Here is a 115,343-nt window from a genome sequence, read left to right on the forward strand (position 1 = left end):
CCGGTCTCTTCGAGCAGTTCGCGCTTGCCGCAGGCCAGACCGCCCTCGGCTTCGTCGAGCTTGCCGGCAGGCAGCTCGGTCATCACGCGGCGCAGCGGATAGCGGTACTGGCGCTCCATGAGCACCTGCCCGTCTTCGAACAACGGAATCACCATCACCGCCCCCGGGTGCGTGGTGTATTCGCGCGTGGCCGTCTTGCCATCCGGCAGACGCACGCTGTCGCGCTTGATGGTCAGGAATGCGCCGTCGTAGACGGTATCGGTCGTGATCTGCGTCTCTATGAGGTGCTGATCGTCTGTTTGACGTTGTGTCATGAAACCTCCATGGCGGCACAAAGCGTGCACGAAACCGGTTCAAAACCCATACAAAACCATACAAAACAAAACGCCGCCCAGTGGGCGGCGTCTCATGAAGCCAACATCTTACGCGGCAGCCGCCGGTCGATGACGCCACAAGTACCGGTAGACGAACCCCGGAAACGCGAACACGACAAACAAGCTCGCCGTCACCGCGTAGAACTCCCAGCCCTGAGCGAACACGTTGCCGATGCTTTTCTCGATCAGATAGCCGAGTGCACCGACCACAAAGTACGCCACCACCATCTCCAGCAGACGCAGCCACAACGACTTCACCGGCACCTTGCGGGGGATGAAGCCGAACAGGCGCTGGTTCACGAACGGCAGGTTCGCGCCGAGCAGCGCCAGCAGAATCACAAGCGTACCACCTGCTGTCATACCCATCGTTCGTGTCTCCCGTCTTTCGTCGCGTCGGCTAGCTTCAGCTTGCCGGTATTAGCTCGCCAAAGTCAGCTTGATCGTGCGCAGGCACCAGTCCATCAGCGGACCCGGCATCAGGCCGAGGTACACCAGCACCAGACCGTTGAGCGAGAGCACCAGACGCATCGTGCCGCTGCCTTCCAGCGCGTTGCTGTCTTCCGGCTTGTCGAAGTACATCAGCTTCACGACACGCAGGTAGTAGAACGCACCGATCAGCGAAGCGATCACGGCCACGACGGCCAGCCACACCATACCGGCGTTGATCACCGCCTGAAGCACTGCCAGCTTGGCGTAGAAGCCTGCCAGCGGCGGAATGCCGGCCAGCGAGAACATCAACATCAGCATGACGAACGCGAACCACGGGCTACGCTGGTTCAGGCCCTTCAGATCCGACAGGTTTTCGGCTTCGAAACCCTTGCGCGAGAGCAGCAGCACGATACCGAACGTGCCCAGCGTCGTCAGCAGATAGATCACGCTGTAGAACAGCGACGATCCGTACGCGTCGGCGATACCGTCGATCTTGCCGCCCACCACGCCCGAGAGCATGCCCAGCAGCACGAAGCCCATGTGCGAGATCGTCGAGTACGCCAGCAGACGCTTGACGTTGGTCTGTACGATGGCCGTCAGGTTACCGATCACCAGCGAGAGCACCGCCATGATGATCAGCATCTGTTGCCAGTCGATCGCCAGCGGCAGCATGCCTTCGACGAGCAAGCGCAGCAGCAGCGCAAACGCACCCAGCTTCGGCGCGCCGCCGATCAGCAGCGTGACCGGGGTCGGTGCGCCTTGATAGACGTCCGGCACCCACATGTGGAACGGCGCAGCACCGAGCTTGAACGCCAGACCGGCCACGATGAACACCACGCCGAACACCAGCACGATCTTGTTGACCGCGCCCGAAGCGATGACTTCGAAGACCTTGGCCAGTTCGAGCGAACCCGTCGCGCCGTACATCATCGACATGCCGTACAGCAGGAAGCCCGAAGCGAGCGCACCCAGCACGTAGTACTTCATGGCCGACTCGGTCGCGTTGGCCGAATCGCGCCACACGGCAGCGAGGGCGTACAGCGACAGCGACATCAGTTCCAGACCCAGATACAGCGTCAGGAAGTTGTTGCCCGAGATCATCACCGACAGCCCCAGCAGCGAGAACAAGCTGAGGATGTAGAAGTCGCCACGGGCCAGGCCGCGCGCTTCCAGATACTTCTGGCCGTAGACGAACGTCATGAACGTTGCCAGACCACCGAAGGCCTTGAGCAGGTTCGACATCGGGTCGGCGACGAACACATTGCCGAACAGGTAGTGCGACGCCGGGTCACTGGCGTTACACGCCCACAGCACCGACACGACCGCCGTCGTGATGAGTGCCAGCACGTAGTTCAGCTTGCGCGTCTGGCCGAGGAACGCGTCGCACATCATGATCACGAGGATCATGAGCAGCAGGATGGCCTCCGGCAACGCAGGCAGCAGATTAATGTTTTGCATGATCTAGATTTCCTCCCCGATTACGGCAGCTTGGTCTGCGCCACGTGGGCGAGGAGGTTAACCACGGAGGTGTGCATCAGGTCCGTGAAAGGCTTCGGATAGATACCCATGAACAGCGTGAGTGCAGCCAACACGGCCAGCATGAAGAACTCGCGCTTGTTGATATCGATCAGCTCGCGCACGTGGTCGTTGGCAATCGCACCGAAGATCACGCGCTTGTACATCCACAGCGAATACGCAGCACCGGTGATCAGCGAAGTGGCTGCAAGCAGACCCACCCAGAAGTTCAGCTTCACGGCACCCAGAATCACCAGGAACTCACCCACGAAGCCCGACGTTGCCGGCAGGCCGCTGTTGGCCATCGCGAACAGCATGAAGAACGCGGCAAACTTCGGCATCGTGTTCACCACACCGCCGTAGTCGGCGATGTTGCGCGAGTGCATGCGGTCATACAGCACGCCGATACACAGGAACATCGCGCCCGACACGAAGCCGTGCGAGATCATCTGCACCAGCGCACCCTGCATGCCGATTTCGCTGAACATGAAGAAGCCCAGAATCGCGAAGCCCATGTGAGCGATCGACGAGTAAGCCACCAGTTTCTTCATGTCGGTCTGCACCAGCGCCACGAGGCCGATGTAGACGACGGCGATCAGTGCGAGCGTCACCATGAAGCCCGACAGATAGTGGCTGGCATCCGGTGCGATCGGCAGCGAGAAGCGCAGGAAACCATACGCGCCCAGCTTCAGCATGATCGCGGCCAGCACGACCGAGCCGCCGGTCGGGGCTTCCACGTGAGCGTCCGGCAGCCAGGTATGCACCGGCCACATCGGCACCTTCACCGCGAATGCCATGAAGAACGCCACGAACAGCAGTATCTGCACGTTCATCGGGATCTTCGCCGCGTACCAGTCGGTCAGCGTGAACGAACCCGTCGCGTTGTACAGATAGATCAGCGCGACCAGCATCAGCAGCGAGCCGAGCAGCGTGTACAGGAAGAACTTGAACGCGGCGTACACCCGGTTCGGACCGCCCCACACACCGATGATCAGGTACATCGGGATCAGCGTGGCTTCGAAGAAGACGTAGAACAGCAGACCGTCTTGCGCCGAGAACACGCCGATCATCAGACCCGAGAGGATCAGGAACGCGGCCATGTACTGCGCCACGCGTTCGGTAATCACTTCCCAGCCCGCGATCACCACGATCACCGTGATCAGCGCGGTGAGCACCACCAGCCACAGCGAAATGCCGTCGATGCCCAGGAAGTAGTTGATGTGAAAGCGTGCAATCCAGCTCGTCTTTTCGACGTACTGGAAGGCCGACGTGTTGGCGTCGAAGTTCGAGATCAGCGGCAGCGTGACCAGGAAGCTCAGCAGCGAACCGATGAGCGCCAGAACACGGGCACCCGTCGGGTTACGGTCATTTCCCACCGCGAGGACAACGATCCCCGACAAGATGGGCAGCCAAATGGCCAGACTCAGAAGCGGTAGCGATTGCATTTTTTTTGTGGCTCCCCCTTTTACTTGCCGTTCAACGTCACAAACAGCGTCAGGAGCCCGAGCATGCCGATGATCATGGCGAACGCGTAGTGATAGATGTAACCCGATTGCATGAAGCGGATGACGCCGGCGAGCCAGCCCACCAGACGTGCGCTGCCGTTGACGACGGCGCCGTCGATCAGACCCTGATCGCCTGCCTTCCACAGACCGCGGCCGATTTTCAGCGCGCCCTTGGCGAAGACCACTTCATTGATCTTGTCCATGTAGTACTTGTTATCGAGCAAGTTGTAGATGCCCGAGAAGCGGTTCTTCAGGGCTTCCGGAATGTCCGGACGCTTGAGGTAGAAGAACGCGGCCAGCAAGATACCCAGTGCCGACAGTGCGATCGGCAGCGTGCCGAACGAGTGCACCGCCATGGCAACCCAGCCGTGGAATTCGTGGCTCAGTTCTTCCATCGCCGGGTGATTCTCGCCGATGAAGATGACGTCCTTGAACGCCACGCCTTGCTTGAAGAACGAGCTGAACAGCATCGGCGCGATCGCGATGGCACCGATGATCACCGACGGAATCGCCAGCAGGATCAGCGGAATCGTCACAACGGCAGGCGATTCGTGCGGCTTCTGACCCGGGGCCAGACCGTGGTGTTCGCCGTGATCGTCCTCTTCTTCTGCATGGTGGGCGTCGTGGTGGTCATGATGTGCCTGACCGAAACGCTCCTTGCCGTGGAAGACGAGGAAGTACATACGGAACGAGTAGAACGCGGTCACGAAGACGCTGGCGACCACTGCGAAGTACGCGAAGCCCGAACCCGGCAGATGCGAGGCGGCCACGGCTTCGATGATCGAGTCCTTCGAGTAGAAACCGGCGAAGAACGGCGTACCGATCAATGCCAGCGAACCGAGCAGCGACGTGATCCAGGTAATCGGCATGTACTTCCACAGGCCGCCCATGTTGCGCATGTCCTGATCGTGGTGCATGCCCATGATCACCGAACCGGCGCCGAGGAACAGCAGCGCCTTGAAGAACGCGTGCGTCATCAGGTGGAAGATGGCGACCGGGTAGGCCGACACGCCGAGCGCGACCGTCATGTAACCGAGCTGCGAGAGCGTCGAGTAGGCCACGACACGCTTGATGTCGTTCTGGATCATGCCCAGGAAGCCCATGAACAACGCCGTGATCGCACCGATGATCGTGATGAACGACAGCGCGGTGTCCGAGAGTTCGAACAGCGGCGACATGCGGCTCACCATGAAGATACCGGCGGTCACCATGGTGGCCGCGTGGATCAGTGCCGAGATCGGGGTCGGGCCTTCCATCGAGTCCGGCAGCCAGACGTGCAGCGGGAACTGTGCCGACTTACCCATGGCGCCGATGAACAGGCAGATACAGGCCACGGTAATCAGGCGCCAGTCGGTGCCCGGGAACGACAGGGCCGCGACATCGTTGGCCTTGGCGAACACTTCGCCGTAGTTCAGCGTGCCAGTGAAGGCCAGCAGCAGACCGATACCGAGCAGGAAACCGAAGTCACCCACGCGGTTGACCAGGAACGCCTTCATGTTGGCGTAGATGGCCGTCGGACGCGTGTACCAGAAACCGATCAGCAGGTACGAGACCAGACCCACCGCTTCCCAGCCGAAGAACAGTTGCAGGAAGTTGTTGCTCATGACGAGCATCAACATCGAGAACGTGAACAGCGAGATGTACGAGAAGAAGCGCTGGTAGCCAGGATCTTCCGCCATGTAGCCGATGGTGTAGATGTGCACCATCAGCGAGACGGACGTGACCACGCACATCATCGTGACGGTGAGGGTGTCGATCAGGAAGCCGATCTCGAGCTTCAGGTCGCCGATGCGTGCCCATTCGTAGACGGTGGCGTTGAAGCTCGCCCCGTTCATGACGTCGAGGAACGTCATGACCGAAAGGATAAACGCGACCAGCACGCCAAGGATCGTGACCGTGTGCGCGCCCGCGCGTCCGACTTGCTTGCCGAACAGACCGGCGATCACGGACCCGGCCAGCGGCGCCAGCGGGATCGCGAGCAACAGTGTGGGATTCAATGTGGATGCCATAACAGCGTTCGCTTTATTAACCCTTGAGGCGGTCGAGATCTTCGACGTTGACCGTTTCGAGCTTACGGAACAACGTGACCAGAATGGCCAGGCCAATCGCAGCTTCTGCGGCGGCCACCGTAAGGATGAAGAACACGAATACCTGACCGGCAATGTCGCCCAGGTAATGCGAGAACGCGACGAAGTTCAGATTGACCGCGAGCAACATCAGCTCGATGGCCATCAGCAGCACGATCACATTTCTGCGGTTGAGGAAAATACCGGTAATGCTGATCGCGAAGAGAATCGCGCCCAACACCAGGTAATGCGCTAGCGACAACGACATCATGCTGGCTCCTTATTCCGCCGCCGGCGTGTCGGCGCCGGTGGACTGCTGCCGGGCTTCGGCGGGCATCGACACCAGACGCACGCGCTCGTGTTTCTTCACGCGCACCTGCTTGCTCGGGTCGGTCTGCTTGTGATCCTTACGGGTACGCATGGTCAGCGCAATCGCTGCAACCACCGCCACCAGCAGGATCAGACCTGCCACTTCGAAGGCAAAGATATAGTCGGTGTACAGCGCAATGCCGAGCGCCTTGGTGTTCGGCACGTCGGGGGCCGATACGGCCTTGACCGGCGCACGCGTGGCACCATAGCCGCGCATCAGCACAAGCGCCGCTTCGACGATCATGATCGCGCCGACGGTGCTCGCCAGCGGAATGAACTTGCCGAAACCGCGTCGCAGTTCGTCGAGATTGATGTCGATCATCATCACCACGAACAGGAACAGCACCATCACCGCGCCGACGTACACGAGCACCAGCATGATCGCGAGGAACTCAGCCTCGAGAAGCATCCAGATCGCAGCAGCGTTGAAGAAGGCCAGCACCAGGAACAGTGCCGACTGCACGGGGTTGCGCGAGGTCACGACCTTCAGACCCGAGACCACGAGGATCAGCGCAAACACGTAGAAAAGTAAGGTTGTGAATTCCATAATCACCGGAGTGTCGCCAAATTAGCCAACGTCAAGCCGTACCGGGCGCGCCGACGAGCGTCGCGCCCTGCCCTGCATTAACGGTACGGCGCATCGGCCGCCTTGGCCGCCGCGATTTCGTTTTCGTAACGATCGCCCACCGCGAGCAACATCTCTTTGGTGAAGTACAGATCGCCACGCTTCTCGCCGTGATACTCGAGGATGTGCGTTTCGACGATCGAGTCCACCGGGCAGCTTTCTTCGCAGAAGCCGCAAAAGATGCACTTGGTCAGATCGATGTCGTAGCGCGTGGTGCGACGGGTATTGTCGTCACGCACTTCCGATTCGATCGTGATGGCCATTGCCGGGCACACCGCTTCGCACAACTTGCATGCGATGCAACGCTCTTCACCGTTCGGATAGCGGCGCAGCGCATGCAGACCGCGAAAACGCGGCGACAGCGGCGTCTTCTCTTCCGGAAACTGCACGGTCACTTTGCGTGCGAACGTGTAGCGCCCTGTGAGCGCCATGCCCTTGAGCAGTTCCAACAACAGGAAACTGCCAAAAAAGTCTTTGATTGCCCTTACCATGGGATTCCTCTACTCCGTTCGCCTCAGCCCCAGATGTTCCAGGGGGACATGATCCAGACACCCACCACGATCACCCAGACAATCGTCAGCGGCAGGAAAACTTTCCAGCCCAGACGCATGATCTGGTCGTAGCGGTAGCGCGGGAACGTCGCACGTACCCAAATGAACACCGACAGCAGCAGGAACACCTTAAACGCCAGCCAGAACACACCCGGGATGAACGACAGGAAGCCGAACGGCGCACTCCAGCCACCCAGGAACAGCACCGAGGCCAACGCCGAGATGATGATCATGTTGATGTACTCGGCCAGGAAGAAGAGCGCGAAGCCCATGCCCGAGTATTCGATCATGTGACCGGCCACGATTTCCGATTCGCCTTCCACCACGTCGAACGGGTGACGGTTCGTTTCCGCGATACCCGAGACGAAGTACACGACGAACATCGGCAGCAGCGGCAGCCAGTTCCACGACAACAGGTTCACGCCCATGCTGGCGAACATGCCGTGCTCTTGCGAGCGCACGATGTCCGACAGATTCAGCGAGCCGGCCGTCATCAGCACACACACCAGCGCGAAGCCCATGGCGATTTCATACGAAATCATCTGGGCCGACGCGCGCATGGCGCCGAGGAAAGCGTATTTCGAGTTCGATGCCCAACCGGCCAGAATCACGCCGTACACACCGATCGACGAAATCGCCATCGCGTAGAGCAGACCGGCGTTCACGTCGGCGAGCACTGCGCCCGGCTGGAACGGGATCACCGCCCAGATCGCGAAGGCCGGCAGCACGGCCATCACCGGGGCGATGGCGTAAATGCCCTTGCTGACCTGCGTCGGCGTGATGACTTCCTTGAGCAGGAGCTTCAACACGTCGGCGATCGGCTGCAACAGACCGGCCGGACCCACGCGGTTCGGACCGAGACGCACGTGCATCCAGCCGATGAGCTTGCGCTCCCACAGAATCAGGTACGCCACGCACAGCAGCAGGATCACGGCCACGACGAGGATGCGGACCAGCGCCCACACCGTCGGCCAGGCCACGCCCAGCAGTTGCGTGCCGTATTGATTGATGACTTCGTTCAGGCTCATTTACGCCTTCTCCACCGAAATTTCACCGAACATCGCGCCAAGCGCGGCAGACGCCGGCGTGGCTGCCGGGACGCGCACCACATTGGCAGGCAACGTTTCCGAGCGAGCGGCCGGCAGCGTGACCACCGCGTCGCCCTGGCGCACGCGCACGGCGTCGCCGGCAGCGAGGCCCAGGCTGTCGAACAGCGCAGCCGGCAGCGTGGCACGCAGCGATGCCTTCGCATCGTTGGTCAGTTGCAGCGACGGAGCGCGACGCACCAGCGCGTCGGCAGCGTAGATCGGCACGTCGGCCAGACGCTGAAGACCCTGTGCAGCAGCCTTCGGTGCGGCCAGCGTTGCCATGGCACGGTTGTCGAGCGAGGCCGCCGAGAAACCGGCGAGCGCTTCGGCACGCACTTGTTCCACGGTGTCCTGTTCGAAACCTTGCAGCTTGAGCAGGTTGCCCAGCACGCGCAGCACCTTCCAGCCCGGACGCGTCTCACCCAGCGCGCGCACCACACCGTTGAAGTGTTGCGGCAGGCCTTCGGCGTTGACGAACGTACCGGCCGTTTCCGTGAACGGGGCGATCGGCAGCAGCACGTCGGCGTACTCGAGGCCGTGCTTGAACGGCGAGAGCGAGACCACCATCTTCGCGGCGCTCAGGGCCGCGAGTGCTTGCTTCGCGTCGGCCGAGTCGAACTCGGGTTCGGCGTTGAGCAGCACGTAAGCCTGACGCGGCTGTGCGAACAGTGCCGCAGCGCCCTTGGCGTTGGTGGCCTTCACTGCGTAGCCGCCGACCGTGTTGGCGCCTTCGGTCAGGAAGCCCACCGTGGCGCCCGTGATGTCAGCGATCACTTGCGCGATCGCGTGCAGTTGTGCGAATTCCGGATGCTGAACCGCTGCGTTGCCGAGCAGGATCGCGCGACGCTCGCCGTTGATCAGCGAAGCGGCGATGGCCTTGGCGGCGTCGCTGGCGGTCACACCAGCCAGTTCTGCCGGGGCAGCAACACCCTTGGCAGCGGCAGCAGCCACAGCAATACCGGCCAGTTCGCTGACCCACGCGCCCGGTGCGGCGATGATCTTGTTCGCGAGCTTCACGAGCAGATCGTCGTCCGAGCCGTGCAGCAGGTTCAGCTGACCGCCTGTCTTCACAGCGGTGCGCAGACGCGACGCGAACAGCGGATGATCCTTGCGCAGGAACGAACCGACGACCAGTGCGCTTTGCAGCTTGTCGAGTTCCGTGATCGGCAGGCCGAGCCACGGGGCACCCTTCGTACCGCCCGACACGTCCGTCTGACGCAGGCGGAAGTCGACGTTGTCGCTGCCCAGTGCGCGCACGAACTTTTGCAGCAGGTGCAGTTCTTCGACGGTGGCGTGCGGCGAGGCCAGACCGGCAACGGCATCGGCGCCGAAGTCTCGGATGATGTCCGTCAGGCCGTGGCCGACGTACTCAAGCGCCGTCTGCCAGTCGACTTCGTGCCACTCGCCGCCTTGCTTGAGCATCGGCTTGGTGAGGCGCTCGTCGCTGTTCAGACCTTCGTACGAGAAACGATCCTTGTCCGAGATCCAGCACTCGTTGACCGCTTCGTTTTCGAGCGGTACCACGCGCATGACCTTGTTGTTCTTCACTTGCACCACGAGGTTCGCACCCACGCCATCGTGAGGGCTCACCGACTTGCGGCGCGACAGTTCCCACGTACGGGCGCTGTAACGGAACGGCTTCGACGTCAGTGCGCCAACCGGGCACAGATCGATCATGTTGCCGGACAGTTCGGAGTCGACCGTCTTGCCGACGAACGACGTGATTTCCGAGTGCTCACCGCGGCCCAGCATGCCGAACTCCATCACCCCGGCCACTTCCTGACCGAAGCGCACGCAACGCGTGCAGTGGATGCAGCGCGACATTTCTTCCATCGAGATCAGCGGGCCCACATTCTTGTGGAACACCACACGCTTCTCTTCCTGGTAGCGCGATGCCGACTTGCCGTAACCAACCGCCAAGTCCTGAAGTTGGCACTCACCGCCCTGATCGCAGATCGGGCAGTCGAGCGGGTGATTGATCAGCAGGAACTCCATCACCGATTGCTGCGCCTTCACAGCCTTATCGGAGTTGGTGCGCACGATCATGCCGTTGGCAACGGGCGTGGCGCAGGCCGGCACGGCCTTCGGGGCCTTCTCGACCTCGACCAGACACATGCGGCAGTTCGCTGCGATCGACAATTTCTTGTGATAGCAGAAGTGGGGAATATAGGTGCCGTTCTTCTTGGCAGCCTGGATCACCATGCTGCCTTCGGGCACCTCGACCTTTTGGCCGTCAATTTCGATTTCAACCATAGCGGTTCAATGCCAAGCGTCAAAAGGGATTAGTGAGCGCCGACCAAGCAATGCTTGTGCTCGACGTGGTAGGCGAACTCGTCCCAGAAGTGTTTGAGCATGCCGCGCACCGGCATCGCTGCGGCATCGCCGAGCGCGCAAATGGTACGGCCCATGATGTTCTCGGCCACCGAGTTCAGCAGGTCGAGATCTTCCTTGCGGCCCTCACCATGCTCGATACGGTTGACCACGCGCCACAGCCAGCCAGTACCTTCACGGCACGGCGTGCACTGACCGCACGATTCTTCGTAGTAGAAGTACGACAGACGCAACAGCGAACGCACCATGCAGCGCGTCTCGTCCATGACGATCACCGCCCCCGAACCCAGCATCGAGCCAGCCTTGGCGATGCTGTCGTAGTCCATGGTGGTTTCCATCATGAGACCCGCCGGCACGACCGGCGCGGACGAACCGCCCGGGATCACTGCCTTCAGCTTCTTGCCACCACGCATGCCACCGGCCAGTTCGAGCAGTTCGCCGAACGGCGTACCCAGCGGCACTTCGTAGTTACCCGGCAGCTCGACGTCGCCCGATACCGAGAAAATCTTGGTGCCGCCGTTGTTCGGCTTGCCCATTTCCAGGTATTGCTGCGGACCGGTCGCAAGCAGGAACGGCACGGCTGCGAACGTTTCGGTGTTGTTAATCGTGGTCGGCTTGCCGTACAGGCCAAAGCTCGCCGGGAACGGCGGCTTGAAGCGCGGTTGGCCCTTCTTGCCTTCGAGCGATTCGAGCAGCGCAGTTTCTTCGCCGCAGATGTACGCACCGTAACCATGGTGACCGTGCAACTCGAACGAGAAGTCCGTGCCCAGAATGTTGTTGCCCAGATACCCGGCGGCGCGCGCTTCTTCCAGCGCCTCTTCGAAGCGTTCGTACACTTCGTAGATTTCACCGTGGATATAGTTGTAGCCGACCGTGATGCCCATGGCGAAACCGCCGATGGCCATGCCTTCGATCAGGGCGTGCGGGTTGTAGCGCAGGATGTCGCGATCCTTGAACGTACCCGGTTCGCCTTCGTCCGAATTGCAGACGAGATACTTCTGGCCCGGGAACGCGCGCGGCATGAAGCTCCACTTCAGCCCCGTCGGGAAGCCAGCGCCTCCACGACCACGCAGGCCCGAAGCCTTCACGTCGGCGATCACCTGCTCGGGCGTGAGGCCTTCTTTCAGAATACGTGCGAGCTGCTGGTAACCACCGCGCTTGACGTAATCTTCCAGATGCCAGTTATCGCCGTTGAGGCCCGCGAGAATCAGCGGCTTGATGTGACGGTTGTGCAGCGACGTCATGCTTTCTCTCCGGCAGCGGCCTTGGCCTTGAGCTCATCGAGGAGCGCATCGACCTTCTCTTCGCTCATGAAGCCGCACATGCGGTGATTGTTCACCAGCATGACCGGGGCATCGCCGCAAGCGCCCATGCACTCGCCTTCCTTGACCGTGAAGAGGCCATCGGGCGTGATGTCGTTGTATTCGACGCCCAATTTTTCCTTCAGGTACTTCGCCATCTCTTCACCACGCGTGAGTTGGCAAGGCAGGTTCGTGCACACGGTCAACTTGAACTTGCCCACCGGGCTCGTGTTGAACATGGTGTAGAAGGTTGCGACCTCTTGCACCGCGACTGCGGGCATTTCGAGGTAGTCCGCCACGAATTGCATGACTTCGGGCGACAACCAACCTTTCTCGACCTGCGCTACGGCAAGTGCGTGCATCACCGCCGACTGTTTCTGGTCGGCAGGGTATTTGGCAACGGCACGGTCGATTTTCTTCAGGGCTTCGGGAGAAAGCATTTCCGATCCGACTGTTCTCTAAAACGTTATCCCCGCTCGTGCCAGCACGGGCAACCGATCATCTCGGTCGCCTGCGACTCACAGGCACGGCAACTAGGAACGGCAACGGTATCGACCTGCGAAACCCTGCCGAATTAAAACCGGTGGGCGCCCGGGGGCGCCCACTGCGCGTTTAGCGATCGATCTCGCCGAACACGATGTCCTGGGTACCGATGATTGCGACAGCATCGGCAATCATGTGACCCTTGGCCATCTCGTCGAGCGCAGAAAGATGGGCGAAGCCCGGCGCACGAATCTTCAAGCGGTACGGCTTGTTAGCGCCGTCCGACACCAGATAGATGCCGAACTCGCCCTTCGGGTGCTCGATCGCGGCGTACGTCTCGCCGGCCGGCACGTGGAAGCCTTCGGTGAAGAGCTTGAAATGGTGAATCAGCTCTTCCATGTTCGACTTCATTTCAACGCGCGACGGCGGTGCCACCTTGTGGTTATCCGTGATCACCGGACCCGGATTCTCACGCAGCCACTTCACGCATTGACGCACCAGACTCGCCGACTGGCGCATTTCTTCCACGCGCACCAGATAACGGTCGTAGCAATCGCCTTCCTTGCCCACCGGGATATCGAACTCGAGGCGGTCGTACACTTCGTACGGCTGCTTCTTGCGCAAGTCCCAGGCAATGCCCGAACCGCGCAGCATCGCGCCCGAGAAGCCGAGCTGCAACGCGCGTTCCGGCGACACCACACCGATACCGACCAGACGTTGTTTCCAGATCCGGTTGTCGGTGAGCAGCGTTTCGTACTCGTCGACGCACTTCGGGAAGCGCGTCACGAAATCTTCGATGAAGTCGAGCAGCGAGCCTTCGCGGGCTTCGTTCATCCGCTTGATGGCGCGCTCGTTGTGGAACTTCGACGCGCGGTACTTCGGCATCGCTTCCGGCAGGTCGCGGTACACACCGCCCGGACGGTAGTAAGCCGCGTGCATGCGGGCACCCGAGACGGCTTCGTACACGTCGAACAGGTCTTCGCGCTCACGGAAGGCGTACAGGAACACCGCCATCGCGCCCACGTCGAGTGCGTGGGAACCAATCCACATCAGGTGATTCAGAATCCGCGTGATTTCGTCGAACATCACGCGGATGTATTGTGCGCGAATCGGCACATCGACGCCGATCAGCTTTTCGATCGCCATCACGTAGGCGTGCTCGTTGCACATCATCGAGACGTAGTCCAGACGATCCATGTACGGCACGGATTGCAGGAACGTCTTCGATTCAGCGAGCTTTTCGGTCGCGCGGTGCAGCAGGCCGATGTGCGGATCGGCGCGCTGGATCACTTCGCCATCCAGCTCGAGCACCAGGCGCAGCACGCCGTGCGCTGCCGGGTGCTGCGGACCGAAGTTCAGAGTGTAGTTCTTGATGTCTGCCACAAGGCCACCTTAATGTTTCAGACCGGCGTAATGCTCTTCGCGGATGATGCGCGGCGTAATTTCGCGCGGCTCGATCGTCACCGGTTGATAGATCACCCGCTTCTGCTCGGGGTCGTAACGCATCTCGACATAACCCGACGTCGGGAAGTCCTTGCGGAACGGGTGACCGATGAAGCCGTAGTCCGTCAGAATGCGGCGCAGGTCCGGATGGCCTTCGAACACGATACCCACCAGATCGAAAGCTTCGCGCTCGAACCAGTTGGCCGAGCTCCAGACGTCGATCAACGAGGCCACGACCGGCAGGTCGTCGTCCGGCGCGAACACACGAACGCGCAGACGCCAGTTGTACGAAATCGAAAGGAGATGCGAGACGGCAGCGTAACGCGGGCCGTCATGGGCACCGTCGCCGTAGGCCGAGTAATCCAGGCCTGCTACGTCCATCAGCTGTTCGAACTTAAGCTCGGGGTGATCGCGCAACGTGTGCGCCACTTCGAGATAGTCGCTCGCCTTGACCGTCAACGTGAGTTCGTCAAGGGCTTCCACCAACAGCTCGGCGCGGGGGCCAAGCACGTTTTGCAGGGTGGTCTTGAGTTTTTCTAGTGTAGACATGGGCGGTAGCGTTATTTGCGAGCGATCGTCGCAGTCCGCTTGATCTTTGACTGCAACTGAATGATGCCGTAGACAAGCGCTTCGGCCGTCGGCGGACAGCCTGGCACGTAGACGTCGACGGGCACGATGCGGTCGCAACCGCGTACCACCGAATACGAATAGTGATAGTAGCCGCCGCCATTGGCGCACGACCCCATCGAGATCACCCAGCGCGGCTCGGCCATCTGGTCGTAGACCTTACGCAGCGCAGGCGCCATCTTGTTGCACAGCGTGCCGGCGACGATCATCACGTCCGACTGACGCGGGCTCGGGCGGAACACCACGCCAAACCGGTCAAGATCGTAACGCGCTGCGCCGGCGTGCATCATTTCGACTGCACAACAAGCGAGACCGAACGTCATCGGCCACAGCGAACCCGTGCGCGTCCAATTGATGAGTTTGTCAGCCGTGGTGGTGACGAACCCTTCGCGCAAAACCCCTTCGATGCTCATATGCTTACCCTGAATCCTTCTGCAATGCTGCTATCAAACGCCGGCCTTATTCCCAGTCAAGCGCACCGCGCTTCCACAGGAATACGAAACCGATCAGCAACTCAAGCAGGAAACCCATCATGGAGATAAAGCCCACCCAGCCGATATCGCGCAGAGCTACGCCCCACGGAAACAGGAATGCCGTTTCGAGATCGAACAGGATGAAAAGGATGGCGACGAGATAGTAGCGCACATCGAACTTCATGCGCGCGTCTTCGAATGCTTCGAAGCCACACTCGTACGGAGAGAGTTTTTCGCTGTCGGGTTTGTTGGGGCCGAGGAATTTACCGACGCCAATCAGTACCGCCCCAAGACCGCCACCTACCAGAAGAAACAGCAGGACGGGATAATAGGTTCCGAGGTTCAACTCTACCCTCTTTCGGTTAGTTCAAAGAACCGCTCTCGTCGATGGTGTGGGGACCGGAAAGCGGATGAACGGTGAGCACAAAATAAAATGCCAGCCAAAGCATAAACGCAAGGCTGGCATCGTAGAACTGTGGTGCCGACGGCGAGACTCGAACTCGCACAGCTTTCGCCACTACCCCCTCAAGATAGCGTGTCTACCAATTTCACCACGTCGGCATTCATAGTCTGCAATCCGCTGTCACTTACGAATCGCTTCAAGACCGCTATAGTAGCGCTCTTCGGCATTTTGTTCAATGCACAAATCGAATTTTTTTCGATTTTCTTTACCGCTTATTACACGTCAAAAACAGCTTGCCAATTACTTGGGCACGTCTTGCGGATTCGCCACCGAAGCCGGTGCCGGAACGCTCGATGCACCTGCTGCCGAAGCGGCGACCGGCGCCGTTGCAGCGGGCAAATTACCAAGGACACCGATGCTTGCCTTCGGCTTGTACGAACCCATGTACGTGAGGCCCAGCGTGGTCACGAAGAACACGGCAGCCAATGCCGCCGTGGTGCGCGACAAAAAGTTGGCGGAGCCCGAAGCACCGAACAGACTACCCGACGAACCGCTACCGAATGCAGCGCCCATGTCGGCGCCCTTGCCATGCTGCAACAACACCAGGCCGATGATGCCCAGCGCGGAAAGCACCTGCACCACGACCAAAAACGTTTTGAACAACCCCATCTCATCACCCGTATAGAAGAATCTGATTTGCGCCGCATTTGTTGCGACGCATCATGACTATTTCGTGCCATTACAAAAATGGCACCGGCATCAGCGCGGCAGACCCGCCTCGCAAATTGCCAGAAAATCGGCTGCCTTCAATGCCGCACCGCCGATCAGACCGCCATCGACGTCGGGCATTGCAAACAGTTCGGCTGCGTTGTCCGGCTTCACACTGCCGCCGTACAACACCGCCACATCCTCGACTGCCGCACCCTTCGCGCGCAGCAGCGTGCGCAGATGCGCATGTACCGCCTGCGCCTCGGCCGACGTTGCCGTCTTGCCGGTACCGATCGCCCAGACCGGCTCGTAGGCCACGACGATCTGCGTGGCCTGCTCGGCGCTCAGCGCCGCCAGCACCGTCTCAAGCTGACGGGTCACCACAGCTTTCGTGTCGCCGGCATCACGCTCGGCAAGCGTTTCGCCCACGCAGACGATCGGCGTCATGCCCGCATCGAGCACGCGCAGCGTCTTGGCAGCGACACTCGCATCGGTCTCGCCATGGTACTGGCGACGCTCCGAGTGCCCCACGATCACGAACTGCGCGCCGAACTCGGCGATCATCGGCGCGGCCACTTCACCCGTGAACGCGCCATTCACTTGCGCCGACACATCCTGCGCGCCATAACCCAGCGCCTGCCCCGAGAGGCGCGCCTGGCATTGCGCAAGATAGGGGAACGGCACGCACACCGCGGCGCTCACGCCCGATGCACTCAATACCGGCGATGCCAGCAGACTGCCCAACAGGGCCTCGTTGCCGGCCAGACTGCCGTGCAGTTTCCAGTTGCCCACGACGAGCTTGCCAGCCTTGCGGCTGATGGTGCGAGCCGAAGCTGCGATAGCAGATGTCACGCCTTCTCCCCCATGCTTATAGACGAAAAACCTCTCATTCTAGTTCGTCTGGGCTATGGGGGTCAATTTCGCCGGACATCAGGCGAGAAAAACCGCATGAATTGGTGCTTTCACGCGAGTTTTACCCGCCCCGCCCGCCAGACTTACCAGGTCAGTACGATCTTGCCGACGTGGGTGCTGGTTTCCATCAGAGCATGGGCTTTGTCCGCCTGCTCTGCCGGGAATGTCTGGTAAATGACCGGGCGAATCTTGCCAGCGGCGAACAGCGGCCAGACCTTCTCGTGCAGTTTTTGGGCAATCGCGGCCTTGAAGGCGACCGAGCGCGGGCGCAGCGTCGAGCCCGTCACCGTCAGGCGGCGGCGCAGCAGCGCACCCATGTCGAGGGTGGCCTTACTGCCACCGAGCAGCGCGATGATCGCAATGCGGCCATCGAACGCGAGGGCCTGCACTTCGCGCGGGAGATAATCGCCGCCGACCATGTCGAGCACCACGTCCACGCCGCGATCCTGCGTGAGTTCTTTCGTGATGGCAACGAAGTCTTCCGTCTTGTAGTTGATACCGCGCTCGGCACCGAGCGCCTCGCACGCACGCGCTTTCTCATCGGAACCTGCCGTCGCGAACACGCGGTGACCGAGCGCCACGGCCAACTGGATTGCCGTCACGCCGATGCCGCTGGTGCCGCCCTGCACGAGCAACGCTTCCTTTTCGCCCGCTTCGGTGTTGCCGAGGTGTGCGCGATCGAACACGTTGCTCCACACAGTGAAGAACGTTTCCGGCAGCGACGCCGCCTCCACATCGGAGAGACCTTCCGGCACCGGCAAGCACTGCGCGAGCGGCGCCGTGCAGTACTCGGCGTAACCACCACCCTGCACCAGTGCGCACACACGCGAGCCAATCTTCAGACCCCAGCGATTGTCGGCGCCGTCCAGCGAGCCCTCGACAATTTCGCCGGCCACTTCGAGCCCCGGCAAATCCGACGCGCCCGGCGGCACCGGGTACTGACCGATACGTTGCAGCACGTCGGGACGATTCACGCCGGACGCCTTCACCTTGATGAGCACTTCGCCCGGCTTGAGCTCGGGTTTAGCCCGCTCGGTCAGCTTGAGCACTTCAGGGGCGCCGAATTGCGTGATCTCGATCGCTTTCATGTGTCTGTCCTTGTTAGGTACCGGGCGCGTCTCGCGCGGAAAGGTCAAATAGGTTCGAGCCGGTACCTTATCACCGACCGCGAATTCGCGTCGGCTCACAGGGCACGCGCGGCAGTAATCGAGACGAGGGATAAGCGCCGGAAGGGAAAGAAGCGGGAGCATTGCGACGCCGGACGAGCGCTGCGTGACTGGCGCGTCGTACCGCCATCACGAAGATCGCGTCCGACGCGCCGGGTTAGGTCCGAATGGCACGCTCGCGCACCGACATTGCATCGGCACACCGGCGCACTCCTTTTAGTTCGACAGGCGCTCAGGCAGCGCGCTCAAGCAGCGCCTTCAGTGCCCTCATCGACGAGCCCGTACCGCACGGCGTAGCCGATCAATTCTGCACAGTCCCCGAGCGCGAGCTTGTGCAGGATTTGCATCACATGCGACGTTACCGTTCGCTCACTCAGATGCAGCGCGTGAGCGACTTCATTGACGGCGAGGCCGTCGACCAACATGTGGAACACTTCGTTTTCACGAACGGACAGGCTCTCGTGTCTTGTCTCGTTCCCGGTGGCATCGGTGTCGAGCCGCGCACGCGGTCTCCGATGCGATGTCCGCGGCGGCTCACGGCGCGACCCCGTTTCGCGCCACCCTGCGTCAGAAGCCGCCCGCGTGACTACCCGGCTTCGTCCGCCTTCGAGTTTCATGCTTGCCTCCTGGTCGATCACTTCCCCACGCCCGGACCGTCTGTCGCAGTCCGCTACAAACGGATGGCGTCACGTATTGTGCGTCAGACAATTTGTGTTCGTAACTACACGGAAGCTCATCGCCGAGGCGCTATCGATTGGCCGCGACTAATGCGCGACACAACAAGACACAGAGATGACAAGAACAACTCGCGCAGCAACTGGCAGCCCCGGTGAGCGCTGACTTACTACTAGCGCCATGGCAACGGGCTCGGTTACGACCGACGCCGTTGCTGTGTACTCACTGACAGTGCACCGGCTTAGATCGATCGCGCCGATGCACCAACACTGAACACGAAGCGGCCGCGCCCGCCGTGCTTCGCGTCATAGAGTGCGCGGTCGGCATCCTGGAACAGCATGTCCGGCGTCTTGTCTTCGCCGCAGGCCACCATGGCCACGCCGATGCAAGCCCCCACTCCCACATCGCCGACCGAGAGTGCCATCGGTCGCGAAGCCACTTCGAGAATGGCCTTCGCGGCGCGCTCGACATCCTGTACATCGTGGATGTCACGCATGATGAGCGCAAACTCGTCGCCACCGAAACGGGCGATATCGTCGCTCTCGCGCACGCAAGCCACGAGCCGCTTGGCCAGACGCCGCAGCAGTTCGTCACCCAGCGCGTGCCCCCAAGTGTCGTTGACCAGCTTGAACCGATCGAGATCGACGAACAGCAGCGCCTGTGCCCCCGCCCCCTCACGCGCCCGGCGCACGGCGGCGGCCAGCGCCTGATCGAAGCCCTTGCGATTGAGCAGCCCGGTCAGGTGATCGGTGTGCGACTCTCGCCGCCAGCGGCGTTCGTTGGAGCGCTCGATCGTGATGTCGCGCACGAACACGTGCACGCCGACGAGCGCGTCGTTCGCCGCCCATTCCGGCTGATAACTCACCTCGAAGCAGCGATACTCGTTGTTCTCGCCGAAATCCCACACAAACGTGGCGGCCTCGCCGGCGTACGCGCGCGCAAGATACGGCGCGAACTCGCGATAGAGCAACGCGCCGAGCAAGTCCTGCGCTGTCGACCCGAGAATTTGTTCGCGCGAGCGGCGCAGACGCACTTCACAGGCCCGGTTCACAAACGCGAAACGCTCCTCGCCATCGAGAAACGCCACCAGAAACGGCACCCGGTCGGCGATTTCCTGCATGCGGCGCACATTGGCGCGCGCGGCTTCGCGCGACGACTCCAGCGCATCGGTACGATCACCCAGACGCTCCATCATTTCGCGAAACGCGTTCGCCAATGCGCCGATCTCATCGGCACGCTGTACCGGCAACGACTGGATGGCACGCAAATCGCTCGCGCTGCGCACCACCAGATCACGCAGCGTGTCGAGCGGGCGCAGCATGCGCCGCGCCACCCACCACATCACGAACGCCGCGATGGCGATAGCGGCGATGGCAAGCATCACGACGCGACGCCGCACCCTCGCCAGCGGGTCGAAGGCTTCCACCCCGGGCAACACGGCGACCAGCGACCATCCGGTGGTCGACATCGCCGCGCGCGCCACCAGCGGGTGCATGTGCACGAGATCGTTGGAACCGGCATCGCGCACACCGCACAGCGTCTGCTCGGGGCCGACGGCGGTGAGTATCTTGGTGACATCCGCCTGAATCACATAGCGGGCTGGCGTTTCATTCGTGATCAGGCAATAGCGGCCGGTGTCACCGACCGCATTGCTCGCCAGATCGACGATGAAGTTCTGCCGCAACAGGTTGACCGCCCCGCCCACCACGGCCGTGATCCGCCCGTCAGCGTCACGCACGGGCACGGCCAGCACAACGCCGGGCGAGCGCGTGATCTTGCCGGCAATCAATCCGGAGATCGCCTGCGGTGCGCCCGCGAGCAATGCTTTGAAATAGTCGCGATCGGCAACGTTGACCGGCGTCGCGGGGAAGGTCGAGTCGTAGATCACGCGCCCATCGGGGGCCGCGACAAACAAGGTATTGAACGTCTCGGGCATCGACACCGACGCGTTAGCGAACGCATCGAGCTGTGCGGGTGTCATCGCGTACGGGTTGCCGAGGTGACGCGAAATGCGATGCAGCGCGAGATACTTCGCCCGCACCTTGTCGTCAAGCTGATCGGCCACGAGCTTGACCTGATTGTCGAGTTGGGCCTGCAACGAGCTGCGCAACTCTCCGTAGACGAAAAATTCAATACCGACGGCGACGCCGACGATCAATATCATCGAGACGAGCGCCGTCGTGGCCGCAACCCGTCCCTTCAACGTCTTCACCATACCGACCCGTGCGAGAGTAGCTAGTCTTGCTTCTTGTTCATTTTTGCGAGAGCTTACCACCCGAAACGGCACAGTTTTGGGAAACTTGAGCAAAACTCGCCGCCTTCGTGTAACAGTCTCATCGGCACCCAAAGTGGGCATCGAGACACAGTCCGTCACGAGCGGCACCGAACCCGTCGTAAAATTGCGCATCCAACGCGCCAGATGGGGGCGATTTGAGGTGTTCCGGGCCCGGCCCGGCACGTCACATGAACGCACCCGATTGGCCACGCTAAGCAGCCTCACCCCGAATTCAGTCGCTTCGACCCGATTTTTCTTTCATGACGAGCACCCAAGCCCAAGCCACCCCAGCCTCCGCAGCCGCACCGATGACGCCGATGATGCAGCAGTACAGCCGCATCAAGGCCGATCATCCGAACATGCTCGTCTTCTATCGCATGGGCGATTTCTACGAGCTGTTTCACGACGATGCGGCGAAAGCGGCGCGCCTGCTCGATCTGACGCTGACCGCGCGCGGCCAGTCGGGCGGCCAGCCGATTCGCATGGCCGGTGTGCCGCACCATGCCGTGGAGCAGTATCTCGGCAAGCTGGTCAAGCTCGGCGAGTCCGTGGCCATCTGCGAGCAGATCGGCGACCCGGCGACCTCCAAGGGCCCCGTGGAGCGCAAAGTCGTGCGCATTGTCACGCCGGGCACACTCACCGACGCCGCCCTGCTCAGCGACAAACTCGATCAATACCTGCTGGCCGTACAACTGCCCCCCGCCGCCCCGTCGTCGGCGCGGCGCTCGGGCGAACGCCTTGCCGGTCTGGCGTGGCTATCGCTCGCGAGTGGCGAACTGCGCCTGATGGAAGTGGCCGCCGACAAGCTGGCACGCGAGCTCGAACGCATTCGTCCGGCAGAGACACTGGTGCCCGATAGCGCGCTGGAGGCCCTCGAAGGTCTCTCGCTCGGCACCACCACGCGCGTGCCCGACTGGCATTTCGACACGGCTGCCGGTACCCAGCGCCTGCGCGATCAACTGGGCGTGGCAAGCCTGACGGCCTTCGGCTGCGACGGCCTGAACCCGGCACTTGGCGCTGCGGGTGCGTTGCTGCAATACGCAGCCGCCACGCAGGGTCAGTCGCTGCGCCATGTGCAAAATCTGAACGTAGAGCGAGAAGCCGCCTATATTGGGCTCGACGCCGCCACCCGCCGCAATCTCGAACTGACCGAGACGCTGCGCGGGACGGAGTCGCCCACGCTGCTCTCCCTGCTCGACACCTGTGGCACCACGATGGGCAGCCGCTTGATGCGTCACTGGCTGCATCACCCGATGCGCGATCAGCAAGTGCCGCAGGCCCGTCATCAGGCCATCGCGACGCTGCTCGAAGGCCCCGGTGCCTGGCGTGCACTGGGCGGCGAGTTGCGTCATGTGGCCGACGTGGAGCGCATTACGGCACGTCTCGCGCTGCTCACAGCACGCCCGCGCGATCTGTCGAGCCTGCGCGACGCCCTGCGCCGCCTGCCCGAACTGCACGTGACGTTGCGCGCCGTCGAAGCGCACTCACCGCTGCTCGCCATGCTGCACGAAGACCTTGCCATTCCCGAGGCATCGCTCGCTTTGCTGACGGCCGCCATCGCGGAAGAACCCGCCGTCATGCTGCGCGACGGCGGTGTGATGGCACGCGGCTACGACGCCGATCTCGACGAACTGCGCGACATCTCGGAGAACTGCGGCCAGTTTCTGGTGGATCTCGAAGCGCGCGAGCGCGCCCGCACCGGCATCAACAATCTGCGCGTCGAGTTCAACAAGGTGCACGGCTTCTATATTGAAGTCACGCGCGGCCAGACTGACAAGGTGCCCGACGACTACCGTCGCCGCCAGACGCTCAAGAATGCCGAGCGCTACATCACGCCGGAACTCAAGACCTTCGAAGACAAGGCCCTCTCCGCACAGGAGCGCTCGCTCGCCCGCGAGAAGGTGCTTTACGAAGCGCTGTTGCAGGAATTGCTGCCGCATATCGGCGAGTTCAAGCGCATTGCGCAAGCGCTCGCGCAGCTCGACGTGCTTGCCGCCCTCGCCGAGCGTGCGGAAACGCTGGGGTGGGTCAAGCCCGATCTGATCGCCGAACGCGTCGTGGATATCCGTCAAGGCCGCCACCCGGTGGTCGAGCAGCAGGTCGAGCGCTTCATTGCAAACGATTGCTCGCTCGGCGACCCGCGCCGCCTGCTGTTGATCACCGGCCCGAACATGGGTGGTAAATCGACGTTCATGCGTCAGACGGCGCTCATCGCGCTGCTCGCCTATGTGGGCTGTTACGTGCCGGCGGAATCCGTACGACTGGGTCCGCTCGATGCGATCTTCACGCGTATCGGCGCGTCGGACGACCTCGCCGGCGGGCGCTCGACCTTCATGGTGGAGATGACCGAATCGGCAGCAATTCTGCACACGGCCACCGATCAGAGTCTCGTGCTGATGGACGAAATCGGGCGCGGCACGTCGACATTCGATGGTCTTGCGCTGGCTTGGGCCATCGCACGCCATCTGCTCGGGCACAACCGCTCGTACACCCTGTTCGCCACGCACTACTTCGAGTTGACGCAACTGCCTGACGAATTCCCGCAATGCGCCAACGTGCATCTTTCGGCTGTGGAGCACGGCGAAGGCATCGTCTTCCTGCACGCGGTGCAGGACGGCCCGGCCAGCCAGAGCTACGGGCTTCAGGTTGCGCAACTCGCCGGCGTGCCGATGCCGGTGATTCGTGCCGCGCGCAAGCATCTGGCATTGCTTGAACAGCAGGCACTCGATCCGGCGGCACCGCAGCTCGACTTGTTCGCACCGCGTGCGGCGGTCAATCACGACAGCGATGACGTCGACGAGCGCGACGCCATCGATGCGATCGACGGGATGGCCCCGGACAGGCGCAATGCGGCGCAGCACGCGGGCGCACCTGCGCTCGATCCGGCCGCCGAGGCCACGCTGGCGCGACTGGCCGACATCGACCCGGACGACCTCCGCCCTCGCGAAGCACTGGATCTGCTGTACGAACTGCGCGGCCTGCTGGCCGGCCGCACGTCGAACTGAGGCCGCCACGCATCGCCATGCCGAGCTCTCGTCATCTGAGCATCCCTCGCGTCGCACGCTTCGGCAGCACCGGCCGGGCTTGCGTCGCGCTGGTCATGCTCGCGCTCGTGACGGGGCCGGCACCCACGACGGCGGCAACGACAGCCGCACAGAGCAGCCGCTCGCACGCGGTCGCCAAAACACCGACCAAAACGCCCGTCAAAGCCACGCCCAAGCTGCCGTCGTTCGAATTCGCGGTGCTCGGCAATACGCCGTTCGGCAACACCGAGGTGCCGGTCGTGCGCAGCGTGCTGGCCACGATCGGCGACGGGCCGGCGGCGTTCGTCGTGCATGCGGGCAATTTCAAGGGCCCGACCGAGTCCTGCCGCGACGAACTCATCACCGAGCGGATCAACCTGCTCTCCAGTTCTCCCAAACCGCTCATCTACGTGCCGGGCGCGAACGATTGGGCCGACTGTCAGCGTGCCACCGACGGTAGCTACAACCCCATTGAGCGGCTTGACTTCCTGCGCGATCGGGCCTTCGGCAACGACGACGTCCTGGGGCCCGGCCCGGTCGGACACGCGCAGTTCGATCTCACGCGCCAGAGCGATATGGCGCGCTTTCGGCAGTATCACGAAAACGTGCGGTGGTTTTATCGCGGCATCGTGTTCGTCGGCCTGAATCTGCCCGGGAACAACAACAATTACCGCTCGGCTGGCGGGCGCAATGGTGAGTTCGAAGATCGGGTAATTGCGACGCGCGTCTGGTTGCAGCACGCCCTTGTGTATGCGCAGCAGAAGGACGCGCAAGGCATGGTCATCGTCGTGCAGGCCGATCCGGAATTCGAACCGGTGCGCGGCGGTGGCTTGCGCGGGATGTTCTCCGATCGCAACGAGCGGCGAGGTGTCGACGGGTACAAGGACTTCCGCGTGCAGTTGCAGAAGCTCGCGAGCCGGTTCAAGGCGCCGATTCTGCTGATCGACAGCGGCAAGACCCTGCACTTGACGCAGCCGCTGCGTGACGTGCACGGCGCGATCGTCAAATCGTTCACACAGGTGAGCACGTACGGCACGCCGACCGTGAACCGTTGGGTGCGCGTGCGGGTGGATCCGGGCACCGCGCAGGTGTTCAGCGTCGATGGGGTGTTGCTGCCGGCGAACAGTGCGGCGGCAAGTGCGCAGAAAAGCACGGGTCCGACGCCGCCGCGAGGGCTCACCCCCTACCCTGAGACGGGCATCGGCGGCGAAGGGATGGGGCCTTACGGTGCGCCCTACTCCACGCTGTATCCGGCGTCAGGTGCTGCGATCAACAACTCGGACCCGAATCAGGGCGTCACGCCGCTCGGACCGTCGTTGATGCCCAGCGACAAGCCCGCCGCCCGAGCACCGGCACGCGACGACTGAGTCACCGCAGGCAGCCAGTTGCTTTCCACGGATCGAAACGAAAAACGCCGGACCCGGCGCACTGCGTGAGCAGTGCACCGGTCCGGCGAATTCGTTCTGGCGACTCGCGCTCGCCGTCGCCCGGCACCCGTTAGCGGGGCGCGTGCGACGCAGCAAGCTTAGTGAATCGTGGGGGCGTCGTCTTCGTCTTCGTCGACGATCTCGAGACCCGTTGCGCCGTGCGCATGCTGGTGCTCGATTTCTTCTTCCGTCGCGGGACGCACGTCCGTCACCTTCAGGTCGAAGCGCAGCGCCATGCCGGCCAGCGGGTGATTCCCGTCGAGCACGACCTTGTCGTCGGCCACATCGGTCACCGTGTAGATGAACGTGTCACCTTCTTCGTCGCCATCTTCCGGCGTGCCTTCGAACTGCATGCCGACTTCCAGCGGATCCGGGAAACGGCTGCGCTCTTCGACCTTGATCATCTCGGGATCGTAGTCGCCGAACGCGTCGGCCGGTTCCAGTTGCAGTTGCGTGGCGTAGCCGACGTCCTGACCATCGAGTGCTTCCTCGATTTTGGGGAACGTGCCATCATAGCCGCCGTGCAGGTAGACCATCGGCTCGGCGCCGCTTTCTTCAATCAGGTTGCCCTGAGCGTCCGACAACGAGTACGTCACCGACACGACAGTATTCTTTTCGATCTTCATCAAACTCTCCGAAAAACAGCCCGCATTATAGCGGACCTGCGTGAGCGCAACCTGATGGCGAGCCAATGATCGATCGATAAGGGTTTTGCGCCCCGCCGGCGCGGCCAAACGGCGGCCGACGGCACATTGCCCGCACGGCACGAACACCGCACATTGCGCCGACGGCCTCCCGCCCCGACGCACCAACGACCTACGCATGACGACATCCAAGCCCACATCGACGCTGCTCGGCGGCCTGACCCCGGACGCTTTCATGAAGCGCTACTGGCACAAGCGCCCGCTGCTCATCCGCCAGGCCATTCCCGGTTTCACCGCCCCGCTTTCGCGTGAAGCGCTGTTTGCACTCGCCGCGCAAGACGATGTCGAATCGCGCCTCGTTAGCCTTTCGCGCAAGCGCTGGCAACTCGAACACGGCCCGTTCGACGCCGACGATCTGCCGCCGCTCACGCACAAGCAGTGGACGCTGCTGGTACAGGGCGTCAACCTGCACGCTGACGCCGTCGACGCGCTCATGCAACAGTTTCGCTTCATTCCCGACGCTCGTCTCGACGACGTGATGATCAGCTACGCCACCGACGGCGGCGGCGTCGGCCCGCACCTCGATTCGTACGACGTGTTCCTGCTGCAAGCGCACGGCAAACGCCGCTGGCGCATCGGGCCGCAACGCGACACCACGTGGCAGGAAGGCGTGCCGCTGCGTATTCTGAAACACTTTGAAGCCGAAGAAGAATGGGTGCTCGAACCCGGCGACATGCTGTACCTGCCGCCCGGCTATGCACACGACGGCGTGGCCGAAGGTGAATGCATGACGTATTCGATCGGCTTTCGCGCACCGCTCGAGCAGGAGATGCTCCAGAACTTCCTGTATCACCTGGCAGAAAACGCGCCGGAACTCTCGTTTTCCCGCCATTTCGCTGGCCGATACGCCGATCCGCATCAACCTGCCGTCAAACACCCCGCCGCCCTGCCGGATGCCATGATCGACACACTGGTCTCACAGCTCGAGAAAGTGCGATGGGGCCAAAAGGAAGTGGAAGATTTTCTCGGACGCTGGCTCAGCGAGCCGAAGTCGCATGTGTTTTTCGACGCACCTGATACGCCGTTAACACCGGCACGCTTTGCGCGTGCGGCCGCTACACGGGGTGTAGCGCTCTCTGCGAAGTCGCAATTGTTGTATCGACGCAACCGATACTACGTTAACGGCGAACCGCTCGAAGTACCCGTCAACGCGCGATCGACGTTACGGCGACTTGCCGATCACCGGACGCTGGAAGCGAGCGAATGTGCGAATTTCGACCAAAATGACCAAGAAATTGCCGAAATTCTGTACGATTGGTACGCCTCGGGCTGGTTACTTCTTGGGCCGGATACACCAATCGTGCGAAAGTTGCGCACGGTAAGGAAAAAAGCGGGGTAAATGCGCGAGATAGACGTGACGCCTTGGGGAAAACCCAATATAATTTCTCGCCAAGCAGCTTGCATGACCAAGGGTAATCCTCAATTGCCAATGTCTCGCAATCGGCTTTGCGCTGGCAAGAGCGTATTACCGTAACTAATTATTCATTCGCTTGTCTTCTACCATAAAAGGACGTGATCATGAAGAAGTCTCTCCTCGTCGCTTCGTTGTTGGCTGCTATGGCTCTGACCGCCTGCGGCAAGAAGGAAGAAGCCGCTGCTCCGGCCGCTGACGCTGCCGCTTCGGCTGCTACGGCTGCTTCGGACGCTGCTTCGGCTGCTGGCGCTGCTGCTGACTCGGCTGCTTCGGCTGCCGGTGCTGCTGCTGACACGGCCGCTTCGGCTGCTGGTGCTGCTGCTGACGCCGTTGCTTCGGCTGCTGACGCTGCTGCTAGCAAGTAAGCTCTCGCTGCCGCAAGGCAGTTGAGTAAAAAAAGCCGGTCTTTCGACCGGCTTTTTTATTGCCCCGCGCATTTGTCGACGCATGGCCGCCCGGCCGATACCGCCCGCACGGCACAGACGCCTCACACGGCTAACACGTCAACCAGTCGAACCCGCCCGCTTGGGTTGCCACCAGAATCTCCGTGGCTGCCGCACCGATGACCGCCGACATCGCCGCCATCGCCAGCTCAGGCGTATTGTTCTGCTCGCTCAGGTGAGCACAAATCACCCGCTGCAACTTCTCACGATCGATCGCCGCCAGAATCTCTGCCGCCGTGTCGTTGGCCAGATGCCCGTACGTGCCGCCGATGCGCGCCTTGAGCGATGCCGGATACTTGCTGTTCGCCAACATCTCGCGATCGTGATTGCATTCGAGCACCAACGCATCGCAGCCGCCGAGTGTCGCGATCAGATGCGCCGTCGCACAGCCGGCGTCCGTAAGCACACCCAGACGGCGTGCGCCATCGGAGAAGACAAATTGCAGGGGCTCTCGCGCGTCGTGAGGCACCGTGTAGGGTGCCAGTTCGATGCCGCCTACGGCGACCCGCTCATCGGAGCGGCACCAGCGCACGAGCGCCAGACCATCGTCACTATCGCCTTTGCGCGCGGCATGTGCCTTGACGGCTTGCCCCGTGCCCCAGCTCATGACGAGCGGGATGCGATGTTTGCGAGAGAGGGAGAGTGCACTGCCGATGTGATCGGCGTGTTCATGCGTGATGACGATGGCATCGAGTGAAGCCACGTCGACCGAGCGCGCCAGCAGGCGCCGCTCGATCTCTCGCATCGAGAATCCGCAATCGAGGAGGATACGTGTGGTGGAGACGCCTTCCGACGCCTCCACCAGCAGGGCATTACCTTCGCTGCCGCTGCCCAGACTGGCGAACCGCACGCCCCGCCTTAACGGAGCTGGTTGCCGATCACGCTGATGATCGTCTGCGCGATCTGCGAGTTGTCGACGTTACCCTTCTCGTCGAGCACCTGCACGCGAGTCTGGCTGTCGCCGCGGCCTTGCACGTTCACGCTGTACTTCTTCGCCTTCTTGCTGTCCTGCACTTCCTTCGCATGGAACAGGCTGTAGAAGAAGCCGTTGTCCTTCGCCAGCGATGCCGGATCGACATAGCTCACGAAATACAGGCCCTTGGCGCGATCGCGATCGTCCACGGTGAAGTTACCGCGGTCGAGCGCAACGCCCACGCGACGCCATGCGCGATCGAACGGCTCGTTGATGTCGAGATAAGCGGAGTCAGCCGTCTTCACGACCTGGCTCGCCGGCGCGCCCGATTTGGCGTTGTCGACTTGCGCCTTCGCCTGTTCGGTCTGTGCGCCGAAACGCTGCATCATCTTCGTCAGGAAGATCGCCTCGAGACCCGGATCATTCGGCGCCGGTTCCCACTTGGTCGTGTCCTTCTGCGAGTTCGTGAACACTTCCACCATGCGGCGGTGCGTGATGTACACGTCCGTGCCGCCGTTCGGATCACGTTCCACACGGGTGCGGAAGCGATCGCGCTCGCCGGTCGAATACAGGCCGTCGAGCACCTTGCCGAGCAGGTCGCGGATGATGTCCTGATTGAGCTTGGCGCGGTTCTCGGCCCAGTCCGTTTCCATCACGCCGGTGTCCGGCGAATCGATGGTCAGCACAAAACCGTTTTCTTGCCAGAATTCACGCAGCGTCGGCCACAGATCGGCCGGTGCCTTCTGAATCACCAACCAGCGCTGGTTGCCGTCGCGCACGACCTTCATGCCCGGCACGTCGGGCAGCACGGTGTCGTTCGCATTCGGATTGGCGGCAACGACCTTCTGCTGCGTTTCGTAGTTCGACAGCGTAGCGGTACCGGCCGGCGACACGTACTTGCGGTCGTTGGCCTGAACATTCGTCAGATCCGGCGGAACGTCGAGCGAGGGGCCGACCTTGGAGCTCTTGTAATCCACCTTATCCGAGGACAGGGCGCTGGAGAGCGAACTGCAACCGGCAACGAGGGCCAACGAGGCGATAGCGGCCCATGCCAGCACGGGACGAGCTACGGAAATACTGACGATTCGTTTCATGAGTCGCAAAAAAAGGGGTGGGCAATCGATCCCGGGAGCCACAATGAAAAACTTAAACGACAGCGATGTTCGCCGCCTTCAGGGCACTCAGCACCGTTTCCTGATACGCCTGCGCGAGCGGCGTGAGCGGCAGGCGAATGCCCGACGCGATCATACCCATCTTTTGCAGTGCCCATTTCACGGGGATTGGATTGGCTTCGACGAACATTGCACGGTGCAGTTCGAACAACGCGAATTGCAGTTCTCGTGCCTTGGCCACGTTGCCGGCCAGCGCAGCGACGCACAACTCGTGCATTGCACGCGGTGCCACGTTGGCGGTGACCGAGATATTACCCTGACCGCCCATCAGCATGAGCGCTACGGCCGTCAGGTCGTCGCCGCTATACACGGCGAAGCTCTTCGGGGCGCGCCGGATCAGGTCGATACCGCGATCCAGGTTGCCCGTGGCGTCTTTCACGCCAACGATGCCGGGCACTTGTGCCAGACGCAGCAACGTATCGTTGCTGGCATCTGCCACGGTACGGCCGGGCACATTATAGAGGATGACCGGAAGCTCGACGGCTTCGGCAATGGCCTTGAAATGCTGGTACTGGCCTTCCTGCGTCGGCTTGTTGTAGTACGGCACGACTTGCAGCGAAGCATCGGCACCCACTGACTTCGCGTGCTTGGTCAGTTCGATGGCTTCGGCCGTCGAGTTGCCGCCCGTGCCGGCGATCACCGGCACTTTACGGCCGCGCGACTGCCCGGCTTCGGCCGTTTGCTGCACGGCGATTTCAATCAGTTCGCAATGCTCTTCGACGTTGACCGTCGGCGATTCGCCCGACGTGCCGACGATGACGATACCGTCGGTACCTTCGTCGACATGCCAGTTGATCAGGTTGCGCAGCGCTTCGCGGTCAAGGCTGCCGTCTTCGGCCATCGGCGTGACGATCGCGACGATACTGCCTTGAATCGGTGTTTGGGTAGTCATGGTTTATCGAACAATTCAGCGATAAGGGTGGATTGTAGCGGATTACGCCGCCGCCTCGTACAGCGCGGCAGTCCCGGGGTTTTCCCCGGGGGTCGCGCGCGTCGCGCACAAACGCTGCACGCAGGCCGCACGAGGTGCTGCGAGCGTGACATCTTCATAGGCCGCCACGCGCAGATTCGCCGCGCGAGCCACGTCCAGCAACTCGCCGGGCGCCAATAAAAACAAGGGATTGGACGGCTTCCCGAACCTTTCGTTTCCCTGCGCAAATGTTTCGTACAGCAGCACCCCGCCGGGGGCCACACACGCCGCAATACGGGCAAGTAACGGACGGTACAGATAATTCGTGACGATGACGACGTCGAAGACGGCCTCGTCCGGCAACGGCCACGCCGCGCCTTCGAGATCGGCCTGCAATGCGGTGACGCCGGGCAAGGCCGCCAATGTGGCAAGCGCATCGGCATCGCGATCGATGGCGCTCACTTGCGCCCCGAGTCCCGCGAGCCAGCGCGTGTGACGGCCATAACCGCAAGCGAGGTCGAGCGCACGCGCGCCGGGCCGGACAAGATGCGCCCAACGCGCGACCCACGCCGACGGTGCGCCGGTACCGTGCGGTGCGGTCTCGCTCACCGCCGCGCCGTCGATACCGATGCCGGAGACTGGCGTCGCCGTCATGAATATTGCAGTCCCATCGCTTCGCGCACGTCGCGCATGACTTCCTGCGCAGAACGGCGCGCCTTCTCGCAGCCATCCGCGACGATGGCGCGCAGCAACGACGGATCGTCCATGTACTTCTGCGCGCGCTCCAGCATCGGCTGCTGCTCGCGCAGAATGCCTTCGATGACCGGTTGCTTGCATTCGATACAGCCGATGCCGGCACTACGGCACCCCTTCTGTACCCAGTCGCGCGTGTCGTCATCGGTGTAGACCTGATGCAGTTGCCACACCGGGCATTTATCCGGATCGCCCGGATCGGTGCGTCGCACACGCGCCGGATCGGTCGGCATGGTGCGCACCTTCTTCGTGATCGATTCCGCGTCTTCGCGCAGGCCGATCGTGTTGTTGTACGACTTCGACATCTTCTGGCCATCGAGCCCCGGCATGCGCGAAGCCGGCGTGAGCAGCGCCTGCGGCTCGACCAGAATCAGCTTGCGGGCGCCTTCGAGATAGCCGAAGAGCCGCTCACGGTCACCCATCGACAGCGACTGCGATTCGGAGAGCATCGCGCGCGCCTGTTCCAGCGCCTCGTCGTCGCCCTGCTCCTGATACGCCGTACGCAGTTCGAGATACAACTTCGAGCGCTTGCCGCCGAGCTTGCGTGCAGCCGACAGCGCCTTCTCTTCGAAGCCCGTTTCGCGACCGTACAGATAGTTGAAGCGTCGCGCGATTTCGCGCGTCATCTCGACGTGCGGCACCTGATCTTCCCCTACCGGCACGTGCAGCGCGCGGTACAGCAGAATGTCGGCCGCCATCAGCACCGGATAGCCGAGAAAACCATACGTCGACAGGTCTTTCTCGCGCAGTTTCTCGATCTGTTCCTTGTACGTCGGCACGCGCTCGAGCCAGCCCAGCGGCGTGCTCATGCCGATCAGCAGCGCGAGTTCCGCGTGCTCGGGCACCTTGCTCTGAATGAACAACGTGGCCTGATTCGGATCGATACCGGCGGCAAGCCAGTCGATCAGCACGTCCCACACGTTCTGCTCGATGACTTCGGGGGTTTCGTAATGCGTGGTGAGCGCGTGCCAGTCGACCACACAGAAATAGCACGGGTACTCGGACTGGAGCTGAATCCAGTTCTTGAGCACACCGTGATAGTGGCCGAGGTGCAGGCGACCGGTCGGTCGCATGCCGGAGAAAACGCGTTCGGGGTACATAGGGTCCGGTGTTGTTTTGTGGTGCTTTTTGTGGGTGAATCTGTGTCTTTCGGGATCGTCAGGAAATCAGCGACAGCAACGGCGTCAGCATCCATACGATGAGGTCGCGGCCCCATTGAATGAGCGGCCAGAGCCACACACGGCCCAGCACACCACTCACCACGAGCGCCATCACGATGAAGAAGCCGAACGGCTCGAGGCGCGAGAGTGTGTAAGCCGCACGTGCCGGCAGCAGCGAGACGAGCACGCGCCCGCCATCGAGCGGCGGAATCGGGAACAGATTGAACATGCACATGACGAGGTTCACCAGCAACCCGGCCTGCGCCATCATCATGAAGAACGGTTCATGCACACCAGCGATCTGCAAGCCCACGCCGAAGAGTGCCCACAAAATCGCCTGAGCAAAGTTGCACAGCGGGCCGGCCAGCGCCACCCAGATGGTATCGACGCGCGGGTTACGCAAACTGCCGAACGCCACCGGTACCGGTTTGGCGTAACCGAACAGGAACGCACCGCTCGTCATGAAATAGAGCGCGAGCGGCACGAGAATGGTGCCGATCGGGTCGATGTGCTTGATGGGATTGAGCGTCACGCGCCCCATCAGAAAGGCCGTAGGGTCGCCGAAATACTTCGCGACATAGCCATGGGCCGCCTCATGCAACGTAATCGCAAAGAGGACGGGGAGCGCGTAGACCGCAATGGTCTGGATCAGGTCGGCATTCATAGCCGGCTATTGTAGCAAGCCAGCCCGCGCGCCAGTATTACGGGATATTGCGCAATCCCGGCCACCGAGGGGTTGCCCGGCCCGATCAGGACAGCCCGAACGGCGCCAGCGAGCCGCGGCCCCGACGGATGACCTCGGGCGGCGTGACCGTCAGATCGACCACGGTCGACGGCTCTTTCGGACAAGCCCCGCCGTCGATCACGAGATCGAGCTGCTTTTCGAGCCGCTCACGAATCTCCTCGGGGTCGTTCAGCGGCTCGGTTTCATCTGGCAGGATCAGGGTCGTGGCGAGCAGCGGCTGGCCGAGCTCTTCGAGCAATGCCAGCGTGATGGCGTGATCCGGCACGCGCAGGCCGATGGTCTTTCGCGACGGATGCGACAACCGGCGCGGCACCTCTTTCGTGGCCTCGAGAATGAACACGTAGGGCCCCGGCGTCGTGGCCTTGATCAGCCGGAACTGACGGTTGTCCACCATCGCAAACTCGGCGAGTTCAGACAGGTCACGCACGAGCAGCGAGAGCATTTGCTTCTCGTCGAGTCCGCGAATGCGGCGCAGGCGATCGACAGCGCTCTTGTCGTCGATGTGACAGGCAATTGCGTAGCTCGAATCGGTAGGCAACGCCACGATGCCGCCCTTGTCGATGATCTGGACGGCCTGCTTGATGAGACGTGACTGCGGGTTTTCCGGATGGATCTGGAAGAATTGCGACATAGCGTCGTAAATTTACTGCCAGCGGCTCCAGACGGGAACGAGATCGTCCGGCAACGGTGGCAGCTTGCCGAGAAGCGCTCGGCTCTCGGTCGGTCCATGGAAATCCGAGCCGCGCGAGGCCAGAAAGCCATACTGACGCGCAACCTCGGCGTACTCGCGATACTGATCCGGCGTGTGACTGCCGGTGACGACTTCGATGCCTTCGCCGCCCAGTTCGCGAAACTGATCGAACAGTGCGCCAAACTCAAGCGGCGTGAATTTGTAGCGCCCCGGGTGCGCCACGACGGCAATGCCGCCGGCACCGACAATCCACTTCACCGAGTCCTGCAAGGTAGCCCAGCGGTGCGGCACATAACCCGGCCGCCCCTCGGCGAGATAACGGGAGAAGACGTCGGACACCGACACACACTTGCCGATTTCCACCAGATAACGCGCGAAGTGCGTGCGCGAAATCAGGTCGGGGTTGCCGACGAAGCGCAGCGCGCCCTCATACGCATCGGGAATACCGGCAACGGCCAGTTGTTCGCTCATCAGCTTCGCGCGATCGGCGCGTCCGCCACGCGTTGCGGCCAGCCCGGCCACCAGCGCGGCATTCTCGGGATCGATGTTCAGGCCGACGATATGGACGGTGCGATTGGCCCACGTAATCGAAATTTCCACGCCACTGACGTAGCGCATGCCCAGCGCTTCGGCCGCAGCCCTCGCCTCGCGTTGACCGCCGATTTCATCGTGATCCGTGAGCGCCCACAGGTCGACCCCGGCATCGGCCGCGACTTGCGCCACTTCAGACGGCGAGAGCGTGCCGTCCGACACTTTGGAATGACAATGAAGATCTGCGTTGAACATGATGTGCCGCCAGGCGATGACGCGTCATTCGCGCCGGAATCCGGCGCATGACGTCGTATGACGTGTTCATTCTACCGCTCAAGTGGACGCGATGCGAGTTGCCATGTGGTTTTGGAGGCACGGTACGGCGCGTGCGAAACGGCTCGCCAGACGGGCTGGCAACGCGTTTTCACCGTTGCGGGTCAAGCCGACGTCACTCGCGGCAGAAGTCGTCGATCAGCTTCGCCACCGCTTCCGGCTGATCGTGATGGAGCATGTGCCCGGCATCGTCGACGAAAGCCTCGGTCAGATTCGGAAACACCTCGAATCGCTCACGGAAAACCGCCTTGCCCTGCGCCCCGACGAAGTGGCGCAACACCTCGGAATCGGTGGCCTCCACATGCAATACCGGCGCGCTGACATTGCCCCACACCGCCATCGCCTCATCCAGACGATAGGGATAGGGGTTCGTCATCTTGTGCGCAGCATCGGCCAGCAAATGCCATTGCCCGTCGCGCGCCTGACGCGCCCAACGCTGCGCCAGCCACTCGGCGCGTGCCGGCAACAATCTCGGGTTGGTCTTGCGCAGGCGCTCGGCCACGTCGGCGTGCGTTGCATACGGGCGCAATGTCGGTGGATTTTGCAGATCGTCCAGCCAGCGGCCCAGTTGTCGAATCGCTGCCAGCGGCTGCGACGGCGGCAAACCGAAACCCTCCAGATTCACGAGGCGGCGCACACGTGCCGGACGCACCCCCGCGTACAGGCATGCCACGTTGCCGCCCATGCTGTGACCGATCAGGTTGATGGCCTCACCCGGTTCGGCATACACGTCGATCAACGCTTCAAGATCGCCGAGATAGTCGGGAAACCAGTAGCTGCCGCTGCGGCCGTCGGCGACCGGCCAATCGGTCAGGCCGAAGCCCCGCCAGTCCGGCGCGAGCAGATGCCAGCGCTGCGCCAGCGACTCCGCCACAAACTGGAACGAGGCTGACACATCCATCCAGCCATGCAACAGGAACAACTTCGGTGCGCCGGGCGTCCCCCATTGCCGAACATGGTGGCGCAGGCCGCGCACGGTGAGAAACTCGGATCGCGAATCGGTCATGACGCCGCCAGATAGTGAAGATCGAAACAATTAGGAAAAGTCGAGTATATCGGCATCAAAAACAGGACGGCGCCTCACCCGCCCGCTTGCAACGCGGCCAATTCGTCGTCGTCGAAACCCGCGGCGCGGCGCGCTTCGAGATTGAAGGGACCGCGCAGGCGCGGCGCACCGTATTGCGCGGCCAGCCGGGCGTAGGTCTCGACGGGCTCGCAACCGGCGCGCTCGCAACCCCAGCGATACCAGCGGTTGCCAATGGCCACGTGACCGATCTCGTCGCGCAGGATGATGTCGAGAATCGCGGCGCCGGCCTTGTCGCCTGCGCTCGCCAACTTGGCCCGAATCGGCGGGCTGGCGTCCAGCCCCCGGGCCTCCAGCGTGCGCGGCACCAACGCCAGGCGTGCGAGCCAGTCACCCGACGTCTTGCGCGCCATCACCCACAGGCCGTCGTGTGCGGGGAAACATCCGTAGCAGTAATCGTCGCCCAGTGTCGTCAGATGTTCGGCCAGCAACGAGAAGTGATAGGCCTCTTCGGCGGCAACCAGCATCCAGTCGTCGTAGTACGCATTTGGCAGGCCATCGAAGCGCCACAAGGCGTCCAGCGCCAGATTGATCGCATTGAACTCGATATGCGTGAGCGCGTGCAGCAGGGCCGCGCGGCCCGCCACGGTCGTCACGGCGCGGTGCTCCAGCTCGCGCGGCGAGACGAGACGGGGCTCGGCCGGCCGCCCCGGGATGCCGGGCTCATCGACGCCATCATGATCACCCGCCGCGCCCGATGCGCCGGATGCGTTGGGTTCCTCGGCGCCGTCCGGCATCGCGTTCAACTGGCGCGCGGGCTGCCAGATCGCATTCCCGGCAAGCACCGCCTCTCGCAGGGCGATCACGCCCGCCGCCTTCACGAACGGATCGCATTGCCGCAGCAGCGCCAGCGCCCGCTCGCGGGCACACGTTGGCTCGCCAGACATGGTGAGGGCTTGGGCAGACGCGGACAAATCAGGCGTATTGACGCGGGCGGCACTGTCACCGCCGGGCGCAGGAGTGAAATCGGGCATGACGTTACAATAGCAATTTCGTCGATTTTAACCGCGAACCAAAGCCGCCATGCCGATCTATAAACTTGGAGACAAGACCCCGCAGATCCACGAAAGTGCTTTCGTGGCAGACACCGCAACGATCATCGGCGAGGTAGTCCTTGCCGAGAACAGCAGCGTCTGGCCCGGGGTTGCCATTCGCGGCGATAACGAACCGATTCGCGTGGGCGTCGGTACCAATGTGCAGGAAGGTGCCGTCCTGCACGCCGACCCGGGTTTCCCGCTGACGCTGGCGCAAGGCGTGAGCATCGGCCATCAGGCGATGCTGCACGGCTGCACGGTGGGCGAGAATTCGCTGATCGGCATCCAGGCCGTGCTGCTCAATGGCGCGGTCATCGGCCGCGACAGTCTGGTCGGCGCCGGTGCGCTGGTGACCGAGCGCAAGACGTTTCCGGACCGCTCGCTGATCCTTGGCGTCCCCGCCAAGGTGGTGCGCGAGCTGACCGATGAAGAAGTGGCCAATCTCAAGCGCAACGCCGATACGTATGCGTCGCGCCGTCAGGTGTTCAAGGAACAACTGGTGCGCATCGGCTAAGCAGGTGAAGGGAGGGCGTTGCATGCGCCGGCGGGCCCGGTGCATAGGCGCCCTCGAGAATGGGCTAAATGGGCTAAATCGGCCCAAAACCGGCAAAACCGGTCAAAACAGGCCCCAGTGTTGAAAATGCGGCGCGTGCCCCCAGATATTGCAGCATCCACGTCAACCGCCGGCCCTGCGCGCGCCTTTCTGAGGCACGATTCGCCGGCGTTGCCGCATTTTTCAGGAATTCGACCGTGTCCGATCAGCTTCAAAAATTCATGTTCGACGCCGCGCCCGTGCGAGGCGAATACGTCAGCCTCGACACCACTTGGCGTGCCGTGCTCGAACGTCACAACTACCCGGCACCGGTCCGGCATCTGCTTGGCGAAATGATGGCCGCTGCCGCCCTGTTCACCGCGAACATCAAGTTCGACGGCGCGCTCGTCCTGCAACTGCACGGTGACGGCCCGGTCAGCATGATCGTCGTCGAGTGCAATGCCGATTTCACGATGCGTGCCACCGCCAAGTACAGCGGCGATATTCCGGACGACGCCTCGCTCAAGGCGATGGTCAACGTGAATGGCCGCGCCCGCTTTGCGATCACGCTCGACCCGCGCGTCAAGCAACCGGGTCAGCAACCCTATCAGGGCGTGGTGGCGCTGTCCGACGAGCATGGCCCGCTGCCCGATATGGCCTCGGTGCTCGAACACTACATGCACCACTCGGAACAGCTCGATACGCGCCTGTGGCTGGCGAGCGACGATACCCGCACCGTGGGCGTCCTGCTGCAAAAGCTGCCGGGACACGGCGGCACGGCGGGTAGCGGCGCGGAACGTGCGCCGGAGATCGATGAGGACACGTGGAACCGTGTCTGCCAACTGGGCAATACGCTCAAGCGCGATGAAATGCTCTCGACGGACCGCGAAACGCTGCTGCACCGCCTCTTCTGGGAAGAGACCGTGCGTGTGTTCGATCCGCAAACCGTCTCGTTTCGTTGCACTTGCTCGCACGAGCGCGTGGCCAACATGCTGCGAACGCTCGGCGAAGCCGAAGTGATGAGCGTGTTCGACGAACGCCCCAATGTGGAAGTAGCCTGCGAGTTCTGCCGTCAGACCTATCACTTCGACAAGGTGGACGCGGCGCAACTGTTCTCGGAGCAGCCGCACTCGGCGCCTTCGCAGCATCATTGAAGTCGACATGACCCGACCGCAGCCCGCCTCCCCCGCCCGCCTCTCGCGGCGTCGCTCACCGCTTCGATCACCGATTCAACGGATGGTCGGCGCGGCGGGTGCGTGCCTGCTGACGCTGGTGGCGGGCTGCGCGCAATGGCAACTGCCGCCGCCGGACGCCCCTTCCGCCCGCTTGCCGGAATCGCAGCCGGCGCAGGCCGCAGCCGCGTTGACGGCCGAGCAGCAGCAAGACCTGACGCGCCTGAACAAACGCATCTACGACGAGCAGGAACGTACGATCGAGCGCGAGCGCCTTCAGCGCGCCATCGACGATGCGATGCGCAGCTACGCGAGCAACGCCTACTTTTACAGTGGCTGGGGCGGGCCGGGATGGTACGGACCCGGGTGGTACGGACCGGGCGGTTACGGCCCCGGGTGGTACGGGCCACGCACGACGGTTGGGGTCGGGTTCGGCTTTTGACGTCCCGGCAAACACAATAAAAAAAGACGCTCATTTGAGCGTCTTTTTCATTCAACGTACGACTTCCGTGCCACCGATCCTGCCAGCAGCAGTAGCAGCGATCAGTGATGCTGCGCCTTCTTGCCCTTGGCCTGCGAGGCAGGCGCTGCGGGCGGCGTATTGCCCACGGTCTTGTGAGCAGGTTCGTTCGACGACACGAGGGGCGCGTCGGCGCCCGAGGCGGCTTGCGGGCCGCTACTGCCGTCGGGTGCGACGAATTGCACGAACACCTCGCCGTCCTTGACCATCCCCAGCTCGAAACGAGCGCGTTCCTCGATCGCCGACGTGCCTTCCTGCAAATCCTGCACTTCGCCGGCAAGACGATCGTTACGTTCTTTCAACTGCTCGTTCTTCTGCTGTTCGGCGCTCAGTTGGTCGCGCAGTTCGTGCACATACAACCAACCACCGTGGCCGAACCAGAGCGGATACTGAATGACTGCCAACAGCAGCACCAGTACCAAGGTCACCATTCGCATGCTTTCGCCTGGCAGGAAATCCGGGAACAGGACCCCGAGCGGACTCGGGGCTCACTTCCCGGGAATCGGAATTAGCGCAGATTGTAGAACGTTTCCTTGCCCGGGTACGTCGCGATATCGCCGAGATCTTCTTCGATACGAAGCAGCTGGTTGTACTTGGCGATACGGTCGCTACGCGAGAGCGAACCGGTCTTGATCTGACCGGCGTTGGTGCCCACGGCGATATCGGCGATCGTCGAATCTTCGGTTTCACCCGAGCGATGCGACACCACGGCCGTGTAACCGGCGCGCTTGGCCATCTCGATGGCGGCGAACGTCTCGGTCAGCGTACCGATCTGGTTGATCTTGATCAGGATCGAGTTGGCGACGCCTTGCTCGATACCTTGCTTCAGGATCTTGGTGTTGGTCACGAACAGATCGTCACCGACCAGTTGCACCTTCTTTCCCAGCTTGTCGGTCAGGATCTTCCAGCCGGCCCAGTCGTCTTCCGACATGCCGTCTTCGATCGACACGATCGGGAACTTGTCGCACAGCGCAGCCAGGTAGTCGGCAAACTCTTCCGACGTGAGCGACAGGCCTTCGCCGGCCAGCTCGTACTTGCCGTTCTTGAAGAACTCGGTCGATGCGCAGTCCAGCGCCAGCACGACGTCGTCGCCCAGACGGTAACCGGCCTTCTCGACGGCTTCCTCAATGGTCTTGAGGCACTCTTCGTTCGACGCGAAGTTCGGCGCGAAGCCACCTTCGTCGCCCACGGCCGTGCTCATGCCCTTGTCGGCGATGATCTTCTTGAGTGCGTGGAAAATTTCGGCGCCGCAACGCAGGGCTTCACGGAAGCTGGTCTGGCTGACCGGCATCACCATGAATTCCTGGATATCCAGGCTGTTGTTGGCGTGCGCACCGCCGTTGACGATGTTCATCATCGGCACCGGCATTTGCATCGCGCCCGAACCGCCGAAGTAGCGATACAGCGGCAGGCCGGCTTCTTCAGCGGCGGCCTTGGCCACGGCCATCGACACGGCCAGCATGGCGTTCGCGCCGAGGCGCGACTTGTTGTCCGTGCCGTCCAGCTCGATCAGGGTCTTGTCCAGGAAGGCCTGTTCGGCGGCGTCCAGACCCATGATGGCTTCCGAAATCTCGGTGTTGATGTGCTCAACAGCCTTCTGCACACCCTTGCCAAGATAACGGCTGCTATCGCCGTCACGCAGTTCGATGGCTTCGCGCGAACCGGTCGATGCGCCCGACGGCACCGCAGCGCGGCCCATCACACCCGACTCCAGCAGCACGTCGCACTCGACCGTCGGGTTGCCACGCGAATCCAGCACTTCGCGCCCGATGATATCTACGATTGCACTCATGAATTCCTCAATATCTGAAAGACAAAACGCTAAAGGGAACCTGCATCGCGCCGCAGCCCGTCAAGCCAACCCCACGCCGGGCGCGAACAAGCGCGCCGAATCCTGACGTAGGCACCGATGCCGCGCTCGCGCGCGCACCGGCAAGGCATTACATAAACGGGGGAACAACGGCGCCTCGAAATGAGGCACGGCGGCCTGTGGGGTGACATCGATGTCGTCGGTGCGCTCGGCGTACGGCACGCTGGCATCTCCTTGGGGCTCGCCCCGCGGCGGGCACTTTGTCCCGCTGCGCGACAAGCTTAACGACTCGACGCCAGGCTGCCAAGGCGTCGCACCGCTATACCCGTCCTGTGGGCGTACTGATAGTGCCCCCAGGACGGTGTGTCTCATTTCAGTTGAAATTGTTTTCCAGGAACTGGCCCTGCTTCACGGCCGCATCAATGGTCTTGAGCGTCGTGAGCAGTTCGCGCATGCGGCCGAGCGGCACGGCATTGGGGCCGTCCGAAAGGGCCTTGGCCGGATCAGGATGGGTTTCCATGAACAGGCCCGACACGCCCACGGCCACGGCAGCGCGCGAGAGCACCGGCACGAATTCGCGCTGACCACCGGAGCTGGTGCCCTGCCCGCCCGGCAATTGCACCGAGTGGGTAGCATCGAACACGACCGGCGCACCGGTCTCGCGCATGATCGCCAGCGAGCGCATGTCCGAGACCAGATTGTTGTAGCCGAACGAGACGCCGCGCTCGCAAGCCATGAAAACGTCATCCGGCAGACCGGCTTCGCGAGCAGCGTCGCGGGCCTTGTCGATGACGTTGATCATGTCGTGCGGTGCGAGAAACTGCCCCTTCTTGATGTTCACCGGCTTGCCCGACTGGGCGCAGGCACGGATGAAATCGGTCTGGCGGCACAGGAATGCCGGCGTTTGCAGCACGTCGACGATGGGTGCGGCGACAGCCACATCCTCTTCGGTGTGCACGTCGGTGAGCACCGGCACGCCGAGCTGGCGGCGTACTTCTTCGAGGATCTTCAGACCGGCCTCGCGGCCCGGGCCGCGAAACGACCTGCCCGAACTACGATTCGCCTTGTCGAACGACGACTTGTAAATGAACGGGATGCCCAACGCGTCCGTCATTTCCTTGAGCTGACCGGCGACGTCGATCGTCATTTGCTCCGACTCGACGACGCAAGTGCCTGCAATCAGGAAAAACGGCTGGTTCAGGCCAACCTCGAAACCGCACAGCTTCATGGGAACTCCTTGTTTCTCGCCCGCAGCTCAGCCTCAGGCCGCTTTCTTGCGCGACTGCTGACCTGCCAGCGCCGCCTCGACATACGCCTTGAACAGCGGATGGCCGTCACGCGGCGTCGAGGTGAACTCCGGGTGGAACTGCACGCCCACGAACCACGGGTGTACCTGCTGCGGCAATTCCATCATTTCCGGCAGATTTTCCGTCGGCGTGCGTGCCGAGATCACCAGACCAGCGGCTTCGAGCTGCGGCACATAGTGATTGTTGACTTCGTAGCGGTGACGGTGACGTTCGTTGACCGTGTCGCCATAGATGCGCGAGGCCAGCGTTTCGGTCTTGACCGGCACGCGTTGCGAGCCGAGGCGCATCGTGCCGCCCAGATCCGAATCTTCCGTACGTTGCTCGATCTTGCCGTCGCGATCTTGCCACTCGGTGATGAGCGCCACGACCGGGTGCGGCGACGACGGGTCGAATTCCGTGCTGTTGGCACCACCGAGCTTGGCGACGTCACGCGCGAATTCGATCACGGCGAGCTGCATGCCCAGGCAGATGCCAAGGTACGGCACGCGGTTCTCGCGGGCGAAGCGAATCGCCTTGATCTTGCCTTCGGTACCCCGACGGCCGAAACCGCCCGGCACGAGAATAGCGTCCAGATGCTTGAGCGCATCGGTGCCATCCTTCTCGACCTGTTCCGAATCGATGTACTCGATGTTCACGCGCGTTTCCGTATGGATCGCGGCGTGACGCAGGGCTTCGATGAGCGACTTGTACGACTCGGTCAGATCGACGTACTTGCCGACCATGCCAATCGTCACTTCGTGCTTCGGGTTCTCAACGGCCTGCACCAGACGGGTCCACATGGACAGGTCGGCCGGCTTCACTTCGAGCTTCAGTTCGTCGCAGATGATCTTGTCCATGCCCTGATCGTGGAGCATCTGCGGAATCTTGTAGATCGTATCGACGTCCCACACCGAAATCACGGCGTCCTGCGGGATGTTCGCAAACAGCGAAATCTTGGCGCACTCGTCTTCCGGAATCTGACGGTCGGCGCGGCACAGCAGCACGTTCGGCATGATGCCGATCTCGCGCAGCTTCTGCACGCTGTGTTGCGTCGGCTTCGTCTTGAGCTCACCGGCCGTCGCGATGTACGGCACGAGCGTCAGGTGCACGAAGGCCACGCTGTTGCGGCCCAGACGCAGATTCATCTGACGTGCGGCTTCGAGGAACGGCAGCGACTCGATGTCACCGACCGTACCGCCGATTTCGACGATGGCGACGTCCGGATGGCCGTCCCATGCCGAGCGCGCGCCGCGTTCGACGAACGCCTGAATCTCGTTGGTGATGTGCGGAATGACCTGAACGGTCTTGCCGAGATACTCGCCCCGGCGTTCCTTACGGATCACCGATTCGTAGATCTGGCCCGTCGTGAAGTTGTTCGCCTTGCGCATTTTGGCGCTGATGAAGCGCTCGTAATGGCCAAGATCGAGGTCGGTTTCTGCGCCGTCCTCGGTAACGAACACCTCACCGTGCTGAAACGGGCTCATCGTGCCCGGATCGACGTTGATGTAGGGGTCAAGCTTGAGGAGGGTGACTTTTAGGCCACGCGATTCGAGAATCGCGGCCAGAGATGCGGCAGCAATTCCCTTACCAAGAGAGGAAACCACGCCGCCCGTGACAAAAACGAATTTAGTCATCGCAGTAATTGCTCGCGGGAAAGCCGGATTATACCCGAAAGCAGCCCTGCCCTCGACGTGCCAAACGGCAAATATTGACCTTGACAGGTGTCGCGTGCGCCGTTCCCAGCAAGGCTGACGCGCTCAGGCGGCGAGTGGCCGGCGATAACCCCCGCGCAGTTCCGCAAGCATGTCGCGTACAGCGGCGGCCGTCTCGAGCGGGCGCTCCATCGGGAACAGGTGGGTGCCGTGCACGTAACGCAAATGCGTGCCGACGATTTGCCGCGTCGCGCGCATGCCGGCCTGACGCAGCTCGCGCGACTCGGTGCCCGCGAGAAAGCCCACCGGCACCGGCACCCCGCGCATCGCCCGCACGGCAAGCAGCGGCGGCAACGTCAGGTAAATGCGATATTCGATCTCGCGCGCGAACGCCAGCCGCCGGGCTTCGCCCTCGCCGGTCGGCAGGGTACCGCAGTCGATATAGTCGCGCAGCACATCCTGATCCCAACTGGCGAACACCGGCTTGCTCGCAAAATGCTGCCAGGCCGACTCCCAGTCCGGCCAGCGATCGCGGCGCTTCTTGGTTACCCCTGCCGGCGACATCCGTTCGTAGAGACCGGTCAGCATCCCGAGTCGCAGCATCTGCGTGCGCCAGCCCGGCGTGACGATCGGGGAATCGATCATGACGACACCCCGCACACACTGCGGCGCCTTGAGCGCCGCCATCAGACTGAGAAATCCGCCGAGGGAATGACCGACGAGCCAGACCGGCTCGCCGTGATATTGGCGCGTGAGGGTGTCGACGAGCTCGTTGCGCAGATAGCGCCACCCCGGCGTCACCGGGTAGCGCGGATCGTGGCCGATACGATCGATGGCGCGCACGTCGTACTCGTCGGCCAATGCGCCGAGCATCTTGCGGTACACGCCAGCCGGAAAGCCGTTGCCGTGCGAAAAATGGATGATGTCTCTTGTCATGGAATCTTTTTGGTCTTGGCGCGCACCCGCGTTATTCAGTGCACTCATCAGTGCACTCGTCAATGCGCTCGTCAACCCACTTGGTCAACGCACTTCAGCACATTCAGCACCGATTGGCCGCGCTCGCCGGACCATTCTAGCGAACCGTCTGCCCGCGACCGGTAGAGGTTTCCGTCGAATCGGGCGGGCCTGCGGCCGGGGAAACACCCGAATCGTCCGCCGACCACGCTGACCAATATCGCCGATGGACGTCGCGGTAGGCCAAAGCGTCGATCCCCCGCCGCGAAAAGGAGAACCGCACCGCCCCGTGCCGAACACTGTGCCAAACGCTAGCTCCCACGACGCGATAGCGCCAGACGACGGCCGGACGCGGGTGTCCGAAGCGGTTGCGGTAGCCCGTTTGAAACACGACATGATGCGGCGAAACCGCTTTCACGAACGCCGGAGTCGATGACGTCAAGCTGCCATGATGCGGGGCGAGCAACACATCGGCATGCAGCAGACTTCGGCGGAACCGCGTCAGCAAGCGTTGCTCCTGCGGCGCTTCGGCGTCGGCGGCGAGCAACGCGCTGTGACGGCCATTGGCGATGTGGAGGACGCAACTGAGACCGTTCGGGCCAATTCGCCCTGCCCACCCGGCGCGCAGGGTCGGTGTATCGGGATGCAGGAATCGGAACGTCACACCGTCCCATGTCCATTGCTGCCCCGACCGGCACGTACGATGCGACTGCGCCGCGCGCCGGACAGGATGCGAGCCCGGCAACGACGAGATCATCGGGGTCGACGGATACGCTTTGAGCACGCTGATTGCCCCGCCGTAGTGGTCGTCGTGGGCATGGCTCACGATGAGCCCGTCGAGTCGCGCCGCGCCTTGCGCACGCAGATACGGCACGATGACGTACTGCCCGGCATCCGCGCGCGAGCCCAGCGGCGGCCCTGTATCGAACAGCAGCGTGCGCGTCGCTGTCTCGACGAGGACGGCGTTGCCCTGTCCGATATCCAGCATCGTCACGCGAAAATCGCCTGCGGCGGGCCGCTGTGGTGACGAAAGCAGCGCGGGCCATAGCAACGCGAAACCGGTAAGCCGCAGCGTCACCCAGCGTGCCCCCGTGCGTTGCACCCAACCCGACGCGGGCCAGAGACACGCCGCCACGCCGACGGATGCCAGCGCAATCGTCCAGACCGGGGCGATGCCGGGACGCCAGACCGCCCACGGCCATTGGGACAACATCCGCAGCCCTTCCGCCAGCCAGACGACAGTTTCGTGGGCGATGGCAAGCGCGACCTGCGCCGCCGCTGCGGGCAACAGCAAACTCAGCAACGCCAACGGCGTGACGATCAGCGTCATGACCGGGATGGCGACCGCATTGGCAAGCGGCCCAAGCAACGGCACCGTTCCGAACCAAGCCAGTGTTAACGGCACCATCCCCAGTGTGATCGCGAGTTGTGCGCGGACCGCCTGCCCGAATCGCATCCGAAACCCTTGTCGCCACCGCGCGAGCGCACTCTGCTCGATCCGGTCGACGATCGGATCAACCGCAGATGGTGGTTGCGGTTGCGGTTGCGGTTGCGCTCGCCCGCCCCCGTTCGCGCGACGACGTTCGGTTTCGTTTCTGCGGCGTCCCGCAAGCACCAGCACCGAGACAGCGCCGAACGACAACCACAAGCCGGGGCTGACGACCGACCACGGGTCCAACGCGACAATGACAGCGAGCGCCCACGCCAGCACATACGAGGGCGCGGCCATGCGCCCGGTCAGCAGCGCGAGGACCAGAATCGCCACCATGCCGACGGCCCGTCGCGCCGGCACGCCCCACCCGGCAATCGCGCCGTAGGTCACTGCCGCCACCAACCCTGCCACCGCTGCCGCCTTGGGTGCGGGCCACCATAGTGGCAAACCGAAGCGCAGACCGACATGCAGGCCGAACGAGCGCCGCCACAAATACCCCGCGAGCGATGCCAACGCCCCGGCCACCAGCGACACGTGCAGTCCGGAAATCGCCAGCAAATGGCTCACGCCCGTATCGGCGAAGATCTGCCAATCGTCCGGCGCGATATCGCCACGCTCGCCCAGCGCCAACGCCATTAGCACTCCGCCGTAGCGAGCGTCAGGCGCCAACGCGGCACGAAAGTCGTCGCGCAACCGCTCACGCCACGCGGCCAGCCGGTAACCGGGCACGGGACCGGCATCGAGGCGGCGCGCGGCGGGCGCGCCGCGTTGCGCCGACCGCCCTAATGCATCTTGTGTTCCGCCGGGATCGCGTCTTCCGTCGGGGCGGCGACTTGCGCGACTGCCGTTCGCCCGGACATAGCCGGTTGCACGAATCCCTTGCGAAAACGCGGCGAATTCTGCATCGAAACCATGCCAGTTGGCAAAGCCGCGAGGCACACTCAGCCGCACCGGCAATCGCCATCGCTCGCCTGCCCTCGGAACAAGGCGCTGGTTTCTGCCCGTTTGCCCCGGCCAGACAAGCTGAATACGGTGCGGCACAGCCACCACGGGTCGCGTCGGCTCGGCATCAGGCGAGTCAACAGTCCCCGCGCGCTCCCGCAGTTCGCCCTTGCGTTCGCGCCGGCTTTTTTCAAGAAACGCCGCGTCCACATCGAAGACAAAGCGCAGTCCGCCACCGGTACCGACCGGCAGCGAGGCGACAACGCCTGTCACGATAATGTCCCGGCCTTCCATCGCCACCGGCAAGGCGTCGGCCAATCGTTGACCAGCACGATGCCCGGCCCACGTGAAGCCCAGCACGGCAGCAGATGAGGCCAGAACCATCAGGAGGCACGCGCGCCGGAGAGCATCGAGTTCATTCAGCCCCCGCGAACGCAACCAAAACCAGCCCCCAACCGCCATCAGCCCACCACCCGCAACGAGGCTGACCACGGCAATCCATCGCGTAGAGGGAAGCACCGCCGACTGTTGCAGCCACCAGATACCGGCGACCCACGCGAGCAGCACGGTTCTCATGACGTCACCGCGTCATGGCAAAAGGTCCTCACGACGACGACGCGTCAGTGCGATCCGGACTCGCTGGAAGGGAAACGGGAAGAAAGGAAAGCAGTCTCAGCGCCACCCGCCTCGCCGGGCGCCATCGCCATGGCACCGGGCAAGCGCGGCAGCACACGCCACGCATTGGCACAGGTGGCCCCCGACAGCATCTCAGGCGTCACGCCGCGCAACGCGGCAAGTACACTCGCGATGCGCGGCAGTTCGACCGGGCTGTTGCGCTGCTTGTAGCGCCATTCAGGAGCGATATCGGGCGCATCGGTCTCAAGCACTAGCGCATCGAGCGACAGGTCGACCGCCAGCCGCCGGATTTGCAACGCGCGATCGAACGTCATCTGCCCGCCAAATCCCAGACAGAAGCCGCGCTCGATGAACATATCCGCCTGCTGACGGCTGCCGTTGAACGCATGCGCGATCCCGCCACGGGGCGTGTAAATGCGCAACTGCTTGAGCAGCGCGTCTTGCGAGCGCCGTACATGCAAGATCACCGGCAAATCGAAATCGCGGGCGATCTTCAGTTGTTCGACGTAGAAGAATTGCTGCCGCGCCGGATCGAGCGTCTTGACGAAGAAATCGAGGCCGATCTCGCCGATGCCGACGAAGCGCGGGTCGCCCATCGCCTGTTCGACTGCGCGACGTAACGTCCCAATATCCTCATCCTTCGCGCGTGGCGTGTAGAGCGGATGGATGCCGAGCGCGTAAGCGCCGCCCGGCATTGCACGCGCGGCGGCGCGCGCGGCGTCGAACGTCGCACATTCGACAGCGGGCACGACAAGCCCGTGCACGCCGGCGGCTCGCGCGTCGGCAATGACGGTGTCGCGGTCGGCGTCGAACTCACCGGCGTCGAGATGGCAATGGGTATCGATCCACATGGTCAGGTGTCCTTGAGCGCTAATTCTACGGGGCGATGACAAGGCTCGCACGCTCTCCCTTCGGTGACCATCGGACAACGCCGCGTCTACCCCTCGGAATCTGCTGAAACAAGCGGCATGGCACCTTCCCGCTCGCCCCCTCATTTCGCCGGTTGGGACCGAAACATCACCTTCTCAGAAAGCAAAACGCCGGGATCATCCCGGCGTCCTGTGTCTCACTTTGGCATTCACGGCGACTGACTAATGCCCGATGCCGGATGGCACCCCGCCCCCACTCAAGCCGCTTCCAGCACCCCGTCGCGAAGCCGCAGTGCGCGGTCGCAGCGCCGGGCCAGATCGATATCGTGCGTCACGATCACGAAGCTGGTCTTGAGGGTTTCCGACAACTCCAGCATCAGTGAAAACACGCTCTCGGCGGTATGTCCGTCGAGATTACCGGTCGGCTCGTCGGCAAGCACGCACGCCGGCTGCGTCACCAGCGCACGCGCCATGGCCACGCGCTGACGCTCGCCACCCGAGAGTTCGCCCGGACGGTGCTTCACCCGCGAGCCCAGCCCCACGCGCTCCAGAATTGCCATGGCGACTTCGCGCGCCTGTTCGGTCGGCATCCGGCGAATACGCAGCGGCATCGCCACGTTATCGAGCGCCGTGAACTCGGCCAGCAGATGGTGGAACTGATACACGAACCCGAGCGACTGATTGCGCTGGTTGGTCTTCTCGCGCTCGCCGAGCGTCGAAAACGGCTTGCCGAGCAACGAGACTTCGCCGCGCGACGGGTCGTCCAGACCGCCAAGCACATGCAGCAACGTGCTCTTTCCCGAGCCCGACGCCCCGACGATCGCCACCTTCTCACCGGCAGCCACATCGAGGCTGGCCCCGGCCAGCACGGTCACGTTGAGTTCGCCCTGACGGAACGTCTTGTGCAGATCGCGGGCGCGCAGCACCGGGCCGTCATAGGCGAAACCCGGGGCGATGTTCGGCGTGCTCGCCATGTTAGCTTTACTCATAGCGCAGGGCCTCCGCCGGTTTGACGCGCGAAGCACGCCAGCTCGGATAGATCGTCGCCAGTGCCGAGAGAATGAAGGAAATCACGCCGATACGAATCACGTCAGACGATTGCAGATCCGAAGGCAGTTCATTGATGAAGTAAATCGATTGCGGCAGGAAGTGAATCCCCAGCATGCGCTCGATGAACGGCACGATGACACCGATGTTCACCGAGATGAAGCAGCCCAGCGCAATGCCGAGCAGCGCCCCGATAAAGCCGATGGTCACGCCCTGCACGATGAAGATCTTCATGATCGAGCGAGGCTGCGCCCCCAGCGTGCGCAGGATCGCGATGTCCGCATACTTGTCGGTCACCGTCATCACCAGCGACGACACCAGATTGAACGCCGCCACCGCAATGATCAGCGTCAGAATGATGAACATCATCCGCTTCTCGGTCTGCACGGCGATAAACCAGTTCTTGTTCTGCTGTGTCCAGTCGCGCACCCACATGTTGCCGGTCAGCGACTTGGCCAGTTCGCGCGCCACGATCGGCGCCTGCTCCATGTCCTGAATCTTCAGCCGCACGCCGGTGGGCCCGTCGAGCCGGAAGAGCGTTTCGGCGTCATGCAGGTCGATCAGCGCCAGCGAACTGTCGTATTCGTAGTGCCCGGCCGTGAAGATCGCCACCACGGTGAACTGCTTCACGCGTGGCAGCACCCCCGCCGGGGTAATCGTGCCCTGCGGGGCGACGAGCGTTATCTTGTCACCGACGATCACCCCCAGGCCGCGCGCCAGCTCACTGCCGAGCACGATGCCGAAGCTGCCCGGCGTCAGGTTCGCGAGCGTGCCGCCCGTAATCTGCTTGCCGAGATCGGAAACCTTGGCCTCTTCGCTCGGCACGATGCCGCGCAGCACCACGCCGCGCACGTTGTCATCGCGCGTGAGCATGGCCTGCTCGCCAACGTACGGGGCGGCGGCTATCACGTTCTTGTTCTGCAACGCTTCGGTGGCCGTGCGCTGCCAGTCGGGCAGGTTGCCGTCGACCGCAAACACTTCGATGTGCGCCAGCACGGAGAGCATGCGGTCGCGCACTTCCTTCTGGAAGCCGTTCATCACGGAAAGCACCACAATGAGTGCCGCCACGCCCAGCGCAATGCCGGCCATGGAAATGAACGAAATAAAGGAGATGAAACCGTTGCCTGAGGATCGCTTGCCGGTGCGCGTGTAGCGCCAGCCGATCTGCCATTCGTATGGGAATTTCAAACGGATTCCTGATTCTTAATAAGGATCGATCGGAACATGCTGTGCCGCGCGGCGACGGCTTGTTGCGACGGCTTGCGGCGCCACTTCGCGCAACTGCCACCCGAGCCGTAACCGGCGCCGGGAGGGTGTTACAGGTGTTGCGGGCGTCGCAGCAGGCGGCACGTTCCGTACCTGACGTCAGGGTCACCCAACTGCCAGCGCGAAGTTTGCCATACAATTCGCCTCGACATGGATACACCTGCCCTGCACTTTCTTCTGCCGTTCGCGCTGCCCGCGTCGGCCCACTTGCCTGCATTGCTGGCTGGATTGGAGTTGCCTGCGCTCGAAAAGTTGCTCGCGCGCGGTGTCCAGTCGGCGCAGGACATCCCCGAAGACCCGTTTGTCCCCACGCTCCCGCACGAGCGCTGGCTGGCCGACGCCTTTGGCCTGCCCGGCGGTCCCGCCCGGGCGCCGCTCGCGCCGTTCATGCTGTTTGAAGACAGCGGCTCGCTCGACACGCGCTTCTGGTACTGCGCCCAACCCGCGCACATCCACATCGCCACCGATCATCTGGTGCTGACCGACCCCGCCGAGCTCGAATTGAGCAAGGAAGACTCGGCCGCGCTTTTCGCCACCGCCCACGCGCTGCTGGCGGAAGAAGGCGGTGAGCTGATCGCCCCGCGCCCCGACCGCTGGTATCTGAGCGCACCGGTGCTGGGCGACCTGCTCACGGCCTCGCCCGCGCGCGCCGCCGGTCGCAACGTCGACATCTGGCTGCCGCAAGGCAAGGCGGAACTGACGTGGCGCAAGTGGCAGAACGAGGTACAGATGGCGTGGTACGACCACCCGGCCAATCAGGCCCGCGAGGCTCGCGGTCTGCCGCCGGTCAACGCCATCTGGCTGTACGCCGGTGGCCAGCGCATCGCCGCCCCGCGCCTGAACCGGCCGTGCGTCACGGTGCTGGCCGACGCCCCCGCCACGCGCGGTCTCGCCCGTCATCTGCAAATTTCCCTGCACGACACCGCCGCCGGCATTGACGCCGCCAACGGCCGCACGCTCGTCCAGATCGATACCCTGACGTCCCATTTTCTGATGGAAGACTGGGCGCGCTGGCGCGACGCGCTCGTCGAAATCGACCGCCTCTGGCTCGCACCTGCCCTTGAACGGCTCGCCAAAGGCAATGCCCGCGAAGTGAGCCTCACACTCTGCGGCGACAGCCACAGCGTGACGATCCTGTCGCGCAGCGGCGACCTGCGCAAGTTCTGGCGCCGCCAGCCGCTCGCAGCACGTCTGCTGCCGCTCGCCCGCGTTGGCGAGGAGGTGGCATGACCGACATCGTCACCCGCACCGTCGACGACGGCATTGCCGACACACTTGCCCGCGACGGCGTGCACCCCGTGCTGGCCCGCCTGTTTGCCTCGCGCGGCGTTGCCGCCAGCGAGGAAACGGAAACCGCACTGACACGGCTCGTCCCGCCCACACAACTCAAGGGCGCACAGGAAGCGGCCGTGTTTCTGGCCGACGCCATCGCGGCGGGCAAACAGATGCTCGTCGTGGCCGACTACGACTGTGACGGCGCCACCGCTTGCGCCGTGGCCGTACGTGGCCTGCGCATGTTCGGTGCGAAAGTCGACTACCTCGTGCCGAACCGTTTCGAGTACGGCTATGGTCTGACGCCCGAAATCGTCGCACTTGCCGCACGCGGCAAGCTCGGCCCGCCGGATGTGCTGATCACCGTCGATAACGGTATCGCCAGCCTCGACGGCGTGGCGGCGGCGCAGGCGCTCGGCATCGAAGTCGTCGTTACCGATCACCACTTGCCCGGCAGCGAACTGCCGAACGCGCGCTGCATCGTCAATCCGAACCAGCCGGGTTGTGAATTCCCCAGCAAGAATCTGGCCGGTGTGGGGGTGATGTTCTACGTGCTGCTCGCCCTGCGGGCCGAGTTGCGCCAGCGCGGGGCGTTCGACGCCCGCGAGCAACCGCGTCTCGACACCCTGCTCGATCTGGTGGCACTAGGCACCGTCGCCGACGTGGTCAAGCTCGACACCAACAACCGGATTCTGGTCGCGCAAGGTCTCTCGCGCATGCGCGCCGGGCGTATGCATCCCGGCATCAATGCGCTGTTCCGCGCGGCGGCTCGCAATGCCCGGCAGGCTGGCAGCTTCGATCTGGGCTTTGGTCTCGGCCCGCGTCTGAACGCCGCCGGCCGTCTGGCCGATATGTCGCTCGGTATCGAGTGTCTGCTGACCGACGACGACGCCCGCGCGTGGACCCTCGCGCAAGAACTCGACGCGATGAATCGCGAGCGGCGCGAGATTGAAGCCGGCATGCAGCAGGAAGCGCTGGCCGACCTTGCCCGCTTCGACCCGCGCGCGGCCACCACGTTGTGTGCTTTCAACGAGACGTGGCATCAGGGCGTGATCGGCATTGTTGCTGCACGCCTGAAAGAGAAGTTTTACCGCCCGACGATTGTGTTCGCCCCGGGCGACGATGGTCAGATCAAGGGCTCGGGCCGCTCGATTCCGGGCTTTCATCTGCGTGATGCGCTCGATCTCGTGACCAAGCGTGAACCGGGTCTGATCGGCAAGTTCGGCGGCCACGCCATGGCGGCGGGCCTGACGATTGCTGCGGATGATCTGGCGCGCTTTCAGGCGGCGTTCGAAGCCGTCGGGCAGGAATGGCTCGATGAGAAGACGCTTTCTCGCGTGATCGAGACCGACGGCGACATCGGCGACGAGTGCTTCGTGCCGCCGTTCGTGGCGCTGCTCGATGCGCAAGTGTGGGGGCAAGGTTTTCCGCCGCCGGTGTTCTCGGGCGAATTCGAAGTGCTCTCGCAGGCCATCCTCAAGGACAAGCATCTGAAACTGCAACTCGGTCGCGGCCGCATGCGCTTCAATGCGATCTGGTTCAATCATGCCGACACGCTGCCGAGCCGCGCACGATTTGCCTACCGGCTGGCCGCCGACACGTTCAACGGCGTCTCGCGCGTGCAGATGATCGTCGAACACGCACAGGCGTAAAGCCGAGAGTCGCAGAGGAACGTGTCCGTGCAACGTTCGCGGACACGTTCCTCATCCGAACGGCACCGCGGCCCGCCGCGTGCGACCGATGGGCGTAACGAACGCCAGCACCGCCGGATCGAGTACCCGCACCCGGTGCCAGCAACGCGCAGGCACCACCGCCAGCCGGGGCCCGGCCAGTTCCAGCGTCCGGGTGACGCCCGCCAGATCGACGTAATCGATCGCGAGCGTGCCGCGCGCCACCAACAGCAGTTCATCACCCGCTTCGTGACACTCCCAGATGTCGGCATGCACCGAGGCATCGTCGGGTGCATCGAACATCCCGATCATTCGACGCGCCTCACTGCGTGTTGCCAGCGTAGCGAGCATGCCGTCATCGTAGAGCCCGACCAACGCATCGCGCCCGGTGCCACACACCCACGGCAGACGGGCTCCCAGCGCGCGCTCGCTATCGCTACTGAGTTCGCCCAGGTCGCTTAGGTCACCCGAATCACGCTGCTTACTCTCGCCGCCGCCGCTATCGATGGCATCAGCGCCCATTCCCCGCCTCCCCGGAGGCTGCGCCGCTTCCCGCGCTCGCGAACGACACCTTCGCCGACACATGACGCGGCCCCATCACGCGCTGGCCGGTCAACACGATCGTGCGCATCGCTTCGGCCCAACCCTGCATCGAGGACAACGCTATTTCCGCATGCACGACGCTCGTGCCGACCGAACTCGCCCGCTTCGGGGCCTTGCCCGCCGGCCATGCGCGTCGCAGTTCGTCGTCGACCGGGGTGTCGTGGAAGCCACCGCTCATGGTGATGTCGAAGGCCAGCGTTGCGGGCGTCTCGCTGCCCGCTTTGCCTGCCCCGCCAGTGCAATAAGCCATCCCGGACACACCGAAACGGTGCTCGCCTTCCGAGACCAGCCCGGTCACCTGAAATGTGCGTGAACCGATACCAGCGGCCCCGTCACGCGGCGCCAGTACCAATGCAATGGGCAACGGCCCTTCGCCTTCGAGTTGATAGGTGCCCTGCAACGTCGTCGTCATGACGGCAGACGTGCCGCAGATCGACGCAGCTTGCGACGCTTGCATCGCTGCGGTCTGCGCCACACCTGACATCGGCAGGCTCGCGCCGATAGCCAGCAGGCAAGCAGCCAACATGGGGCGAATGAAATAGGTCGAGTGCTTCATGAATGCATTCCTCGTGGGTGAATAGTGAATGGCTTGCAGCCGCCGGGCGACAGCCGCGCACGCGCCATTGACGGGCCGGGTCGATCGTCAGTAGTCAGTGCGCAACGTCAACATCACGCTGCGCGGGTTGCCGTAGTGGTTGTTCCAGCTCGCGTTCGACAGGCTTTGGTAGTAGCGGCGATCGAACACGTTGTTCACGTTGAGCGAGGCCGACACGTGCTTGTTGTAGCGATACCCGGCCCGCAGATTGAGCGTCGCGTAGCCGCCCTGGCGCAGCACGATGCCGCTGGACGTGGCCGACGTCTCGCTCTGCACGTCCACGCCGCCGCCCACGCTCCAGCGCCGCCCATCGAACGGCAGTTGGTAATTGGTCCACACGCGCAGCAGATGACGCGGGGCGAAGTCCGCAAACGATTGCCCCTGCATCGTGGCGTCGCTCAGATACTTCGTCGTGTTGAAGGTGTAGCCGGCGAACACGTTCCACGCGTCGGTGATCTGGCCGCTGGCCTGCATTTCCACGCCCTGACTCTGCACTTCGCCCGACGCGATGTAACGGCACGTCGTGCCCACACACGGCACGCTCGGATCGGTCTGCGCGCGGTTCTTCTGGCGAATGCGAAACACGGCGAGCGACACGTCGAGCGCCCCGTCGAACAACTGTCCCTTCACCCCCGCCTCGTAGCTTGCGCCCGTGATCGGCTTGAGCAGGCTGTTGCTCGCATCAAGGACGGTCTGTGGCTGGAAAATGTCGGCGTAGCTCGCGTAAAGCGACCACTTGTCGTTCAGATCGAACACGAGCCCGCCGTACGGCGTGGCCTTCGCGCCGGTGCGGTAACTGCTCGCGGGGGCGTGCTGATCCCACCACGACACGCGTGCGCCGAGCACCAGTGTGAGCGGCTGAGCAAGCCGGATGCGGCCCATCGCATAAGCGCCGTTCTGCACAGTTCGCGTCGGCGTCACGCTCGAAAACGGACTCGTCGCGGGCTCGCCAATTGAACTCGGATCCCAACGGTAAATGTCGACGGGTTTGCCGTTGACTGACGGCACCAGTGCCGCGCTACGCTGCTGCGTGGTCGCTTCGAGCCGTTGCAGGCCGAACAGCAGATGGTGTTCGCGGCCGAGCAATTTCACCGGGCCGTCCACCTGCAAATCCACGCCGGTCTGCGTGTTGTCGAAACGATAGGCCGCACCGGTCAGCTGGCTGCCCGCACCCGTCGCCGGATTGATCGCACCGAACGCGACGCCGTATTTCAGGTCGCCGCCAGCGTCGAGATAGTTCGCCGAGAGCTTGGCGGCCCAGCCGTTACCGAGCTGCTGTTCGAGCGTGCCGAAGACGCGCGTCTCGGTCCAGTCGAAGGTGTCCCACGACGAGCCCAGAAAGATCGAGCGCGGCAAGTTCAAATCGCCGCCCTTCGTCGAGAACGGCACGCCAGCGAGGTTCGGTGTCGATGTCGTGCGTTGGTGCTGCACGCCAACGCGCAATAACGTGGAGGACGTCAGGTCGGCCTCCGCCACGCCGTAGACGGTGGTGGCGTGCTGCTTGCCGAAGTCGTAGTACATGTGCTGCCGGTCGTCCGACACGGCCACGCGTGCGCGCAACGAGCCACTGGCGTTGAGCGGGCCGCCGATGTCGGCTTCTTCGCGATATCGGTCCCAACTGCCTAGCGTGACCGCCGCCGATGCGGCAAACGTCTTGCCCGGCAGTTTGTGCACGAGGTTGATCAACCCGCCCGGGTTGCCGGTGCCGTGGAAGAGGCCGGTCGAGCCGCGAATGATTTCGACACGCTCGTACGGCGTCATGTCCTGCGGCCCGGCCGCCGTGTTGGCCATCAGCACCGGTACGCCGTCTTGCTCGAAAGCGTCGAGCTTGAAACCGCGCGAGTAGAACGCCGTCGTCAACAACACGTAAGGCTGCACGGTGATGCCGGGCACTTGTTGCAGCACATCTTCAATGCTGTGCGCCCCCTGCTGCTCCATGAGCTTTTGGTCGACGACGGTCACCGTTTGCGGCAAATCGCGCACCGACGGGGCGAGCTTACCGAGCACCGAACCCTGTGCCGCCGGATCACGCGTCGCGGCGGCACTGATATGGGTCGTCGGCAACGCGGCCGTGTCGGCGGTTGAAGCAGCGGTTGAAGCAGCGGTTGAGGCAGCGGTTGAGGCAGCGATTGAAGCAGCGGTCGACTTACCGATCGGTTCGGCCAGCGGGTCGACATCGCTCAGTGCGACGGGAGGCCCCGCCTCCTGCGCTGTCGTAGGCATCGCCCCTGCGCCCATCACAACGGCCAGCGCCGCCATCGCGACGGCACGCCACACCCCGGGCGCCACCGTCGGCATTGCTTTGAAAACACTTGGAATATTCGAAGACATCAGCAGCACACCAACGAGATTGAGAATCAATCCCGCTATCGTGCCGAGGCGCAGACGGATGCACTCGCGCTTGCATCACCATCACTGGCGATTGCGTCACGAATACGGCTACACGCCCTCGCGCGTCAGCGTGTGCGGCAGCATGCCGAAGCGCGCGCGGAAGGTTTTCGAGAAGTGTGAGTCGGTATAGCCGCACTGCCACGCCGCTTCGCTCACGCTGATGTGGCGGGCGCTGAGCAGGGCAAACGCTTGTGTCAGACGGCGCTCGCGCACGTAGCCGTGCACGGTGGTGCCGAATTGCTCGCGAAACCCGTCACACAGTTTGTTGACGTTGATGCCGACGGTGCGTGCCAGTTGCGGCAGCGACGGGGGTGTCTGCAATTGCGCGTCGAGCAGATCACGGGCAGCGAGCAATGCTTTGCGCAGCGTTACCTGACGCGCGGATTCCCCCCTCGCCGGCGTTGCTGCGGTTGGCTGGAAAGCGGCGCAGCGCGCCAGCGCTTCGAAGGTTTGCGCGACTAGCGCCAGACGCTGCCACGGCGCATCGACACCGGGTGACGACGACATCGTCGAAGCGCGGTCGGCGTCGTCAGTCTCCGGCGTCGATGCCATGGCACTCGCCCAGCGCCACTCGTCGGCATTCATCGCGCGCGTCAGCACCGCGCTGTCGCCCGCCCAATCGCCCATCACGCGCGATTCATTCGGGTGGTGACGGTGGCTGACACCATGTGCCGGGTCGCGCCATCGATGCGTCAGGGCATTCGCATCGAGACCGCAAGTCGCGCGCAGATAATCTTCGGACAACCGCAGGCTGCAATACCGCAACGCCCCCGCGTGGCGATACACATTGTCGATATCGAACGACGCCGCACCAAAGCACACGTTGACGCTGGCCGCGCCCGCCGTGAGCAACGGCTCGCCGCAAGCGCCCCACTGCAACGTGCCATCGAGCAGGAAAACGATTTTGATGTCGCCCGCCGCCAGCGATTCGCGAACGGACTCGCCAGCACTCGCATGCTGAACGCCTTTCGAAAGCGACAACCCATCGAGATCGAACGAGCGGCGCCACGGCGGTAGTGCGTGCGGCATGTGGGAATCGTGTGAATCGTGTGAATCGCGTGGCGTGCCGGTGCACATCGCGCTTCGGACGGCGCTTCGGCCAGAAACCTCTTCACCCGCCACCCGTGCTCGCGACATCATCGTTTCCGTCATCAAATGTTAATGAGACCCATTATCATTTGATGACGAAACTAAGGCAATCCAGTCATCGATCTTTCGCATGACGCGGGAACGTCAGACTACCTGCGCTTCCTGCGCTTCCGACACGTATTCCCGCATGACCTTCAGGAACGCCTCGCGCGCAGGATGCACATCCACGCCGCGATGCCGGACGAAGAAGTTGGGCACGGCGGCCAGATCGTCCAGCGCGTGCCCGACGATGGCCGCCTCTTGCCGGTAGCGCAGATACACGCCACGCGGCACCAGTGAGTAGCCGACACCCGCGCCCACGCATGCCACGATCGTTGCGTAGCTGCCGTAGCTCAGAATGCGCCCCGGCGTGACGGTGTTCGCCGCCAGCCATTGCTCCATCGTGGCGCGGTACGGGCACCCCGGCGGCCACATCAGCAGCGTGGCGCCTGCCAGATCTGCCGCTTCGTGCACCGTGTCGGCTCGCGCAGGCGCCACCAGCACGATCGGCTCTCGATAGATTTCATCAGCCACCACAAACGCTTGCGCCTGCGCTTCCAGACAGGCCGTGCCCGCGATCAGCGCCGCGTCCACCCGGCCGTGCTGAATCTCGTCGAGCAGATTGAGCGAGGTGTCGGTCACCAGATTCAATCGCACCTTCGGATACGCCGCGTGAAAGCGCGCCAGCACCGCCGGCAATCTCGACGTCGCCGACGATTCGATCGCGCCCAGCGAGAAGTCGCCCGACGGTTCGCCTGACGGATTCAACGCTGCGCTCGCTTCGCGCGAGAGCGCCAGAATCCGGTCGGCGTAGCCCAGCAAGGTGCGCCCGCTCGGCGTCAGTTGCAGGCGCCGGCCCTGTCGATGGAACAGCTTCACGCCCACCGTGTGTTCCAGCGAACGGATGCGGGCTGTCACGTTCGACTGCACGCAGTGCAACGCTTCGGCGGCGCCCAGCACGCTGCCCTCGTCGACGATGGCCTTGAAGGTCTGAAGTTGCAGGAAATCCATGGTGCCGGGCTCGCTGAGTGATCTCGAGGTATGTCGTCGCGCGTGCCACTGCCCGCGTCGCAGAGACGGTGCGCATCTCGTCCAGAACATCTGGCCCCTATTGCGCGTCGACACTTCAATAATAGTGAAGAAATCATACTCAACATTTCACTTTTTTAGTACCCGCAGAAGGCATAAGCTTCGGGTTATCCCTAGTGCGTTGCCGCCACAGCATCCCGCCACTGGCACTGCGCAACGCGCCCGAAAAGGAAGTCACATCATGTTCCGCCCCCTGTCTGCCGCGAATGCCGCCAATGCCGTCAACGTGCCGTCTGCCGTGCTCGCGCAGACCACGCCGCTCAGTCTGTTCTTCCGTACCGTCGATCAGTGGCGCGTGCGTTACGAACAAGGGCTGCAAGCCGAAGCCCTCGCTGCACTCGACGACGCCACGCTCGCCGACATCGGTTATGCCCGCGACGCGTTCGGCCTGCGCCATACTTCGGTGCGCTGAGTCGTTGCCGTCAAGGCAGGTGGAATGCGTCGATAGTCGCCAAAAGGCCCCGGATTGGGGCCTTCGCTGCGTTATAATCGCGGTTTTCACCGATTTCGCACCTGTCATCACACATGGAAGCCGAACGCCTAAACGCACTTGAATCCCTCCTCGCCGACCTGCGCACCCGCGTCGGCGAGCTCAGGGGGTATCTTTGACTTCGATGTCAAACAAGCCCGCCTGATTGAAGTCAACAAAGAACTCGAAGACCCGAACATCTGGAACGATTCCAAGCGTGCGCAAGCGCTCGGCAAGGAAAAGAAGGCGCTCGACAGCATCGTCACCAACCTGACTGAGCTCGACGCCGGCCTTTCCGATACGCAGGAATTGTTCGACATGGCCCGCGAAGAAGGCGACGAAGACTCGCTGGTGGCGCTGGAGAGCGACACGCAGGTTCTCGCCGCGCGCGTGGGCGACATGGAGTTCCGCCGGATGTTCAACAACCCGGCCGACCCGAACAACGCCTTCATCGACATTCAGGCCGGCGCCGGCGGCACCGAAGCCAACGACTGGGCCGGCATGCTGCTGCGCCAGTACCTGCGCTATTGCGAGCGCAAGGGCTTCAAGGCCGAAGTGCTCGAAGTGTCGGACGGCGACGTCGCCGGCATCAAGAGCGCCTCGCTGAAGGTCACCGGCGATTACGCTTACGGCTATCTGCGTACCGAAACTGGCGTGCACCGTTTGGTGCGCAAGTCGCCGTTCGACTCGTCGGGCGGACGCCACACGTCGTTTGCCAGCCTGTTCGTGTACCCGGAAGTGGATGATTCGATCGAGATCGACATCAACCCCGCCGACGTGCGTACCGACACGTACCGCGCCTCGGGTGCGGGCGGTCAGCACATCAACAAGACCGACTCCGCCGTGCGTCTGACGCACATCCCGACCGGCATCGTCGTGGCCTGCCAGAACGACCGTTCGCAGCACCGCAACCGCGCCGAAGCCTGGGACATGCTCCGCTCGCGCCTGTTCGAACACGAGATGCGCAAGCGTCGCGCCGAACAAGACAAGCTGGAGTCGAGCAAGACCGATGTGGGCTGGGGCCATCAGATTCGCTCGTACGTGCTCGATCAGTCGCGCGTCAAGGACCTGCGCACGAGCGTGGAAACCGGCAATACCGGCAAGGTGCTCGACGGCGATCTGGACGACTTCATCTCCGCGAGTCTCAAGCAGGGAGTGTAAGGAATGGCGTTTGTCCGCACGCTAGCCGTGTGGGTGGTCGGTGCGTTGTGTCTGCAACGCGCCGCCATGGCGGGCCCGGCCAGTACACCGGGCGCGCCGGGTCCAAGCCCCGACACGGGGCCGTATCTGCACGAATTACTCAAGCGTCCGGATTTTTCGGGCGCCTATACGCGCATCGTGACGCCGCGCAACCTGCCAACGTGGGTGCGTCAGGGTGGCACGTCGACACCGTCGCAACGCGTGACGGTGGCCGGCAAGCCCTGGCTCCTCGTGCAGAGTTGCAAGCCGCACGACTGCCCGAGCGAGTATGTCCATATTTTGTACGAACCGCGCTCGCAGTCGATCGCGGCGCTGTTTGTGCGTGATCCGAGTGCTGCCGCCAATGCCGGCGTGCATCAGGATCGCACCGAACTGATCTGGCTGGGCTCACCTGACGGCTCGCTCAAGAACGCCCTGCTCCACACGCTGCGCTTTACCGAATAACCTCATCGTTCGCACCATGACCGATCAAAACACTCCGGCCCAAGACCAGGCCAACGACGCCCCGCAGGACGACAACAAGCTCATCGCGGAACGTCGCGAGAAGCTTCAGGCACTGCGTGCCGAGGGCGTCGCCTTCCCGAACGACTTCCGCCCCGAGCAGCACGCCGGCGACTTGCAGGCGCGCTATGTGGACGTGCAGAACGACGTTCTCGAAGCCGAACCCGTCGCCGTCTCGGTGGCCGGGCGCATGATGCTCAAGCGCGTGATGGGCAAGGCCGCGTTCGCGACCGTGCAGGACAGCAGCGGGCAGATCCAGTTCTTCATCAGCCGCGACGACGTCGGCGTCGATTCGATGACCGCCTTCAAGGGCTGGGACATCGGCGACATCATCGCCGCACGCGGCACGCTGTTCCGCACCCGCACCGGCGAACTGTCGGTCAAGGTCACCGAACTGCGGCTGCTCGCCAAGGCGCTGCGCCCGCTGCCGGACAAGTTCCACGGTCTGTCGGATCAGGAAACCAAGTACCGCCAGCGCTACGTCGACCTGATCACCTCGCCCGAGACGCGCAACACGTTCCGCGCGCGCGCCAAGGCCATCGCGTCGATTCGCCAGTACATGACCGATGCCGAGTTCATGGAAGTCGAAACGCCGATGCTCCACCCGATTCCGGGGGGTGCCGCCGCCAAGCCGTTCATCACGCATCACAACGCGCTCGACATGCAGATGTACCTGCGTATCGCGCCGGAACTGTATCTGAAGCGCCTGATCGTCGGCGGCTTCGAGCGTGTGTTCGAGATCAACCGTAACTTCCGTAATGAAGGCGTGTCGCCGCGCCACAATCCGGAATTCACGATGATGGAGTTCTACGCGGCCTACACGGATTACCGTTGGCTGATGGACTTCACCGAGTCGCTGATCCGCCGCGCCGCCATCGATTCGCTCGGCACCGCGACCATCCAGTATCAGGGCCGCGAGCTGGATCTGGCCAAGCCGTTCCATCGCCTGACGATCGTCGAAGCGATTCGCAAGTACGCGCCGGAGTACACCGACGCGCAACTGGCCGATATCGAATTCGTGCGTGGTGCGCTGGTCAAGTACGGCGTGAAGGTCGACGCACCGCAGTTCAAGCACGCCGGTCTGGGCGCACTGCAACTGGCGCTGTTCGAAGAGACGGCCGAGAGCCAGCTCTGGGAGCCGACGTTCATCATCGACTACCCGGTGGAAGTCTCGCCGCTCGCACGCGCATCGGATACGGTGCCGGGCATCACCGAGCGCTTCGAGCTGTTCATGACGGGCCGCGAAATTGCCAATGGCTTCTCGGAGTTGAACGATCCGGAAGATCAGGCTGCGCGCTTCCGTGCGCAGGTCGAGCAGAAGGATGCCGGCGACGAAGAAGCCATGTACTACGACGCCGATTACATCCGCGCGCTCGAGTACGGCATGCCCCCGACGGGCGGCTGCGGTATCGGCATCGATCGCCTGATCATGCTGCTGACCGATAGCCCGAACATCCGCGACGTGCTGCTGTTCCCGCACCTGCGCCGCGAAGACTGAGCGTCTCGAACTTTCGAGCCGCTTGGCCGGATGGCTGAATGAAAATGCCGCAGCGATATTCGCTGCGGCATTTTTTTATGCTGTTGAACGGTGAAGCGGATCAAGACGAAGGCGGCGCATCTGTGGTCGTACGCTCGCGGCACGCGTTGGCGTGTAACGTCAGCGCGTCACGGCCGGGACGCCGGGCGTTCGCAGAACGCCACCAGTCACCCGGGCAACGCCGCTCGAAAATCGAGGTCTCGATGGCAGGCACCGGCGCGCCGCCCTCCCCCGCTCGCGACGCCACACGCGTCACATTCGTGAGGCAGTTGGAAAAGCCTGCGGCGTGGCTATGCAACGATAAGATCCGGGCCACGCCACTCGTCGGATTCAGCCGTGACGGGTCGACAGGCAAGCGATGGAGGATGTCGCGTCCGGTCGCGCGAAACAGCGCCGGATTGGGGTTGTCGTGCCATGTCCGCTCGTCCACCTTCGTCACCCGGCTCCACGTGGGCATGAGCGCCCACCAGCCCAAGTCATACTCCAGCGCCGCCATGGTGCCCGGCTGGTAACCATCGTGGCGCAGGTAAATCGAGGGAATCGCCATCGATTCAGCCGTGTGAAATTCGCTTGCCAGCGTGCGGTTCGCGTTTGGCCCGTCGCCTTCGCCGTGGCCGCTCGACGTCTGCGCGGCTTCGGTCGCAGCGATGCCCAGACACGCCATGCGCTGCTCCAGCGCGTCAACAAGGTGTTCGCCGTCGATCCCGTTGTGACATCCCTCCGTTGACGCCACCAGATCCAGCAATTCGACCCAGAACGCACCGGCCTTGTGTTCGGACAGAAAGCCGATGCGGTCAGGCTCGGAATGCAGATGCATGATCGTGCGCCCATCCGACTGCACGTCTGCGGGGGCCCGCGTAGGCAACCACGTTGCACAGTCTTCCTGACGCAGTACACGCTCGCCGCCCCCATCGGGAGCCACACGAACGTCACTGAGATCGTCGGCAAAGACAACGCGCGGGTTGTCGGACATCGTGACCCACGCGCCGGCGATCACCGTGGTCAGCGACGGCACGGACAGCGTCGTCGCCGAGATTCCTGAAGTGCTCAGAGCAGGCATGTGTTTCTCCTGTAGCGGCATCGAATTGTGCCGCCAAGGAGTCTAGGATTCTGCACACTCCGCGTTATCGCGTACCTGAGCGGTGTTACGCGAAACGTGAACACGCGCCCGCGAGAGGTTCAGAAGACCGGAACACCGCGATACGCGGACGGCCAGCCGCCATCGAGTCGCAACCACGTGCGCGAGATCGGATGAATGGAACCGTTCGACGACTCTTCGACCAACTGGCGCAGCGCGAGTGACGACAGCGTCTTTTCATCGGTCGGAAATGCCACGAGGAATGTGCGGTTCACCGCCACCGCAGCGAATTCGCGCACGCCGAAGTGCGCCACCATCGACTGATATAAGTTGCCGAGTACCAAGGCGCCCGCCGGGGCCATCCAGTTGCCGCGCGAGCCCCCGAAATGCGTGCCGTCGTCGAGGCATGCAATGCCGAATTCGAAGTGACGTGAATTCCACGCGCGCGACAGATTGGACGCCGCATGCGCGAACGCGTCTTCGAACGTCATCCCCACCGCCGCCAAATCACTGCCTTGCAAACGGCGCAGGCCCTGAGGGCCGTCCATCACCAGTGTGAGGAAAACGTCGTCGGAAAACGGTTCGCTAACGTCGCCGTTCGGATCGCAGGCGTCCACCCAGGCACCGGGCACGACGTATGGATAGAGATGAAGTTGATTCGCGCTGTCCAGCGGCGCGTCCAGCAGTGGCAAGGTATCGGTCATGAGTCGCGTCGAGATCTGTTTCATTTGTTAGGACGTTCCGGTGCACGACAAGTGCCCGGAATGGGACACATCCGAAAAATCCCCTGTATTTCATTGACTTACATCATCACATACGCACCGTACGGGTGGTCCGCCATGCGAAACATCTTACATCGCGTTACAAAATGAAACGGTTGCCGCGCTTGCCGTGACGGACACTTCCGACATGCGAGATCACTCGATGGCTACCGTGAACGCTAACACGGTGTCATCCGAATGCAGCGGATTCCGATGCATTCACCGGCCGGAAAAATGAAAGGGCCGGGCAGCACGGTGGCTCGCCACCAACCACACGATGGAGAAAACAACATGGATAACGATCTGCAACCGCGTCGCATGCATCCGCTGATCGCTGCTGCCGCCGGCAGCATCGTGGTCGTCAGCTTGCTCGGCGTCGCCGCCATTACGGGCGTGCTGCCCTCGGCAAAGAGCACCAACGGCCCTGCGCCGACGAGCGACGCTTCCAACTCGCCCAACTCGCAATATGCCCTGACGCCGCCGCAGTCGCCTGCCCAATCCGCGACTGCCTCACAACAGGCGCAGCAGGCTCAGGCGGCGCAACAGGCCCAGCAAGCCCAACAAGCCCAGTACGCGCAGCAGCAAGCCCCGCAGCGCGCTCCGGCACAGCAACCGTCGTACGCGCAACAATCGGCGCCGCCGGCACAGCAACAAGCCGCCGCATGCTCTAGCTGCGGCACGGTGCAGTCGGTGCAGCCGATCCGCACGCAAGGCCATGCGACGGGTCTGGGCGCCGTCGGGGGCGCCGTCGCCGGTGGCCTGATCGGCAACCAGTTCGGCGCCGGTAACGGCCGCACCGCGATGACCGTGGTCGGCGCGCTCGGCGGCGGTCTGGCCGGTAACGAGGTCGAGAAGAACGTGCGCTCGGACACCGTGTATCGCGTCTACGTGCGCATGGACACCGGCAAGACCCGCTATTGGACGTATCAGCAAGCGCCGGGCGTACAACCGGGTGACCGCGTACGTCTGGAAGGCAACGGACTGGTGCGCGCCAGCTAAGTCGGACGCTCCGGCCGATTCAATGGCTGCTGACGGTGCCCTTCAGGAAGGCGTCGTCACAGCAGCCCCTTCAGTCACGTCACACGCTTCGCAGAAACACAAAAGCCGCTCGAAAGAGCGGCTTTTGCTTTGACAGCATCGCAGTGACCAGCGATGCGGCAGATCAGCGAGCTTCGTCGATCCACGCCATCTGAATGGCTTCGAGCACCTTTTCACCAGCGCGGTCGGCGGCATCGTCGAAACCATCGAGTGCCATGACCCACTGATGCAGATCGGTAAAGCGCACGTATTGCGGGTCAACGTCGGGATGCGCGTCGGTGAGCGCAATCGCGATGTCCTGAATGTCGGTCCATTTCATGGGGCAAGCTCCTCGTTCTTGTCTGGCATTTCACGTGGCGACGCTATACAGCGACGCTCAGTGATTTTCCTTGGCGTGGTTGATCGTGTACTTCGGAATTTCGACCACGAGGTCGGTGTCGGCCGGCATCGGCGTCTGGCACGACAGGCGCGACGTCGGCTCCAGCCCCCACGCCTTGTCCAGCAGATCCTCTTCTTCGTCTTCCGCCGGTTGCAGCGCTTCGAAGCCCTCGCGCACGATCACGTGGCAAGTGGTGCAGGCACACGACTTTTCGCAGGCGTGTTCGATTTCGATGTCGTTGGCGAGCAGCGCGTCGCACACGGTGGTGCCCGGTGCAACCTCCAGCACGGCCCCTTCCGGGCACAGCTCAACGTGAGGCAATACAACGATTTGTGGCATGGCTTGCAGTTTCCGTGTGTGTCTTACAGTTTGTCGATGTCCGCCACGCGCCGGCCGGCCAGCGCTGCGCGGATGCTCTTGTCCATGCGACGCGCGGCAAAGGCGTCGGTCGCCTGCGACAGTGTCTCGGTGGCCGTCTTGATCGCGATCTGATCGTCGCCCGACGCCTTCTGGCGCAGGTCGGCCAACAGGCCGTCGATCTCGGCACGCTCGTCGGCGTCGAGCAATTCAGGGTCGGCGGCAAGCGCGCTGTCGATGGCCACGAGCAAGCGCTCGGCGTCCACCTGTTGCTCACGCAAGGCGCGGGCACGCATGTCCGTTTCCGCCGAGCCGAAGCTGTCTTGCAGCATGCGGGCGATGTCGTCGTCGGCCAGACCGTACGACGGCTTCACTTCGATCGACGCGGCCACGCCCGAGTGCATCTCTTGTGCTGCCACCGACAGCAAACCGTCAGCGTCGACCTGATACGTCACGCGAATACGCGCGGCGCCAGCCGTCATCGGCGGAATACCACGCAGCTCGAAGCGGGCGAGCGAGCGGCAATCGGCCGCCAGTTCGCGCTCGCCTTGCAGCACGTGAATCGCCATGGCCGTCTGGCCATCCTTGAACGTGGTGAATTCCTGCGCGCGGGCGACCGGAATCGTGGCATTGCGGGGGATGATCTTCTCGACCAGACCGCCCATTGTCTCGACACCGAGTGAGAGCGGAATCACGTCGAGCAGCAGCCACTCGTCGCCGTCGGCCTGATTGCCGGCGAGCATGTTGGCCTGCACTGCCGCGCCAAGCGCCACGACCTGATCCGGATCGAGATCGACCAGCGGCTCACGGCCGAAGAACGTGGCGACGGCTGCGCGCACTTGCGGCATGCGCGTCGCGCCACCGACCAGCACCACGCCCTTGACGTCTTCCGGGCCCATGCCCGCGTCGCGCAACGCCTTGCGCATCGGTCCGATGGTGCGGTTCACGAGTTGTGCGCCCAGTTCGGTGAACTGCTCGCGCGTGAGTTTCAGCGCAACCTGACGCTCACCAGACAGCGTGAGCGCGATGTCGGCGTCTTGCGCATCGGTCAGCGCTTCCTTGGCGGTGCGGGCGTGATCGAGCAATGCGCGCACGTCCTGCGAGGTCATCGAAGCGGCGTCGAGGCCAGCTGCGCCCACGGCCCAGCGGTAGATCACCTGATCGAAATCGTCGCCACCGAGCGCCGAATCGCCACCCGCGGCGAGCACTTCGAACACGCCCTTCGTCAGACGAAGAATCGAGATGTCGAACGTGCCACCGCCCAGATCGTAAATGGCGTAGAGGCCTTCGGCCGCATTGTCCAGACCGTAGGCAATCGCGGCAGCCGTCGGCTCATTGAGCAGACGCAGCACATTCAGACCGGCCAGACGCGCGGCGTCCTTGGTGGCCTGACGCTGGGCATCGTCGAAGTACGCTGGCACGGTAATCACCGCGCCGACGAGATCGTCGCCCAACGTGTCTTCGGCGCGCTGGCGCAACGTGGCGAGAATTTCGGCAGACACTTCGACCGGGCTCTTCACGCCACCGGCCGTGTTCATCTGCACCATGCCGGGCGCGTCGACGAAATCGTACGGCGCGTTGTCGGCGTGGGCGACATCGGCCAGACCCCGGCCCATGAAGCGTTTGACGGAAACGATGGTGTTGCGCGGATCGGTGGCGGCAGCCGACTTGGCGTCGTAGCCGATCTGGGTGCGGGGACCGCCGAGATAGCGCACGACGGACGGCAGCAAGACGCGGCCCTGTTCGTCGGGCAGCACTTCAGCGACACCGCTGCGCACGGCGGCCACGAGCGAATGCGTCGTGCCGAGATCGATGCCCACGGCGAGTCGCCGCTGGTGCGGCGCGGGGGACATGCCGGGTTCGGAAATTTGCAGAAGGGCCATGGCTTTGCAATACGGGCGACGCGCAGGCGCGTGCACCCTTGTTCTCAAGCGGTTCTCAGAATCATGTGACGGCGCCGCACCGGGCCATCACGCGTTTTCCAGCATTTCGATGCGCTGCGCGATATCTTCCTCGGCGCGCGCAATAAACATCAGTTGCCGTACGGCTTCGGCGGCCGGCTGCCAAGCGGCGCTGTCGAGCCAGTCGCCCAGTTTGGTCAGGCGGGTGCGCCGGTCGTCGCGCAGCGTTTTCGCCAGCGCATCGAGTGCGCCGACATTGCGCGCGGCGACGGCATCGTCGATGGCTTCACGCCATTCCATCTGCTGCATCAGGAAATCGGGGGCCATCGCGGTGTTGTTCTCCGCGCCCACGTCGATGCCCTGCAAGGTCAACAGATAGGTGCCGCGCTGCAACGGGTCACGCAGCGTGCGATACGCAGCATTGGCCTGTGCCGCCCACTGCATGGCGACCCGGCGCTCGGCATCGCTCGCATTGGCAAAGCGATCGGGATGCACCCGCGATTGCACCGCGCGGTACGCCGTATCGAGCGCCTCGGTGTCGAGCGCGAAGCGCTGCGGCAACTCGAACAGCGTGAAATAGTTGTCAGTCAATGCAGTCATCGCACCATCGTCTCTAGCGTCAGCCCGTAAAAAAAGCGGCTCGCGCCGCCTTGTTGCCTACGCTACTACCGCGCCGACCGTGTCGGCGCGCCAATCTCGCTTACTCTGCCGGCGAACTATCGGATAGGCCGAACCCATCTGGCGCATCCGGCATATCCGGCATATCCGGTGGTTCGCCGCGCTGGCACTTGCGACACATCAGCACACTGCCGATCATCGCGTCGCGCCCTGCCGGGCTTTGCGTCCACGTCCGGATCTGCCAAGGCGGCAGATGCCGGACATGTTGCCCATGCCCACACGCCAGCCGGGCAACCCACTGGCCCTCGCCGTCCTGACGAAAGCCGGTGATCACGCGAGCCGGCGCGTCGTCAGACGCGGAACGACTCGCCGCAGCCGCACTCATCCTTGACGTTCGGATTATTGAAACGGAATCCTTCGTTCAAGCCTTCGCGCGCAAAATCCAGTTCGGTGCCGTCGATATACGGCAGACTCTTCGGATCGATGATCACCTTCACGCCGTGGCTCTCGAAGACGGTGTCTTCGGTTTCCACGTCATCGGCATATTCCAGCTTGTAGGCCAGGCCCGAGCAACCGGTCGTCTTCACGCCCAGCCGCAGGCCCACGCCCTTGCCGCGCCGCGTCAGATAACGCGAAACGTGCTGCGCAGCCTTCTCGGTCAATGTGACAGCCATCTTTGCCTGTTTCCTTGTTAAGACTGAATGCGACGACTTAGGCAGCCTTGGCAGCTTCGGCCGACTCGCCGTGCTTCTGCTTGTAGTCGGCGACAGCAGCCTTGATTGCGTCTTCGGCCAGAATCGAGCAGTGAATCTTCACCGGCGGCAGTGCCAGTTCTTGCGCGATCTGCGTGTTCTTGATGTCGAGCGCCTGATCCAGCGTCTTGCCCTTGACCCATTCCGTCACCAGCGACGACGAGGCAATGGCCGAGCCGCAACCGTAGGTCTTGAACTTGGCGTCTTCGATCACGCCGGATTCGTTCACACGAATTTGCAGCTTCATCACGTCGCCGCAAGCCGGTGCACCGACCATGCCGGTACCCACCGCGTCGTCGCCCTTGTCGAACGAGCCGACATTACGCGGGTTTTCGTAGTGATCCAGAACTTCTTTGCTGTAAGACATGGCTAACTCCTTGAATGCTCAGTGTGCGGCCCACTGGATCGAGCTGATGTCGATCCCGTCCTTGTACATTTCCCACAGCGGCGACAGATCGCGCAGCTTGCCGATCTTGCCCTTGAGCAGTTCGACCACGTAGTCGACTTCCTGCTCGGTCGTGAAACGACCCACCGTGAAACGAATCGAGCTGTGCGCCAGTTCGTCGTTACGACCCAGCGCGCGCAGCACGTACGAAGGCTCAAGCGAGGCCGACGTGCACGCCGAACCCGACGACACCGCCACATCCTTGATCGCCATGATCAGCGACTCGCCTTCGACAAAGTTAAAGCTGATGTTCAGGTTGTGCGGCACACGTTGTTCCATGTCGCCGTTCACATACACTTCTTCCATTTCCGTCAGGCCGCGCAGCAGGCGATCGCGCAGCATACGCACGCGCTCGTTTTCCGTGGCCATTTCTTCACGTGCCAGACGGAATGCTTCGCCCATGCCCACGATCTGATGCGTGGCCAGCGTGCCCGAACGCATGCCGCGCTCGTGACCGCCACCGTGAATCTGCGCTTCGATACGCACGCGCGGCTTGCGACGCACATACAGCGCGCCGATGCCCTTCGGGCCATACGTCTTGTGCGCCGAGAACGCCATCAGGTCGACTTTCAGCTTGTTCAGGTCGATGGGCATCTTGCCCGTGGCCTGTGCCGCGTCGACGTGGAAAATGATGCCCTTTTCGCGGCAGATCTCACCAATCGTCTCGATGTCCTGAATCACGCCGATTTCGTTGTTCACGGCCATCACCGACACGAGAATCGTGTCCGGGCGCAGTGCCGCCTTGAAGACGTCGAGATCGAGCAGGCCGTCATCCTTGACGTCCAGATACGTGACTTCGAAGCCCTCGCGTTCCAGTTCGCGCATGGTGTCGAGCACAGCCTTGTGCTCGGTCTTCAGCGTGATGAGATGCTTGCCCTTGCCTTGATAGAAGTGCGCGGCACCCTTGATGGCGAGGTTGTCCGACTCGGTAGCACCCGACGTCCAGATGATCTCGCGCGGGTCGGCACCCACGAGCTTCGCGACTTCCTCGCGTGCCTCTTCCACCGCCTGCTCGGCGGCCCAGCCGAACGAGTGGCTGCGCGAGGCCGGGTTGCCGAACTGCTCGCGCAGGTACGGCAGCATCTTGTCCACAACACGCGGGTCGATCGGCGTGGTGGCGCTGTAATCCATGTAAATGGGAAGATTGAGGGTGTCGTTTTTCATGGGGTGCTCCAGGATCGTGCCGTGGCGCCTGTTATGAACGGGCCATATCGAAGACCGAATTGGGAATGCGCGTGGCGATGGTCTGGCTGGTGCCGGGCTCGCGCGTGTCACGCAGCACGGCCTGTTGGGCCTGTTTGCTGCGCTGCTGCTCGACCAGGTCGCGCAGCGAAACGGAATCGAGATACTCGACCATCTTCTGGTTGAGCGTCGCCCACAACTCGTGCGTCATGCAATGACCGCGATGGCCGTCCTGGCCCTTCTCGCAATTGCCCTTGCTACCGCACTGTGTGGCGTCGAGCGGTTCGTCGACCGCAATGATGATGTCAGCGACCGTCACCTCTTCCGCGCGGCGCGCCAGGCTGTAACCGCCGCCCGGACCACGTACGCTTTCCACAATTTCGTGGCGGCGAAGCTTCCCGAACAGTTGTTCCAGGTAAGAGAGGGAAATTCGCTGACGCTGACTAATGCCCGCAAGCGTCACGGGACCCGCGTCCTGGCGCATGGCCAGGTCGATCATCGCCGTAACGGCGAAACGGCCTTTCGTGGTAAGTCTCATGATGATGCAGGGGATTAATCTCGACTATTTTCGTCAAGTATAAATACCCCACGAAATTAGTCAACTACTTCTGGCCCATTTTTTGCGAAAGTTCCCTCGTCCTTTTGCGAAAAATCTTATTTTTCGGGACGAGCTTCGGGGCTCGCGGTGCGTAGCGGAAACAACAGCACCAGGGGGTTGCGCAGCACGGCGCGCCAGATGGCGCGGTGGATTTGCCGACGGTCACCCAACCGCAGTGGACGCGATCGGAGCGCCATGTGGAATGCTAACGCAAAACTGACGCCGACGTTGAGCAGGGCCATCGACCCTACCCCTGCCACGGCCAGCCAAAGCGAGGCATCGTGCAGCACCGGCCAGCCCAGCACGCCGATGGACGTGGCGATCGCCCCCGTCGACAGCGTGACGTGGCGCACTTCGAACGGCAACGCGAACGCGGTCAGTACGGCAGGCACCAGTCCGAGCATGAAGCCGAGCGTAAGGTTGCCGAGAACCGGCGCAATGTGACGACGGCACCAATCGGCGAGACGCGCCGCCCCATTGCGGCCGAAAACGAAGCGCAGACGGCGGTTGTACGCCAGCACGTCGCCGATGCCATGCAGCGCGAACCAGTTGTCCGCCCAGCCCGAGATCAGACTGGAGCACCACAGCAATACCCCCGTCATCGCCGCAAAGAGCGGCGTCACACCGAGGATCGAGAACGAATTCAGCGTGGCGTGCGCTTTTTCTGGCGGGATCGTGTTCATACCCAGCGCCGCCGATACCCCCCATTGCACCAGCAGGCAGAACGGAAACACCATCGCCAGATTGCCGAAGATCGCCGCCGCCTGCGTACGCACGAGCGCAATGACTTCGCCGACGAAGGCGTCCATGCCGGCGGCCGTATCCACATCGTCGAGCTTGCTGGCGATGGCCGGCGCCGTCATGGCCGGCTGCTTGGTCGCCAGCGTGAAATGGCAGAAGTGCATGAACAGGAAGCACAGCGCGTAATTCGCACCGGCGAGGAAACCTTCGACGATCGTCGGCAGGTGCGCGCTGGTAATCAGAAACTTCACGTAGACCGTGACCACCGTCACGAGCCCGCCGCCGCACGCCATCTTGAGCATCGACAGGTATTCAGGGCGCGTGCGCGCAATGTAGTGCTCGCCAGTCTCCGCGCTGCGCTCGACCACCTTGCGTGCCAGCAGGCCGAACGATGTACGCGCCAGTTCGCCCACGCTCTGACTCGCCCGATTCGCGCGCACCAGATCGGCTAGCAGCCGCACGCGCGCCGTCGCATGATCGCTGTCGACCAGCCACGCTTCGAGCAGCCGCTCCAGCCGGCGGATACGTGACTTCGCGCGCTCCACCAGAAACACGATGTCCACGCTCACGCCGTTCTCGTCCAGATGCGCGTACACCTGACGCACGGCGCGGCCGCAATCATCAAGGAGCGCCCGAAACACGTTGAGCTCCTGCACGAAACGCTGACTCGGCGGTGCCCCCGGCACGAGCTCGCGCCCGGCGTCCTCCAGCCCTTGCATGGCGCGGCCAAGGCGATAGAACGGCGACTCCGTCACACGCGGATACGTCAGTCGCGTGCGCACGGCCTGCGACAACCCGGTCGACGCGATCTGATCGACCAGATGATGCATGGCGGCGAGCAGGTCTTCGGCAAAGGGATTCCAGTCGGTGTCTTCGTCGTCGGCCTCCCCGAAATGCAGCAGCGCAATGAGGTCGGCCAGCAGTGCGGGCGGCATGTCGCCAATCCAGTCGGCGGCATCGCCATCGGGGAACATCAATGAGCACAGCGCCGACAGATCGCGGCGCGTGGGCGGCGGCGGGATCAATGCCTTCTCAATGCGTTCGGCGAGCGCGCCCCAGAAGCCTGGCCGCACCGGCATGCCGGTATCGCACAGGAGAGAAATCGCGTCGCTGTCGTTGATGACGCTGCGCAGCGTGCGCGCGACGGGCAAGCGCCACGCCGGGTTGCGATCGAGCATTTGCAGCAGGTAGCGCAGGCGGGTGTGCGGCCGGTAGCGGGCGGCCTCCCCTTCGGCGCGCGCTTCGTTGGCGAGCGAACCGCGTTTTTGCACCCAATGCGCCAACTCGATCAGCCATTGATTGCGCACGGCCAACGGTGCCGTCGGATCCGCGTGCGCGAGCAGTTCATCGAGTTGATGGCCCGCGTGGCGTGAAGCACGCCATTTGCGCCAATAAGACGTAAGGGTGTTGAGCATCTTTCAGGGAATTCGGGCCGATCAGGCCGAGTTAGGACGGCAATGGCCCGAATGATAGCCCCTGAATACGCGATTGACCGGCAAAAATCTGGCGCAACGCCCCGTTTCAGCGATCTTCGCGAAGCCGTGCGAGCAGCCCGTCAAGACCGTCTTCGACGTAATCGAGCACGGTTTCGAAGCCACGGTCGCCGCCGTAATACGGGTCGGGAACTTCGGTCGCGTCGTGGCGCGTGGCGAAGTCCATCAGCCGCACGATCTTGTGCCGGTATTGCGCGGGGCATTGCGCGGTGAGGTCGGCGACATTGGCATCGTCCATCGCGACGATCCACGTGAATCGCTCGAAATCGTCCGCCTCGACGCGACGTGCACGCAATTCACTCAGATCGTAGCCGCGCTTGGCGGCAGCGGCCTGTGTCCGCGCATCTGGCGCATGGCCGATGTGATAGCTGTGGGTGCCTGCTGAATCGACCGTCACCACGTCGGTCATCCCGGCCTCTGCCAGACGATGACGAAAAATGCCGTCGGCGCTCGGCGAGCGACAGATGTTGCCCATGCAAACGAAGAGGACTGAAGTCTTTTTCATTGGAAACGTGGATGAGTTGCAAATAGGAGATCCGGCGTCAGGATAACCAATGCGGCCATCCTGACACCGGAAACGTCTCCGGGAAACAGAAAGATCAGTGTCCGAGGGCGTTCGCATGCGAAAGCACGCCACCGAGCAGGTTGGTCACAGGTGAGAGCACACCGGCGTGACCGGTGACGGAACCTGCTATAGAAGTAACCGGTGCGACCGCCTTGGCGACGCCGGCATTGCCCGCAACCGCCGTGATCGGTGCAATCGGCACGCCACCGGCCGAGCCGATCACGCCAGTGACAATTCCGGTGACAGGCGCCAGCGGACTACCTCCGCCCACGCCGCCCAACGTCCCCGAAAGACCGCCGAGAACGCCACTGACCGTCGTGACGATCCCCGTGACCGGCGCAAGCACACCCCCGCCGAGCGCACCCGTGACCTGACCGAGCAGTGAAGTGACGGGCGCGAGAATCGGCCCCACGATCGGTACCGTCGGCAAGGTCGGCAGTGCGATGCCCGGAATGCCAGAAATGCCACCGATGGATTGTGCGAAGGCGCCAGATGCCGAAAACAGGCTGGCACAAAGCGCGGCAGAAACAGAAACGGTCTTGATTGCACCGCAGACGAAACGTTGATTCGAGCCCATGGTAACCCCCCAGTTCTTGACGGACGAAAGGGCGTCGACAGCACGGTGGCGACGCGAGCGCCGGTCGATCAGAACGTCGGCGGCGCCTGTCTCACATGACGCAATTCGAGTGCCACGGATGTGCACTCAAAGAGCGTCAACGCCGCAAGAACAGACCGCAGATGGGGAGTAAACACTTCATGTGTTCGATTGAGATACCACCGAGAGCAGATACTTCGCGTTTTCCCGTTACGGGAAAACGCGAACGTAACGTAACGCCGTTACATCGCCACGTCGTTACGTCGTTACGTCGTTACACCATGACACGGGCCACGCCGCGCAACACAGGACAACGTCAGAGCTTCGGCCCGAGTTCGGCCTCGCTGGCGCCATCCGTGCCGAACACCAGCGCCTTGACGTGAAGCAGTTGATCGCGCACCTTCGCCGCTTTCTCGAATTCCAGATTGCGGGCGTGCTCCTGCATCTGCTTCTCGAGCTTCTTGATCTCGCGCGCAAGCTGCTTCTCGGACATGTCCTGGTAGTGCGCCTGCTCTTTCGCCTCGGCCAGTTCCGCCTTGGCGTCCTGCGGGTCGTACACGCCGTCGATGATGTCCTTGATGCGCTTCTTCACGCCCACCGGCACGATGCCGTTCGCCACGTTGTGCGCCATCTGCTTGGCACGGCGACGCTCGGTCTCGCCGATGGCGCGCTTCATCGACTCGGTCATCTTGTCGCCATACAAAATGGCCGCCCCGTTGACGTTACGCGCCGCGCGCCCGATCGTCTGAATCAACGAACGCTCCGCACGCAAAAAGCCTTCTTTATCCGCATCGAGAATCGCCACCAGCGACACTTCAGGAATATCGAGCCCCTCTCGCAGCAAGTTGATCCCGACCAGCACGTCGAACGCGCCGAGCCGTAAATCGCGGATGATTTCCACCCGTTCGACGGTGTCGATGTCGCTATGCAGATAGCGCACCTTCACGCCGTTATCCGAGAGATATTCGGTCAACTGCTCGGACATGCGCTTGGTCAGCGTCGTCACCAGCACGCGCTCGCCTACCGCCACCCGCTTGTTGATTTCACTTAGCACGTCATCGACCTGCGTGCGCGCGGGGCGCACCTCGATGGTCGGATCGATCAGCCCGGTCGGGCGCACCACCTGCTCCACCACCTGCCCTGAGCGCTTGCCTTCGTAATCGGCCGGCGTGGCCGAAACGAACACCGCTTGCCGCATCTTGCGTTCGTACTCGGCAAACTTGAGCGGCCGGTTATCGAGCGCCGACGGCAGCCGGAAACCATAGTTGACCAGGTTTTCCTTGCGTGCCCGGTCGCCGTTGTACATGCCGTTGAACTGGCCGATCAGCACGTGCGACTCGTCCAAAAACATGAGCGCATCGGGCGGCAGATAGTCGACCAGCGTCGGCGGCGGTTCACCGGGTGCTGCACCCGAGAGATGCCGCGAGTAGTTTTCAATGCCCTTGCAGAAGCCCAGCTCCTGCAACATTTCCAGATCGAAACGTGTGCGCTGCTCAAGCCGCTGCGCTTCGACGAGCTTGCCTTCCTTATAGAAAAAGTCGAGCCGCTCGCGAAGTTCGGCCTTGATGGTCTCTATGGCGCGCAGCACCGTGTCGCGCGGCGTGACGTAGTGCGAAGACGGATACACCGTGAAACGCGGCACTTTCTGGCGCACCCGGCCCGTAAGCGGGTCGAACAATTGCAACGTGTCGACTTCGTCGTCGAACAACTCAACACGCAGCGCCAGCTCGGCGTGTTCTGCCGGGAAGATGTCGATGGTGTCGCCGCGCACGCGGAACGTGCCGCGGCCGAAATCGGTCTCGTTGCGCGTGTATTGCATCGCAATCAGGCGCGCAATGATGTCGCGCTGCCCGATCTTGTCGCCCTGGCGCACCGTCAGAATCATCTGGTGGTATTCGGTCGGATTGCCGATACCGTAGATCGCGGACACGGTGGCCACGATCACCACGTCGCGCCGCTCCAGCAGGCTCTTGGTCGCCGACAACCGCATCTGCTCGATATGCTCGTTCACCGACGAATCCTTCTCGATGAAGAGATCGCGTTGCGGCACGTAGGCTTCCGGCTGGTAGTAGTCGTAGTACGAGACGAAGTACTCGACGGCGTTACGCGGGAAGAACTCGCGAAACTCGGAGTAGAGCTGGGCGGCGAGGGTCTTGTTCGGGGCAAACACGATGGCCGGGCGCCCCATGCGCGCAATCACGTTGGCCATCGTGAAGGTTTTGCCCGAGCCGGTCACGCCAAGCAGCGTCTGGAACGCGAGACCGTCGTCGATGCCTTCGGTCAGTTGCGTGATCGCCGTGGGCTGGTCGCCCGCCGCGGGGAACGGGCAGTAAAGCTGATAAGGCGAATCGGGGAACGTCAGGAACTTGCTCTCGTCGAGCGTGTTGTCAGCCGCAGGGATCATGGCGGGGGTGCGAGCCTGATAGACGTAATCTGCCATTCTAGCGCGTCAGTCAATTCCTAGAGTCCCATGGGTGACAGGACGACTAAAGGACGGACATCCGAGTCTCGGCCGGACGGCACGCATGGCGGCCGCCAATCCCGGCCATCGGCTGATTTCTCGCCAATTTCTGGCATAAATTGGCAGTTTTCGTGCCGAAATGCCATGTATTCCTGCTGTGTGGCCTGTGGTTTACCACAAGCGCGGGCATTCTTCGTTAAAATGCTCCGTTGCACCTGACACTTTTGTGCCGCATTTTTCCACTACTGCCTCGAGCCGTCGAAATGACTCTCTTCTCCGCTGTCGAACTCGCCCCGCGTGACCCCATTCTTGGTCTGAACGAAGCCTTCAACGCCGATCACCGCACCAACAAGGTGAATCTGGGCGTGGGCGTGTATTTCAACGCGGAAGGCAAACTGCCCCTGCTCAAGGCTGTGAAGGCCGCGGAAGAACAACGCGTCGCCGCCGGCCTGCCGCGCGGTTACCTGCCGATCGAAGGCATTGCCGCCTACGACAAGGCCGTGCAAGAGATGCTCTTCGGCAAAGAGTCGCCGGTGCTGACCGAAGGCCGCGTGATCACGGCTCAGGCCCTGGGCGGCACGGGCGCACTGAAGATCGGCGCCGACTTCCTCAAGCAACTGAACCCGAACGCCACGGTCGCCATCAGCGACCCGAGCTGGGAAAACCACCGCGCCCTGTTCACGCAAGCCGGCTTCAACGTCGTCTCGTACCCGTACTACGAAGCCGAAACGCACGGCGTGAACCTGTCGGGCATGCTCGACATGCTGGGCAAAGAGCCGGAAGGCACGGTCGTCGTGCTGCACGCCTGCTGCCACAACCCGACCGGCGTCGACCTGACGATGGACCAATGGGCCCAAGTCGTGGAAGTCGTGAAGGCCCGCAAGCTGGTGCCGTTCCTCGACATCGCCTACCAGGGCTTCGGTGACGGCATCGATGCCGACGCCGCCGTGGTTCGCCTGTTCGCCGCATCGAACCTGAACTTCTTCGTCTCGAGCTCGTTCTCGAAGTCGTTCTCGCTGTACGGCGAACGCGTGGGTGCTCTGTCGATCGTCACGAGCAGCAAGGACGAATCGACCCGCGTGCTCTCGCAGCTCAAGCGCGTGATCCGCACCAACTACTCCAACCCGCCGACGCACGGCGGCTCGGTGGTTGCCGCGGTCCTGAGCAACCCGGAACTGCGCGCCCTGTGGGAAGAAGAACTGGCCGAAATGCGCGAGCGCATCCGCGCCATGCGTCTGGCCCTGGTCGAAAAGCTCCGCGCCCACGGCGTGGAACGCGATTTCTCGTTCGTGATCAAGCAACGCGGCATGTTCTCGTACTCGGGCCTCACCGCAGACCAAGTCGAGCGCCTGCGCGAAGAGTTCGGTATCTACGCCGTGAGCACGGGCCGCATCTGCGTGGCCGCACTCAACGACAAGAACATCGACGTCGTCGCTTCGGCCATCGCCCAAGTGCTGCGCTAAGCGCGTCAGCGGGCGCGAGGACGGGGAAATCGGGCCAGATTTGGCGTGATCCCCCGGCGATCTTGCGCCGCGCCATACGTGTCATGCGGCAGAACAAGAAAAGCCCGCCTCACCGGCGGGCTTTTCTTTGCCCGGATTATGTTGCGCCGCAGCAACGATAGTTTATAACAATGAGTCGAATAAGCTAAAACTATCGATCTGATGCGGAAATGCCATACATCAGGGTTATGCTGCGTTGCACAGCCGCGATAAACGGTTGCATAATTGCCTCCATCACTCGCCTCAGGGCACACAACATGCTGTATCAGATTCACGAGTACAACCGCGCGTGGTTGAATCCCCTCACCACGTGGGCCAAAGCGGCCGCTACCACTTTCGTCAACCCGGGTAGCCTGCTCGCCATGATGCCCGGCGCCCCCCGCATTGCCGCCGGCTACGAGTTGCTCTACCGGCTCGGCAAGGATTACGAAAAGCCCGAATTCAACATTAAGGCCGTCGAAGTCGACGGGCACAACATTCCGGTCGTGGAAATGACCGCGATGGAGAAGCCCTTCTGCCGGCTGCTGCGCTTCAAGCGCTACGCGGATGACGCCAGCGCTGTCGGCCAGCTCAAGGACGACCCGGTCGTTCTGGTGGTCGCGCCGCTGTCGGGCCATCACGCCACGCTGTTGCGCGATACCGTCACGACGCTGCTCAAGGACCACAAGGTCTACATCACCGACTGGGTCGACGCCCGCATGGTCCCGCTCGAAGACGGCGCGTTCCATCTGGACGACTACGTCGCCTACATTCAGGAATTCATTCGCCACATCGGCGCCGAAAACCTGCATGTGATTTCGGTGTGCCAGCCGACCGTGCCGGTGCTCGGCGCGATTTCGCTGATGGCGTCGAACGGCGAGAAAACGCCCAAGACCATGACGATGATGGGTGGCCCGATCGACGCTCGCAAGAGCCCGACATCGGTCAACTCGCTCGCCACGAACAAGTCGTACGAGTGGTTCGAGAATCACGTGATTCATGCGGTGCCGGCCAACTATCCGGGCTCGGGCCGTCTCGTCTACCCCGGCTTCCTGCAACACGCCGGGTTTGTGGCGATGAATCCGGACCGCCATCTGAAGTCGCACTGGGACTTCTATCTGGACCTGATGCGCGGCGACAGCGATGACGCCGACTCGCACCGCCGCTTCTACGACGAGTACAACGCCGTGCTCGACATGGCCGCCGAGTACTACCTCGACACCATCAAGACGGTGTTTCAGGACTTCAGTCTGGCGAGCGGAACGTGGGATGTGTCGGGTCAGCGCGTGCGTCCGCAGGACATCAAGACCACCGCGCTCTTCACCATCGAAGGCGAGCTGGACGACATTTCGGGCAGTGGCCAGACGCAAGCCGCGCATGAGCTGTGCACGGGCATTCCGGCCAAGCGCCGGGCGCACTTCACGGCACCGGCGTGCGGTCACTACGGGATATTCTCGGGCAGTCGCTGGCGCAACGTGATCTATCCGCAGATCCGCGACTTTATCGCCAAGAACAGCTGATCAGGGGAGCGGTCAGTCAATATAGAAAAACCGCCGTGTGAGCTTCGGCCCACACGGCGGTTTTTTCATTTCCCAGCGGTTCAGACACTCAGCGGGCGCGTAGCGAATCCATCAGCACCTGCGTGTTGAACGCCGAATACGTCTTGCGCGTGTCGTCGGCCATCACGTCGCGGCCCATCACAATGGACAGCGTGTGGCGGTTCGACATCACGTAGTAGCCCATCGCCGAGATCGTCACGTACAGATTGACCGGATCGATGCCGGTGCGAATCTCGCCGCTCACTTCACCGCGCTTGAGCGTTTCCGCGAGCAATTCCACGATTGGCGAGACTTGCTGACGAATCTCGGTCGACTGACGCATCGACTTCGCTTCGTGCAGGTTCTCGTTGTTGATGAGCTGGATCAGCGCCGGGTGCTCGGCGTAGTAATCCCACACGAAGTGGGCCAACGCCGCGACCGCGTCGAGCGGCGCAAGCGCATCGAGCTTGAGCGCGTGTTCGGCGCGGTTGAATTCTCCATAGACTTCTTCGAGCACCGCCAGATAGAGCTGGTCCTTATTGCCGAAGTAGTAATAGAGCATGCGTTCATTGATGTCCGCTCGGCGCGCAATACTGTCCACGCGCGCACCGCTCGAACCCCTCTCGGCAAACTCCTCGATCGCAGCTGCCAGAATTCGCTGGCGGGTACGCTCGGGGTCCCGTTTGATCTTGGTTTCTGGCGTCGTCATGATCGGCCGGTCGTTCTCAACGGGCGGAATTATGGCACAACGGTTTCAGTGTTTCCGCAAAATGCAGGATAATTCGCTTTTCGCCGAATCCCCCACAAAGACGTGTCCGAAGTCAACGCGCTCGCGCAGCGCATCGATGCCTTATTGCCCCAGACGCAGTGCACCAAGTGCGGTTACGCCGGTTGCCGGCCGTATGCCGACGCCATCGCCGGCGGGCAGGCCAGCTATAACCAGTGTCCGCCGGGCGGTGCCGAAGGCGTTGCACGTCTGGCGAAGCTGCTCGGCCGTCCGGTCATCCCGCTCAATCCCGAGAACGGCGTAGAACGCCCGCGCCCGCGTGCCGTCATCGACGAATCGCTGTGCATCGGCTGCACGCTCTGCCTGCAAGCCTGCCCGGTCGACGCCATCGTCGGTGCCGCCAAGCTCATGCACACCGTGATCGAAGATCGCTGCACAGGCTGCGACCTGTGCGTGCCGCCCTGCCCCGTCGACTGCATCGAGATGGTGCCGGTCACTGGCGAGCGCACCGGCTGGGACGCGTGGTCGGCAACGCAGGCCGACGAAGCCCGCGTGCATTTCGAGGGGCATCAGGCCCGCCTCGCGAAGGACAAAGCCGAGCGCGAGGCCCGTCTGGCCGCCCGCGCGGCACGGGTGGCGCCGACGGCACCCGCCGCGCCGGCTGAAGCGGACACTGTCGCTGCGTCTGCGACGGCAGCGTCACAAGGCGAGACCGCCACCGCGGCCGCAGCCACTACGGCGCCCGCCGCCGAAGATGCGGCCGCCTCTGCCGCGGCCCGCAAGCAGGCCATCATTCAAGCCGCGCTGGAACGTGCCCGCCAAAAGAAGGCCGCCCTCGCAGAACAGGGCTTAGGGCCGAAAAACACCGAGAACGTCTCCGCCGAAGTACAGGCGCAGATCGACGAGGCTGAAGCGCGCCGCAAGCGCCTGAGCCTGACCGGCACGTCCGGCGAGCAGGACAAGACGCCAGACAAGCCATAACCCGCCTCGCCGCGACGCGCCACACCGCCAACAAGACTAGCCAAGCCGCAACCGCCCACGCCGCCATCATGAACGACGCCAAACGCCGAGCCCTGTTCGAGACGTTGCAGCAACTCAATCCGAACCCCACGACGGAGCTCGAGTACACGTCGCCCTTCGAGTTGCTCATCGCCGTGCTGCTGTCGGCGCAGGCGACCGACGTCTCGGTCAACAAGGCCACCCGCAAGATGTACGCCGTGGCGAACACACCCGCGAAGATGCTGGCGCTCGGCGAAGCCGGCGTGTCCGATTTCATCAAGACGATCGGCCTGTATCGCACCAAGGCGAAAAACGTCATCGCCACGTGCCAGATGTTGCTCGACCTGCACGGCGGCGAAGTGCCGCGCTCGCGTGAGGCGCTGGAAGCGCTGCCGGGCGTCGGGCGCAAGACGGCCAACGTGGTGCTCAACACGGCGTTCGGCGAAGACACGATTGCGGTCGACACGCATATCTTTCGCGTCGCCAACCGCACCGGTCTGGCGCCGGGCAAAGACCCGCTGGCCGTCGAACTGGCGCTGGAACGGGTCATCCCGCGCGAATTCAGGCACGACGCTCATCATTGGCTGATTCTGCACGGCCGCTACGTCTGCAAGGCGCGCAAGCCCGAGTGCTGGCATTGCGCCATCGAGCCGCTCTGCGACTTCCGTCCGAAGACACCTGCGCCGAAAAACTGAAAACTTCCGAAGACAGCCGAAGTCAGTCGAATACCCGCACCCGCCATGCAAAACGGGCGCTCCCATTGCAGGGAGCGCCCGTTTTGTTTTGATCTTCCGAAACCATGCCGGTCGCACCGGCACATCAGAAAAATCAGATGATGCGAGCCGCTTCGTCGAACGACAGACGCGGGTTGCGCGGGAACAGCTTGGCGTGATCACCGTAGCCGAGGTTACAGATGAAGTTCACGCGCCACTCGGTGCCGGCGAAGAACGTGTCGTTGACCTTCTGCGCATCGAAGCCGGCCATCGGGCCGCAGTCGAGGCCCAGCGCACGGGCGGCGAGAATGAAGTAGCCGCCTTGCAGCGAGCTGTTCATATGCGCGGCACCGGCGGCCTTGGTGGCGTCGCCCGAGAACATCGGCACCATCTTTTCGGCACCGTTCGGGAACAGCTTCGGCAGGTGCTCGTAGAACTTCAGATCGAAGGCGATGATCGCCGTCACCGGTGCCGTACGCGTCTTTTCAACGTTGCCCGGCGCCATGCATTCGATCAGCTTGGCCTTCGCCTCGGCGCTCTTGACGAACACGATGCGCGCGGGCGTCGTGTTGGCCGACGTCGGGCCCCACTTCACGAGGTCGTACAGCTCACGCAACGTCTCGTCGCTGACCGGCTTGTCGAGCCACTCATTGTGGGTTCGTGCGTCGGTGAACAGTTGGGCGATGGATTCTTTGGCGATAGTGCTCATGGCAATGACCTCGGGTAATGAAGCGCGAATTAAAGCGTGTGGCGACACATAAAGCGAACGGCGATTGTACCGTTGCCCGGCAACCGTCGCTGGCGAGACAAAAATCGCGGCGCGCCCGCCGGAACAGGCGATTTCAGGATGTGGCCGCCGAGGCTCGGGCCGACAGCCAGAGCACGCCGGCCAGAATCAGCATGCCGCCGCCGAGCTGCGCGGCGGTGAGCGTTTCGCCTAGCAGCATGGCCGCGAGCAACACGGTAACGACGGGTTCCAGCGTGGAGAGCATCGACGCGCGCCCGGCGCCAAGGCGCTGCAACCCCGCAAAGAAGGTCAGGATGGCGATGACCGTGGAACATACGGCAATCGCCACCAGCGCCGCCCAGCCGCCCGTATTCGCCGGCCAATGCAGTGACAGCCCCTGCCCGGTACGGACCAGCGCCATCGCACTGAACGAGACGGTGGCGGCCAGACACACGAGGGTTGCCGTGGCACGAGGATCCACACCGCGTGTGAGCTTCGCCCCGACCACGATGTAGCACGAGTAGATCAGCGCCGACCCCACGGCCAGCGCCATGCCGAGCGGCTGCCCCTGCCCGCCGCCCACGGTGAGCGCGGTGCCGAGCGAGCACAGCAGCAGCGCGCCGAGCTTCACGGGCGTCAGGCGCTCATGCAGAAAGATGGCCGCCAGCACCGTGACGAAGACCGGGTAGAGATAGAGCAACAACGCGACCAGCGACGCCTGCGCGTATTGCAGCGCGCCGAAGTAACACAACGACTGCCCCACGTAGCCGATACCGCCCATCAGCGCGATGCCCAGCGATTGCCGCCGCGACGGGAACGCCACCCGCCGCACCCGGCACCAGACGAGCAGCAACAGCGCCGCCACGAAGAACCGGAACAGCAGCATGGCGAAGAGATCCGCGCCGGAAGCGCTGGCCGCACGCGCGAAGATCGCCATCGCACCGAATGCCGACGCGGATACCGCGATCAACGCGATACCGCCCCAAGCCGATGGCGGGCGGGCATTTTGGACGGTGGCAGGCATAGCGGAGGATTGGGGGCTCTGCGACATGATTAAGCGAATTGAGCGACAATACGGCCTGTTTGGCGTCACGAGAACCCCACGGAGTCCCCATGTTCAATCCCAGCCGCGATGAAGTGCGGCAATTTTTCTGCACGACCTGGCAAAAGCAACGCGACGGCAACATCCTCACGCCGCTCGAGACGATTGCCGCCGACTGGATCAACGAACATCCGGAATACCACGACGCGCTGGGCGACACCGAAGAAGCGAGCGCGCGCGACTACTCGCCCGAAGGCGGCCAGACCAACCCGTTCCTGCACCTGTCGATGCATCTGGCGATCAGCGAACAGGTCTCGATCGATCAGCCGCCCGGCATTCGCGCCGCGTATGAAAAGCTGACGAACCGGCTCGACTCGCCGCACGAAGCCCAGCACCGCATCATGGAATGTCTGGGACAAACGCTGTGGGAAGCCCAGCGCAGCGGCCAGCCGCCCGATTCCGACGCCTATCTGCAACGCATCGAGCAGCAAGCCTCGCGTTAAGCTGCCCAGCGCACAGCATAACAACGACAAGAACGAAGAAAACGACGGTTGCCATGAGGCAACCGTCGTTTTTTGCTTTCTGAACGACGCCGCGTAACTTCGCTACGTCGCCACGCCGCTAGCCAGCTATCCCGCCTTACTTCTTGGTGACCAGATCGCCGGGCAGCGATTCGATATACGCGGCCATGTCCTTCAGCTCTTGCGAGGTGAACGGACGCGGCTTGCCGTCTTTGCCGATCGTTGCCGGGTTGGACATCACCTGCGTCTTCATGATGGCGTTGCTACGCCCGAAGACGAGACTCTGTTCGTTCTGATACGCCCGCAGCGCGTTGTACACATAGTCGGCGTACTGCCCTGCCAGCTTCGGATACTCCGGCGTGATCGGTGCGTTCAGGTTCGCGCCGTGGCAGCTCACGCACATGCCCTTGTCGACGAGTGCCTTGCCGTTGGCGATATTGCCCGCAGCATGAGCGGCACCGGTCAGACCGGCCAGCGTGGCGCCGAGCGCCAGGGACGCCGCGAGTGCGGCCTTTGCCATCGAATGCTTCATCGTGTTCTCCTCAGCCACGCACGTTTTACTTCTGGGGATTGACCGGCGTCGACGCCGTTTGCGCCGCGTAGTACGCGGCAATGTCGACGATGTCCTGCTCGGTCAACGTGGCTGCGATGCCATGCATCGTCTGGAACTTGCGATCGCCCTTGGCGTACTCCTTCAGGGCATTTTCGATGTACTTGGCATTCTGTCCGCCGATCCGGGGCACGTGATACACCTCGGGAAACGCGGTCCGATAATCGGGAATGCCGTGGCAGCCAATACACATGGCGACCTTGTCCTTTGCCGCCTCGGGATTGGGCTTGAGTTCGGCCGCATGAAGCGCGGTGAGCGACGTGCTGCCGAGCGCCAGCGCCATCATCGTGAGGAACTTTTTCATGGTCTTCTTGGGAACGTTTTTGGTTGGAATACCGGCCCGCAACACACAGGTCGCCGTCCCGACTCCAAGGCAGACGACCCGTGAAAAAAGCAATCGATTGTAACCCACGCCCCCCAATGCGCAAACTCGGGGCTGACCCGCACAGTTCTCCGAAGTTTTTTCGCAAGCCCTTGATGCGGCGAGACATTTTGAAAGCGCCAGCGAGCCGTATGTGCATTGTCTTATACTGAAGTTTTTCCCTGCCCGGCCGGTTGGCCGGCTGTTTGCGGACGGCTCTGACAATGCGCTTCGAAGGCTCCTCCCAGTACGTCGCCACCGACGACCTCAAACTCGCGGTGAACGCGGCGGCCACCCTGCAACGCCCCCTGCTCATCAAAGGCGAACCCGGCACCGGCAAGACCATGCTGGCCGAAGAAGTCGCCGCGGCGCTCGACATGCCGCTGCTGCAATGGCACGTGAAGTCGACCACCAAGGCACAGCAGGGCCTCTACGAATACGACGCCGTCTCGCGCCTGCGCGATTCGCAACTGGGCGACGAGCGCGTGCGCGACATCGCCAACTACATCGTCAAGGGCGTGCTCTGGCAGGCGTTCGAGGCCGAGCAACAAACGGTGCTGCTGATCGACGAAATCGACAAGGCGGACATCGAATTCCCGAACGATCTGCTGCGCGAACTCGACCGCATGGAGTTCTACGTCTACGAGACGCGCCAGCTCGTGAAAGCGCGCCACCGGCCGCTCGTGATCATCACGTCGAACAACGAGAAAGAACTGCCCGACGCCTTCCTGCGCCGCTGCTTCTTCCACTACATCAAGTTCCCCGATCCGTCGACGATGCAGTCGATCATCGACGTGCACTTCCCGAACATTCGCCACGAACTGGTGAACGCCGCGATGGCGACGTTCTTCGAAGTGCGCGAGATTCCGGGCCTGAAGAAGAAGCCGTCGACCTCGGAGCTGATCGACTGGCTCAAGCTGCTGATGGCCGAAGAGATCGGCCCCGACGCGTTGCGCAGCGCCGACAACAAGCTGGCCATCCCGCCGCTCGCGGGCGCCCTGCTCAAGAACGAACAGGACATGCATCTGTTCGAGCGCCTCGTCTTCATGAACCGCGCCAACCGGTAAGCGCGCCACCGTCATGCTGATCGACTTCTTCTACACCCTGCGCGCAGCCAAGCTGCCCGTTTCGGTCAAGGAATACCTGACGTTGCTCGAAGCGCTGCAACGTCAGGTCATCGCGCCCTCGCTCGACGAGTTCTACTATCTGGCGCGGCTCTCGCTCGTGAAGGACGAGAAGCACTACGACAAGTTCGATCAGGCGTTCGGCGCGTACTTCAAGGGCGTGCAGCAGTTGGTGGACGCCTCCGGCGAAGTGCCGCTCGACTGGCTCAAGAAGCGCATGGAGCGCGAGCTCTCGCCCGAAGACAAGGCGCGCATTCAGGCGCTGGGCGGCCTCGACAAGCTCATGGAGCGCCTGAAGGAACTGTTCGAGGAACAGAAAGGCCGTCACGAAGGCGGCAGCAAATGGATCGGCACCGGCGGCACGTCGCCGTTCGGCAATGGCGGCTTCAACCCCGAAGGCATTCGCATCGGCGGCGAGAGCAACGGCAACCGCACGGCCGTCAAAGTGTGGGATCAACGCAGCTATCGCGATTACGACGACACGGTCGAACTCGGCACGCGCAACATCAAGGTGGCATTGCGCCGCCTGCGCAAGTTCGCGCGCGAAGGCGCCGCCGAAGAACTCGATCTGGACGATACGATCCGTGCGACGGCGGCCAACGCCGGCTGGCTCGACCTCAAGCTCGTGCCGGAACGCCACAACAATGTGAAGGTGCTTATGCTGCTCGATGTGGGCGGCTCGATGGACGACCACATTGCGCGTACCGAAGAGCTGTTTTCTGCGGCGAAATCCGAATTCAAGCACCTTGAGTTCTACTACTTCCACAACTGCGTCTACGACTATCTGTGGCGGCAGAACCGGCGGCGTCACAACGAGCGCTTCGACACGTGGGACGTGCTGCGCAAGTACCCGCCCGACTACAAGCTGATCTTCGTGGGCGACGCCACCATGAGCCCCTACGAAGTGCTGCAACCGGGCGGCTCCGTGGAATACAACAACAAGGAAGCGGGGGCCGTCTGGCTGCGCCGCTTCATCGACCGCTTCCCCAAGCATGCGTGGCTCAACCCCGAGCCCGAGGCGCTATGGCAGTATCGGCAATCGATTTCGGTGATTCGCCAGCTCTTCGCGAACCGGATGTACCCGATTACCCTCGCCGGCCTCGAAACCGCGATGCGCACGCTCAGCAAGTAGACGCCGGACCCGCGCACCACCATAAGAACTAAACAACACGAGACACTCATGACGTCCAGTACCACGCCAGTGCCCCCGCTGCCGCCGTTGAGGCCGCTCGCGGACACCTCGCCCTCGGCCATCGTCGCCGGCTTCGTGGCGATGATGACCGGCTACACGAGCTCGCTCATCCTGATGTTTCAGGCCGGACAGGCCGCACACCTCACGCCGGGCCAGATTTCCTCATGGATCTGGGCGCTGTCGATCGGCATGGGCGTCACGACCATCGGGCTATCGCTGCGCTACCGCACGCCCGTGGTCATCGCGTGGTCGACGCCGGGCGCTGCGCTGCTGATCACGTCGCTGCCGGGCGTGCCCTATAGCGAAGCCATCGGGGCCTTCATCGTCTGCAACGCGTTGATTGCCATCTGCGGACTGACGGGCGGTTTCGAGACCATCATGCGGCGCGTGCCACCGGCGCTGGCATCGGCGCTGCTCGCGGGCATTCTGTTTCGCATCGGGCTGGAAATCTTCGTCGCGGTACAGCATCAGACGGCGCTCGTACTCGCCATGTTCTTCACCTATCTGATCGTCAAACGCCTCGCCTCGCGCTATGCGATTCTGCTGGCCCTCATCGTCGGCACCGCTGTCGCGGGCGGGCTTGGCCTGCTGGATTTCAGCCACTTCAACATCGCACTCGCCAAACCGGTGTGGACCACGCCGTCGTTCTCGCTCTCGGCGACCATCAGCATCGCGATTCCGCTGTTCGTCGTGGCCATGGCCTCGCAGAACGTACCGGGCCTCGCGGTGCTGCGCGCCGATGGCTATAACGTGCCGGCCTCGCCGCTGATCTCGACCACGGGCATCGCGTCGGTCTTGCTCGCCCCGTTCGGCGCACACGGCATTCATCTGGCCGCGATTACCGCCGCCATCTGCACCGGGCGCGAAGCCCATGAAGACCCCAACAAGCGCTACACGGCAGCCGTCTGGTCCGGTGTGTTCTATCTGATCGCAGGCACGTTCGGCGCAACGATTGCCGCGCTGTTTGCCGCGTTCCCGAAGGCGCTCGTGGTGTCGATTGCGGCGCTCGCGCTGTTCGGCTCGATCATGAACGGGCTGGCCAATGCGATGAGCGACACGAAGCAGCGCGAAGCGGCGCTGATCACGTTCATGGTGACGGCCTCGGGGCTCACGTTGCTGTCCATCGGCTCGGCGTTCTGGGGGTTGATCGCAGGCGTGGTGACGCTGACGATTCTTCAGTGGCGGCGCGCCTGAACCGGTGCGTATCGAAGTGATACCATTCGGCCCGCAACGTATTTCGACGCCGACATGATGTCAGGCGATTTCAGGCAATTTCAGGCAATTTCAGGAGTGGCAAGACAATGGCAGTGATCGAACCGACCCCGGTCTTCAAGGAAAACCTCGTACTGATGGCCGCGACCGGCAGCATCGACGGGATTGCCCGCATCGAACTGCGCGACGGCAGCGGTGCCGTCGTGGCGACCATCGAAAATGCACCGGGCAAGCAAGGCTCACTCGCGGTGTACCACTACCTGAAGCAAGCCTTCGGCACGCTCGACGCCGCTGCCGCCGAACACGGTCTGGCCGTGTTTGCCGAGCACACCGCCGACGCGCGCAATCGTCCGGGCGCGCACCCGAACGTCGATCGCCTGCTGGCCGTGATTGCCGGCGGCGGTGCACTCACCATCGACGAGATCGCGGCATAACGCTTATGCGTTTTTGCGCAGTGCCATGAAAAAAGCCAGCCTTTCGGCTGGCTTTTTCACGTCTGGCCGACGCCGTCAGATCGACGGCAGCGGGTCGACCTCAGATCGTCAGCACCGGACCGCCGTCGCCATTGGCCGAGCGCAGTTGCTTGACCCAGCGCTTGGCGGGCAGGCCCGTTGCGGCTTCCACGATCTTGGCGCGGGCTTCCACGTCTTTCCATTCGACCGACAGCAGCGGGCCGTTGAAGGCCAGCACGATCACATTGCCGTCGTGCACTTCCGGAAACTCGATCACGCGGTTGTCGAACGCCTGACGCAGGCGGCGAATGTTCTTCGGGTAGCTGTCGTGGTCGCCGAACAGGTTCATCGTCAGCATGCCCGGTGCGCGCAGCGTCGCGCGGCAAGCCTTGTAGAACGCCGGCGTGTCGTGCACGGGGCCACGCGCGGTCGCGTCGTACAGATCGATTTGCAGGACATCGACACTGCCGTGATTCGCGGTGTCGGTAACGAAGTTCCACGCGTCGTCTTCGATCACTTTCAAGTGACGCGAATCGCTCGGCAGGTTGAACATCGTGCGCGCCGCGATCACCACGGCGGGGTTCAGCTCAACGGCGGTCACTTGCGTGCGCGGGAATTGCTGATGCGAAAACTTCGTGAGCGAGCCGGTGCCCAGACCCAGTTGCACCACATGCTTCGGGGCGCGCATGAACAGCAACCACGCCATCATCTGTTGCGCGTATTCCAGCTCGATACGATCGGGCTTGGAAAGACGCATCGCACCTTGCACCCACGCCGTGCCGAAATGCAGGTAACGCACGCCACCCTGTTCAGAAAACGTCACCGGCGCAAAGCGCGGAGTGTAACGACGGGCGGGGCGATCTTCGGTGACGAACGCTTCGGCTTCGATGGATTTGCGTTTGATGAGGGTCATGAGTCCTTCGGGGAGATTCGGGAAATTCCGATGGGATCGCATTGTACCGGGTTCACGCGACACAGCCTTCGCAGGGACCACGGGACGGCATGCTCCCTGCGCTTCCCGCGTCCGCGACTTCGTTATGCGATGTCGAGCCAATCGCGCAGTGCGAGCCACGCATCGCACTTGGTCGCATAGGGAATCGTGTAAGCCGGGCTGCTGGACGGCAGCAACACGACGGGTATCGTGACGCCGCCTTGCGCCAGTGCGCGCTGGCCGATGCGCCCCGCCGTACCGCCGTTGAACGCCACCGCGCGCAGCGATGGCAACGTGGCGATCAACCCAGCCAGATCGCTGCCCGCATGCAGACGGATATTGCTGTCGAGGCTGCCTTCGCGACGCGCTTCGGCCACCACGTCCCATAGCCCGATGCCATGCGAGCGCACCATATCGAGCCGCGCCGCATAGTCGAGCGTGGGCAACGGCTTGCCGATCACTTCCCCCACCAGATGCCAGAAACGGTTTTGCGGGTGCGCATAGTACTGCTGGTGCGCGAGCGACACTTCACCGGGCAGGCTGCCGAGGATCAGGACGCGCGTGTTCGCGTCCACCACGGGCGGGAAATTGCGCTTGAGATCGGGTGAATCGGATGGATCGGCTGGCTTGGCAGTCATGAAGTGCTCAGACGGCGGCGTGTGCGGGGCGCGCAAGTTGCGCCGCTTGCAGCCGGCGCCAGAATCGCGGCAAAAACGCTTCGGTGACGAGCAACGGTGCGCCATGCCGCAGAAACACCGACCGGCGCGCCCACAACCGCGCACGCGGCGTGAGGCCGATCAGCGGGTCACGGGCATCGTGCCGCGCCCGGGCGTGGAGCAGATGCCCCGGAGCCAGCGGCCGCGAGACGAGCACGGAGCGCGTCACCGTCGGGTCGTGATAGAGCAGGTCGGCCAACGGTCGCGTACGCAGGCGTCGCATCGCCTGCCAGACCGAGCGGCTATGCACCAGCGGCGTGACACTGTGCGCGACAACAACGGGTTCGTCGTCGATCAGCAGAATGACATCGCGCGCCCACATCGGCGTGCGCAACGGTACGCCGATCGCGCGGCATTGGTCGGCGTCGGCGGGCAACACGCGCTCGGCGACGACACGCACACTCACCCGGCCAAGTGCCGACAAGTGACGCGTGAGCGCCCCGCCCCGGGTCAACCAGTCCTTATGACGCCGCGAGAGCGCCGGCGACGGGACAGCCTGCCAGTGCCGCCCGCTTACATCGAATCGGAAAGTCATGGGTCGGAATTATAAGGGGCCGACGCCGGTGTGCGCTGCCCACCCGATGCGAAAGCGACCGTCACCTGCGCCCCTGAATGACAAAAAGCCCGGCATCTTCCGATACCGGGCTTTCCTTTCACGTCAACTTCCTGCGGCTGTCTGAAACGCCGAAATCAGCCGATTAGCGCGACGCCAGCAACAGCGCGTTGGTACGCTTCACGAACGCTGCCGGGTCTTCCAGATTGCCGCCTTCGGCGAGCATGGCCTGATCGAACAGCAGCTGCGTCCAGTCGGACAGATCGGCACTCTCGGCGCTCAGACGCTTGATCAGCGCGTGCTCCGGGTTGATCTCCAGAATCGGGCGGAATTCCGGCATCTTCTGCCCGGCCGCCTTCATCAGACGCTGCAACGTCCCGCTCATGTCCTGCTCGTCAGACACCAGGCACGACGGCGAATCGGTCAGACGGAAGGTCACGCGCACGTCCTTGGCCTTGTCGCCGAGCACGTCCTTCATCTTCTCGATGAGCGGCTTCAGTTCGTCGCCGGTCTTCTCTTGCGCGGCCTTTTCACCGGCGTCTTCCAGCGCACCCAGATCCAGATCGCCACGTGCCACGCTCACCAGCGCACGGCCATCGAAGTCGTGCAGATACGACAGCAGCCACTCGTCCACGCGATCGGTCAGCAGCAGCACTTCCACGCCCTTCTTGCGGAATACTTCCAGATGCGGGCTGTGGCTTGCGGCCACCCAGCTCTCGGCCGTGACGTAGTAAATCTTGTCCTGACCTTCCTTCATGCGGCCGATGTAGTCGGCCAGCGACACGTTCTGTTCCGCCGAATCGTTGTGCGTGCTGGCAAAGCGCAGCAGCTTGGCGATGCGCTCGCGGTTGGCGTGATCTTCGCCCACGCCTTCCTTGAGCACCTGACCGAACGCGCCCCAGAACTGCGTGTACTTGTCCTGCTGGTTCTCGGCCAGATCTTCGAGCAGGCCCAGCACGCGCTTGGCACAGCCTTCGCGAATGGCCTTCACGTCGCGGCTTTCCTGAAGGATTTCGCGCGACACGTTCAGTGGCAGGTCGGCCGAATCGACCACCCCGCGCACAAAGCGCAGGTAGTTCGGCAGCAGTTGCTCGGCGTCATCCATGATGAACACGCGCTTCACGTAGAGCTTGAGGCCGCCCTGCGAGTTGCGGTCCCACAGGTCGTACTGTGCATTGCCCGGAACGTAAAGCAGTTGCGTGTATTCGCTACGCCCTTCCACGCGGTTGTGCGTCCATGCGAGCGGGGCCTGCATGTCGTGCGCAATGTGCTGGTAGAACTGCGTGTACTGCTCGTCGGTGATCTCGCTCTTGCTGCGGGTCCACAGCGCGCTGGCCTGATTGACCGTCTCATCGGTCTCGGCCGGCACCATGGCTTGCTTCTCTTCGTCCCACGTCTCGCCGCGCATGACGATCGGCAGCGAGATGTGATCGGAATACTTGCGAATGATCGATTGCAGTTGCCACGACGACAGCAACTCGTCTTCGCCTTCGCGCAGATGCAGCGTGATGGCCGTGCCGCGCGGGGCACGTTCGATGGTCTCGACCGAGAAATCGCCCTCGCCGGCCGACGACCAGCGCACGCCTTCCGAGGCGGGCAGGCCCGCGCGGCGTGACTCGACCGTCATGCGATCGGCGACGATAAAGCCCGAGTAGAAGCCCACGCCGAACTGGCCGATGAGCGCGGCATCCTTCTGCTGGTCGCCCGACAGGCGCGAGAAGAATTCCTTGGTGCCCGACTTGGCGATCGTACCGAGATGGGCGATGGCCTCATCGCGGCTCATGCCGATGCCGTTGTCTTCGATAGTGAGGGTGCGGGCGTCCTTGTCGAACGACACGCGAATCTTGAGTTCCGGGTCCTGCTCGTACAGCGCCGCGTCGTTGATCGCTTCGAAGCGCAGCTTATCGGCGGCGTCCGAGGCGTTGGAGATCAATTCGCGCAGGAAGATTTCCTTGTTGCTATACAACGAATGAATCATCAGTTGCAGAAGTTGCTTAACTTCTGCCTGAAAGCTCATGGTTTCTTGCGCCATGGTCGAGAACCCTCGTGAAACGGTGAGATGAATGGATAGTCGTCGCGGTCCGCGGCCCGGCGCACTTGCGCGCGCGCTGCCAGTTTCGCGGTACCGCTCGGAACATAGGGACGGCCGGCCCTCATTTCAAGGCCGGCAGGAGGGTTATTTTGCGGCGATTTGTGCGAAGTTGGCTGAATTTGCGGCGCAGTGGGCAAAAGCCCATCAGGCCGCCCGCTCCAGTTGCCGCGACAGGAACGCCAGCATCGACGGGTCGCTGGAGCAGGCCACGTTCATCCGCATCCACGTGCTCGGTGCCTGACGCGGCGAGAACAACGCGCCCGGGGCAAACAGAAAGCCGGCCTCGTGACCCGCTGCCGCCACGGCACTCGTGTCGACGCCGGTATCCGCCCAGAAGAACATGCCGGAGGTCGGGTCGCCAAACATGCGCAGGCCGATGTGTTCGAGACGCCGCCGCGCACCGTCGCGCACCTCGTCGAGCCGCGAACGCAGACGCTCGACGTGCCGCCGGTAGTGCCCCTCGGTCAGCGCCTTGTACACGATGCGCTCGTTGATCTCTGGCGTGGTCGATCCGGCAAGCATCTTGTGATCGACAAACGTCTTCGCCAGCTCGGGCGAGCACGCGATGTACGCCACCCGCAGATTGGCCGCGAGCGTCTTCGAAAAGCTGCCCAGATAGACCACGCGCTTGAGTTGATCGAGACTCGCCAGCCGTGCCACTTGCTGGTGCGGCGGGCACAGATCGCAGTAGATATCGTCTTCCAGCACCATGAAATCGTACTGCTCGGCGAGCCGCAGAATCTGGAACGCACGCGCCGGCGTCAGCGACGTGCCGGTAGGGTTCTGCAAGATCGAATTGATGATGAGCAGCTTGGGGCGATGCTGCTGCACGAGACGCTCCAGCGCCTGCACATCGATCCCTTCCGGCGTATAGGGCACGCCGATCGGCGTCACGCCTTGCGAGGCAATCCGTCCGAACATCACGAACCACGCCGGGTCGCCCACGAGTACCGTGTCGCCGGTACGCACGTACAGCTTCAACAGGAAATCCACCGCCTGCGTAATGCCTGACGTCAGCACGATCTGATCAGGACGCGCGCCAATCTCAAGCTCCGCGAGTTGCGTTTGAAGCTGCACACGCAGCGGCAAAAAACCATGCGGATTGCCGGCCTGCAACAAGTACATCGTCGACTGGCGGCTCATCGAGCGCATGGCCGACGTCATCATGTCGGCATCGAGCAGACTCGGCGGCAGATACCCCATACCGGGCCCGCGCTCGGGGGCCACGGTGTGCAGCATGTTGCGCACGAGCCAAGGCACATCGATCGGCCCCTTCGCCACCATCGGCGCGGCCGCGAGCTGTTGCGGCATCATCGGCCGCTCGCGCACGTAGAAACCGGAGCCGCGACGCGCTTCGAGATACCCCTGCGCGACCAGCCGCTCATAGGCTTCCACCACCGAGAAGCGCGACACGTGCTTGTCTTCCGCCAGCGAGCGGATCGACGGCATGCGCATGCCGGGCAAAAAACACCCGCTCTTCGATTCGCAGGCTCGCCCAATGCACGAGTTGGTCGACGAGTGTCATGCGCGCGGTGTCCAGCGCGGCGTTGTCCGCCAGCGCCAGCGGAGAAATGCGGTTTGTTGTCATCGTCTATCCACCTTGTCGGGAGGGCTGGCGTCGCCGGTTGTGCCGGTGCCAGCGCTTGCGAGGCAGGAGGGTGTTTGCCCCGCGCGTGGACGGTTGACCACCGTCTGCGGGGAAAGTGTCTGCCTCGCATCACTCATGGCACGCCACTCTACGCTAGCCAATTTCCCTGTCAATCCCGAACTGTACAGTCAATTATCTGAATATCTGTACCGGTACTGTACCGGAGTTAACCGATAAAGTGTCCTCTCAACTGGAGACCGCTATGCGTGAAATCCGACTCTTCGAGCTGGACGGGGGCCAAACCGTGTTCTGGCAGAACGAAACGCCGCAATCGCTGCAAGTGTTGCAGGGACTGCTTTGGCTGACAGTGGAAGGCGAGAGCGTCGACCATTGGCTGCGTGCCGGCGAGAGCTTCGAGATGCGCGCTGGTCAACGAATCTGGCTGGGCACTTGGAAAGACGGTGCCCGCCTGCGTGTGAGCCAGCCGACGATGTCGCTGAGCGCGCTGCCGGGACGCCCCACTGCGCGCCGCTTCGGCTGGCGCTTGCTGTGGCGCGACGCGGCGGCACGCGTCACCGGCCGCATGCTGTCGCGCAGCTGATTGACCGGGTTCACGCTGCATGAGCGCCCGCGCGGAGTAAGCTTACGGTTTTGCCACGCAACGCACTGCGCGCACCCGCTGCGCCAACGCCCGAGTCGAACCAGAACATGACCGCATCGCACGCTGCCCATTACAACGCCTTGAAACTCGACCATCTGGTCGTGGCTGCCGAAACACTCGACGCCGGTGAAGCCCACGTCATCGAACAACTGGGCCTGACCGAGATCGTGCCGCAGCGCGGCGGCAAGCATGCGCGCATGGGCACGCACAACAGCCTGCTCGGCCTGTGGGGCGGTGTGTATCTGGAAATCATTGCCATCGACCCGGACGCTCCCGCACCCGAGCGCGCGCGCTGGTTCGGTCTTGACGACGAGGCGGTGCGTACGCGTCTGGCACGTGGCCCGTATCTGGCCCATTGGGTGGCACGCGTTGAGCGTCCGCGCTCGCTGCCGCGCTGGCAATCGCAGTATCCGCAGCGGCTGGCACCGGTCATCGCCATGCAGCGCGGCGCGTTGACGTGGCAGATCGGCGTGCCGGACGACGGAAGCCTGCCCTCGTGGCAAGGCGCCGGTCAGGGACTGCTGCCCACGCTGATCCAGTGGGACACCCCACAGCACCCCGCCGACGCCCTGCCCGAGACGGGTTGCGCTGTCACCCTGCTGCGCGGCTTCCATCCGCAGGCGACGACCGTTGCCGATCAACTGGAATGGCTCGGTGCGGCGGGTCTCGTGAATGTGGAAGCCACGCTGGTCGAGCCGACACTGGTCGCCGAATTTGAAACCCCGAACGGTCCGCGCACGCTTCGTTAAGACAAATCAGACGATTTCAACGACTGACACGCGTGCGCACAGGTTCGAACTGAACCTATCGAACGCCCGGCACAACGCATGGCGGGCGGTACCCCAGAAAGAGACACAAAGAGGCGACACCATGAATTCGCGCGAATCACGGGGCATGCTGATCGGACTGATCGGCGTGCTCATCTTCAGCCTGACCTTGCCGATGACGCGCATCGTCGTGGCCGAAGTCAACCCGCTGCTCAACGGTCTGGGCCGCGCGCTCGTGGCCGCCGTGTTCGCGGGTGCGCTGCTGTGGTGGCGTCGCGAGCCGTGGCCGACCAAGCGTCAATTGAAGAGTCTCGCGATCACCTCGCTGGGCGTGATCGTGGCGTTTCCGGTGTTCTCCGCGTGGGCCATGAAGACGATCCCCGCCTCGCACGGCGCCGTCGTCAATGGCCTGCAACCGTTCTTCGTGGCGATCTACGCCTATTGGCTGGGCGGTGAGCGCCCGTCGCGCGGCTTCTGGGTCTTCGCGCTGCTCGGCAGTGCACTCGTCATCGCCTTCGCCCTGCGCGCCGGCGGCGGCACACTGCACGCCGCTGACGGCCTCATGCTGCTCGCCGTGATCATCGGCGCGCTCGGTTATGCCGAAGGCGGCAAGCTGGCCCGCGAGATGGGTGGCTGGCAGGTGATCTGCTGGGCGCTGGTGGTCTGCGCCCCCGTGCTGGCACTGCCCGTCGGCTGGCTCGCGTGGCAGCAGCCGTGGCCGGTGAGCGGCCGCGCGTGGGGCGCCTTCGCCTACGTCACCCTGTTCTCGCAGTTCATCGGCTTTTTCGCGTGGTATGCGGGTCTCGCCATGGGCGGAATCGCGCGCGTGGGCCAAGTACAATTGCTTCAGATTTTCTTCACGATTGCGCTGTCCGCCCTCTTTTTCGGCGAACAGGTCGACACCGCGACATGGCTCTTCGCTGCCGGCGTCGTCCTGACCATTGCACTCGGCAAGAACATGAAGATCGGCGCCTCGCGACTCACGGGCAAACCGGTCTGAAGGCGATGTCCGGCGCGCGCGACCCCTGCGCCGGACACCGCTTACCCCCAAGGCGATGCCTCATGCCGCTAAGCGACCGGCATCCGCACCGCCTGACACTTGCGGCCTTTCCGACCGACACCCCGCCATGTTGACGGCCGGTCAGCCGCCTTACCCAAGCGAGACCATCATGCATGATTGGCAATATTCCGAACGTGCCCGCAACCTGACCAGCTCGGCGATCCGCGAAATTCTGAAGGTCACCGAACGCCCCGATGTCATTTCGTTCGCTGGCGGCCTGCCCTCGCCCGCCACGTTCCCCGTCGCCGAAATGCGCGCCGCCGCCGAGCGCGTACTGACCGAGTCGCCGCAAGCCGCGCTGCAATACAGCGCCACCGAAGGCTTCGCCCCGCTGCGCGAGTGGATCGCGAAGCGCTACTCGCGCGATGGCCATACGGTCACGCCCGACAACGTCCTCATCACCACCGGCTCGCAGCAAGGCCTCGACCTGATCGGCAAGATCTTCATCGACGAAGGCAGCCGCGTGATTGTCGAAGCCCCGAGCTATCTGGGCGCGCTGCAATCGTTCTCGCTGTTTGCGCCCACCTACGTGTCGGTGCCCACCGACGACCACGGCCTGCTGCCGGAAGCGCTTACGCCCGAAGTGGTGCGCGGCGCACGCTTCCTGTACGCGATGCCGAACTTCCAGAACCCGACCGGACGCCGCCTGCCGATGGCGCGGCGTGAAGCGCTGGCGGCCGTCGCGAAACGCGAGGGGCTCGCCATCATCGAAGACGATCCGTACGGCGAGCTCGACTACGAAGGCCAGCGTCTGCCGAGCCTCATGTCGCTGGCGCCCGATCACGTGCTCTACATGGGCTCGTTCTCGAAAGTACTGGCCCCGGGGCTCCGCCTGGGCTTCATCATCGGACCGAAGCCCGTCATCGCCAAGCTCGTGCAGGCCAAGCAAGCGGCCGACCTGCACACGCCGAGCGTGACGCAGCGCATCGCCTACGAGGTGGTCAAGGACGGCTTTCTCGAGACGCACATCCCGTCGATCCGCACGCTTTATGCGGCGCAGGCCAAGGCGATGCTTGCGTCGCTGGAGAAGCACATGCCGAAGGACGCCACGTGGACCACACCCGCCGGTGGCATGTTCATCTGGTTGACATTGCCCGCCGGCATCGACACCATGCAGTTGCTGGAAAAAGCGATCGCGCAGAATGTGGCGTTCGTGCCGGGTGCCCCGTTCTACGTCGGCACACCGCAGTCGAACACGTTGCGCCTGTCGTTCGTGACGGTGCCGCCCGAGAAAATCGAAGTGGGCGTCTCACGTCTGGGCGCACTGATCGCCGACGCATTGACGCGCCGCGCGGCCTGAGCTGGCTGCCGGGTCGATTTCAACGACTCTGTTTCAATGACTTTGCAAGGAAGCCGTACATGTCCGTCTACGACAAACTGAAGCAACTGGGTATCGAACTGCCGACCGCCGGCGCCCCCGCCGCCGCTTACGTGATGAGCGCGCAGACCGGCAACACCGTGTTCCTGTCGGGCCACCTGCCGAAGAAAGACGGCAAGATCTGGACCGGCAAGCTCGGCCACGACGTCAGCGTGGAAGATGGCAAGGCCGCCGCCCGCGCCGTGGCCATCGAACTGATCGCAACGCTGCACGCCCACACGGGTGATCTGAACAAGGTCAAGCGCGTCGTAAAGCTGATGAGCCTGGTGAACTCCACGCAGGAATTCACCGACCAGCATCTGGTCACCAACGGCGCGTCGGAACTGATTGCCGAAGTGTTCGGCGATGCCGGCAAGCACGCACGCTCGGCATTCGGCGTGGCGCAGATTCCGCTGGGCGCTTGCGTCGAGATCGAACTGATTGCCGAACTGGCCTAAGCCGGACAGAAGTCAGGCAGGCAATCAAGCAAGCAGGAAACAAAACAGGCACCCTCGGGTGCCTGTTTTGTTATGCGCTCGCGCTACGTCAGCGCCGAAGTCATCACACCGGCTTGGTATTCCCGTAAGCACGCCGCATGGCGATCGCCACGGCGAGCGAGATGACGACGGCAATGCTCAGCAACGCCACGACACCGTGCCAGCCGTGCGCACGCAGCATCACACCCGAGTAGCTGCCAAGCAGGCTCGAACCGATGTAGTAGAAGAACAGATACAGCGCCGAAGCAATCGCGCGTCCCTCGGTTGCGCGGCGCCCCACCCAGCTGCTGGCCACCGTGTGCGCGCCGAAAAAGCCGAACGTGAAGATCGCCAGACCGATCACGACACCGAGCACCTGCGGCGCCAGCATGACGATCAGCCCCACGAACGCCAGCGCGACCAGCGCCCAGAGCAAGCGGGCACGTCCCAGCCGGTCCGACAACGGCCCGGCGATGAACGAGCCCACCACGCCGATCAGATACATCGTGAAGATCGCGCCGATGGCGGCATGAGGCAACTGGAACGGCGCGGCAGCCAAATGGAAGCCGAGATAGTTGTACACGCTCACGAAGCTGCCCATCATCAGCCCCGCAAACAGATAGAGGCCGAGCAGCGCCGGGTCGGCCAGATGGCGACGGGCATGCCCGAGGGCCTCGCGCACCGTCATGTGACGCGGCGTGAAGCGACGCGAGTGCGGCAGGCTGCGGGCAAACTCCAGCCCCATCGCCAGACACACCAGACCGATCATCGCGACCGACACGCGCCACGAGAACAGATCGGCGACGAAGGCCGCCATCACACGGCCGGCCATGCCGCCAAGAATGTTGCCGCCGATATACAGCCCCATCGACATGCCCAGCGAGCGCTGATCGATCTCTTCGCTGAGATACGCCATCGCAATGGCCGGCAGGCCCGACAGCGCCAGCCCCTTGAGCGCCGCGAGAATCACGATGGTTTCGAAGTTGGTCGAAAACGCACTGGCAAGCGTCAGCACGGACGAACTGAGCAACGCGATCGTCATCATGCGTTTGCGGCTGACACGATCGGCGGCCACGCAGGTCACTAGCAGGCCGAGCGCCATCATCATCGTGGCAGCGGAGACCGACCAGCTCGCCTGCGCCGGCGTGATACCGAAGGTGGTGGTCAGCAACGGCAGCAGCGACTGCATGCAGTACAACTGGGCGAACGTCGAAAAGCCGCCGAAGAACAACGCGCGGCTGATGACTGCATATTCACGAGTGCCACGCGACACGCCAGCGGGCAGTTTGGGCGCAGCCGTCTGCGCCGCTGCGGCGCCGTGGGACAGAGGAAGGGAATTCGTAGAGGCCATGGTGCTGGCTTCCTCTTGGGGAGCCAATTCGGGAGGGGGTATAGGCCGATGATAGGTTTGCGCTTACCCCACGTCCAATATATATTTAAGCGTCGTTTCTATATATAAAACAGATCAATTCTATGGAACTGCGTCACCTTCGCTACTTCGTGACCGTCGCCGAAGAGCTGCACTTCAGCCGGGCAGCGGCAAGGCTCAACATCGGCCAGCCGCCGTTGTCGATGCAGATCCGGGCCTTGGAGGACGAACTCGGCGTCACGCTGTTCGAGCGCACGCAGCGGCGTGTCTTTTTGACGACGGCAGGCCGCACATTCCTCGTGCGGGCGCGGCAGATTCTGGCCGATGCGGATGCCGCGCGGCAGGAGGTGCAGCAAATTGCCGGGGTCGATGCGGGCGAGTTGCGGATTGCGTTCACCACGTCGGCACCGATGACCAATCTGATGAAACGAGTGCTGACCAGCTACCGCCAGCAATACCCGCGCGTGACGCTCACGCTGAGCGAATCGCCCTCCGAGCGGCAACTCGATGCATTGGGTGAGCGCACGCTGGACATCGGGCTGCTACGCCGCGCCGACGACGCCGCCGGGGTGTCCGGGCTCAGTTTCGAGACGCTGGTGGACGAAGCGCTGCTGGTGGTGATGCATCAGGGACATGCGCTGGCGGGACGCGCGCAAATTTCGATGGCCGATCTGGCCGGCGAACCGTTCATCATGCATCCGCCCGATGTGGGCACGGCCGTCGACGGCAAGATACGCCAGATGTGCGAACGCGCGGGTTTCACGCCGCGCGTTGTGCAGGAAGCGCGTGAGTCGACGACCATCGTCGCGCTCGCGGCCAGCGGCCTCGGCGTGGCGGTGTTACCCGCCGCCGTGCGCTGTATTCAGATTGAAGGGGCGCGCTTCATGGACCTGGCCGAAGCCGATGCCCGCACGCCCCTGCTGCTCGCCAAGCGTCGCGACGATGCAAGCCCGTTAGTGCAGGCGTTCGTCGCGATGTGCCACGACGTGGCAGGCGCTCAGGCGAAGCAAGGTGAGACGCTCACCCGCGCAGCGACGCCGCCAGGCCGATGACGACCACGCCGAGCACGAGATTGAGAATCACGAGCCGGCGCACACCATTGACCGCCGCTGCGCCATCGGGCCACGACTGCGCCTGCACGGCACGTTGCAGACGCGGAAACAGCGCAAAGCGGATGTGGCCGTAGACCAGCATCATCAGCACGCCGATACCCGCCATGGCATGCACCGGCCAGCGGGCATGCAGCCCGCCCATGCCGAGCATCATGTGTCCGCCCGAGAGCAGGATCACCACGATGGCGACGCCCACCCACGTCAGAAACTTCGAGAGCGCCGCCTCCCATAACGGCAGGCGCTGCTGTGGCGGCAGGTCCAGCGACGCCGGACGCAGACACGCCAGCGCGAAGAACATGCCGCCGACCCACACGACAACGCTCACCAAATGCAGGAACAGACTGAAGGCATAAACGCTCATAGGTGACTCCCGTCAGGATGCCGAAGGCGCGGCCGGCAACACCGGCTCCAGCGAGCGCGCCGTAAAGGTCGAGAATTTCACCGCCGGCGCACGGCCCTTGCGGGCGCGCTTGCCGATGTTCGGCGCGAGCGCAGCACCCGAGAGCGTCTCGGACTGCGTCTTACCACCCCGTACCAACCCGTGAACGGTCACGCCGGCCTCGCTGATCGGCACCGCCGACACCAGCGTCTGCTTGGCATCGAGACCGATCAACGTGACGCCACGGCCACCGCCCGAGAGCGACTTCATTTCGTCCATGCCGAACACCAGCAGGCGGCCATCGCTCGACAGACACGCGACGGCGCTTGCCCCCGCGAAGATCGGCGTCGGCGCCAGCGGTTCGGCCCCTTCGTCGATCGTCATGAACGATTTACCCGCCTTCAGACGGCTCACCATATCGCCCAGCTTCGTCGAGAATCCGAAGCCGTTGGTGGTCGCGAGCAGCAGTTGCTGGTCAGCCGATGCGGCGTAGTAGTGCAGCAGACGCGAACCCGATTCGAGTTCGATCAGCGAGGTCAGCGGCACACCGTCGCCACGACCGCCCGGCAACTGCGCGACTGCCACGGAATACACGCGGCCGTTGCTGCCCCACGCGATAAACGGGTCGACCGTGCGGCATTCGAAGGTGCCGTAAAGCGAGTCGCCCTGCTTGAACGTAAAGCCCTGCGCATCGAGCCCGTGGCCCTTGAGCGCACGCACCCAGCCCTTGGCCGACACCACGACCGTCACCGGCTCGTCGACGACACGGGCCTCGGCCACGGCACGTTTTTCTTCCTGAATCAGCGTGCGGCGATCGTCGCCGAACTGCTTCGCGTCGGTTTCGATTTCCTTGATGATCAGGCGCTTCATCGTGCTGTCGTTGGCCAGCAGCTCTTCGAGCTTCGCCTTCTCGTCGCGCAACGACGCGAGTTCCTGTTCGATCTTGATCGATTCCATGCGCGCCAACTGGCGCAGCCGGATTTCGAGAATGTCGTCCGCCTGACGCTCGCTCAGTTTGAACGCGCTCATCAGCGCCGACTTCGGTTCATCCGCCTCGCGAATGATCTGGATGACCTCGTCGATATTCAGGAAGACAATCATGCGGCCTTCGAGAATATGGATGCGGTCGTCCACCTTGTTCAGGCGATGGCGCGAGCGGCGCGTGACCGTCTCGAAACGGAAGCCGATCCACTCGGTAATGATGTCGCGCAGCGACTTCTGTCCCGGGCGGCCATCGGCGCCGACCATCACCAGATTGACCGATGCGCTCGACTCCAGGCTCGTGTGCGCGAGCAGCATCGTGATGAATTCCTGCTGGTCGATGCGGCTCGACTTCGGCTCGAACACCAGTCGCACCGGCGCGTCCTTGCCCGACTCGTCGCGCACGGTATCGAGCATCGCGAGCACCGACTGCTTGAGCGTTTGCTGTTCGGGCGTAAGCGACTTCTTGCCGAGCTTGACCTTCGGGTTGGTGATTTCCTCGATTTCTTCGAGCACCTTCTGACCCGACGTGTTCGGCGGCAATTCGTACACCACCGCCTGCCACTGGCCGCGCGCCATCTCTTCGATTTTCCAGCGCGCACGCACCTTGAGGCTGCCGCGTCCGCTGTCGTAGGCCGCGCGAATTTCCGCCGGGCTGGAGATCAGTTGACCGCCGCCGGGGAAGTCCGGGCCCTGCACATGGGTCATCAGCTCGGCGTCGTCGAGCTTGGGGTTACGAATCAGCGCGACCGCGGCCGAAGCCACTTCGCGCAGATTGTGCGACGGAATTTCCGTTGCCAAGCCCACGGCAATACCCGACGCGCCATTGAGCAGCACGAACGGCAGACGTGCCGGCAACAGACGCGGCTCTTCGGTCGAGCCGTCATAGTTCGGCACGAAATCGACCGTACCGGCATCGATCTCGTCGAGCAGCAGTCGCGCGATCGGCGTCAGGCGCGCTTCGGTGTATCGCATCGCGGCGGCACCGTCGCCGTCGCGCGAACCGAAGTTGCCCTGCCCGTCGATAAGCGGGTAGCGCATCGAGAAATTCTGTGCAAGGCGCACCAGTGCGTCGTACGCGGACTGGTCGCCATGCGGGTGAAATTTACCGAGCACGTCGCCGACCACGCGGGCCGACTTCACGGGCTTGGCATCGGAGGCAAGGCCCATCTCGTTCATCGCGAACAGGATGCGGCGTTGTACCGGCTTCTGACCGTCGCACACATCCGGCAGTGCGCGGCCTTTAACCACGCTAATCGCGTAGTCGAGATAGGCACGTTCGGCATAGTTGCCGAGCGTCAGCGTGTCGTCATCGGACGGCGTTGAAAAGAGATCTTCTACTTGTTCCATAAAACCTGTGGGTTTGCTGCGAACGTTTGGCGAGAGTTCGGTTACACGTTGACGCCAGATAATACCAAGCTCACTGGTACATTTCGGCAAAAACACTGCCGAATGACAAAGCGGACCTGCGAATTAGGTGAAATTGAGTGAAGCGGGTGTGTCAGGACAGCCGGGTGATGAACGACATCAATCCGTCGTCGGCACCGACGGCAGCACTGGCGCCGGCAACTGCGCGTTAGGCAGCGTCGCGGGCACGACGGGCAGGCCCTGCGGCGCGCCCAAAATGACGTGAATCCGGCCATTGCGCGAGCCGCTGATATTGGCGTGCCCGCCCGGCACCCCGGTCTTCAGCGTGCCGCCGCCCGACGCTGGTGCGTCCGGGTTGAAGCGCCGATAAAGTTCGAGCACGGCTGCCACGTAACTCTGCGTCTCCGCGTACGGCGGAATCTGATCGGCATGCCTTGCAACGGCGCCCTCGCCCGCGTTGTACGACGCGAGGACCAGTTCAAGACGATCGGGATAGCGCGCCTGTAGATCACGCAAGTAACGCGCCCCCGTCAACACGTTCGTTCGCGGATCGGTGAGCTTGTCCGCGACCGTCCGGCGGGCATCGGCACGTACGCCGTAGCGCTCGCCCGTCGCGGGCAACACCTGCATAAGTCCGACGGCCCCCTTGGGCGACACCGCATCGCTGTCAAAGCCCGATTCGGCCGCAATCACAGCCTTGAGCAACGCCGCGTCGACATGAAAACGATCCGCCGCCTGCGCGATGACCGGCGCGAGCTTACGCAAGTTGGGATGACGCGCGAGGGCGTCGTAGAGGCGCGAGCGGTCTGCACCACTCACGAGTCCGGTCTGGGCTTCACCCTGTGCAATGCGCAGATCGGCATTGGCACCGGAGCTCACGACGAGACGAAAGCGCGCATCGAGTTTGCGTGCGGCCAGATGCGCCACACCGTTCTCATCCACGTAGCCGTACAGATCGGCGTGAGCAAGCGGCGCCGCCGTCAGCAGCAGTGCTGCCAGCACACGCCCTGCGATCGGCCGCAGAGAGAACCATCGGCGCACGGCGTTGACACTGGGAATCCCCCGGAGTGTCAAGCGGTGCGCCATCGAGCGAAAACTATTGTTGACCTTTGACATGCACCTTGATTGTCTGGCTCATCGCCGGACCATACGACTGGTGCGCCCCGTTGGCGAATTGCATCGTCAACACGTGATCGCCGGGCGTCAGATTGACAGTCGTCTCGGTCTGGCCTTTGCCGAAGTGCAGGTGCGAGTCGTCAGTCGGCACAACCTGACCTGCGGGAACCGGATCGCCGTCGATGATGAGGTGGTGGTGGCCGGTGTTAGGCGACATGTCACCCGCCGGCTTGATCGCCATCCCCTCGACGCCGAACTTGACCACGACCGGGTTGGTCACCGTCGCACCATCCTTCGGCGCGACAAAGAAGACACGCGCGCCCGGTGCCGGCTGGACCGGCTGGGTGGACTGTGCAGAAGCCGCGGCGCTGGCGCCGAGAAGCAACATCGGCACGGCAATGTGACGCACGCTGAAACGCATAGAACGCAACATAACGTGACTCCCGGTATGGGTGAAAGGTGGATTATCCCACTATGTGGGCACTCACGCTGATCGGGCGGACAGGCCTGCTGGCCTGAGCGCACCGTCCAGCGTACGTAACACCAAAACCGACCGTCAGATGTCGGCTTCGACTTCGTTGCCCTTGGCTTCGAGCCAGCTGCGGCGCTGTGCCGCCTCGCCCTTGCCCATGAGCATGTTCATGCGCGACACGGTCGCGTCGAAATCGAGCGCACCCAGCGCGACCGGACTCAGACGCCGCGTGTCGGGGTTCATCGTGGTTTCCCACAACTGCTCGGCACTCATTTCGCCCAGCCCCTTGAAACGGCTGATCGACCACGCCGACTCCTTCACGCCATCTTTGCGCAGCTTGTCGAGAATGGCTTCGAGTTCGCCCTCGTCCAGCGCGTAGAGCTTTTGCGCGGGCTTCTTGCCACGAGCGGGTGCATCGACGCGATACAGCGGCGGACGCGCCACATACACGTGCCCCGTCGCAATCAGTTGCGGGAAGTGACGGAAGAACAGTGTGAGCAACAGCACCTGAATGTGCGAGCCGTCGACGTCGGCGTCCGACAAGATGCAGATCTTGCCGTAGCGCAGATTCGACAGGTCCGGCGTATCGTTCGGGCCGTGCGGATCGACGCCGATGGCCACGGCGATATCGTGCACTTCGTTGTTCGCGAAGAGCCTGTCGCGCTCGGTCTCCCACGTGTTGAGGACCTTGCCGCGCAACGGCAGAATCGCCTGGAATTCCTTGTCGCGCCCCATCTTCGCCGAACCACCGGCCGAGTCGCCCTCGACCAGAAACAGTTCGTTGCGCGTGATGTCTTCGGTTTCGCAATCGGTGAGCTTGCCGGGCAGCACGGCCACGCCGGAGCTCTTCTTCTTCTCGATCTTCTGGCCGGCGCGCGTACGCGCCTGTGCCTGACGGATCACGAGTTCGGCGAGCTTCTTGCCGTGCTCGACGTGATGATTGAGCCACAGCTCCAGCGCCGGACGCGTGAACGACGACACGAGGCGCACGGCATCGCGACTGTTCAGGCGCTCCTTGATCTGGCCCTGAAATTGCGGATCGAGCACCTTCGCCGAGAGCACGAACGACACGCGCGAGAAGACGTCTTCCGGCAGCAGCTTCACGCCCTTCGGTTGAAGGTTGTGCAACTCGATGAAACCGCGCACCGCTTGAAACAGACCTTCGCGCAAACCGGATTCGTGCGTACCGCCCGCGGGCGTCGGGATCAGGTTGACGTACGACTCGCGCACCTGCGCGCCGTCTTCGGTCCACGCCACGACCCACGCAGCGCCCTCGCCTTCGGCGAAGCTGTCTTCGCTGCCGTCGGCAAAACGCTCGCCTTCGAACAACGGAATCAACGGCTCGGCACCGTTCAGCGATTCGACCAGATAGCCACGCAGACCATGCTCGTAGAACCACGTTTGCTCGTCACCGCTTTTCTCCTGACGCAGCGTGACGCGCACGCCCGGCAGCAGCACGGCCTTCGAGCGCAGCAGACGCTGCAACTCGCTCAACGGCAACGTCGGGCTGTCGAAGTATTTCGTATCCGGCCAGACCGTGACGCGCGTACCGCTTTTCTTCTCGCCACGTTGCGCGGCGCGCGAATGCAGCGCGACGCTGACATTGCCGCCATCGGCGAATTCGAGATCGGAGACCTGACCGTCGCGCCACACGGTAACCGCAAGTCGCGTAGCTAGGGCGTTCGTCACCGAGACGCCCACGCCGTGCAGACCGCCCGAGAACGTGTAAGCGCCGCCGGCTGCCTTATCGAACTTGCCGCCGGCGTGCAGACGCGTGAACACGATCTCCACGACCGGGACGCCTTCTTCCGGGTGAATGCCGACGGGAATGCCCCGGCCGTCGTCTTCGACACTGACCGAGCCATCCTTGTGCAGCGTCACGAGAATCTGTCTGCCGAAGCCACCCAACGCCTCATCCGACGCGTTGTCGATGACTTCCTGAATGATGTGCAGCGGATTCTCGGTGCGGGTGTACATGCCCGGGCGCTGCTTGACCGGCTCAAGTCCTTTCAGAACCTTGATGGAAGCTTCGCTGTATTGGGCAGGCGTGTTTTTTTTCGACATAGTGTGACTGAATTGGGGTACGACGCCCGGCGCTTATCCACACAAGCTGTGGACAACCACGGGGAAAACCCATTAACACATGAGAAAAGTGACGCTGGATCAATCACTTGCATTGCCGCGCCCACTTATTAGGCAACCCTGTCGGCTCACTCGCTATCAAATGAGCCTTCCTCCACGTCAGGCAGCCATGGCATTCGGCATGGCGCGCCTGAAAAGAACAGGGCCGCGTCCAATGGATCGCGGCCTATTGTACTGTCACTCGTAACGCGTCAGCGTGACGCGTCACGTGAACGCTCAAGCGTCGTCGCCGCGTTGCTTGGCTTCGAGCACTTCCCAGCGTTCGAGCGCTTCGAGCAACGCCAGTTCAATCGCTTCGCAACGTTCGGACAGCGCCGCACCCGCAGCCGGATCTTTCACAAAGACCGAGCCGTCTGCGAGCTTCGCGGTGGCGTCTTTCTGCTCCACCTCGAGCGCTGCGATGCGCTCGGGCAGACCATCGAGTTCGCGCTGTTCCTTGTAACTCAGCTTGACCTTGCTGGTGCGCTTGGCGGCGGGTGCGTCTTTTGCGGTGTCTTTCGTCGCCTCTGCTGCCGGCGCGCGTTGCGCGGCCATCGACAGCGAGCGCTCGCGCTGCACTTGCCAGTCGGAGAAACCGCCCACGTATTCGCGCCAGTTACCGTCGCCTTCGGCGGCAATGACCGACGTCACCACGTTGTCGAGGAACGTGCGGTCATGGCTCACGAGGAACACCGTGCCGCTGTAGTCCTCAAGCAGTTCTTCGAGCAGTTCGAGGGTCGGGATGTCGAGATCGTTGGTCGGTTCGTCGAGCACCAGCACGTTGGCCGGACGCGCAAACAGACGGGCGAGCAACAGACGGTTGCGCTCACCGCCGGAAAGCGACTTCACCGGCGAACGGGCACGTTCCGGCGAGAACAGGAAGTCGCCAAGATAGCTCATCACGTGCTTGCGGGCGCCGTTGATTTCGATCCACTCGCTGCCCGGGCTGATCGTGTCGAGCAGGCTCTTCTCCGGGTCAAGCTGCGCGCGCATTTGATCGAAGTACGCCACCTGCATGTTCGTGCCCACGCGAATTTCACCGCTGTCCGGCGCGATCTGCCCGAGAATCAGCTTGAGCAGCGTCGTCTTGCCGGCACCGTTCTGTCCGACCAGCCCGACCTTGTCACCGCGCATGAGCGTCGCCGTGAAGTCGCGCACGATCGCGCGATCGCCGTACGACTTGCTCACGTTGGTCAGCTCGGCCACGATCTTGCCGGACCGGTCGGCCTGACCGACTTCCATGCGCACATTGCCTTGCGTCTCGCGACGCCCGGCACGTTCGGTGCGCATCGCTTTCAGTCGCTCGATACGCGACACGCTACGCGTGCGGCGCGCTTCCACGCCCTTGCGAATCCACACTTCTTCTTGCGCCAGCAGCTTGTCGAACTTGTCGTTTTCCACGCGTTCTATTTCAAGCTGCGCGGCCTTGCGTTCCTGATACTGCGTGAAGTTGCCCGGGTACGAAAGCAGGCGGCCGCGGTCGAGTTCGACGATGCGCGTGGCAACGCGGTCGAGGAAGCTTCGATCGTGGGTGATGAAGAACAATGCGCCGCGAAAGCCGATCAACAGCTCTTCCAGCCAGCGAATGGCGTCGAAGTCCAGGTGGTTGGTCGGCTCGTCGAGCAGCAGCACGTCGGGCTTGGCGACCCACGCCTGTGCGAGCGACACACGCTTTTGCATACCGCCCGAGAGCGCGCCCACGCGGGCATGCCCGTCGAGGCCGAGTTGCGCGATGGTGGTTTCCACGCGCGTCTTGAGTTGCCATCCGTCGGAAGCGTCCAGCGACGATTGCAGCGCCATGAGATGGGCGAGCAAATCGTCGTGTTCGGCACCCTCAGTCACGACGCCCAGCGCGTCGACGGTGCGTTCGTAATCGGAGAGCACGCCGTGCATCTCGCCAAGACCCTGCGCCACGGCGTCGAACACCGATTGCTCGGGGTCGAACTCGGGTTCCTGCGGCACGTAGACCGTGTTGAGCGTGCCCTGGCGCGCAATCAGACCGTCGTCGGGCGCGGTCAGTCCCGCGACAATCTTGAGCAACGACGACTTGCCGGCGCCGTTACGGCCGATCAGACCGACGCGCTCACCCGCTTCAAGCGAGAAATCGGCATTGTCGAGCAATGCCACGTGGCCGAACGCCAATTGGGCGCCGGTGATGGAATACAAAGCCATGTGTCGGGAAACGGGTGAACTGCGATGGAAGGTATTGTAGTGCCGGGCGCGAACGCCCGGCGCCGGTGAGAGTACGTCGATGAGCGTCGCTTCGTGCGCCTGACTCACACAACGTACTTATGCACTGACGTGCTTAACGTTATTCAAGTTACTTAGGTTACTCAATCCGGATGGCTCGCCGACGCACTGGCCGGCGCGCGCAGCATCTCGATATGCATGATGCCGTCTTCGTCGTAAGGCTCGCTCGCCTTGACGAAGCCGAATCCGCCGTAAAACGCTTCCAGATGCGCCTGCGCGCCAATGCGCAGCGGGGCATCAGGCCACTGCACGTCGGCAATCGCGATGGCCCGGGCGAGCAACTCGCGCCCAAGACCCGTTCCGCGATGCGACGCTGCCGTGATGACACGGCCGATCGACGCTTCGTCGTAAGCCAGCCCCGGCGGCAGCAAGCGCAAATAGGCAGCAATTTGCGGCTGTGCTTCGGCATCGCGCACCTGGGCAATCAGGTGCAGGCTGTGGATGTCGCGTCCATCGATATCCTGATACGGGCAGTTCTGCTCGACCACGAATACCGCGTTACGTGCGGCCAGCACGCGGTAAAGCAGTGTGCCGCCCAACTCGTCGAACGACTTGCACATCCATTCCATTGCCGACTCTCCAGCCTTGCTTTGCGAAAGCCGGGACTATAGCACCGTCGCAGCGCGGCGATGCCGTCGGTCACACAGGGGATGGGAGTTTTACTGATAGTAGACGATGCCTTGCTCGATGTCGGCACGCGCATTGCGTTCGGCGTCATCGAGGGCGAAGCCTTGGGTGGCGAAGCCGTAAGCGGTCTGAACTTGATACGCGCCCACTTTCTCCATGCCATGCCCGGTCGGGCGGTGAATCTCGTAGAACGCGTCCCAGCGGGCGTTGTCACGCTCCACGGCATGGACGCTGTACTGGAATTCTTGATATTGCGTTGTTTTCATTTTGGTTTCCTTCTTACTGCAAAAAATATAACTGATAAATAATCCCTCTCGAATCGGCTTACGGTGATGAGAGTGCAAACTCGCACAAATGTTTCCGTGAAGTGCACGCAGCCTAGCGGTCGAATATGACAAACACGCGACATTTCAGTGACTGACTTGTCACTGTAGCTACACGTCGACCGGCTTCGACGTCTCATGACGGTGTCATGGGCGCGCTGAGAAACCTGTCGATCGCCTGGATTGCGTGGATCGAACGATCGCTAGGACGGGTACGCCAAGCATGCCTGGCACGGCGGGAGAACGCATTGACGCGTATCAACGCCACGCAAAGCGCGCGGGGTGACCCTGGCAAACTTCCTGTTTCGGGGATCGGTGCCTGCCATCCCTCCAGGGACAGCGGCTGAGCGTCAGATCTGACACACCTGACGTTCAAGTTGGCATGTAACGGACTGGGAACACGCGACACATCTGTGTAGTGATTATCGTGTCGCGAACCTGCCGTTGCCGGGCGATGCCCGGCATCTCATGCCACTGGAGACTGCATTGGCGCGCCCGAAATTGACGGACGGATAAATGCAGATGGCGAATGATATCAGAATTTTAACGGCAGCGCACCAAAGCGCGTGAACCCTACGGCGTTGGCGCGCGATCGTCGATTTTCGCCAACACCCAGTACATGTAGCCCGCGAACGCCCCGAAGACCACGTGCCCCACCACCATCATCCACGTGCGGGATTCGATGAACCACGGGAACAGTTGCGTCATCACGTAGAAATTCACGGCGTAGACGACCAGACCGAACACCCCGCCGGCAATAGCGACGGTGGGCACGTCCGAATCGAGCCGGAACGGCGCGATGATGGCGCCGAGCACCACCCCGAGGACCACGCCGATGGCCGCATGCACCATCAGTGCCATGGCGACGATCGACACGTCGAAGGTTGCGGGCAGCGACAGAATGCCCGGGCCGAGCACGATCGCGGCGACCATGCGCGGGGGCACCCATGGGCTCTGGCCGGAGACCAGCAGGACCATGAGCATTTCGACGGCGGAGAAGAAAGCGCAGGCGACAAAGCCGGCGACCGCTGCGGCGGCCCAGTCGGGCGACCGATGCGTATAGCGGTGCGAGTGGAGGTGCAGTTCCATGATGTCCTCCCGGAAGGACCGCCAGCGGGGCCGGCAGTGTTTT

Annotated in this window: 109 protein-coding genes, 1 tRNA gene and 1 pseudogene (1 of these 111 cut by a window edge); 29 read left to right on the plus strand and 82 right to left on the minus strand. The window is 63.0% G+C overall.

The genetic code is table 11. The features are described from left to right. From CDV46_RS12970 to CDV46_RS13075, 22 genes are all read right to left on the minus strand, one after another. Nucleotides 1-314 carry the 5' portion of an NUDIX domain-containing protein gene (locus CDV46_RS12970; RefSeq protein ID WP_087722910.1) on the minus strand. It extends 280 nt beyond the left edge of the window, so 314 of the gene's 594 nt are visible here — the first part of the coding sequence; it begins with the start codon at nt 312-314; its stop codon lies off the left edge, out of view. A 108-nt stretch (nt 315-422) separates the two neighbouring features. Further along, the gene (locus tag CDV46_RS12975; RefSeq protein ID WP_087688730.1) at nt 423-734 is read right to left on the minus strand and encodes a DUF2818 family protein; all 312 of its coding nucleotides are present in this window, start codon (nt 732-734) and stop codon (nt 423-425) included. A 57-nt stretch (nt 735-791) separates the two neighbouring features. Next, on the minus strand, nt 792-2,261 hold the full coding sequence (gene nuoN, locus CDV46_RS12980) for an NADH-quinone oxidoreductase subunit NuoN (RefSeq protein ID WP_087688192.1): 1,470 nt from the start codon (nt 2,259-2,261) through the stop codon (nt 792-794). 20 nt (nt 2,262-2,281) lie between these two features. Next, nucleotides 2,282-3,763 carry an NADH-quinone oxidoreductase subunit M gene (locus tag CDV46_RS12985; RefSeq protein WP_087688193.1) on the minus strand — a complete coding sequence of 494 codons (1,482 nt, stop codon included), beginning with the start codon at nt 3,761-3,763 and terminating at the stop codon, nt 2,282-2,284. A 20-nt stretch (nt 3,764-3,783) separates the two neighbouring features. Beyond that, complete coding sequence (nuoL, locus tag CDV46_RS12990; RefSeq protein ID WP_058379363.1) at nt 3,784-5,832, minus strand: NADH-quinone oxidoreductase subunit L; 2,049 nt, start codon at nt 5,830-5,832, stop codon at nt 3,784-3,786. 16 nt (nt 5,833-5,848) lie between these two features. Then, the gene (gene nuoK / locus CDV46_RS12995) at nt 5,849-6,160 is read right to left on the minus strand and encodes an NADH-quinone oxidoreductase subunit NuoK (protein ID WP_023596640.1); all 312 of its coding nucleotides are present in this window, start codon (nt 6,158-6,160) and stop codon (nt 5,849-5,851) included. 9 nt (nt 6,161-6,169) lie between these two features. After that, nucleotides 6,170-6,805, minus strand: coding sequence for an NADH-quinone oxidoreductase subunit J (locus CDV46_RS13000; protein WP_058379364.1), 636 nt, complete (start codon nt 6,803-6,805; stop codon nt 6,170-6,172). Between the two features lie 77 nt (nt 6,806-6,882). Then, entirely contained in the window at nt 6,883-7,374 is a 492-nt protein-coding gene (gene nuoI / locus CDV46_RS13005) for an NADH-quinone oxidoreductase subunit NuoI (protein ID WP_047907638.1), read from the minus strand. Between the two features lie 23 nt (nt 7,375-7,397). Beyond that, nucleotides 7,398-8,462 (minus strand): NADH-quinone oxidoreductase subunit NuoH, encoded by a 1,065-nt coding sequence (gene nuoH / locus CDV46_RS13010; protein ID WP_058379365.1) that lies wholly within the window; start codon nt 8,460-8,462, stop codon nt 7,398-7,400. Continuing rightward, a complete protein-coding gene (gene nuoG / locus CDV46_RS13015; protein ID WP_087722912.1) occupies nt 8,463-10,775 on the minus strand; it encodes an NADH-quinone oxidoreductase subunit NuoG in 2,313 nt (770 codons plus the stop codon). Nucleotides 10,776-10,804: 29 nt separating this feature from the next. Further along, nucleotides 10,805-12,097: an NADH-quinone oxidoreductase subunit NuoF gene (gene nuoF / locus CDV46_RS13020; RefSeq protein WP_058379367.1), complete on the minus strand. Its 1,293-nt coding sequence runs from the start codon at nt 12,095-12,097 to the stop codon at nt 10,805-10,807. After that, on the minus strand, nt 12,094-12,594 hold the full coding sequence (nuoE, locus tag CDV46_RS13025) for an NADH-quinone oxidoreductase subunit NuoE (protein WP_058379368.1): 501 nt from the start codon (nt 12,592-12,594) through the stop codon (nt 12,094-12,096). The genes nuoF and nuoE overlap by 4 nt, the downstream gene beginning before the upstream one ends. Before the next feature lie 172 nt (nt 12,595-12,766). Then, the gene (locus tag CDV46_RS13030) at nt 12,767-14,020 is read right to left on the minus strand and encodes an NADH-quinone oxidoreductase subunit D (RefSeq protein ID WP_087688195.1); all 1,254 of its coding nucleotides are present in this window, start codon (nt 14,018-14,020) and stop codon (nt 12,767-12,769) included. Between the two features lie 9 nt (nt 14,021-14,029). After that, a complete protein-coding gene (locus CDV46_RS13035; protein WP_058379370.1) occupies nt 14,030-14,629 on the minus strand; it encodes an NADH-quinone oxidoreductase subunit C in 600 nt (199 codons plus the stop codon). 11 nt (nt 14,630-14,640) lie between these two features. After that, nucleotides 14,641-15,120, minus strand: coding sequence for a NuoB/complex I 20 kDa subunit family protein (locus tag CDV46_RS13040; protein WP_010807413.1), 480 nt, complete (start codon nt 15,118-15,120; stop codon nt 14,641-14,643). Nucleotides 15,121-15,166: 46 nt separating this feature from the next. Continuing rightward, on the minus strand, nt 15,167-15,526 hold the full coding sequence (locus CDV46_RS13045) for an NADH-quinone oxidoreductase subunit A (protein WP_058379371.1): 360 nt from the start codon (nt 15,524-15,526) through the stop codon (nt 15,167-15,169). A 130-nt stretch (nt 15,527-15,656) separates the two neighbouring features. After that, nucleotides 15,657-15,741: transfer RNA gene (locus CDV46_RS13050), tRNA-Leu, on the minus strand. Nucleotides 15,742-15,883: 142 nt separating this feature from the next. Then, nucleotides 15,884-16,252 carry a preprotein translocase subunit SecG gene (gene secG / locus CDV46_RS13055; protein WP_087688196.1) on the minus strand — a complete coding sequence of 123 codons (369 nt, stop codon included), beginning with the start codon at nt 16,250-16,252 and terminating at the stop codon, nt 15,884-15,886. Nucleotides 16,253-16,342: 90 nt separating this feature from the next. Further along, complete coding sequence (gene tpiA / locus CDV46_RS13060; RefSeq protein WP_087688731.1) at nt 16,343-17,110, minus strand: triose-phosphate isomerase; 768 nt, start codon at nt 17,108-17,110, stop codon at nt 16,343-16,345. Nucleotides 17,111-17,286: 176 nt separating this feature from the next. Further along, nucleotides 17,287-18,291, minus strand: coding sequence for an NAD(P)H-quinone oxidoreductase (locus tag CDV46_RS13065; protein WP_087722914.1), 1,005 nt, complete (start codon nt 18,289-18,291; stop codon nt 17,287-17,289). A 323-nt stretch (nt 18,292-18,614) separates the two neighbouring features. Then, entirely contained in the window at nt 18,615-18,986 is a 372-nt protein-coding gene (locus tag CDV46_RS27415; RefSeq protein WP_140413358.1) for a LuxR C-terminal-related transcriptional regulator, read from the minus strand. Between the two features lie 299 nt (nt 18,987-19,285). Further along, the gene (locus CDV46_RS13075) at nt 19,286-21,259 is read right to left on the minus strand and encodes a sensor domain-containing diguanylate cyclase (protein ID WP_176399074.1); all 1,974 of its coding nucleotides are present in this window, start codon (nt 21,257-21,259) and stop codon (nt 19,286-19,288) included. A gap of 320 nt (nt 21,260-21,579) precedes the next feature. Here CDV46_RS13075 and mutS point away from each other — a divergent pair, with 320 nt between their 5' ends. Both mutS and CDV46_RS13085 read left to right on the plus strand, forming a co-directional pair. Continuing rightward, nucleotides 21,580-24,324 (plus strand): DNA mismatch repair protein MutS, encoded by a 2,745-nt coding sequence (mutS, locus tag CDV46_RS13080; RefSeq protein ID WP_087722919.1) that lies wholly within the window; start codon nt 21,580-21,582, stop codon nt 24,322-24,324. A 17-nt stretch (nt 24,325-24,341) separates the two neighbouring features. Beyond that, the gene (locus tag CDV46_RS13085) at nt 24,342-25,709 is read left to right on the plus strand and encodes a hypothetical protein (protein ID WP_087722921.1); all 1,368 of its coding nucleotides are present in this window, start codon (nt 24,342-24,344) and stop codon (nt 25,707-25,709) included. A gap of 158 nt (nt 25,710-25,867) precedes the next feature. Here CDV46_RS13085 and CDV46_RS13090 read toward each other — a convergent pair whose 3' ends face one another. After that, nucleotides 25,868-26,395 carry an FKBP-type peptidyl-prolyl cis-trans isomerase gene (locus CDV46_RS13090; RefSeq protein ID WP_058379378.1) on the minus strand — a complete coding sequence of 176 codons (528 nt, stop codon included), beginning with the start codon at nt 26,393-26,395 and terminating at the stop codon, nt 25,868-25,870. Between the two features lie 85 nt (nt 26,396-26,480). On the opposite strand from CDV46_RS13090, the gene CDV46_RS13095 reads away from it, so the two are divergent. Next, nucleotides 26,481-27,812, plus strand: coding sequence for a JmjC domain-containing protein (locus CDV46_RS13095; RefSeq protein ID WP_441339334.1), 1,332 nt, complete (start codon nt 26,481-26,483; stop codon nt 27,810-27,812). A 179-nt stretch (nt 27,813-27,991) separates the two neighbouring features. After that, nucleotides 27,992-28,252, plus strand: a complete 261-nt coding sequence (locus CDV46_RS27115; protein ID WP_170935958.1) for a hypothetical protein — start codon at nt 27,992-27,994, stop codon at nt 28,250-28,252. A gap of 130 nt (nt 28,253-28,382) precedes the next feature. Here CDV46_RS27115 and CDV46_RS13105 read toward each other — a convergent pair whose 3' ends face one another. The 10 genes from CDV46_RS13105 to CDV46_RS13150 form a co-directional block, all read right to left on the minus strand. Beyond that, nucleotides 28,383-29,180 (minus strand): MBL fold metallo-hydrolase, encoded by a 798-nt coding sequence (locus CDV46_RS13105; RefSeq protein WP_087722923.1) that lies wholly within the window; start codon nt 29,178-29,180, stop codon nt 28,383-28,385. An 8-nt stretch (nt 29,181-29,188) separates the two neighbouring features. Further along, entirely contained in the window at nt 29,189-30,337 is a 1,149-nt protein-coding gene (bamC, locus tag CDV46_RS13110; protein ID WP_087688206.1) for an outer membrane protein assembly factor BamC, read from the minus strand. A gap of 52 nt (nt 30,338-30,389) precedes the next feature. Then, complete coding sequence (dapA, locus tag CDV46_RS13115; protein WP_087688207.1) at nt 30,390-31,307, minus strand: 4-hydroxy-tetrahydrodipicolinate synthase; 918 nt, start codon at nt 31,305-31,307, stop codon at nt 30,390-30,392. A gap of 42 nt (nt 31,308-31,349) precedes the next feature. Further along, on the minus strand, nt 31,350-31,979 hold the full coding sequence (locus CDV46_RS13120) for a class I SAM-dependent methyltransferase (protein WP_087722925.1): 630 nt from the start codon (nt 31,977-31,979) through the stop codon (nt 31,350-31,352). Continuing rightward, nucleotides 31,976-33,178, minus strand: coding sequence for a tryptophan--tRNA ligase (locus CDV46_RS13125; protein WP_087688209.1), 1,203 nt, complete (start codon nt 33,176-33,178; stop codon nt 31,976-31,978). Before CDV46_RS13125 ends, CDV46_RS13120 begins: the two co-directional genes overlap by 4 nt. A gap of 58 nt (nt 33,179-33,236) precedes the next feature. Beyond that, nucleotides 33,237-33,902 carry a site-2 protease family protein gene (locus CDV46_RS13130; RefSeq protein ID WP_087688210.1) on the minus strand — a complete coding sequence of 222 codons (666 nt, stop codon included), beginning with the start codon at nt 33,900-33,902 and terminating at the stop codon, nt 33,237-33,239. A gap of 85 nt (nt 33,903-33,987) precedes the next feature. Then, the gene (locus tag CDV46_RS13135) at nt 33,988-34,614 is read right to left on the minus strand and encodes an L-threonylcarbamoyladenylate synthase (RefSeq protein ID WP_087722927.1); all 627 of its coding nucleotides are present in this window, start codon (nt 34,612-34,614) and stop codon (nt 33,988-33,990) included. Nucleotides 34,615-34,626: 12 nt separating this feature from the next. Further along, the gene (locus CDV46_RS13140) at nt 34,627-35,460 is read right to left on the minus strand and encodes a 3',5'-nucleoside bisphosphate phosphatase (RefSeq protein WP_087722929.1); all 834 of its coding nucleotides are present in this window, start codon (nt 35,458-35,460) and stop codon (nt 34,627-34,629) included. 193 nt (nt 35,461-35,653) lie between these two features. Then, complete coding sequence (locus CDV46_RS13145; protein WP_087722931.1) at nt 35,654-36,544, minus strand: alpha/beta fold hydrolase; 891 nt, start codon at nt 36,542-36,544, stop codon at nt 35,654-35,656. Between the two features lie 74 nt (nt 36,545-36,618). Beyond that, a complete protein-coding gene (locus CDV46_RS13150; RefSeq protein ID WP_441339335.1) occupies nt 36,619-37,596 on the minus strand; it encodes a ferritin-like domain-containing protein in 978 nt (325 codons plus the stop codon). A 49-nt stretch (nt 37,597-37,645) separates the two neighbouring features. Between CDV46_RS13150 and CDV46_RS13155 the strand changes: the two genes are divergently transcribed. The 3 genes from CDV46_RS13155 (at nt 37,646) to CDV46_RS13165 (ending at nt 39,802) form a co-directional block, all read left to right on the plus strand. Beyond that, complete coding sequence (locus tag CDV46_RS13155) at nt 37,646-38,170, plus strand: gamma carbonic anhydrase family protein (protein ID WP_058379389.1); 525 nt, start codon at nt 37,646-37,648, stop codon at nt 38,168-38,170. A 236-nt stretch (nt 38,171-38,406) separates the two neighbouring features. Continuing rightward, a complete protein-coding gene (hslO, locus tag CDV46_RS13160; RefSeq protein WP_087688214.1) occupies nt 38,407-39,342 on the plus strand; it encodes an Hsp33 family molecular chaperone HslO in 936 nt (311 codons plus the stop codon). Between the two features lie 7 nt (nt 39,343-39,349). Then, nucleotides 39,350-39,802, plus strand: coding sequence for a hypothetical protein (locus CDV46_RS13165; protein WP_140413359.1), 453 nt, complete (start codon nt 39,350-39,352; stop codon nt 39,800-39,802). A 101-nt stretch (nt 39,803-39,903) separates the two neighbouring features. Here CDV46_RS13165 and ftsB read toward each other — a convergent pair whose 3' ends face one another. From ftsB to CDV46_RS13210, 9 genes are all read right to left on the minus strand, one after another. After that, nucleotides 39,904-40,317: a cell division protein FtsB gene (gene ftsB, locus CDV46_RS13170; RefSeq protein WP_087688216.1), complete on the minus strand. Its 414-nt coding sequence runs from the start codon at nt 40,315-40,317 to the stop codon at nt 39,904-39,906. A gap of 71 nt (nt 40,318-40,388) precedes the next feature. Beyond that, nucleotides 40,389-41,672, minus strand: a complete 1,284-nt coding sequence (gene eno, locus CDV46_RS13175) for a phosphopyruvate hydratase (protein WP_058379392.1) — start codon at nt 41,670-41,672, stop codon at nt 40,389-40,391. Nucleotides 41,673-42,063: 391 nt separating this feature from the next. Continuing rightward, a complete protein-coding gene (kdsA, locus tag CDV46_RS13180; protein ID WP_087722933.1) occupies nt 42,064-42,918 on the minus strand; it encodes a 3-deoxy-8-phosphooctulonate synthase in 855 nt (284 codons plus the stop codon). A 33-nt stretch (nt 42,919-42,951) separates the two neighbouring features. Beyond that, nucleotides 42,952-44,610, minus strand: a complete 1,659-nt coding sequence (locus tag CDV46_RS13185) for a CTP synthase (protein WP_058379394.1) — start codon at nt 44,608-44,610, stop codon at nt 42,952-42,954. Nucleotides 44,611-44,733: 123 nt separating this feature from the next. Continuing rightward, complete coding sequence (locus CDV46_RS13190) at nt 44,734-45,564, minus strand: alpha/beta fold hydrolase (protein ID WP_087688733.1); 831 nt, start codon at nt 45,562-45,564, stop codon at nt 44,734-44,736. A 136-nt stretch (nt 45,565-45,700) separates the two neighbouring features. Continuing rightward, nucleotides 45,701-48,532, minus strand: coding sequence for a DNA internalization-related competence protein ComEC/Rec2 (locus CDV46_RS13195; RefSeq protein WP_087722935.1), 2,832 nt, complete (start codon nt 48,530-48,532; stop codon nt 45,701-45,703). A gap of 44 nt (nt 48,533-48,576) precedes the next feature. Next, on the minus strand, nt 48,577-49,443 hold the full coding sequence (locus CDV46_RS13200) for a TatD family hydrolase (protein ID WP_087722937.1): 867 nt from the start codon (nt 49,441-49,443) through the stop codon (nt 48,577-48,579). A gap of 275 nt (nt 49,444-49,718) precedes the next feature. Then, nucleotides 49,719-50,435 carry a lipoprotein-releasing ABC transporter ATP-binding protein LolD gene (gene lolD / locus CDV46_RS13205; RefSeq protein WP_087688220.1) on the minus strand — a complete coding sequence of 239 codons (717 nt, stop codon included), beginning with the start codon at nt 50,433-50,435 and terminating at the stop codon, nt 49,719-49,721. Nucleotides 50,436-50,442: 7 nt separating this feature from the next. Beyond that, nucleotides 50,443-51,696, minus strand: a complete 1,254-nt coding sequence (locus tag CDV46_RS13210; RefSeq protein ID WP_058379397.1) for a lipoprotein-releasing ABC transporter permease subunit — start codon at nt 51,694-51,696, stop codon at nt 50,443-50,445. A 228-nt stretch (nt 51,697-51,924) separates the two neighbouring features. Between CDV46_RS13210 and CDV46_RS13215 the strand changes: the two genes are divergently transcribed. Both CDV46_RS13215 and recJ read left to right on the plus strand, forming a co-directional pair. Continuing rightward, entirely contained in the window at nt 51,925-53,004 is a 1,080-nt protein-coding gene (locus tag CDV46_RS13215; protein ID WP_087722939.1) for a regulator, read from the plus strand. Further along, complete coding sequence (gene recJ, locus CDV46_RS13220) at nt 53,001-54,698, plus strand: single-stranded-DNA-specific exonuclease RecJ (protein ID WP_087722941.1); 1,698 nt, start codon at nt 53,001-53,003, stop codon at nt 54,696-54,698. Before CDV46_RS13215 ends, recJ begins: the two co-directional genes overlap by 4 nt. A 51-nt stretch (nt 54,699-54,749) precedes the next feature. Here the strand turns inward: recJ and CDV46_RS13225 are convergent, their stop codons facing one another. The 5 genes from CDV46_RS13225 to CDV46_RS13245 all read right to left on the minus strand — a co-directional run bounded on the left by CDV46_RS13225 (nt 54,750) and on the right by CDV46_RS13245 (nt 60,444). Beyond that, entirely contained in the window at nt 54,750-55,238 is a 489-nt protein-coding gene (locus CDV46_RS13225; RefSeq protein ID WP_087722943.1) for a hypothetical protein, read from the minus strand. Continuing rightward, nucleotides 55,228-55,875, minus strand: coding sequence for a hypothetical protein (locus tag CDV46_RS13230; protein WP_087722944.1), 648 nt, complete (start codon nt 55,873-55,875; stop codon nt 55,228-55,230). Before CDV46_RS13230 ends, CDV46_RS13225 begins: the two co-directional genes overlap by 11 nt. Before the next feature lie 87 nt (nt 55,876-55,962). Next, the gene (locus CDV46_RS13235; RefSeq protein ID WP_087722946.1) at nt 55,963-58,275 is read right to left on the minus strand and encodes a TonB-dependent siderophore receptor; all 2,313 of its coding nucleotides are present in this window, start codon (nt 58,273-58,275) and stop codon (nt 55,963-55,965) included. Between the two features lie 78 nt (nt 58,276-58,353). Then, a complete protein-coding gene (locus tag CDV46_RS27420; protein WP_254916041.1) occupies nt 58,354-59,334 on the minus strand; it encodes a helix-turn-helix transcriptional regulator in 981 nt (326 codons plus the stop codon). Nucleotides 59,335-59,538: 204 nt separating this feature from the next. Continuing rightward, nucleotides 59,539-60,444 carry a LysR family transcriptional regulator gene (locus tag CDV46_RS13245; RefSeq protein WP_176399075.1) on the minus strand — a complete coding sequence of 302 codons (906 nt, stop codon included), beginning with the start codon at nt 60,442-60,444 and terminating at the stop codon, nt 59,539-59,541. Between the two features lie 259 nt (nt 60,445-60,703). Here CDV46_RS13245 and CDV46_RS27120 point away from each other — a divergent pair, with 259 nt between their 5' ends. From CDV46_RS27120 to lysS, 4 genes are all read left to right on the plus strand, one after another. Then, nucleotides 60,704-60,934, plus strand: a complete 231-nt coding sequence (locus CDV46_RS27120; protein WP_170935960.1) for a DUF1127 domain-containing protein — start codon at nt 60,704-60,706, stop codon at nt 60,932-60,934. A gap of 113 nt (nt 60,935-61,047) precedes the next feature. After that, a protein-coding gene (prfB, locus tag CDV46_RS13255; protein ID WP_174554614.1) for a peptide chain release factor 2 occupies nt 61,048-62,152 on the plus strand; the annotation gives its coding sequence in 2 pieces (ribosomal slippage) (nt 61,048-61,119 and nt 61,121-62,152; 1,104 coding nt in all). 3 nt (nt 62,153-62,155) lie between these two features. Next, nucleotides 62,156-62,635 (plus strand): Ivy family c-type lysozyme inhibitor, encoded by a 480-nt coding sequence (locus CDV46_RS13260; RefSeq protein WP_058379405.1) that lies wholly within the window; start codon nt 62,156-62,158, stop codon nt 62,633-62,635. A gap of 16 nt (nt 62,636-62,651) precedes the next feature. Further along, nucleotides 62,652-64,190 carry a lysine--tRNA ligase gene (gene lysS / locus CDV46_RS13265; protein WP_087722950.1) on the plus strand — a complete coding sequence of 513 codons (1,539 nt, stop codon included), beginning with the start codon at nt 62,652-62,654 and terminating at the stop codon, nt 64,188-64,190. A gap of 100 nt (nt 64,191-64,290) precedes the next feature. On the opposite strand, the gene CDV46_RS13270 is transcribed toward lysS, so the two are convergent. Both CDV46_RS13270 and CDV46_RS13275 read right to left on the minus strand, forming a co-directional pair. After that, nucleotides 64,291-65,289, minus strand: a complete 999-nt coding sequence (locus CDV46_RS13270; protein WP_087722952.1) for a hypothetical protein — start codon at nt 65,287-65,289, stop codon at nt 64,291-64,293. A 119-nt stretch (nt 65,290-65,408) separates the two neighbouring features. Continuing rightward, nucleotides 65,409-66,035: a hypothetical protein gene (locus CDV46_RS13275; RefSeq protein WP_087688229.1), complete on the minus strand. Its 627-nt coding sequence runs from the start codon at nt 66,033-66,035 to the stop codon at nt 65,409-65,411. Between the two features lie 324 nt (nt 66,036-66,359). On the opposite strand from CDV46_RS13275, the gene CDV46_RS13280 reads away from it, so the two are divergent. Next, nucleotides 66,360-67,067 carry a glycine zipper 2TM domain-containing protein gene (locus tag CDV46_RS13280; protein ID WP_087722955.1) on the plus strand — a complete coding sequence of 236 codons (708 nt, stop codon included), beginning with the start codon at nt 66,360-66,362 and terminating at the stop codon, nt 67,065-67,067. 163 nt (nt 67,068-67,230) lie between these two features. Here the strand turns inward: CDV46_RS13280 and iscX are convergent, their stop codons facing one another. The 13 genes from iscX to uvrB all read right to left on the minus strand — a co-directional run bounded on the left by iscX (nt 67,231) and on the right by uvrB (nt 79,136). Next, a complete protein-coding gene (iscX, locus tag CDV46_RS13285; RefSeq protein ID WP_058379410.1) occupies nt 67,231-67,425 on the minus strand; it encodes a Fe-S cluster assembly protein IscX in 195 nt (64 codons plus the stop codon). Nucleotides 67,426-67,482: 57 nt separating this feature from the next. Next, the gene (fdx, locus tag CDV46_RS13290; RefSeq protein ID WP_087688231.1) at nt 67,483-67,824 is read right to left on the minus strand and encodes an ISC system 2Fe-2S type ferredoxin; all 342 of its coding nucleotides are present in this window, start codon (nt 67,822-67,824) and stop codon (nt 67,483-67,485) included. A gap of 23 nt (nt 67,825-67,847) precedes the next feature. Continuing rightward, nucleotides 67,848-69,725, minus strand: a complete 1,878-nt coding sequence (hscA, locus tag CDV46_RS13295; protein WP_087722957.1) for a Fe-S protein assembly chaperone HscA — start codon at nt 69,723-69,725, stop codon at nt 67,848-67,850. Nucleotides 69,726-69,812: 87 nt separating this feature from the next. After that, nucleotides 69,813-70,343, minus strand: coding sequence for a Fe-S protein assembly co-chaperone HscB (gene hscB / locus CDV46_RS13300; RefSeq protein ID WP_087688233.1), 531 nt, complete (start codon nt 70,341-70,343; stop codon nt 69,813-69,815). Nucleotides 70,344-70,443: 100 nt separating this feature from the next. Beyond that, on the minus strand, nt 70,444-70,746 hold the full coding sequence (locus CDV46_RS13305) for a DUF3565 domain-containing protein (protein ID WP_087722960.1): 303 nt from the start codon (nt 70,744-70,746) through the stop codon (nt 70,444-70,446). Further along, nucleotides 70,712-71,035: an iron-sulfur cluster assembly protein IscA gene (gene iscA / locus CDV46_RS13310; RefSeq protein ID WP_058379415.1), complete on the minus strand. Its 324-nt coding sequence runs from the start codon at nt 71,033-71,035 to the stop codon at nt 70,712-70,714. Before iscA ends, CDV46_RS13305 begins: the two co-directional genes overlap by 35 nt. A 37-nt stretch (nt 71,036-71,072) precedes the next feature. Continuing rightward, entirely contained in the window at nt 71,073-71,480 is a 408-nt protein-coding gene (gene iscU, locus CDV46_RS13315; RefSeq protein WP_058379416.1) for a Fe-S cluster assembly scaffold IscU, read from the minus strand. Nucleotides 71,481-71,498: 18 nt separating this feature from the next. Beyond that, nucleotides 71,499-72,722 carry an IscS subfamily cysteine desulfurase gene (locus CDV46_RS13320; protein WP_058379417.1) on the minus strand — a complete coding sequence of 408 codons (1,224 nt, stop codon included), beginning with the start codon at nt 72,720-72,722 and terminating at the stop codon, nt 71,499-71,501. Nucleotides 72,723-72,753: 31 nt separating this feature from the next. Continuing rightward, entirely contained in the window at nt 72,754-73,278 is a 525-nt protein-coding gene (gene iscR, locus CDV46_RS13325; protein ID WP_058379418.1) for a Fe-S cluster assembly transcriptional regulator IscR, read from the minus strand. A 116-nt stretch (nt 73,279-73,394) separates the two neighbouring features. Then, a complete protein-coding gene (locus CDV46_RS13330; RefSeq protein ID WP_087722962.1) occupies nt 73,395-75,494 on the minus strand; it encodes a site-specific recombinase in 2,100 nt (699 codons plus the stop codon). Between the two features lie 106 nt (nt 75,495-75,600). Next, on the minus strand, nt 75,601-76,077 hold the full coding sequence (locus CDV46_RS13335; RefSeq protein WP_176399076.1) for a low molecular weight protein-tyrosine-phosphatase: 477 nt from the start codon (nt 76,075-76,077) through the stop codon (nt 75,601-75,603). Nucleotides 76,078-76,171: 94 nt separating this feature from the next. Beyond that, complete coding sequence (locus CDV46_RS13340; protein WP_087722966.1) at nt 76,172-76,714, minus strand: hypothetical protein; 543 nt, start codon at nt 76,712-76,714, stop codon at nt 76,172-76,174. Between the two features lie 334 nt (nt 76,715-77,048). Next, the gene (gene uvrB / locus CDV46_RS13345; protein WP_087688736.1) at nt 77,049-79,136 is read right to left on the minus strand and encodes an excinuclease ABC subunit UvrB; all 2,088 of its coding nucleotides are present in this window, start codon (nt 79,134-79,136) and stop codon (nt 77,049-77,051) included. A gap of 320 nt (nt 79,137-79,456) precedes the next feature. Here uvrB and CDV46_RS13350 point away from each other — a divergent pair, with 320 nt between their 5' ends. Continuing rightward, entirely contained in the window at nt 79,457-80,656 is a 1,200-nt protein-coding gene (locus CDV46_RS13350; protein WP_087688238.1) for an amino acid aminotransferase, read from the plus strand. Between the two features lie 296 nt (nt 80,657-80,952). Beyond that, nucleotides 80,953-82,194: a polyhydroxyalkanoate depolymerase gene (locus CDV46_RS13355; protein WP_058379423.1), complete on the plus strand. Its 1,242-nt coding sequence runs from the start codon at nt 80,953-80,955 to the stop codon at nt 82,192-82,194. Between the two features lie 88 nt (nt 82,195-82,282). Here CDV46_RS13355 and CDV46_RS13360 read toward each other — a convergent pair whose 3' ends face one another. Continuing rightward, nucleotides 82,283-82,921 (minus strand): TetR/AcrR family transcriptional regulator, encoded by a 639-nt coding sequence (locus CDV46_RS13360; RefSeq protein ID WP_058379424.1) that lies wholly within the window; start codon nt 82,919-82,921, stop codon nt 82,283-82,285. 102 nt (nt 82,922-83,023) lie between these two features. On the opposite strand from CDV46_RS13360, the gene rsxB reads away from it, so the two are divergent. After that, nucleotides 83,024-83,920 carry an electron transport complex subunit RsxB gene (gene rsxB / locus CDV46_RS13365; protein ID WP_087722969.1) on the plus strand — a complete coding sequence of 299 codons (897 nt, stop codon included), beginning with the start codon at nt 83,024-83,026 and terminating at the stop codon, nt 83,918-83,920. Nucleotides 83,921-83,988: 68 nt separating this feature from the next. Continuing rightward, nucleotides 83,989-84,633, plus strand: coding sequence for an endonuclease III (gene nth, locus CDV46_RS13370; protein ID WP_087722971.1), 645 nt, complete (start codon nt 83,989-83,991; stop codon nt 84,631-84,633). 133 nt (nt 84,634-84,766) lie between these two features. Here the strand turns inward: nth and CDV46_RS13375 are convergent, their stop codons facing one another. Both CDV46_RS13375 and CDV46_RS13380 read right to left on the minus strand, forming a co-directional pair. Next, nucleotides 84,767-85,360 carry a malonic semialdehyde reductase gene (locus tag CDV46_RS13375; protein WP_087722973.1) on the minus strand — a complete coding sequence of 198 codons (594 nt, stop codon included), beginning with the start codon at nt 85,358-85,360 and terminating at the stop codon, nt 84,767-84,769. 133 nt (nt 85,361-85,493) lie between these two features. Further along, on the minus strand, nt 85,494-86,402 hold the full coding sequence (locus CDV46_RS13380; protein ID WP_254916042.1) for a DMT family transporter: 909 nt from the start codon (nt 86,400-86,402) through the stop codon (nt 85,494-85,496). 89 nt (nt 86,403-86,491) lie between these two features. Here CDV46_RS13380 and CDV46_RS13385 point away from each other — a divergent pair, with 89 nt between their 5' ends. Beyond that, on the plus strand, nt 86,492-86,923 hold the full coding sequence (locus CDV46_RS13385; protein ID WP_087688244.1) for a DUF1841 family protein: 432 nt from the start codon (nt 86,492-86,494) through the stop codon (nt 86,921-86,923). A 136-nt stretch (nt 86,924-87,059) separates the two neighbouring features. Here the strand turns inward: CDV46_RS13385 and CDV46_RS13390 are convergent, their stop codons facing one another. Beyond that, entirely contained in the window at nt 87,060-87,461 is a 402-nt protein-coding gene (locus CDV46_RS13390) for a c-type cytochrome (RefSeq protein WP_058380385.1), read from the minus strand. Between the two features lie 37 nt (nt 87,462-87,498). Further along, nucleotides 87,499-87,855 carry a c-type cytochrome gene (locus CDV46_RS13395; RefSeq protein WP_058379430.1) on the minus strand — a complete coding sequence of 119 codons (357 nt, stop codon included), beginning with the start codon at nt 87,853-87,855 and terminating at the stop codon, nt 87,499-87,501. A gap of 281 nt (nt 87,856-88,136) precedes the next feature. Here CDV46_RS13395 and CDV46_RS13400 point away from each other — a divergent pair, with 281 nt between their 5' ends. The 4 genes from CDV46_RS13400 (at nt 88,137) to CDV46_RS13415 (ending at nt 91,874) form a co-directional block, all read left to right on the plus strand. Further along, the gene (locus CDV46_RS13400; protein ID WP_087688245.1) at nt 88,137-88,979 is read left to right on the plus strand and encodes an AAA family ATPase; all 843 of its coding nucleotides are present in this window, start codon (nt 88,137-88,139) and stop codon (nt 88,977-88,979) included. Nucleotides 88,980-88,992: 13 nt separating this feature from the next. Beyond that, nucleotides 88,993-90,168 (plus strand): vWA domain-containing protein, encoded by a 1,176-nt coding sequence (locus tag CDV46_RS13405; RefSeq protein ID WP_058379432.1) that lies wholly within the window; start codon nt 88,993-88,995, stop codon nt 90,166-90,168. Nucleotides 90,169-90,216: 48 nt separating this feature from the next. Further along, nucleotides 90,217-91,422: a benzoate/H(+) symporter BenE family transporter gene (locus tag CDV46_RS13410; protein WP_087722977.1), complete on the plus strand. Its 1,206-nt coding sequence runs from the start codon at nt 90,217-90,219 to the stop codon at nt 91,420-91,422. A gap of 113 nt (nt 91,423-91,535) precedes the next feature. Next, a complete protein-coding gene (locus tag CDV46_RS13415) occupies nt 91,536-91,874 on the plus strand; it encodes a DUF2322 family protein (protein ID WP_087723284.1) in 339 nt (112 codons plus the stop codon). Nucleotides 91,875-91,974: 100 nt separating this feature from the next. Here the strand turns inward: CDV46_RS13415 and CDV46_RS13420 are convergent, their stop codons facing one another. The 5 genes and pseudogenes from CDV46_RS13420 to CDV46_RS13440 form a co-directional block, all read right to left on the minus strand. Beyond that, nucleotides 91,975-92,805 carry a hypothetical protein gene (locus CDV46_RS13420; RefSeq protein WP_058379434.1) on the minus strand — a complete coding sequence of 277 codons (831 nt, stop codon included), beginning with the start codon at nt 92,803-92,805 and terminating at the stop codon, nt 91,975-91,977. A 122-nt stretch (nt 92,806-92,927) separates the two neighbouring features. Next, nucleotides 92,928-93,461 (minus strand): DNA-deoxyinosine glycosylase, encoded by a 534-nt coding sequence (locus CDV46_RS13425; protein ID WP_087723285.1) that lies wholly within the window; start codon nt 93,459-93,461, stop codon nt 92,928-92,930. Between the two features lie 7 nt (nt 93,462-93,468). Then, the gene (locus tag CDV46_RS13430; RefSeq protein ID WP_087722980.1) at nt 93,469-94,074 is read right to left on the minus strand and encodes a chorismate--pyruvate lyase family protein; all 606 of its coding nucleotides are present in this window, start codon (nt 94,072-94,074) and stop codon (nt 93,469-93,471) included. A 163-nt stretch (nt 94,075-94,237) separates the two neighbouring features. Continuing rightward, nucleotides 94,238-96,124 carry a molecular chaperone HtpG gene (gene htpG, locus CDV46_RS13435; protein ID WP_087688249.1) on the minus strand — a complete coding sequence of 629 codons (1,887 nt, stop codon included), beginning with the start codon at nt 96,122-96,124 and terminating at the stop codon, nt 94,238-94,240. Between the two features lie 204 nt (nt 96,125-96,328). Then, nucleotides 96,329-97,757, minus strand: a pseudogene (locus CDV46_RS13440) (aminotransferase-like domain-containing protein). Between the two features lie 277 nt (nt 97,758-98,034). Here CDV46_RS13440 and CDV46_RS13445 point away from each other — a divergent pair. The 5 genes from CDV46_RS13445 to CDV46_RS13465 all read left to right on the plus strand — a co-directional run bounded on the left by CDV46_RS13445 (nt 98,035) and on the right by CDV46_RS13465 (nt 102,075). After that, the gene (locus CDV46_RS13445) at nt 98,035-98,373 is read left to right on the plus strand and encodes a DUF2917 domain-containing protein (RefSeq protein WP_087722982.1); all 339 of its coding nucleotides are present in this window, start codon (nt 98,035-98,037) and stop codon (nt 98,371-98,373) included. Nucleotides 98,374-98,480: 107 nt separating this feature from the next. After that, complete coding sequence (locus CDV46_RS13450) at nt 98,481-99,182, plus strand: VOC family protein (protein ID WP_087722984.1); 702 nt, start codon at nt 98,481-98,483, stop codon at nt 99,180-99,182. A gap of 121 nt (nt 99,183-99,303) precedes the next feature. After that, nucleotides 99,304-100,200, plus strand: coding sequence for a DMT family transporter (locus CDV46_RS13455; RefSeq protein ID WP_058379440.1), 897 nt, complete (start codon nt 99,304-99,306; stop codon nt 100,198-100,200). A 169-nt stretch (nt 100,201-100,369) separates the two neighbouring features. After that, complete coding sequence (locus CDV46_RS13460; protein ID WP_087723287.1) at nt 100,370-101,560, plus strand: aminotransferase-like domain-containing protein; 1,191 nt, start codon at nt 100,370-100,372, stop codon at nt 101,558-101,560. Between the two features lie 59 nt (nt 101,561-101,619). Then, entirely contained in the window at nt 101,620-102,075 is a 456-nt protein-coding gene (locus CDV46_RS13465) for a RidA family protein (protein ID WP_087688253.1), read from the plus strand. 103 nt (nt 102,076-102,178) lie between these two features. On the opposite strand, the gene CDV46_RS13470 is transcribed toward CDV46_RS13465, so the two are convergent. After that, on the minus strand, nt 102,179-103,444 hold the full coding sequence (locus CDV46_RS13470; protein WP_087722986.1) for an MFS transporter: 1,266 nt from the start codon (nt 103,442-103,444) through the stop codon (nt 102,179-102,181). 122 nt (nt 103,445-103,566) lie between these two features. Here CDV46_RS13470 and CDV46_RS13475 point away from each other — a divergent pair, with 122 nt between their 5' ends. Continuing rightward, a complete protein-coding gene (locus CDV46_RS13475; protein WP_087722989.1) occupies nt 103,567-104,514 on the plus strand; it encodes a LysR substrate-binding domain-containing protein in 948 nt (315 codons plus the stop codon). Here CDV46_RS13475 and CDV46_RS13480 read toward each other — a convergent pair. The 9 genes from CDV46_RS13480 to CDV46_RS13520 form a co-directional block, all read right to left on the minus strand. Then, a complete protein-coding gene (locus CDV46_RS13480; RefSeq protein ID WP_058379444.1) occupies nt 104,483-104,935 on the minus strand; it encodes a CopD family protein in 453 nt (150 codons plus the stop codon). The two genes, CDV46_RS13475 and CDV46_RS13480, sit on opposite strands and share 32 nt — an antisense overlap. Nucleotides 104,936-104,947: 12 nt before the next feature. Further along, nucleotides 104,948-107,284: a DNA topoisomerase IV subunit A gene (gene parC, locus CDV46_RS13485; protein ID WP_087722992.1), complete on the minus strand. Its 2,337-nt coding sequence runs from the start codon at nt 107,282-107,284 to the stop codon at nt 104,948-104,950. A gap of 177 nt (nt 107,285-107,461) precedes the next feature. After that, complete coding sequence (locus CDV46_RS13490) at nt 107,462-108,304, minus strand: lytic transglycosylase domain-containing protein (protein ID WP_249277515.1); 843 nt, start codon at nt 108,302-108,304, stop codon at nt 107,462-107,464. Between the two features lie 94 nt (nt 108,305-108,398). Beyond that, nucleotides 108,399-108,851 (minus strand): DUF4399 domain-containing protein, encoded by a 453-nt coding sequence (locus tag CDV46_RS13495; protein ID WP_176399077.1) that lies wholly within the window; start codon nt 108,849-108,851, stop codon nt 108,399-108,401. Nucleotides 108,852-108,974: 123 nt separating this feature from the next. Beyond that, a complete protein-coding gene (locus CDV46_RS13500; RefSeq protein WP_087722994.1) occupies nt 108,975-110,954 on the minus strand; it encodes a DNA topoisomerase IV subunit B in 1,980 nt (659 codons plus the stop codon). 294 nt (nt 110,955-111,248) lie between these two features. Then, the gene (locus CDV46_RS13505; protein ID WP_087722996.1) at nt 111,249-113,183 is read right to left on the minus strand and encodes an ATP-binding cassette domain-containing protein; all 1,935 of its coding nucleotides are present in this window, start codon (nt 113,181-113,183) and stop codon (nt 111,249-111,251) included. A 161-nt stretch (nt 113,184-113,344) separates the two neighbouring features. Further along, on the minus strand, nt 113,345-113,830 hold the full coding sequence (locus CDV46_RS13510) for a GNAT family N-acetyltransferase (RefSeq protein WP_087688260.1): 486 nt from the start codon (nt 113,828-113,830) through the stop codon (nt 113,345-113,347). Between the two features lie 90 nt (nt 113,831-113,920). Further along, entirely contained in the window at nt 113,921-114,154 is a 234-nt protein-coding gene (locus CDV46_RS13515) for a hypothetical protein (RefSeq protein WP_058379449.1), read from the minus strand. A gap of 630 nt (nt 114,155-114,784) precedes the next feature. Further along, nucleotides 114,785-115,300 (minus strand): hypothetical protein, encoded by a 516-nt coding sequence (locus CDV46_RS13520; protein ID WP_087688261.1) that lies wholly within the window; start codon nt 115,298-115,300, stop codon nt 114,785-114,787. Nucleotides 115,301-115,343 lie beyond the last annotated feature (43 nt).

Source organism: Pandoraea sp. PE-S2T-3 (assembly GCF_002179965.1).
In the GTDB taxonomy this organism is placed as follows: domain Bacteria; phylum Pseudomonadota; class Gammaproteobacteria; order Burkholderiales; family Burkholderiaceae; genus Pandoraea.

Coding starts and splice junctions, on each gene's coding strand:
- CDV46_RS12975 (WP_087688730.1), bottom strand. CDS start 734: ATGACAGCAGGTGGTACGCTTGTGATTCTGCTGGCGCTGCTCGGCGCG.
- nuoN (WP_087688192.1), bottom strand. CDS start 2,261: ATGCAAAACATTAATCTGCTGCCTGCGTTGCCGGAGGCCATCCTGCTG.
- CDV46_RS12985 (WP_087688193.1), bottom strand. CDS start 3,763: ATGCAATCGCTACCGCTTCTGAGTCTGGCCATTTGGCTGCCCATCTTG.
- nuoL (WP_058379363.1), bottom strand. CDS start 5,832: ATGGCATCCACATTGAATCCCACACTGTTGCTCGCGATCCCGCTGGCG.
- nuoK (WP_023596640.1), bottom strand. CDS start 6,160: ATGATGTCGTTGTCGCTAGCGCATTACCTGGTGTTGGGCGCGATTCTC.
- CDV46_RS13000 (WP_058379364.1), bottom strand. CDS start 6,805: ATGGAATTCACAACCTTACTTTTCTACGTGTTTGCGCTGATCCTCGTG.
- nuoI (WP_047907638.1), bottom strand. CDS start 7,374: ATGGTAAGGGCAATCAAAGACTTTTTTGGCAGTTTCCTGTTGTTGGAA.
- nuoH (WP_058379365.1), bottom strand. CDS start 8,462: ATGAGCCTGAACGAAGTCATCAATCAATACGGCACGCAACTGCTGGGC.
- nuoG (WP_087722912.1), bottom strand. CDS start 10,775: ATGGTTGAAATCGAAATTGACGGCCAAAAGGTCGAGGTGCCCGAAGGC.
- nuoF (WP_058379367.1), bottom strand. CDS start 12,097: ATGACGTCGCTGCACAACCGTCACATCAAGCCGCTGATTCTCGCGGGC.
- nuoE (WP_058379368.1), bottom strand. CDS start 12,594: ATGCTTTCTCCCGAAGCCCTGAAGAAAATCGACCGTGCCGTTGCCAAA.
- CDV46_RS13035 (WP_058379370.1), bottom strand. CDS start 14,629: ATGTCTACACTAGAAAAACTCAAGACCACCCTGCAAAACGTGCTTGGC.
- CDV46_RS13040 (WP_010807413.1), bottom strand. CDS start 15,120: ATGAGCATCGAAGGGGTTTTGCGCGAAGGGTTCGTCACCACCACGGCT.
- secG (WP_087688196.1), bottom strand. CDS start 16,252: ATGGGGTTGTTCAAAACGTTTTTGGTCGTGGTGCAGGTGCTTTCCGCG.
- CDV46_RS13065 (WP_087722914.1), bottom strand. CDS start 18,291: ATGAAAGCGATCGAGATCACGCAATTCGGCGCCCCTGAAGTGCTCAAG.
- CDV46_RS27415 (WP_140413358.1), bottom strand. CDS start 18,986: ATGAAACTCGAAGGCGGACGAAGCCGGGTAGTCACGCGGGCGGCTTCT.
- CDV46_RS13075 (WP_176399074.1), bottom strand. CDS start 21,259: ATGGTGAAGACGTTGAAGGGACGGGTTGCGGCCACGACGGCGCTCGTC.
- mutS (WP_087722919.1), top strand. CDS start 21,580: ATGACGAGCACCCAAGCCCAAGCCACCCCAGCCTCCGCAGCCGCACCG.
- CDV46_RS13085 (WP_087722921.1), top strand. CDS start 24,342: ATGCCGAGCTCTCGTCATCTGAGCATCCCTCGCGTCGCACGCTTCGGC.
- CDV46_RS13090 (WP_058379378.1), bottom strand. CDS start 26,395: ATGAAGATCGAAAAGAATACTGTCGTGTCGGTGACGTACTCGTTGTCG.
- CDV46_RS27115 (WP_170935958.1), top strand. CDS start 27,992: ATGAAGAAGTCTCTCCTCGTCGCTTCGTTGTTGGCTGCTATGGCTCTG.
- bamC (WP_087688206.1), bottom strand. CDS start 30,337: ATGAAACGAATCGTCAGTATTTCCGTAGCTCGTCCCGTGCTGGCATGG.
- dapA (WP_087688207.1), bottom strand. CDS start 31,307: ATGACTACCCAAACACCGATTCAAGGCAGTATCGTCGCGATCGTCACG.
- CDV46_RS13120 (WP_087722925.1), bottom strand. CDS start 31,979: ATGACGGCGACGCCAGTCTCCGGCATCGGTATCGACGGCGCGGCGGTG.
- CDV46_RS13125 (WP_087688209.1), bottom strand. CDS start 33,178: ATGTACCCCGAACGCGTTTTCTCCGGCATGCGACCGACCGGTCGCCTG.
- CDV46_RS13130 (WP_087688210.1), bottom strand. CDS start 33,902: ATGAATGCCGACCTGATCCAGACCATTGCGGTCTACGCGCTCCCCGTC.
- CDV46_RS13135 (WP_087722927.1), bottom strand. CDS start 34,614: ATGTCGCAATTCTTCCAGATCCATCCGGAAAACCCGCAGTCACGTCTC.
- CDV46_RS13140 (WP_087722929.1), bottom strand. CDS start 35,460: ATGTTCAACGCAGATCTTCATTGTCATTCCAAAGTGTCGGACGGCACG.
- CDV46_RS13145 (WP_087722931.1), bottom strand. CDS start 36,544: ATGACCGATTCGCGATCCGAGTTTCTCACCGTGCGCGGCCTGCGCCAC.
- CDV46_RS13150 (WP_441339335.1), bottom strand. CDS start 37,596: ATGCCCGATTTCACTCCTGCGCCCGGCGGTGACAGTGCCGCCCGCGTC.
- CDV46_RS13155 (WP_058379389.1), top strand. CDS start 37,646: ATGCCGATCTATAAACTTGGAGACAAGACCCCGCAGATCCACGAAAGT.
- CDV46_RS13165 (WP_140413359.1), top strand. CDS start 39,350: ATGACCCGACCGCAGCCCGCCTCCCCCGCCCGCCTCTCGCGGCGTCGC.
- ftsB (WP_087688216.1), bottom strand. CDS start 40,317: ATGCGAATGGTGACCTTGGTACTGGTGCTGCTGTTGGCAGTCATTCAG.
- eno (WP_058379392.1), bottom strand. CDS start 41,672: ATGAGTGCAATCGTAGATATCATCGGGCGCGAAGTGCTGGATTCGCGT.
- kdsA (WP_087722933.1), bottom strand. CDS start 42,918: ATGAAGCTGTGCGGTTTCGAGGTTGGCCTGAACCAGCCGTTTTTCCTG.
- CDV46_RS13185 (WP_058379394.1), bottom strand. CDS start 44,610: ATGACTAAATTCGTTTTTGTCACGGGCGGCGTGGTTTCCTCTCTTGGT.
- CDV46_RS13190 (WP_087688733.1), bottom strand. CDS start 45,564: ATGACAAGAGACATCATCCATTTTTCGCACGGCAACGGCTTTCCGGCT.
- CDV46_RS13195 (WP_087722935.1), bottom strand. CDS start 48,532: ATGAGAACCGTGCTGCTCGCGTGGGTCGCCGGTATCTGGTGGCTGCAA.
- CDV46_RS13200 (WP_087722937.1), bottom strand. CDS start 49,443: ATGTGGATCGATACCCATTGCCATCTCGACGCCGGTGAGTTCGACGCC.
- lolD (WP_087688220.1), bottom strand. CDS start 50,435: ATGGCGAGCACGCCGAACATCGCCCCGGGTTTCGCCTATGACGGCCCG.
- CDV46_RS13215 (WP_087722939.1), top strand. CDS start 51,925: ATGGATACACCTGCCCTGCACTTTCTTCTGCCGTTCGCGCTGCCCGCG.
- recJ (WP_087722941.1), top strand. CDS start 53,001: ATGACCGACATCGTCACCCGCACCGTCGACGACGGCATTGCCGACACA.
- CDV46_RS13225 (WP_087722943.1), bottom strand. CDS start 55,238: ATGGGCGCTGATGCCATCGATAGCGGCGGCGGCGAGAGTAAGCAGCGT.
- CDV46_RS13230 (WP_087722944.1), bottom strand. CDS start 55,875: ATGAAGCACTCGACCTATTTCATTCGCCCCATGTTGGCTGCTTGCCTG.
- CDV46_RS27420 (WP_254916041.1), bottom strand. CDS start 59,334: ATGCCGCACGCACTACCGCCGTGGCGCCGCTCGTTCGATCTCGATGGG.
- CDV46_RS13245 (WP_176399075.1), bottom strand. CDS start 60,444: ATGGATTTCCTGCAACTTCAGACCTTCAAGGCCATCGTCGACGAGGGC.
- CDV46_RS27120 (WP_170935960.1), top strand. CDS start 60,704: ATGTTCCGCCCCCTGTCTGCCGCGAATGCCGCCAATGCCGTCAACGTG.
- CDV46_RS13260 (WP_058379405.1), top strand. CDS start 62,156: ATGGCGTTTGTCCGCACGCTAGCCGTGTGGGTGGTCGGTGCGTTGTGT.
- lysS (WP_087722950.1), top strand. CDS start 62,652: ATGACCGATCAAAACACTCCGGCCCAAGACCAGGCCAACGACGCCCCG.
- CDV46_RS13270 (WP_087722952.1), bottom strand. CDS start 65,289: ATGCCTGCTCTGAGCACTTCAGGAATCTCGGCGACGACGCTGTCCGTG.
- CDV46_RS13275 (WP_087688229.1), bottom strand. CDS start 66,035: ATGAAACAGATCTCGACGCGACTCATGACCGATACCTTGCCACTGCTG.
- CDV46_RS13280 (WP_087722955.1), top strand. CDS start 66,360: ATGGATAACGATCTGCAACCGCGTCGCATGCATCCGCTGATCGCTGCT.
- iscX (WP_058379410.1), bottom strand. CDS start 67,425: ATGAAATGGACCGACATTCAGGACATCGCGATTGCGCTCACCGACGCG.
- fdx (WP_087688231.1), bottom strand. CDS start 67,824: ATGCCACAAATCGTTGTATTGCCTCACGTTGAGCTGTGCCCGGAAGGG.
- hscA (WP_087722957.1), bottom strand. CDS start 69,725: ATGGCCCTTCTGCAAATTTCCGAACCCGGCATGTCCCCCGCGCCGCAC.
- hscB (WP_087688233.1), bottom strand. CDS start 70,343: ATGACTGCATTGACTGACAACTATTTCACGCTGTTCGAGTTGCCGCAG.
- CDV46_RS13305 (WP_087722960.1), bottom strand. CDS start 70,746: ATGAGTGCGGCTGCGGCGAGTCGTTCCGCGTCTGACGACGCGCCGGCT.
- iscA (WP_058379415.1), bottom strand. CDS start 71,035: ATGGCTGTCACATTGACCGAGAAGGCTGCGCAGCACGTTTCGCGTTAT.
- iscU (WP_058379416.1), bottom strand. CDS start 71,480: ATGTCTTACAGCAAAGAAGTTCTGGATCACTACGAAAACCCGCGTAAT.
- CDV46_RS13320 (WP_058379417.1), bottom strand. CDS start 72,722: ATGAAAAACGACACCCTCAATCTTCCCATTTACATGGATTACAGCGCC.
- iscR (WP_058379418.1), bottom strand. CDS start 73,278: ATGAGACTTACCACGAAAGGCCGTTTCGCCGTTACGGCGATGATCGAC.
- CDV46_RS13330 (WP_087722962.1), bottom strand. CDS start 75,494: ATGCTCAACACCCTTACGTCTTATTGGCGCAAATGGCGTGCTTCACGC.
- CDV46_RS13335 (WP_176399076.1), bottom strand. CDS start 76,077: ATGAAAAAGACTTCAGTCCTCTTCGTTTGCATGGGCAACATCTGTCGC.
- CDV46_RS13340 (WP_087722966.1), bottom strand. CDS start 76,714: ATGGGCTCGAATCAACGTTTCGTCTGCGGTGCAATCAAGACCGTTTCT.
- uvrB (WP_087688736.1), bottom strand. CDS start 79,136: ATGATCCCTGCGGCTGACAACACGCTCGACGAGAGCAAGTTCCTGACG.
- CDV46_RS13350 (WP_087688238.1), top strand. CDS start 79,457: ATGACTCTCTTCTCCGCTGTCGAACTCGCCCCGCGTGACCCCATTCTT.
- CDV46_RS13355 (WP_058379423.1), top strand. CDS start 80,953: ATGCTGTATCAGATTCACGAGTACAACCGCGCGTGGTTGAATCCCCTC.
- CDV46_RS13360 (WP_058379424.1), bottom strand. CDS start 82,921: ATGACGACGCCAGAAACCAAGATCAAACGGGACCCCGAGCGTACCCGC.
- nth (WP_087722971.1), top strand. CDS start 83,989: ATGAACGACGCCAAACGCCGAGCCCTGTTCGAGACGTTGCAGCAACTC.
- CDV46_RS13375 (WP_087722973.1), bottom strand. CDS start 85,360: ATGAGCACTATCGCCAAAGAATCCATCGCCCAACTGTTCACCGACGCA.
- CDV46_RS13380 (WP_254916042.1), bottom strand. CDS start 86,402: ATGCCTGCCACCGTCCAAAATGCCCGCCCGCCATCGGCTTGGGGCGGT.
- CDV46_RS13385 (WP_087688244.1), top strand. CDS start 86,492: ATGTTCAATCCCAGCCGCGATGAAGTGCGGCAATTTTTCTGCACGACC.
- CDV46_RS13390 (WP_058380385.1), bottom strand. CDS start 87,461: ATGGCAAAGGCCGCACTCGCGGCGTCCCTGGCGCTCGGCGCCACGCTG.
- CDV46_RS13395 (WP_058379430.1), bottom strand. CDS start 87,855: ATGAAAAAGTTCCTCACGATGATGGCGCTGGCGCTCGGCAGCACGTCG.
- CDV46_RS13400 (WP_087688245.1), top strand. CDS start 88,137: ATGCGCTTCGAAGGCTCCTCCCAGTACGTCGCCACCGACGACCTCAAA.
- CDV46_RS13405 (WP_058379432.1), top strand. CDS start 88,993: ATGCTGATCGACTTCTTCTACACCCTGCGCGCAGCCAAGCTGCCCGTT.
- CDV46_RS13410 (WP_087722977.1), top strand. CDS start 90,217: ATGACGTCCAGTACCACGCCAGTGCCCCCGCTGCCGCCGTTGAGGCCG.
- CDV46_RS13420 (WP_058379434.1), bottom strand. CDS start 92,805: ATGACCCTCATCAAACGCAAATCCATCGAAGCCGAAGCGTTCGTCACC.
- CDV46_RS13425 (WP_087723285.1), bottom strand. CDS start 93,461: ATGACTGCCAAGCCAGCCGATCCATCCGATTCACCCGATCTCAAGCGC.
- CDV46_RS13430 (WP_087722980.1), bottom strand. CDS start 94,074: ATGACTTTCCGATTCGATGTAAGCGGGCGGCACTGGCAGGCTGTCCCG.
- htpG (WP_087688249.1), bottom strand. CDS start 96,124: ATGGCGCAAGAAACCATGAGCTTTCAGGCAGAAGTTAAGCAACTTCTG.
- CDV46_RS13445 (WP_087722982.1), top strand. CDS start 98,035: ATGCGTGAAATCCGACTCTTCGAGCTGGACGGGGGCCAAACCGTGTTC.
- CDV46_RS13450 (WP_087722984.1), top strand. CDS start 98,481: ATGACCGCATCGCACGCTGCCCATTACAACGCCTTGAAACTCGACCAT.
- CDV46_RS13455 (WP_058379440.1), top strand. CDS start 99,304: ATGAATTCGCGCGAATCACGGGGCATGCTGATCGGACTGATCGGCGTG.
- CDV46_RS13460 (WP_087723287.1), top strand. CDS start 100,370: ATGCATGATTGGCAATATTCCGAACGTGCCCGCAACCTGACCAGCTCG.
- CDV46_RS13465 (WP_087688253.1), top strand. CDS start 101,620: ATGTCCGTCTACGACAAACTGAAGCAACTGGGTATCGAACTGCCGACC.
- CDV46_RS13470 (WP_087722986.1), bottom strand. CDS start 103,444: ATGGCCTCTACGAATTCCCTTCCTCTGTCCCACGGCGCCGCAGCGGCG.
- CDV46_RS13475 (WP_087722989.1), top strand. CDS start 103,567: ATGGAACTGCGTCACCTTCGCTACTTCGTGACCGTCGCCGAAGAGCTG.
- CDV46_RS13480 (WP_058379444.1), bottom strand. CDS start 104,935: ATGAGCGTTTATGCCTTCAGTCTGTTCCTGCATTTGGTGAGCGTTGTC.
- parC (WP_087722992.1), bottom strand. CDS start 107,284: ATGGAACAAGTAGAAGATCTCTTTTCAACGCCGTCCGATGACGACACG.
- CDV46_RS13495 (WP_176399077.1), bottom strand. CDS start 108,851: ATGTTGCGTTCTATGCGTTTCAGCGTGCGTCACATTGCCGTGCCGATG.
- CDV46_RS13500 (WP_087722994.1), bottom strand. CDS start 110,954: ATGTCGAAAAAAAACACGCCTGCCCAATACAGCGAAGCTTCCATCAAG.
- CDV46_RS13505 (WP_087722996.1), bottom strand. CDS start 113,183: ATGGCTTTGTATTCCATCACCGGCGCCCAATTGGCGTTCGGCCACGTG.
- CDV46_RS13510 (WP_087688260.1), bottom strand. CDS start 113,830: ATGGAATGGATGTGCAAGTCGTTCGACGAGTTGGGCGGCACACTGCTT.
- CDV46_RS13515 (WP_058379449.1), bottom strand. CDS start 114,154: ATGAAAACAACGCAATATCAAGAATTCCAGTACAGCGTCCATGCCGTG.
- CDV46_RS13520 (WP_087688261.1), bottom strand. CDS start 115,300: ATGGAACTGCACCTCCACTCGCACCGCTATACGCATCGGTCGCCCGAC.